Below are 109,354 nucleotides of genomic sequence, written 5' to 3'. Positions count from 1 at the left end.
ACGGATCGCCATAGGCGATGCGCTGGAGCGCCCGGCGGTAGAGCGGCGTATGGCGCAGTGCCCACACAAGCCGGGGGCGTACGCGGGTGGCGTACGCGCCCTCGGCGTGCATCACCCGGCTGTGGAGGCTCTGGCGGCGCATGACCGCCGCGACATCGGGTCCCCGGCGCCGTTCGAAGGCGGTGAGCCGGGCGGCTCCGGTGTCATCGGAGGCCAGGGCTCCGGCCAGCACCGAATGCAGTACCACCGCGTCCTGCACGGCCAGACTCACGCCCTGGGCGCCGATGAGGCTGTGGGTGTGGGCGGCGTCCCCGATGAGCACCAGGCCGTCGCCGACCCAGCGCTCGGCGCGTGCGGAGAAGACGTCCACCACCGCGAGGTCGGCCGCTGTGCGGAGCTGGTCGCGGATCAGCCCGCCGTACTCCGGTACGGCCCGCACCAGCCGCTCGGTGACGCGCTCCAGACCGGACGCGGTCAGCTCGCGGCCGCGGCGGTGCGGCAGCATACAGCCGAGCTGGATCCGGTCGGGCCAGGCGCCATGGACGAGCACCGGGCCGCCCGGGGTGCGCACCACCCGGACCTCGCGGGGCGGTGGCATCCCGGCCGCCGCCGTCCGGAGCGAGCACCACAGCACGTCCTGGCCGCTCGGCCCGGTCCGGCCCGCCCCGATACCCGCGAGCCGCCGGATCCGCGAGTGGCGGCCGTCCGCGCCGACGACAACCCGGGCGCGCACCGCACAGCGGCCGGACGGCCCGTCGGCGACAACCCCGGCGATCCGCCCCTCACGGCGCAGCAGTCCTCCGGCCCGTCGGCCGGGCAGATAGCGGAAGTGCGGTGACCGGCGGCAGTGGGCGAGGAGTTCATCGAGCAGATGCGGGCGGGGAAGGGTCAACAGGTGGTCATACGGGGGCGGAAGCAGTCGGTAGTCGGCCTCCAGCAGTACCCGGTCGCCGTCCAGGAAGCGAAACCGGTCCAACGCGCTTGCGCCGCGCGCCCGTGCGCCGGAGAGCACTCCGAGCGCGTCCAGCAGCGCCAGTGCGCCGGGCTGGAGGATCTCGTCCCGGAACTCCCGCTGATGGGCGCGGGCCCGCTCCAGGACGACCACGCCCAGGCCCGAGCGCAGCATCAGCAGGGCCAGCACCAGTCCGGCCGGACCGCCGCCGACCACACACACATCGGTGTCGATCTCACGCACCTCAACACCTCCTCCTCGTCGGCAGGACTCAGGACGGTCGGCAGGACGGGCCCAGGGTCCGTCCTCAAAGGGGGCGTCCGGTGCGGTACATCGCAGGGCGGAGGATCGCCCTCGTGCCGAAAGCCCGGGGAGGCCCGCTACGAGGGCTTCCGGCCGCCGTGCGATCGCACGCACCAGGACGCCTCGCTACCGGGGCGAACCTTGGCTGACGCGGCGCTAGTCGTCGAGCAGCGCCACCGCGCGGGCCCGCTGCGCCCCCGGCCCGGCGGACCGTGCGGGGAGGCAGGCGACCCGGAATCCGGTGGGCGGCAGGATGTCCAGCCGGGCCAGCCGCTCGATCCGGCGGCAGGCGTGCCGGCGGCCCGCGAAGAGCGCGGGCCACAGCACCGAGCGGTCGCCGGTGGCGTGATAGCGGTGGATCATGGCGCGGAAGGGAGCATCGAGGCTGAACGCGTCGGTGCCGATGACCCGTACCCCGAGGCCGAGCAGATAGTCGGTGGCCGGTCCGTCCAGCCCGGTGAAGTCGGTGAAGTAGCGCGGTGTGCCGGCCAGTCCGGAGGCGCCGGTGCGCAACAGGACCACGTCCCGGGGGCGCGGGCGGCAGCCGAGGCGGGCCAGGGCCCGGGCGATGTCCGCGACCCCGGCGGTGCGGGTCACCGGGGCCACGGTGCTGAGGTCCAGGACATGGGCCGGGCGGGGAGCCCACCGCGGGGCCGCCCCGGAATCCGGCTCCGGTCTGCGGCCGTCCTCGGGAGTGGTCAGGTCGATGATGCGCAAGGCGCCCCCTCGGCTGGTGCGTTGGACGGCGGGAAAAGCACTACGGCTCCGCTTGCCCGCGCGGGGGGATCGGGCAGCGGAGCCGTAGCGGGCCCGGCTGAAGGGCGGCGCCGGGCGTTTCGGGGGAGGCTCTCCGGACGGGGTCGGTTTGGTGCGCGGGAGACGGCTGACGGTGTGCGCGGCGAACCACGCGTCGCGACAGCGGGCTACGCGGGCGGGTTACCTGCCGGGTTACGCGGTGAGCAACGCGCCGGGCTACGCGGCGAACAGATCGAGCACCGGACGCCGCCACTGGGCGTCCGCATCCAGGTCGAGGGCGGGGTCGGAGGCGAGCACGGCCTGCTGGAGCTTCTGGAGCCGGGGCGACGGCTCCAGGCCGAGGTCCTCCACCAGCCTGGCCCGCAGCCCCTGGTAGACCTCCAGCGCCTGCCAGGGGCGGCCGGCCCGGTAGAGGGCGGCCATGCACTGGGCGTGCAGCCCCTCGTGCAGCGGATGGCGGGCGGTCAACTCGGTGAGCTCGGTGAGCAGTTCGGCATGGCGGCCGAGCCGCAGATCGGCCTCGATCCGGCGCTCCAGGACACCGAGGCGGCTCTCCTCCAGCCGGGCCAGCTCGATCTCCAGGACCGGCCCGACCCGCACATCCACCAGCGCCGGACCGCGCCAGACGGCGAGGGCCTCACGCAGCAGCAGGGACGCCTCCACATCGTCCCCCGCGTCGAGCGCGTCACGCCCCGCGGCCACCAGCCGGTCGTACTCGTGGATGTCCACCGCGCCCGGCTGGGCCTCCAGCACATAGCCGCCGTAGCGGGTGGCCAGGACGTTCTTCGAGGCATTGGGGGCTTGCGGGCCGTAGGCGGCGGCCAGTCTCCGGCGGAGCTGAAGGATATACGTCTGCAAGGTGGTCAGTGCGCTGCGCGGCATCTGAGTGCCCCAGATCTCCTCCATAAGAGTGGGCACCGGCAGCATCTGGTTGGCGTAGACGGAAAGCAGTGCGAGGATCTGCCGCGGTTTGCCCGCGCTGGGCACGATCGACTGACCGCACGCTTCGACGCTCAGTGGTCCCAACACCTTGATGTCCATGGTCCTGTACCTCCGTCAACGGTCCGTCAAGTGCCTCTTGCCGCGCGGCCCTGCCACCGAGGCACCTAAGAGACTCGCCTGCGGAGGATGTCTCCGGCCAGTGTCGGAATACCGAACCTCATATGAGTTCTGGGATGCAAAACCATGATAAATTCATACCTTGGCGACAAGATAGGTAGTGACCTGCACTGGGCCGCTCCGCGGCCTTCCCCAGGGAACTGCCCCTCTCATCCGAGGAGAGCGCGATGATCGACGCGCCCGCTTTCACATCCCCCTCCAGCACCGCCGAGTTGGCGTCCGCCGTATCGGGCACCGCGGTGGCCGGACCGCTCCCGGCCCTCCGGGACGACCTGGTCATCGAGGAACTCACCGATCACTACCGGGGAGTCGTCGCACCGCGCCCCCGCATCTGCATCTGCACCGCCGACGACTGACGCCGGATGTCAGGGGAATTGGGCTTCACCCCGCACCTCCGGGTCGAGCCGGTCCCGGGCGAGGCCGTCTACCTCGTCTCCGAGCACGGAGTCACGGCGCTCCACGGGCGGACCATCGCCACCCTCGCCCCGCTGCTCGACGGTTCCCGGGATCTCGCGCGCATCCTCGCCGAGGCGGCCGCCGCGGCGGACCGGGCGAGCGCCGTCCCCGCGGCACAGGCCGAGCTGGTCATCGCCCGGCTCCGGGAGGCGGGGCTGGTGTCCGAGCGCGGTCGGGCGGGCCTCCCGGGCCCGGAGGAGGCGTACTGGGAGCTGGCCGGGCTGAGCGCGGAGGGCGGCGGCAGGGAGGCGTGCCGGGAGGCCCCCGCGACGGCCGCGGTGGCGACGCTGGCCCTCGGCTCGACCGATCCGGAGGAGGTCCTGCGGGCGCTGCGGGCCGCCGGACTGCGGGCTGCCGGTCCGCGAACCCCGGACAGGGCGTCGGCGGGACGACGGGCCGGCGATGATTCCGAACTCCCGGGTGACATATGCCCCGTGGGACCGCGTCAACATTGCGATACCGATCTCACCCTTGTGGTGTGCGACGACTATCTCGACCCCCGCCTCGCCGCCGTCGACCGTGAGCACCGTGCCTCCGGCCGCCGCTGGCTGCCCGTCAAACCGGTGGGCACCCAGGCGTGGCTGGGCCCGTTCCTCGGCGCCCCCGACGACCCCTGCTGGTCGTGTCTGGCGGACCGGCTGTGGCGCGGACGCCAGGCCGAGGCGTACCTCCAGCGCAGGCTGGGCCGCTCCGGACCGGTGCCGAGGCCACCCGCCTCGCTGCCCGCGAGCCGTGCCGCCGCCCTCCAGTTCGCCGCCCTGGAGGCGGCCAAGTGGCTGGCCGGGCAGCGGCATCCGGGCCAGCGGACGCTGTCCGTGCTGGACAGCCTCAGCGCCACCGTGGACCGGCATCCGCTCGTCCGCCGCCCGCAGTGCCCCGGCTGCGGTGATCCGGGGCTGGTCGCGGCGCGGGTGCGGGCCCCGCTGGACCTGCCGGCCCGGCACGGTCCCGCCGCCGCGGACACCTCGCCCCGCCGCGTCCTGGAGACCTACGGACATCTGGTGGACCCGGTCACCGGGCTGATCACCGGGATCCGTCGCGATCCACGCGGCCCCGACGGGCTCAACTGCTTCCATGCGCACCACCCTTCGTTCACCGGGGCGGATCTCCTGGGCGGGCTGGACGCGCTGCGCGCCGGTCTGGGCGCCGCCGCCCACGGCAAGGGCCGTACCGCCGAACAGGCCCGGGCGGGGGCTCTGTGCGAGGCCCTGGAGCACTACAGCGGCCATTTCCAGGGGGACGAGCCCCGGCAGCGCGCCCGCTACCGCGATCTGGACCCCGGGGACGCCGTCCACCCCGACGCCGTCCAGCTCTTCGCCGCCCACCAGTTCCGGGACCGGACGGCCCCCGCGCGCCACCGCGTCCACGACCCGTTCGACGAGGGCGCGGAGCTGGACTGGACCCCGGTGTGGTCGCTGACGCACCGGCGCCACCGGCTGTTGCCCACCGCACTGCTGTACTACGGCGCCCCGCAAGCCCCGGGCCGCCGCTTCTGCCGGGCCGACTCCAACGGGGCGGCGGCCGGGGGCACTCTGGAGGACGCGGTGGTCCGCGGCTTCCTGGAGCTGGTGGAGCGGGACGCGGTCGCCCTGTGGTGGTACAACCGCACCCGTCAGCCCGGGATCGCCCTGGACGCTCTCGACGACCCCTGGCCGGCCGAAGTGCGGCGGCTCCACGCCGGGCTGGGGCGTGAGGTGTGGGCCCTGGACCTCACCACGGACTTCGGGATTCCGGTGGTCGCGGCGCTCTCCCGCCGGACCGACAAGCCCGCCGAGGACATCACCCTCGGCTTCGGCGCCCACCCCGACCGGCACACCGCGCTGTGCCGCGCCTTCGCCGAGCTCAACCAGATGCTTCCGGCGGTGGTCGAGGCCCGTGCCGACGGCGGGGGCTACGGCGCGGCCGACCCCGAGGCGCTGCGCTGGTTCCGTACGGCGACCACCGTCAACCAGCCCTATCTGGTGCCGGATCCGGCCGCCGTGCCGCCGGAGATATCCGGCCCGCCGGACGGCTTCTCCCCAGCCTCCATAGGTGAGACGGTCCGCCGTCGCGGGATGGAACTGCTGGTCCTGGACCAGACCCGGCCCGACGTCGGACTGCCCGTGGCCAAGGTCCTCGTCCCCGGACTGCGCCCGCACTGGCCCCGGTTCGCGCCCGGCCGCCTCTTCGACGTTCCGGTGGCCCTCGGCCGGCTGCCCGGACCCACGCCCTACCAGAGCCTCAATCCCATTCCTCTCTTTTTGTGAACCCCGGTGCTCATCCGTCACACTCGGCGTCATATCAACGCGCTACGCGACCTCTCCACCTGCGGCTTAGATCGGATACTCTCGGGCAAGCCACCCAATCCGGCCCGACCATCCGGAGGACGAGTGCAGCGGAGCCTCTTTCCCGGCGCTGCCGGGGACAACCGGCCGCGCCCTCATGAGAACCTGGCGCCGCGCCTGGCCGTCGTCATCACCGTCGTAGTCCTCCTGGGCTACTTCTGCGTCGCGGTGACGTATGTGCTTGACGCGCGCCCCTCGGGCCGGGCGATGGGCTCGGCGAAGCTGGTGCTGGCCCTGCTTCCGATGGCGATGCTGCTGGGCCTCCAGCTGACCCATTCCTTCCCCGGGCTGATGCCACGGCTCGCCGAGGCCCGGCACTGGACGCTGACGTCGCAGGCGCTGCTGACCTTCCTGCCGTTCGCGATCTTCAAACAGGCGTGGCTGGGCATGCCGGGGTTCCTGGCGGGCTCCGCGCTGCTGATGCTCTCCCCGGCGCTGGGCTGGGCGGCGTTCGCCACCGTCCTGCTCTGTACCGATGTGCTGCTGTTCCAAGTCGGCTTCGGCTGGGGCAAGGTCGGGTACACCACGGTCTCCACGGCGCTGACCGGACTGGTGGTCTTCGGGCTCTCCCGGCTGTCCGGTCTGGTGGCCGAGGTCTCCCGGTCGCGGGCCGAACTGGCCCGGCTGGCGGTCGCCCAGGAGCGGCTGCGGTTCTCCCGGGATGTGCACGACCTGCTCGGTTACAGCCTCTCCACCATCACCCTCAAGTGTGAACTGGTGCATCGGCTGGTACCGCGGGAGAACTCCCGTGCCCAGCGGGAGCTGTCGGAGATCCTCCAGACCTCCCGCCAGGCGCTGGCCGACGTCCGTGCGGTGGCCAGCGGCTATCGCACCATGTCGCTGTCGGCTGAGGCGGAGTCCGCGCGGTCGATGCTGGCCGCGGCCGGGATCAGCGCCACCTCGGACATCGGCTGCGGCAAGCTGCCCGAGCTGGTGGACACGGTGCTGGCGAGCGTGCTGCGCGAGGGGCTGACCAATGTGCTGCGCCACAGCAAGGCCGAGCACTGCGCGATCAAGGCGTGGCGGAGCGGGCGCCGGGTGCGGCTGACCCTCGTCAACGACGGGGTGGGCAAGCCCTCCACCATCCTGCGCGCCGACCGTACGGACGGCGGCAGCGGGATCGGCAATCTCAAGGTGCGGCTGGAGAGCCTGGGCGGACGGCTGCGCGCGGGCACCCGGCCGGACGGCCGGTTCGAACTGCGGGCGGAGCTCGAGGTGTCCACGGAGCCGGAGCCGGAGCCGCGGCGGCGGGCGCGGCGCGGCGCGGAGGAGGAGTACGGCCCGGGGCCGGCCGTGACGGCGTGAAACCGGCCCGCGGAAGCGGTGCGAACCAGCCCTCGGGGAGCGGCGGTACGGCTCAGATCCACCCGGCGTCGCGTGCGATTCTGATGGCGTCGACCCGGTTGCGGGCGTTCAGCTTGGTCACCGCGGACGTCAGATAGTTGCGGACGGTCCCCACCGACAGGAACAGCGTGGTCGCGATCTGGGCCGACTCCTCGCCCTCGGACGCCAGTCGCAGCACTTCCAGCTCACGCGGGGTCAGCGGCTGCGGGCCGTCGTCCAGGGCGGCCAGGGCCAGTTGGGGGTCGATCACCCGCTCGCCCTTGGCGACCGCGCGGATCGCGTCGGACAGTTTGTCCGGACTGCTGTCCTTCAGCAGGAACCCCGAGACATGGGCCGCGAGGGCCCGGCGCAGATTCCCGGGGCGGCCGAGGCTGGTGAGCATCATGGTCCGGCATTCGGGGACGGCCGTGTGCAGCTCCGCCGCGGCGGTCAGACCGTCCATTCCGGGGAGATCGATATCCAGGACGGCGACGTCCGGACGGAGTTCCCGGGCGCGCGGCAGGATATCGGTGCCGCTGGAGAATTCCGCCACGACGTCGATATCGGGTTCGAATTCCAGCAAGGCGACCAGGGCCTTGCGCAGCATATGCATGTCTTCGGCTATGAGCACCCGAACCATATGGCCCCCGGTCGTATTCCGCCTTTATCGTCCCTGTGACAAGTATTCCCGCATCCTTGCCGCCGTTTCACCCGTCCCGGCCGAATCCGCCCGTCGAACACCCGTCCCTTATGGTGCGCGCGCCGTGCGCGCGGGGTCAGGCCGCGCCACCGCGCGCCGGTTCGGCGAGACCGGGCGGGAAATCGGCGTGGAAGGTGAGCAGTTCTCCGCGGAGGCAGCGTTCGCGGAGCGGGGAACGGCGTACCTTGAGCGCACCCACCCCGCGCACGGTGCCGGGGCGGACGAGCGGCAGCGCGCCCGTGGTGAACTCCTCCGCCACCCCGGCCCGGATCCGCGCGGCCGGCAGCGGCGGCGGGGTGCGGGCGCCGCCCGCCGCGCGGACATCCTGGACGACCACCAGCCGACCGGTGCCGGGGCCGTCCGGAAGACCCGGGGCGGACCCCAGAGGGCGTCCGTGGCAGAGCAGTTCGCGCTCGACGTCCTGGGGTACAGGGTGCGCCCGTCCAACCCGCAGGGTGTCGCGCAGCCGTCCGGTCATCCGGAGCCCGCCGTCCACGGCGAGGCCCGGATCGCCGGTGCGCGGGAAGCCGCCCGCTCCTTCGGCGGTGCGGGCGGCGGTGCGGGCGGCGGTGCGCTCGGCGTCGGTCCGGGAGCCGGACGGCGCGGGCACCGGCACCGCGACGGCCCCCGCGTACAGACAGCCGAGCAGGGCCACCGCCGCACTGGAGCCCGGATCCATGGCCATCAGCACCCGTATCCCGGGGGCGTCGCGGGCGCGCAGCCAGGCGGACACGGCGGTGGCGGGGGCGTCGAGTCCGGCGGAGGAGAGACGGTGGACCGGTGCGGCGGCCCCGCTCCCGGCCGGGTGCACCGGCGCGTCATGGCGGGGGCGCTCGAGGGCACGTTCCTTCACGGCCTCCACCAGAAGCGCGTATCGCGTCATGCTCGGCTCCCTGGCGCCTGGGCCCGGAACGGGCCCGCAGTCTCGGAGCGCCACCTCGAAGGTGGCTTGATCACCGCTGGGCGCAAGCCCCCGGCGCAACGCCGGACACCACCCCGCGCCCCCGCCTCGCGGGCGAGCCCGGTACGGCGGTACGGCCCGGTGCGGTCAGGGGCGCTCAGTTGCCCAGTTCGTGACGAGTGACCTTGACGCTCCAGGCGCCGCCCGCGCCCCGGCCGGTCACCGTGACCCGGACGCCGTCGGACTTGACGGAGAGGGTGTCCCCGACGCCCAGCGGGGCGTCGGCGAGGGCGGGGTAGACCGATTCGTTCCAGCAGGCGGAGCTGGCCGGATGGCCGTCGAGCACCTGGATGGGACCGTCGCCCGAGGCCGTGTCGTTGTGCACGCGGTAGACCAGCACACCTTCGGTGCACACATGGGCGTCGTTGCCGTAGCGGCCGCGGGCCTCGATCGCCAGGGCGGTGGTGGGTCCGGTGCGGACCACGACCAGCCGGGTGCGGGTGTCGATGGCCGGACGGCCCCCGGCCATCGGGGCGGCGAGCGGTTGAAGGGTGTAGATCCGCGAACCGAGGGCCCGGTCGCAGGCGACCTGGCGGCCGCCCAGCCAGCCCAGCTTCCACTTGTGCCAGCCGAAGGGATCGGGCGCCAGCCCGAACTGACTTCCCATCAGGTCCCAGTCGCCGACATAGGTGTCCCACTCACCGCTGTTGTCGGTGTCCTTGGGGCGGTGGTAGAGGTCGGGCAGGTCGAAGACATGCCCGGTCTCATGGGCGAGGACATTGCGGTCCGGCGGATGGTGTTCGAAGACGGTGACCAGTCGGCGTAGATCGGTACCGTCCGCGCGCAGCGGGCGTTCGAAGTTGACCACCTTGGTCGCGTCGGCGTCCACGCCCGGGGCGTCGGGGTCGGCGACCAGATAGACGAGGTCGTAGCGGCCGAAGTCCACCCGCGGATCGGCGGCGGCGATGGCGTCCCGCAGATAGGCCGCCCGCCGCCCGGAGTTCCAGTCGCGCTGTATGGCGTAGGCGGTGGACGCCCGGGGCATGGTGATCCAGCTCTTGAGCGGATGCACCCGCAGCCCGAACTTCCCGTAGGAGGACCGCTTGAAGAAGTCGGCGGTGGCGGGGGTGTGGTCGGCGGCCAGCCGGTCCGGGGTCACCTTGGGCTTCGCGTCCGGGAAGCGGAGGAAGACCATCGCCGCGTCCAGCGCATGGGCCGGGCGCGGATAGCGCGCGTTCCAGCTGTCCAGCCCCTCGGAGTGGTGCGCCCCGGTCCGCTCCAGGTCGCAGGGGCCGCCCGCGCCCGCCGCGGCCGCGGGGCCCGCCGGCACGGAGGTGGCGATCAGTGCGCTCAGCGAGGTCACGACGGCCCCGGCACGCCGCAGCCGGGGCGTTCGGTGCGCCCCCTCGGGTACCTGAGGACGCACCATGTCGACCTCCCGGGCGTAGTCGGAACACCCACTCCACCCTGGGGCCGAAAAGGGAGGTACGCCCTGTTCGGCTGGACCGGTCGAGTGAACCGGCCGCGATGCGGGTACGTAACAGACGGTCACAATCGGTCAGGCGGGCCGTTGGCCCGCGCAGAGTCGAACAGTTACGGCCAAACACACGGTCAAGGCGGCGGTGAGCGCGATGACGTCGATGGAATGTCCGAGGTACGAGCCTCTATGATCGGCACATTTCCCACGGGGACTACCTCTGCGGACGGGCGATCTCGGCCCGCCCGGCACCCGGTGTGAGACATGCACAAGACGTGTACGACAGACCTGGCCACGACGAACGCCACGCGGGAGCGAGCGGTGAGCGGAATCCCCGACGGGCAGGGCCGCGCGCCCGGCGCGACGCTGCCGACAGTCACAGAGCGTGATGCGGCACCCAGCGCTCCACCCCTGGGGGAGTGCGCGGGCGCACCCTGCCCCGGCGCCGGCGCTCCCCCGGGCGCCCTTCCCGCCGACTACCGTGCCGCCTTCAACGCGGCACGGCTGGCCATGGCCGTGGTCGACCGCGAGGGCAGGGTGCTGGACGCCAACCCGGCGCTCGGTGCGTTGTTGGGCACCGATCCGGGCCTGCTGGCCACCCGCAGCGCGGCCGATCTGGCCGATCTGCGGGAGGACCCGCGGACCTGGAGCGAGTACCGCGAGGTGCTGTGCGGCCGCCGGGCCCGGCTGTGCTGCACCCGGCGGCTCCAGCACACCGACGGCCATGCGCTGTGGGCCGAGATCACCGTCGAGCCCACCGCGGACCGTCGCGGCATGCTGCTGTCGATGGCGGACATCAGCGATCGGCGGGACCTCCAGGGACGGCTGCGGCATCTCCAGATGCACGACCCGGTGACCCGGCTGCCCAACCGCCACCTCTTCTTCGAGCGGCTGGCCTCGGCGCTGGAGTCGGCCGCCTACGACCAGGAGGGCACCGGCCGGATCGGGCTGTGCTACCTCGATCTGGACGGCTTCAAGGCGGTCAACGACACCCTCGGCCACCGGGTCGGCGACCGGCTGCTGGGCGCGGTGGCCCAGCGGCTGACCGAATGCGCGGCGTCCGGCGGCCATCTGGTGGCGCGGCTCGGCGGCGATGAGTTCGCCCTGCTGGTGCGGAACTCCAGCGGCACCGAAGAGCTCTGTGAGCTGGCCCGGACGGTGCTGGCCGCGTTACAGCGGCCGTTCGACGTGGTGGGCCAGCAGCTGTCGGTGTCGGCGAGCATCGGCGTGGTGGAGCGGCCGGCCGCGGGCACCCACACCACCTGGCTGATGCAGGCCGCGGACACCACGCTGTACTGGGCCAAGGAGGACGGCAAGGCGCGCTGGACCCTCTTCGACCCCGAGCGCAACGCCCACCGGATGACCCGTCAGGCGCTCTCCAGCACCCTGCGCCCGGCGGTCGAGCGGGAGGAGTTCGTGCTCGACTACCAGCCGCTGGTGGGGCTGGTCGACGGCGTCGTACGCGGGGTGGAGGCGCTGGTGCGCTGGGACCACCCGCAGTTCGGGCGGCTGTCGCCGAACCGGTTCATCCCGCTGGCCGAGGAGAACGGCGCGATCGTGCCGCTCGGCCAGTGGGTACTGCGGACCGCCTGCCACCAGGCCCGCGCCTGGCAGCGGGCCCATCCGCGGCGTCCGCTGGTGGTCAGCGTCAATGTGGCGGTCCGCCAAGTCTGGGACTCGGACCTGGTCGCCGATGTGGGCACGATCCTCCGGGAGACCGGGCTCCCGCCGCATCTGCTGCAACTGGAGCTGACCGAGTCCGCGGTGATGGGCTCGGCCGGACGTCCGCTCCAGGCGCTCCAGCGGCTGAGCGACATGGGAGTGGCGATCGCCATCGACGACTTCGGGACCGGCTACTCCAACCTGGCCTATCTCAGCCGGCTGCCGGTCTCCACGCTCAAACTGGACGGGTCGTTCGTGCAGGGCTTCCGGACGGCGGAGCATCCGAACCCGGCGGACGAGACGATCGTGGAGGCGCTGGTGCAGCTCGCCCACCGGCTGGGGCTGACGGTCACGGCGGAGTGTGTGGAGAGCGCGGAGCAGGCGGAGCGGCTGGGCCGGATCGGCTGCGACACCGGGCAAGGCTGGTTCTACTCCCGCCCGGTGCCGCCGGACCGTATCCAGGCGATGATCGCCGCGTCCCCGGCATCCTCGGCGGCGTCGTAGCGCCGCGGCGTCCTGGCGCGGCGGCTTCGACGCCTCACGGACGCGGTCGGCCGGTCAGGGACCGGCCGGGCGGTCAGACGTCCGCGTCCGGCAGGCCGTAGGCGTCGGCGATCAGCTCGTAGGAGCGCAGCCGCGCCGCACGGCCGTGCGCCGTGGACGTGATCATGAGCTCATCCGCCCCGGTCCGCTTGACGAGCCCGTCGAGACCCTCTCGGACCTCGTCCGCCGTTCCGTACACCACGTTCGCCAGCCAGCTGTCCACGAAGTCGCGCTCCAGCTCGCTGAACGGATACGCCTCGGCCTCCTCCGGGGTGGGGACCAGGCCGGGACGGCCGGTGCGCAGCCGGATCATGGACAGCGCGCCGGTGAGCACCTGGCGGTGGGCCTCCTTGCCGTCCTCGGCCGCGAGCGCGGAGACACCGATCGAGGCGTACGGCCGGTCCAGCACGGCGGAGGGGCGGAAGGTCTCGCGGTACAGGTCGAGCGCGGGGAGGGTGTTGGCCGCGGAGAAGTGGTGGGCGAAGGAGAACGGCAGACCGAGGGTGCCCGCGAGCTGGGCGCTGAACCCGCTGGACCCCAGCAGCCACACCGAGGGCCGGTCCGCGGACTGCACCCCGCCGGGGACGGATCCCTGCACGGGCCCGGGCACCGCATGGATCCGGGCGTAGCGGTGGCCGTCCGGGAAGTCGTCGTCGAGGAACCGGATCAGCTCGGCGAGCTGCTGCGGAAACTCGTCGGCGCCCTCGCGCAGCCGGTCGGTGCGGCGCAGCGCGGCGGCGGTGGCGCCGTCGGTGCCGGGCGCCCGGCCGAGCCCGAGGTCCACCCGGCCGGGGGCGAGCGCCTCCAGCGTGCCGAACTGCTCGGCGATGACGAGCGGGGCGTGGTTGGGCAGCATCACCCCGCCCGAGCCGAGCCGGACGCGCTCGGTGTGGGCGGCGAGATGAGCGAGGATCACGGCCGGGGAGGAGCTGGCGACACCGGGCATGGAGTGGTGCTCGGCCACCCAGAAGCGGTGGAAGCCGCGGCGCTCGGCGAGCCGGGCGAGGGAGACGGAGGTCTTCAGCGCCTGGGCGGCGGTCACTCCGCTGCCCACGGTCGCCAGATCCAGCACCGACAGGGGTACGGGCGCACTGCCGAGGGCTTCGCCCCGCACGGTGTCGCGCTGTTCGTCTTGCCGGTCCCGCTCATCGGCCACGGTGGCCCGCCTCCCTGGTCGCTCTCTTCCGCGGGGCTTCCGCCCCTGCCGCCGGGACCAACCGGAGAACGTCTCCGGTTTATTCCCGGTGATTCCCGGGTCCGCCGCCGCCACGGCGGACCCGGGAAACCGCGCCGGACCCGGGACGTCACGCCGGGCCCGGGAAGCCGCGGCGGGCCCGGGGGCGGGGCGACCGGGCTAGACGGTACGGGACGCGCGGCGCCGGTGCAGTGCCACCGCCGTGCCCATGCCCCCGGCCACCACCACCCCGGCCGCGATCCCGACCGGCAGGACGGAGGAGGTGGCCTTCCGCGCGAGCCGCCGCTCCCCGCCCAGGTCGGCGCCCGCGATCGGGACGTCGTCGGGGGCGGCGAGGGCCGTGGTGGTGTAGTGCGGGGCCCTGTGCACCGAGTCGACCGAGCCGTCCGGCTTCAGCAGCAGCTGGGTGTTGTTGGGGTGCCGGAAGTCGAACAGTCCGGAGAGCGGCTTCGCCCGCTCGTCGAAGGAGTGGTCACCGATCCGGCCGGTGTGCCAGTTGTCCTCGATGAAGCGGGTGATGGATGCCTGCTCGGTCTGGGTGTGGTCCACCTTGTTGGCCTTGCTGTACGGCGAGATCACCAGCAGCGGCTGACGGGTGCCCGGACCGCAGCGGTCCTGGTAGCCGCCCGCGGCCTCGGGGCCCGACTGGCAGGCGGGGCTGTCGGTGGCCTTGCCGTCGGAGCCCGGGGTCTTGTCGGCGGAGCCGTTGCTCACCTTCGCGTAGGCGTGGTCGTACCAGCCGTCGCTGTCGTCGTAGGCGACGACGATCGCGGTGTCCTTCCACTGCGGCGACTTCTGGATCGCGTTGATCTGCTTGATCAGGAAGTGCTGCTCGTCCACCGGGTCGGAGTAGCCCGCGTGGCCGTCCTGGTACTCGGCGGCCTTCAGGAAGCTGACGGAGGGCAGGCGGCCCGCCGAGAGCGCGGCATGGAAGTCGGTGAGGTCGTAGTTGTGGTTGGCCCGGCCGCGGTGCCCGATCTCCCGGACGCTCCTCGGCGGCAGATGGTGCGGATTGGCCGTGGACTTGTAGTACTGGAAGGGCGCGTGGTGCGGGCTGTAGTCCACCGAGGCCGCCCCGCCGACATTCTCATGGGTGGTGCCGCCGCACTTGGCATAGTGGCCGTCCTCGCCGTCCCAGGCGGTGCTGGGCCGGAAGCCGCCCTGGAACCAGCCCCAGCTGACGCCCCTGGTGTTGAGCAGATCGCCGATGTTCCTGCCCTTGAGCCGGGCCAGGGCGTTGTCGCTGGTGTGGTCCTTGTTGGAGCAGTCGTCGAAGGCCGGGTCCGGGTCGTTGATCATCGTGCCGACACCCTTGGCGTCGGGCGAGGCAACGGCGTACTTGTCCGGGGTGTCGGTCTGTTTCGGGTCCTCGGTGCTGGACTTCGGATCGGTGGAGATCACGCCATGGGTCTGACCGGAGACCAGCTCGATGGCGCCGGGGCTGGAGGGGCCGTACGCCGAGCTGAAGGACCGGTCGCTCATGGCGTAGTGCTGGGCGTAGTTCCACAGCCCGGTGACCGTGTTGCCGTCGTAGTAGTCCATCACCAGACCGGGCTCGCCGAACAGCCCGGTGCACTTGCTGACTTCGGTGTTCTCGACGTACTTGTCGGCCTTGCCGCCGTGGGCCGCGTACTGCTCCGGGCCGTAGTTGTGGTTCTGGTCGCAGGTCATCGCCTGGGAGGGAGCAAGCCGCTTGGGCTTGTAGAGATTGGGGTTCTTGTCCAGCAGGCCGGCGTGGGCCAGGGTGTCGATGTTCTTCGGGGTCTCCTTGGCCGGGGTGAACCTCGTGCCGTCGGTGTTGGCGGCCTTGGGGTAGGTGCCGAAGTAGTGGTCGAACGAGACGTTCTCGTCGAAGATCACCACCAGATGCTTCACCGGGGTGCCGGTGTGCCCCGGGCCCTTGGCGGGTGCGGCCCAGGCGGGGGCCGCACCGCCCATCGCCACCAGGGCCGCGGCGCCGGCCAGGGCGCCCCAGCGCCGGGTGCGACCGGCCCGTCGGCCGCCTGCTGATCCTGCTCTCCCGCCCATGCCATCCCTCCACACCGTCCACACCGTTCGCATGTCACGCATGTCAACGCCCGCGCCGATCCTGGGCCGCCGAGCGAACCCTCCGATGGAATCCGCGGAGGCCACCGGATGAAAGGGGGCCGGAAAAACACAAGAGAATCTTGAGGTGTTCTTGACCGGCCGGTGAGCCGACACTCCGCCGCCGATCAGGACAGAAGGGTGCGTCCCCACCAGTCGGCCCGGTCCCTGACTCCGGGCAGCACGAAGAAGTAGCCGCCGCCGAACGGGGTGATGTAGTCCACCAGCGGCTCCCCCGCCAACCGCCGCTGCACCGCCTCGAACTGACGGACCGGATCCTGCTGGTAGCAGCAGAACAACAGCCCCATGTCGAGATTGCCGTTGCTGTCCATGCCCCGGTCGTAGTTGTAGGCGCGGCGCAGGACGCGCTGGTCCTCGGTGGCCGCGGTACGCGGATTGGCGAGCCGGATATGGCTGTCCAGCGGGATGACATCGCCCTTGGGGTCCTGGGCGTACCGCGGGACGTCGGACTCGTGCTGTCCGTCCAGCGGGGCGCCGGAGTCCCGGCTGCGGCCGAACATCCGCTCCTGCTCGGGGAGCGAGACCCGGTCCCAGAACTCCACCAGCATCCGGATCAGCCGGATGACCTGGTAGCTGCCGCCCACCGTCCAGCCCGGCTCCCCGGTGCGGGCGCCGGTCCACACCAGACGGTCCATCGACCGGGCGTCCCCGGGGTCGGGGTTGGCGGTGCCGTCCTTGAACCCCATGTGGTTGCGCGGGGTGCCGGACGGGCGCGGCGGGCTGACGAAGCCGTCCATCCGCCAGCGCACCTGGAGGGCGCCCCTGGTGTGCCGGGCGATGTCCCGCAGCGCGTGCAGCACGGTGTCCTGGCTGTCGGCGCACAACTGGAGGCTCAGATCGCCGTGGCACCAGCCGGGGTCGAGGTCGTCGTCGGGGAAGGTGGGCATGGTGCGCAGCCGCCGGGGCCTGTGGCCCTCCAGTCCGTAGCGCCCGTCGAAGAGCGAGGCGCCCACACCGACCGTGGTGGTCAGCCGGTCCGCGCCCACCTGGGGGCCCAGGGTGCCGGAGTCGGCCGGCGGCGCGGTGATGCCGACCGGGTCCGGGGTGCCGCCGGTGGTGAGAAAACGGCAGCGGTCGGTGAGGGTGCGGAAGAGGTCGGTCAGCTCCGCCCGGTCCTCGGCGGTGGCGTCGAAGGAGATGACCGCGGTGGCCCGCTGGGGCGGGGTGAGGATCCCCGCCTGATGCGCCCCGTGGAAGGGGACACGGGCCGGGGTGTCCTCGCGCGCGCCCGGTTTCGCGGCGGCCGGGACCGCCGCCGAACCCGCGACCGCGCCGACCGTGCCCGCCGCCGCGCCCCGCAGGAATCCGCGCCGCACCACCTCGCTCACCGGTTCCTCCGCGGATCCATCAGGGCCGCCACCTCGGCCAGCCGTTCCACCAGTGCGCCGGTGTCCGCGTTGAGCTTCTGCCGCCGGGCGCGGCTCAGCTCGTCCACCGGGGTCCAGCCGTCCCCGTGGTGAGCGGCGTCCAGGGTGTGCCCGGTGCGGTCCAGCCAGGTGTCCAGCTCGGGCAGCCCGGGGTCACGGGGCTTCAGCACCGGGCGCAGATGGCGCAGCACGGCCCGGGTGCCGTCGAGGTTGGCGCGGGCGGTGGCAGGTTGCTGCCGCTGCCGTAGTCGGTGCGTCCGGTCAGCTCGAACTCCACGGTGTTCTCCATGATTTCGTGTGCCCGCAGCCCCAGGTCGGCCGGGTCCATCCGCTGATCGGGCCACTCCTTGCGCAGGGCGCGGACATCCCGGTCCAGCCGGTCCGCGTAGCGGCGCAGCGCACCCGCGGACTCGCCGTGCCACAGGCCGTACTCGATCCGGTGGAAGCCGGTGAAGTCCGGGTCGCGCCGCCCTCGGGGCAGCCCGGCGGTGGTGCCGTTGATGGCGCCGTCGGCCTCGCCGAAGGTGCCGTAGGCGGCGCCCATCCGCTCGTACACCAGGTGGGCGGGCAGCCAGGCCGCGCGGGCGGCGGCCAGATCCTCGCCGCGGACGGCCGAGCGCAGCGCGTCCGTACGCCGCACCAGATCGTCCATCCGGTGCTGGATCCACTTCTGGTAGCCGATGGCCGGGGGGATCAGATCCTGCTGGGTGACCGGAAGGGCGGCCGGGCCGCCGCCGCTCGCCGGTCCGGCCACGGTGACGGTGGGCCCGGTCACCCCGCCCGCGTCCTCCGGCAGACAGCGGAAGGCGTACGACCCGCCGCCGAGGGTGACCCGCAGCGGACGGCTGGTGCCGGGGCCCAGTCCCTCCACCTCTCCGTACACCGCGCCGTCGGCCGCGTCGGTGAGATGGACCTCGGTCGCCCTGCTGGAGGTGTTCCGCAGATCGAAGACCTGCTTGCCCCGGTGCGGATGGCTCCACCCCCGGCCGCAGCGGCCTTCGGACACCTCCACGGAGGTGTGCCGCAGACCGTCGGATCCGATGGCGGACGTGGCCCGGTGGCCGTCCGGGTCACCCCCGCCGAGAGCGAGCGATCCGGCCGCCACCGCCGCGGCGGCCGCCACCGCACCGGCAATCAGCCAAAGGCGGCGGGGTGAGGAACGGAGAGCAGGAGGACGCACGGCTGCATGCTAGACACACCCAACGCGGCGGAAGCCACCATCAGCAGGGAAAATCGGGAACCCGAACTCCGCGGACACCCATGCCCGTTCCCCGTTTCCTCCGGCCCCGTCAGCGCCCGGCTTTGGCGAACAGGGTGCCCAGCCGGTCATGGACCGGCTCACGGTCCAGCAGCCGCAGCCCCTCCCAGACCGTGACCTGGTTCGCCGTGAGCACCGGCTTGCCCAACTCCTCCTCCAGATCGGGCAGCCAGGCGGCGGTGTGCAGAGCGGTGTCCGGCAGCAGCACCGCCTGCGCCTCGGGGTGGTCTCCGGCGCGCGCCAGATGCAGCACCTCGTCACGGCCCCAGGTGCCGACCTCCGCGGCCGTGATGATGCCGCTGCCCCGGGTGGAGACCACTTCCGCGCCCGCCGCCTTGAGGAAGGCCCGGAAGTGCTCGGCGACGTCCTCCGGATAGGTGGCGGCGATGGCGACCCGCTCGGCGCCGAGCGCCTGCACCGCATGGGCGAAGGCGAAGGAGGTGCTGGAGGCGGGCAGCCCGGCCGTCTCCCCCAGCTCGCGCACCTGCTCATGCGCACCCTCCCAGCCGAAGACGAAGCTGGCGCTGGTGCAGGCCCAGACCACGGCCTGGGCGCCGCGCTCCTTCAGCTCGCTGACCCCGGCCGCGAGCCGCCGCGCCGACCCCATCTCCAGCAGCGCGTCCACCCGGTGGGCGTCCTCACCGATATCGGTATGGACCAGAGGGAGCCGGACGTCGTCGCCCAGGATGCCCTCCAGGCGCGGATAGTCGTCCTCGGCGGAATAGCCCGGGTAGAGAAAGCCCACCGTGTCCAGGACCGGGCGCGTCGTGTCCGCTACCACTAGCACTGCCTCCTAACCGGCGGCGCCGTGAGCGCCGCCCCCTGCTCTGACACTTCTTGTACACCGCGGACACCCGCCGGGTTCCCTCTCACCCGGCGGACCCGTCCCGCACCCTCGGAACGGTCCGGGCACCGACCGAGGGGCCATACGAGTGACCGCCCGGCCCCTCACCACCGGTTCACCCGGTTCACCCGGTTCACCCGTTCTCCCGGCACCTCACACCGAGGCACCTCACACCGAGGCACCTCACACCGACGGCGGGCCGCCGGTGTCGTCGAGGTACGGGCCCTCCCCGATCCCGGAGCCGAACCCGGGATCCAGCCCGTCCCCGGGGTCCAGGTCCGGCCCCGGTGAGGCCGCACCGGCCAGCGCCGCCTCCGGCTCCGGCTCGGCGTCGGCCACCTGCTCCGCGACCGGAGCGGCCAGCGACGACGCGGACATCCCCGCCGGACCGGACCGGGCGGCCGGGTCGAGCAGGGCCTGGTACGGCCCGACGGCCTGGGCGCCGATCCTCCGCAGCGCCGCCCACATCGTCACCTGGTTGGCGGACAGGACCGGCATCCGCAGCTCCGCCTCGAGCTGCGGAATCACGTCGTACGTCGGCAGGTTGGTGCAGCTGATGAACAGCGCGTCGGTGGCTCCGACCACCGCCTCCCGCGCCATGTCGACCACATCGCGGTAGGGCACCTTCCAGATGTGCCGGGTCAGTCCGAGGTAGGCCCGCCCGGTGACGGTGATGCCGCCCTCGCCGAGGTAGTCCTCCAGCGAGTCGGTCACCGACCGGGTGTACGGCGTGACCACCGCTATCCGCCGCGCGCCGATCTCGTGCAGCGCCTCCAGCAAGGCGCCCGAAGTGGTCAGCGAGGGAAGTTCCCCCGCATGGGTCATGGCCGCGCACATCGCGCGCTCGCCGGCCACACCGCCGACGAAGCTGCCGGAGGTGCAGGCGTAGGCCGCCACCTCCGGTGCGACCGCGCTCAGCGCCCGCACCGCGTCCTGCAGGGTCTCGTGCTCACTGACGAGGCGTGCCAGGTCGAGGCTGACCTCCACCGGCACGAAAGGAGTCCGGGTGAGGTGCAGGGAGACCTCGTCCGGCACCCAGCGCCACAGCTCTCGGTCGAGAGCGAAGTCGAACGGTGCTACGACGCCCACGCCGAGCTGCGGCTGTGGGCCACCGAGGAAGGAGACGTCCATATCGAGCCCCAAATCAGAACGGAGGGCTGGACCATTGGCCAGAGATACAGAAGAAGCCGGCCTGAGGCCGGGACGCCGGAACAGATGCCGTTGTTGACGACGGTAGTTTCCGCTGCCTAGCGTGGTCAATCCTGCAAATTGAGGCGCCTGCCCAGGCATGGTTCAGCCAAACCCATCCACGTTTCGAAACGGTTTCCCGCCTATGTCCGAAAGCACTGTGGTCGTCTTCGGCGACCAGCCTCCGGTCCGGCTGGACCGGCTGGCCGGCCGGGCCCGGGTCGTGGTCTGCGACGAGGACTCCCTGCCCGGAGCACTTCCCACCGCGGATGTGCTCCTGGTGTGGGACTTCACCTCCGACGCGGTCCGCGACGCCTGGCCCGGCGAGGGGCCCCGGCCGCGCTGGGTGCACACCGCGAGTGCGGGCGTCGACCGCCTGCTGTCCCCCGAACTGACCGCCTCCGACACCGTGCTCACCAACGCCCGCGGTGTCTTCGAGCAGCCGATCGCCGAGTACGTCGCGGGCCTGGTGATCGCCATGGCCAAGGATTTCTACGGGAGTTGGGAGCTGCAGCGGCAGCGCCGCTGGCAGCACCGCGAGACCATGCGGCTGGCCGGGAGCCGTGCGGTCGTGGTCGGCGCGGGCCCCATCGGCCGGGCCATCGGCTCCACCCTGGCCGCGCTCGGCGTGGTTGTCGACCTGGTCGGGCGTACCGCGCGGGAGGGGGTGCGCGGCGGCGACGAGCTGCCCGAGCTGCTCTCCCGGGCCGACTGGGTGGTGTGCGCGGCACCGCTCACCGAGTCCACCCAGGGAATGTTCGACCGGACCGCGTTCACCCGGATGAAGTCCACCGCCCGGTTCATCAACGTCGGCCGCGGCCCCCTGGTGATCGAGAAGGACCTCACGGACGCCCTGGTCGCCCGGCAGATCGCCGCCGCGGCGCTGGATGTCTTCGAGCACGAGCCGCTGGCCGCCGACGACCCGCTGTGGGATGTGCCGGGGCTGTTCGTCTCGCCCCATATGAGTGGTGACACGGTCGGCTGGCGTGATCACCTGGCCGAGCAGTTCCAGGACAACTACGACCGCTGGGCCGCGGGCGAGCCGCTGCTCAACGTCGTCGACAAGCGACTCGGATACGTACCGGTGGACTGAACGCACGACCCCGAACGGAGAGTTGGATGACCGATATCCACGCCCTGACAGCGGTTCAACTCCTGGAACGGTACGCCTCCGGTGAGCTGTCCCCCGTCGAGGCCACCCGGGCCGCCCTCCAGCGGATCGAGCAGATCCAGCCCGAGGTCAACGCGTTCTGCCGGCTGAACGCCGAGGAGGCGCTCCGGCAGGCGGAGGACTCCGCCGAGCGGTGGCGGCGCGGTGTCCCCGTGGGACTGCTGGACGGGGTGCCGGTGTCGGTGAAGGACATCCTGTTGCAGCGTGGCGCGCCCACGCTGCGCGGTTCGCGGACCGTGCGCCCGGAGGGCCGGACGTGGGACGAGGACGCGCCCTCGGTGGCCCGGCTGCGGGAGCACGGCGCGGTGTTCGTGGGCAAGACGACCACCCCGGAGTTCGGCTGGAAGGGTGTCACGGACAGCCCGGTCCACGGGGTGACCGGCAATCCGTACGACCCGGGGCGGACCGCGGGCGGCTCCAGCGGCGGCAGCGCGGCGGCGGTGGCGCTGGGCGCGGGTCCGCTGAGCCTGGGGACGGACGGCGGCGGCTCGGTCCGTATCCCGGCGTCCTTCTGCGGCATTTTCGCGTTGAAACCCACCTACGGGAGGGTTCCGCTCTATCCGGCGAGCGCCTTCGGAACCCTGGCCCATGTCGGGCCGATGACCCGGGACGCGGCCGACGCCGCGCTCCTGATGGACGTCATCTCCGGTGCGGACTGGCGTGACTGGTCCCAGCTGGCGCCTCCGCCGGAGGGCGGTGCGGGCTTCCGTGACGCGCTCACGGCGGGCGGCGGCGGGGTGGACGGGCTGCGAGTGGCCTACAGCCCCGCGCTCGGCGGTACGGCGGCGGTGGACCCGGAGGTGGCCACGGCGGTCCGGCGGGCGGTGGATCTGCTGGAGCGGCTGGGCGCGGTGGTCGAGGAGATCGACCCGGGGTTCGAGGATCCGGTGGAGGCGTTCCACACGCTGTGGTTCAGCGGTGCGGCCCGGGTGGTGCAGCCGCTGAAGCAGGAGCAGTGGGAGCTGCTGGACCCGGGGCTGCGCGAGGTCTGCGCCCAGGGGGCGGCGTACAGCGCGCTGGACTATCTGGCGGCGGTGGATGTGCGGATGGCCCTCGGGCACGCCATGGGCCGCTTCCACTCCGCGTACGACCTGCTGGTCACCCCGACCATGCCGATCACCGCCTTCGAGGCGGGGGTCGAGGTGCCGCCGGGTTCGGAGCACACCCGGTGGACCGGCTGGACCCCGTTCACGTACCCGTTCAACCTCACTCAGCAGCCCGCGGCGTCGATGCCGTGCGGACTGTCCTCGGAGGGGCTGCCGATCGGGGTGCAGCTGGTGGGCGCGCGCCATGCGGACGCGCTGGTGCTGCGCGCCGCGCACGCGCTGTACGAGGCGGGCCTGGCGGACGGCGTACGGCCGCCCGCCGCCTGAGCCCCGCCGGTCACGGAACCGCCGGGGCGGCGCCCCGGTACGAACTCGCCGGGGCGTCTTGGTGCGCCGGACGGACCGACCGGGTCCGTCCGGCGGTACGTCATGCCCGGCGGAAGTTCAGGGTCTCCCCCAGCGCCCCGGCCCGCCACAGGTCCTGGCAGGCGTCGGCCATCCGGTCCAGGCCGTCCACGACGGTGCCCCACACGATGCCGGGCACCCATCCCGCGTCACCGTTGATCAGCAGGTTGTTCCGCTCGTAGAAGAGCGCGAGGTCGATGACCTGGTTACGGCCCTGGTGCTTGGCGTCCGTCTCGTAACCGTAGGACTTGGTTCCGAGCTGGGTGTCCGTGAAGGTGAAGTAGCACAGATCGCCCGGGATCGGGGTGATCGTCGGATTCTCGAGCGGGGGCTCTTCCGGCGCGAACGGCGGCAGCAACGTGTAGATCTCGTTCCGCGCGTACTTGGCGTGGTACACATCACCTCCCAGGGGCAGCGCGTTCCAGACCGCCTCACAGGTGAGCGGCGCACGATCGTCAAGGAGTTTCGCCGTGCAGGTCACCCCGCGCTTGTCGAGCGAGACCTCGATGAACCGGTCAGCTCGGTCAACCATGGACATTCCTCCAGGTCAGTTCGGAGTCAATGCTGTCGTAGGGACATACCCAGCATCAGCTACATCAAGGGCTGGAAACAGCCTGCATACATTTCTCCGAGTCGGGTAGTCGCGCGCCCATGGCTCCACCACGTGGGAAAGACATCGAAAGCAGAGGAAAAGGGCTCGCGCGCCGGTCGCTACTGGCCGGCGGCGCGGCCCTGGGTCTGCTGGGCGCGGCCGGCTGTAGCCGGGTGTCCAGCTCTGGTGCCAAGGACGGGGGCAATCTGCTGGAGCGGCTGCGGTCGCAGGGCACGGTACGGCTGGGAATCGCGGGGGAGATCCCATTCGGCTATATCGACAAAAACGGCGATTTCACCGGCGAGGCACCGGAGATCGCGAAGGTCATCTTCAAACGGCTGGGCGTGGACAGGGTCCAGCCGGTACCGACCGAGTTCGGGTCATTGATCCCGGGTCTGCGATCGCAGCAGTTCGACGTGGTGTCGGCGGGGATGTACATCAATTCGGAGCGCTGCGCTCAGGTGATCTTCTCCGACCCCGACTACCGCATGCGTGACGCGTTCATCGTGCGCAAGGGGAATCCGAAGAATCTGCACAATTACCACGACATCGCGAAATCAAAGGCCAAGATGGCCACGGGCACCGCTTATGCCCAGATCGGCTACGCGGAGGCCGCCGGAGTGAAGCAGAGCGACATGCTGATCCTTCCCGATCAGCTGGCCGGTCTGCTGGCCGTGGAGCAGGGCCGGGCCGATGTCTTCGCGGGCACGACGGTGACCGTCCACAACGTGGTGAAGCAGCGGAACAGCCGTCGGGCGGAGGCGACCGAGCCGTTCCAGGCGTACGTGGACGGCAAGCCGGACATCGGGGCGGGCGGCTTCGCCTTCCGACCGGAGGAGACCGCGCTGCGCGACGCCTTCAACAAAGAGCTGCACAAGTTGAAGAAGAGCGGCGAGCTGCTGAGGATCGTGCGGCCTTTCGGCTTCACCAAGGAAGAGATGACCGATCTGACCGCCGAGGAGCTGTGCAAATGACAGCCGGGCTGTGGGAAAACTGGCTTCTCCCGGGCGTCTGGATCACCATCCAGCTGACCCTGTACAGCGCCGCCTTCGCCACCGTCGTGGCCTTCGGCATAGGGCTGGCGCGCAGGTCGCCACTGTGGATCGTCCGCTTCCTGTCGGGCTTCTACGTGGAGGTCTTCCGCGGCACCTCGGCCCTGGTGCTGATGTTCTGGCTGGCGTTCGTGATGCCGCTGGCCTTCCACTGGCAGCTGTTCCCGATGTGGGCGGCGGTCCTGGCACTGGGTCTCACCTACGGGGCCTACGGCTCGGAGATCGTGCGCGGTGCCGTCGCGTCCGTGGCTCCGGCCCAGCGCGAGGCGGCCATCGCGCTCAGCTTCACCCCCGCGCAGCGGATGCGCCGGGTGATCCTGCCGCAGGCGATACCCGAGATGATCCCGCCCTTCAACAACCTGCTCATCGAGCTGTTGAAGGGGACGGCGCTGGTCTCCGCGGTGAACGTCGCCGACATCACCTTCGCCGGTCAGCTCTCCCGGCTGGCCACGGGTGAGAGCGCCCAGATCTACTCGCTCATCCTGGTCATGTACTTCGTACTGGCCTTCGTCCTGACCCGGCTGATGCGGCTGCTGGAGCGGCGCGCCAAGGCGGGCATCGGGCAGATCCCGGAGAAGCGCGGCGGTGCGCTGGTGACCCGGAAGCTCTCCGCCCGCCAGGAGACCGAGCAGTCGTCCAACCTGATCACGGGAGGTGGGGCCCAGTGAACTGGAACTGGGACGTAGCCAAGGACTTTCTCCCGGAGCTGGGCGAAGGACTGCGGATCACGCTGGAGGCCACCGCCCTCGGCTCGGTGCTGGCGTTCGCGCTGGGCCTGGTGTGGGCGCTGGCCTTCCGCTCCCCCACCCGCTTCGTACGCTGGCCGGTGTCGGCGGTCGTGGAGTTCGTCCGCAACACTCCGCTGCTGGTGCAGCTGTTCTTCTTCTTCTATGTGCTGCCCACCTGGGACATCAAGTTCTCGGCGCTGACCACCGGTGTGATCGCGCTGGGGCTGCACTACTCCACCTACACCGCCGAGGTCTACCGGGCCGGTATCGACGGTGTGCCGGTGGGCCAGTGGGAGGCGGCCACCGCGCTCAGCCTCTCCCGCAGCCGCACCTGGATGGCGGTGATCCTGCCGCAGGCGATCCGCCGGGTGGTGCCCGCCCTGGGCAACTACGTCATCGCGATGCTGAAGGACTCCCCGATGCTCGCGCTGATCGGTGTCGTCGACATGCTGCAGAAGGCTCGGGCCGAGGGCTCCTCGTCCTTCAACTACATCGAGCCGTTCACCATGGTCGGCATCGCCTTCATCCTCATCGCCTATCCGGCATCCCTTCTTATGCGAGCCCTGGAGCGTCGTCTTGGCCACTGAAACCGACCACACGAATCCTGCCGTGGACGGCAGTGAACTGATCCGCTTCGACCAGGTGACCAAGCGCTTCGGCGACAACGTCGTCCTGGACAACCTGGACTTCTCGGTCTCCTCGGGCAAGCACGTCACCCTGATCGGCCCGTCCGGCTCCGGCAAGACCACGATCCTGCGGCTGCTGATGACCCTGCTCAAGCCCGATGAGGGCACGATCAAGGTCGACGGGGACTACCTCACCCACGAGGACAAGGGCGGCAAGCTGGTCCCCGCGGGCGAGAAGCACACCCGCGAGGTGCGCAAGAAGATCGGCATGGTCTTCCAGCAGTTCAACCTCTTCCCCAATATGCGGGTGCTGCGCAACATCACCGAGGCCCCGGTGCACGTGCTGGGGCTGAGCAAGGACGAGGCCGAGACGCGGGCGCGTGAGCTGCTCGACCTGGTCGGCCTCGGCGACAAGTGCGACTCCTATCCGACGCAGCTGTCCGGCGGACAGCAGCAGCGGGTGGCGATCGCCCGGGCGCTGGCCATGCGCCCGCAGGTGATGCTCCTGGACGAGGTGACATCGGCGCTGGACCCGGAGCTGGTGGCCGGGGTGCTGGACGTCCTGCGCGACATCGCCCACACCACCGACATCACCATGCTCTGTGTCACCCATGAGATGAACTTCGCCCGGGACATCTCGGACGACGTGCTGATGTTCGACTCCGGCCGGGTCATAGAGTCCGGTCCGCCGGAGAAGATCTTCACCGAGCCGGAGCACGAGCGGACCCGCGAGTTCCTGAGCGCGGTGCTCTGACCGCTCCGCGGGAAGAGCCACGAGGTGCCGTCAGTCGTCTGCGGCTGCGTCGTGGCTGGTCGTGCGGTTCCCCGCACCCCTGCGGGGCGCGGGGAACCGCACCGGAGACAGCATGCCCCCGCCGTGATCGGCGAGGGCATGCTCATGGCATATGCCAACGAGATACCCCGCTGCTGACGAGGTGCGCCCACCCGGTCAGAATGCTCAACACCGGCTCCATGAGCCGCCCTTGGCGGCTATCGTGGAAAGCCGCGCCGTGCGGGCGCGGCCAGCGGTCACAACCTGCGAGGGGGGACACCGTGGCGCTCAAGCCCGAGCCGACCGCGCCCATCCACTCGGTGCAGCATGCCCTCCGCATCCTGGAGGTCGTCGCCCGGCACTCCGGCGGCGTGGACGACACCGCCATCGCACGTGAGACCCGCCTGCCCGCCCACCAGCTCACCGATCTGCTGCGGATGCTGCGCCGCGAGGGCTATGTGGAGCAGATCGGCGACGGGGCGTACATCGGCGGCGAATCCCTGACGCTGCTCGGCTCCGCCGCCGCCGAACGCGTCCACGCCGTGGAGAACAAGCTCCAGCGGTCGCTGGCCGCACTGCGCGACTCGGTGGGGGCGGCCGTCTACCTCAGCCGCTACGTCGACGGCGAAGTCAAGATCACGCAGTACGCGGACGGCCCGCGGATGCCCAAGGTGAACGAGTGGGTGGACTTCCGGTCCGCGGCCCACGCCATGGCGGTCGGCAAATGCCTGCTCACCCAGCTCGACCACGACGGCCGCCGGGACCACCTCTCCCGCCACAAGACGGTACGGCTCACCTCGCGCACGACAACCAACGAGAAGGTGCTGTTCCGCAAGCTGGACAGCCAGCCCGCCACCGTGCCCGTGCTCGACCTCCAGGAGTACGCGATCGGCACCGTCTGCGCCGCCGTGCCGATCACCGCGGGCCGCTCGGTCGGCTGCCTCGCCCTCTCGCTCCCGCTGGAGCACGCCCACCGGCTGCGCCAGGCGGCCTACACGCTGAACCGGGAGGCGGCCCCGATGCTGCTCTCCCTGACCATCTGAGCGCGGCCGATCGCATGCCACGGCCGGTGGTCGGGAGCACCCTCCTGGACCAGGTAGTATTTACGTCGTCAGCAGGCGCCGCTAGCTCAGTTGGTTAGAGCAGCTGACTCTTAATCAGCGGGTCCGGGGTTCGAGTCCCTGGCGGCGCACCGATGATCAAGTAGCTGACCTGGGCGTTCTCGGTTTTCCGAGAACGCCCGGCTGCGTTTCAGCGTGCCCCGCCGCGGACCTCCAGCGAGCCCAGCAGCTCCCCGGTGGCCGCGGTGACCGCCTCGACCGCGCGGTCGAACGCCTCCGCGTTGTGCGCGGCGGGCTGCCGGAAGCCGGAGATCTTGCGCACGTACTGGAGCGCCGCGGCGCGCATGTCCTCCTCGGTCACGGTCTCGGCGAAGGGCGGGCGGAGTGTCTTGATGGATCTGCACATACGTCCGACGGTACGCCGCGCCACCGACAGCGCCCCCGGCCGGCGACCAGGCCCCGGCCCCCCGCCCCACACCTCCGTAGCCCTCAGCCCAGCAGCAGCCCGCCCACGGTGACGGCCGGGACCTGGTCACCGCGCACCGCGACCGCCGCGTGGTAGCCGGGGGGCGCGTCGACGTCGGCGAGCGCCCAGCCGTCCGGGCCGGGCGGCGCGTCCGCGGGCGCCAGCCCCTCCGCCAGGCCGACGTGATGGGTGCGCAAGCCCCCGGGCAGTCCGGTGCCGATGCCCTTGAGATACGCCTCCTTGCGCACCCAGCAGCTGAGGAACGCCTCCTCCCGCAGGTCCTCGGGCAGCGCGTCGATCGCCGCCCGCTCCCCGGAGTGCAGCTGGCCGATCAGCCCGGTGAGCCGGGTACCCTCCCGCCGGGGTTCCCGCTGCTCGATATCGGCGCCGACGGTCACCCCGGCGACCGCGTAGAGCGCGGCGTCCCCCGCGTGGGAGAGGGAGAAGCACAGGGTGGGGTCCCCGGCCAGGGCGGGGCGGCCGTGGGGCTCGTCGCAGTCCGGCATCCCGCAGGTGTCCCGGGTGAACTCCACCTCCGCCGGACCGGTCCCCAGATAGCCGCCGAGCAGCGTCCGCAGCCCCACGTGCGAGGCGACGTAGCGCTCCCGCAGCGTGGGGTGGCGGAAGCGCGCGGCGCGCTCGCGCTCCCGCTCGTCCAGCATTCCGGCGGCCTCCTCGGCGGCCGCGACGGCGGGCGGTATCCGCAGCAGCCAGACCGCCACCTCCCCCGGGGCGGGCCGGTCCTCCGGGCGGGGCAGGGCACGGGCCGGACCCCAGGACCCGGGATTCCGGGTAGGGTCGGCCGGGCTGGTGAACGGCACTGTTCGGCTCCTCCGCACAACTCGTCGCCATCCGGCGTCCCGTCGGGACGACGGTACAGGGGCGAACCCGGCTCACCCGTCCGGCGGCACGGCAGGAAGCTGCCGTGGCGGCCCGCCCGTCCGGGTCCAACGCCCTTGGGGCGACGCGGTGTTGCCTTGGCGGAACACTCGGTGAGTTAGGACACGTTCACCTCGCGGAGGACCCGGTCACCGGCGCCGCGGCACTACGATCGCGCACGTCCGTGCACAACCGGTGATGGGGGTTTTCGACATGGCGACGGGATTCCTGACGAAGGCGGCCTCCGCGGCCACCCTCCCGGTGGCACCGCTGTACGGCGCGTTCCTCTCGTACTTCATCTATCACCCGCCCCGCAAACGCCACCACAAGACCCCCGCCGACCTGGGCATCGACAGCACCGAGGTCACGGTGGAACTGGACGGGTTCAAGGGCCGCGGACTGCATGTCTGGCTCTGCCCCGGCGACCCCCAGCGGGTGGTGGTGCTCGGCCACGGGCTGGGGCTGAGCAAGTCAGCGAGCCTGGCCCAGGCCAAACTGCTGCACCAGGCGGGCTACACGGTCGCCCTCTTCGACCACCGCAACCACGGCAGGAGCGTGGCCGACCGGGCCTGCTGGGGCATGAGCGAGCGTCATACGGACGACGTGGTGGCCGTGGTCCGGTACATGCGCTCACAGGAGGAGTACGCCGCGGCGCGCATCGCCATCTACGGCTTCTCCATCTCCACCTTCCCCTCGTTCTACATGCTCCGCAGGGGGCAGGACTGCCCGGTGGACGCGGTGGTCTGCGACAGCGGCCCGGCACTCGAACTGGCACCGCTGTTCCGCAACTTCGTCGCCTCCGACGGAGTGCCGGTCCCGGGCCCGCTGCGGGCCGGCCCCTCGCGCACGGTGCTGGAGAAGGTCGCCTCGTCGGCGGCGGTGGCGATGCTGCGGGTGCAGTGGCCCCCGGCGGCCGAGGACGCGTACGAGCGGACGCCCATGCTCTTCCTGGCCGGTGAGCTCGACACCATGATCCCCGCTGCCGGGGTGCGGGCGCTGGGCGAGCGCTATCCGCTGGCCGAGGTGCACACCCTGCCGGACACCGAGCACCTCCAGGGCATCAAGACCCAGCCGGACGTCTACGCCGACACGGTCCTGGGCTTCCTGGACCGCACCCTCAAGGACTAGTGCCGCGTCCGATCGGGCTCAGTTGGTCTTCAAGGGGCGAACGGATCGTACGGTGTCTCCCCCGCCCCCGTTTGCGGGGGAGAACCGGTCCAACAGGCTCTCCATGGTCCGTCACCACCGACTCCGCGCCCAGCCCCTGGCACGAAGATGCCAGAGAAAACGGCAGGCTCCGGCCCTCCCCGGGCGGGAGCCTGCCAACGCCGGGGCTTCCGGGCCGCTCAGTCCTTGATCTCGCAGATGACCGCGCCGGAGCTGATCGAGGCACCGACATCCGCGTTCAGGTTTTTGACGATCCCGGCGCGATGGGCGTTGAGGGGCTGTTCCATCTTCATGGCCTCCAGGACCACCACCAGATCGCCCTCGGCCACCGTGTCGCCCTCGGCGACGGCGACCTTGACGATCGTGCCCTGCATCGGGGAGGCCAGCGCGTCGCCCGAGGCCGCCGAGCCCGACTTCTTGACCGCCTTGCGCTTCGGCTTCTTGGCCGCCGCGTCCCCCGGCGCCACGGCCAGACCGAGGACGGCCGGGAGGGAGATCTCCAGCCGCTTGCCGCCGACCTCGACGACGACGGTCTCGCGGGCGCCGGTCTCCTCGGCCTCGTCGGCGCCAGTGGGGGTGTACGGGGCGATGGTGTTGTGGAACTCGGTCTCGATCCAGCGGGTGTGGACCGTGAACGGGTCACTGGTGAACGCCGGATCGACCACCACGGCCCGGTGGAAGGGGATGGCGGTGGCCATGCCCTCGACCTGGAACTCGGCCAGCGCACGGGCGGCCCGCTGGAGGGCCTGGGTGCGGGTGGCGCCGGTGACGATCAGCTTGGCCAGCAGCGAGTCCCACGCCGGACCGATCACACTCCCCGACTCCACGCCCGCGTCCAGCCGCACCCCCGGACCCATCGGCGGCACGAAGGTGGCCACCGCCCCCGGCGCGGGCAGGAAGTTCCGCCCCGGGTCCTCACCGTTGATGCGGAACTCGAACGCATGGCCCCGGTGCGGGGGGTCGTCGTAGCCGATGGCTTCGCCGTCGGCGATCCGGAACATCTCGCGGACCAGGTCGATCCCGGTGACCTCCTCGGTGACCGGGTGTTCGACCTGGAGCCGGGTGTTGACCTCCAGGAAGGAGATCGTGCCGTCGTTGCCGACCAGGAACTCCACCGTTCCCGCGCCCACGTACCCGGCTTCCTTCAGGATGGCCTTCGACGCGGCGTACAGCTCGGCGTTCTGCTCCTGGCTCAGGAACGGCGCCGGGGCCTCCTCGACCAGCTTCTGGTGGCGGCGCTGGAGGGAGCAGTCACGGGTGGAGACCACCACCACGTTGCCGTGGGTGTCGGCCAGGCACTGGGTCTCCACATGGCGGGGCTTGTCGAGGTAGCGCTCGACGAAGCACTCGCCCCGGCCGAAGGCGGCCACGGCCTCGCGGACGGCGGAGTCGTAGAGTTCGGGGACCTCTTCCAGGGTGCGGGCGACCTTCAGACCGCGTCCGCCGCCGCCGAAGGCCGCCTTGATCGCGATGGGCAGGCCGTGTTCGCGGGCGAAGTCCAGGACCTCTTCGGCGCCGCTCACGGGGTCGGGGGTGCCCGCGACGAGGGGGGCGCCGGCGCGCTGGGCGATGTGGCGGGCGGCGACCTTGTCGCCCAGGTCGCGGATGGCCTGCGGGGGCGGGCCGATCCAGGTCAGCCCGGCGTCCAGGACGGCCTGGGCGAAGTCGGCGTTCTCGGAGAGGAATCCGTAGCCGGGATGGATGGCGTCCGCGCCGGACTCGGCCGCGGCGGCCAGGACTTTGGCCTGGTCCAGATAGCTGGCCGCCGGGGTGTCACCGCCCAGCGCGTAGGCTTCGTCGGCCGCGCGCACATGCACAGCGTCCCGGTCCGGATCGGCGTAGACGGCCACGCTCGCGATCCCGGCATCCCGACAGGCACGGGCAACACGGACAGCGATCTCGCCACGATTGGCGATGAGCACCTTCTGCATGCTCTCTCTTCCCTCTTCCAGAAATACCGTCCCGGCGAGGACGGTCAGGTTGCTACCCCAGGGCCCGCTCGAGGAAATCCAGTACCACACTCGCGTATGCCTCGGGATCGGTCTCCAGCCCGAGCAGATGCTCGGCACCCGGCAGAACGTGGGTCTCGGCCTGGTCGTAACGCTCGGCCAGGGCGTCCACCGAGGACGGCGGCACGATCGCATCGTGCTCACCGGACATGAACAGCAGCGGGATCTTGGCGAATGTGCCGGTGACCGGAGGCGGCCACTGTGCCCGCAGCATCGCCGGACCCACGGTGCACAGGGTCCGGGTCACCACCGAACGGGACGGCTCCGCGCTCAGCGGCGCGGGCATCGGCAGCGCCTCCGCCTCCAGGAACTTCCGCAGCAGCGGCGCCACGTCGTGCCCCGGTCCGCTGTCGCACACCAGCGCGTCGACTTCGAACCCGTCGTGCGTCAGCGCCCACATGGACGAGAAGCACGAGAAGGAGAAGCCGTAGACGGCTATCCGCGCGGTGGCGTAGCCGTGCCGTTCGCGCAGCCGCTCCACCACGGCCGTGACATCGCTGGCGAACCGGTCACCCAGGCCCAGCAGCGAGCGGTCGTCGCCGCTGGCGCCGTGGTTGCGGTGGTCGAAGAGGCAGACCGTGTATCCGGCGTCGTACAGGAACCGTGCGTGCCCGAGGCTGTGGTCCTTGCTCGTCCCCAGACTGTGCCCGAGGACCACCACCCGGTCGGCGGCCCCGGGGCAGAGCCAGGCGTGGACATACTTCCGAGGGGTGAAGGGGATCTTCAGCTCGGTGTACGGCAGTCCGTGGTCTCCCGGGTCCGCCCGCTGTAACCGGTTGCGCGGATGGAAGGCCAGATATGCCAGGGAGGCCCCGTACAGCGGCGCGAGCGGCAGCGCCGCGGCCGAGAGGGCGCGGGCCACCAGCGAGGGAGGGCGCACCGGCTTCTGGTGTGGCTCGGGCATCTGCGTCCTCCAAGAGGGGATGGAGTGTCCGTCGGCGATCAAGGAGGTCTCGTCTCAAGTCGGGACGGGTGGGGGGTATGCGGCCCGTGGCGGCGCGGCAATGAGCGGTCTCAGGAGGCGACGGGGGACGAGACTCAGCCGCACCCTCCGGCGTGGCCCTGGTCGCCGGAGCGGGCCTCGGCGAAGTCCGCGGTCCTCGGCGGCGCGCCCGCGGGCGGCCCGGATCCCGTACCGGCGGCGCCCCGGGAGCGGACCGCGTCGGCGAAGACGGGCAGCCGGTCCACCCCCCAGTACTTGTCGTAGCCCAGGGTGAAGAACGGCACCCCGAACGCCCCGTCCTCGCACAGCGCGAGCAGTGCCGCGAGCCCCCGTCCGCCGCGCAGCTCCGCGTCGTCGGCCGCGTCCGCCAGCGGACCGGCCGGGAGCCCCAGCTCCTCGGCGATCTCCGCGACGGTCGCCCGGTCGCAGATGTTCCGGCCCTCTTCCCAGCGCGCCCGGTAGACACGCTCGATGTACGCCGGGCCGAGTCCCGCGTCGACGGCGAGGAAGTACGGCAGATGCGGCACCTCCCAGACCGGGTCCATGTCCACCGGCCAGGTGACCGGGAGGCCGCGGTCGGCGGTGAGCCTGCGCACGTCCTGGAGCACGTACAGATGCTTGTCCCGCGACATCGCCGTGTACGGGAAGCGCCGACGCCGCTCGGCCATCCGGCGCTCGCCGTCCGCGTCCGGCTCCCACCAGGGGTGCCACTCCACCACCGCCGCGATGTCCGGATAGCGGTCCATCAGGTCACGGTAGGCGATCCAGCTGTACGGGCTGCGGAAATTGAAATAGAAGCGCGGCACTTTGCTGCGCTTGGCTGCCACGTCCGTCCCCCTCGTCGGTCCGTTCGGTCCTGTCGGGCTCCGCTCAGATCACAACACCGCCGTCGACCTGGAACACCGCGCCGGTCACGTACTCCGCGGCGGTCAGGTAGGCGACCATGTCGGCGACCTCCTCGGGGCGGCCGAAGCGGCGGAGCGGAATGCTCTGCTCCGCCTCCTTCCGCACACTGTCCGACAGCGAGGCCGTCATGTCCGTCTCGACAAAGCCGGGCGCGACCACATTGGCCCGGATGCCGTACCGTCCGACCTCCTTGGCGAGTGACTTGGTGAAGCCGATGATCCCGGCCTTGGAGGCGGCGTAGTTGCTCTGGGTGGCATGGCCGTGCACCCCTGCCACCGAGGATATGGTCACCACACACCCGGACTTGCGCTTCATCATTCCGAACACCACGGAGCGGCAGACGTGATAAGTGCCGTCCAGATTGACGTCCATGACGCCCCGCCACTCCTCGTCCTCCATCAGCAGCAGCGGATTGTCGCGGGTGACACCCGCCGAGGTCACCGCCGCGTCGATGGGACCGAGCTCGTCCTCGGTGAACGTGACCAGGTCCCGGACCGCCGCCATGTCCCGGACGTCGGCCTGACGGCCGATCACCCGCCCGCCGTCCAGCTTCGCCGCCTCCTCCTCCAGGGCGCGGGCCGCCTCCGGGCTGGAGCCGTGGCAGAACGCCACGTCGAACCCGTCCCGGGCCAGGCGCAGCACGGTGGCGCGGCCGATCCCGCGGGAGCCGCCGGAGACCAGTGCGACCCGTCGCTCGTTGTCGGACATGCGGTGTGGTTCCTCCCTAGGCGCCGGCGGGGGCGTCGGTGAGCTCGGACGCCGGACGCATCGTCATGGTCAGCCGCCCGACGGTCAGGGCGGTCGTCTCCCCGATCAGGCTTTCGCCCTCGAAGACATAGGTGTCGCCGACCCGGCGGGCCAGCCGTACGTGGTGCTCCACCACATCGCCGGGGACGGCGGGGCGGTGGAACCCGGCGTCGGTGACCCCGCCGAGCAGCATGGCCATCCCGGTGCGGACGTCCGGGTTGGGCCGCTCCCGTGCCACCAGCACCCCGGCCACATGGCACCAGGACTCCAGCAGGACGGACCACGGGTAGTGGTAGTCCTCCTCGGGCGCGTCGTCCGGCACATCGGCGTACCAGGGCTCGTTGCAGGTGATCGCCTTCAGTCCGCTGGCCCGTTCGCCGGGGACCACCTCGGTGACCCGGTCGACCAGCAGCATGGGATACCGGTGCGGCAGGATCCGCTTGATCTCGCCGACCCCGATCATCCGGCGGCTCCCCGCTCGGAGGGCTCGGTCCGCTCGGAGGGCTCGGTCCGCTCGGTGAAACGCAGCCGGATCTGGGCGGCGGGGCCGCGGCCGGTGGCGGCCCGGGCCCGGCAGCGCCAGTCCTCGCCCTCCCGCGCCCAGGTCAGTTCCCAGCTGAGGGTGTCACCGGGGTAGACCGGGCCGAGGAAGCGGGAGGACTCCAGGGCCGCGAGCCGCCAGCGCCGGTCCGGCCCGGGCAGGGTGGCGAGGGCGCCGCGCTGGACGTACTCCACGACACACACCCCGGGGAGGATGGGGAACCCGGGGAAGTGCCCGGCGAGCACCCGCTCCGTCGCCGGGATCCGGACCTCGCACCGGGCGGGGCGCTCACCGGGGGCGCCGCGTTCGACGACGTCCACGGTGCCGTCGACCGGTCCGCACGCGGACGCCGTCGTCATCACTTCTCCAGCTTCGAGACGAGCAGGTCGTGGACCTTCCGCAGACAGGTGATGTCCTTCATCTCCCGCTCGTCCAGCTTCACCGCGTACTTCTTCTCCAAAACGACCATGACCTCCAGGGCCATGAGCGAATCCACGCCGAGGGTCTTCACGAAGTCGGCGTCGTCGGTGACGTCCTCCTCCTCCACATCGAGCACATCCGCGACGAACGCGCGCAGCTCTTCCTTGTCGAGGGTGGTGGTGTCTGCCATGGGGTGTCTCCTTTGTGCGTCAGCATGGTGCGTCAGCGCGGATCGGTGGTGAGTTTGACGAGCGCCGCGGGTGAGTCGACCGGTACGGTCACGGCCCCCTCCGCGGTCCGCCGGATCATCCCGGTGAGCTGGCGGCCCGGGCCGAGCTCCACGAACCGGGTACAGCCGAGTTCCCCGGCGAGGGTGCGGACGCCCGCCTCCCAGCGCACCGGGCTGGTGAGCTGGTCGAGTTCGAGCTCCCGCCAGCGCTCGCCGGTGCGGTACGCGCGGGCGTCCACGTTGGCGACGACGGGCAGATGCTCGGGGGCGAAGTGCACGGCGGCCAGGGCCTCGCGCAGTTCGTCGGCGGCGGCGGCCATCAGCGGGCTGTGGAAGGCGCCGCCGACGGCGAGCCGGATCACCTTGCCCTCGGCCCCGACGGCCAGTTCGGCGAGCCGGTCCACGCCCTCGGCCGTGCCCGAGACCACGATCGCGCCGGGCGCGTTCACATTGGCGACCCAGATCTCCGGGCCCTCCTGCTGGACCCGCGCCACCAGGGCCTCCACGCTCTCCGGGCCGAGCCGGACCACGGCGGCCATGGTGCCCGGGGAGCGCTCGGCGCAGGCGCGCATCGCCCGGCCGCGGGCGGCGACCAGCCGGGCGGCGTCGGCGAGCGGTACGGCCCCGGCCGCGTAGAGCGCGGTGTACTCGCCCAGGCTGTGCCCGGCGCAGGCCACCACCTCGCCCAGCACCCCGGCCTCGCTCGCCTCGCGATGCACCAGCACCTCGGTGGTGAACACCGCGATCTGGGCGAGGTCGGTCCGGCGCAGCGTCTCGTCGTCGGCCTTGAGCAGCAGCTCCTCGACGTCGATCCCGGTGTACTCGGAGACCCCGGCCACCAGCGGCCAGGACGGGGCGTCCCGCCAGGGCGCGCCCATGCCCGCCTTCTGCGCGCCCTGGCCGGGGAAGACCAGCGCGGTGCGCGATGGGGTGTCCACCGGTTCTCCGGGCGTGACCTCACTGCCCGTCACCTCTGTGCCCGTCATGTCAACCAACTCCTTGTGCAGCTCGGGGCGGCCGGCCCTCACCGGATCCGCAGCAGGGCCGCCCCGACCACGCCGTCCCGGTCGACCGAGGTGACCAGGGCGTGTCCGCCGGGGGCGAGGTCCTTGCGCTCGGCGAGCGCGAGGACGGCGGCGATCTGGAAGGCCGCCGAGGCGGCGCAGGTGTCGCCGATGAGGTCGGCGGCCGAGATCATGGGCGGCTGACGGCCGTCGAAGGCATCGGCGAGGGCGGACCGTTCGGCCGCGCCCTCGGCGCCGGGGGCCGCGGAGTCGGCGAGCATCCGCACCTCGCCGGGGGCCACTCCGGTACGGTCCAGCAGCCGCCGGATCGCGTCCGCGAGCACGGTGCGGACGGCGTCCGGATCGGGGGCGCAGCCGAACTCCAGCCCCGCGACCTCGGCGAGGGCGCGGCGGCCGTGCTCGGCCGCGGCGGCCTCCGGCTCCAGCAGCCAGACGGCCGCGCCCTCGCCGAGCACGGCGGTGGCGTCCTCGTCGGCGCGGGCGTGCCACTCCAGCCAGGCGCGGGCGGAGGAGAACTCCTCCACGGCACCGCACAGCACCGGGCCCGCGCGTCCGGCGCGCTGGAGCCGCAGTGCGTACTGGAGGGCGAGCAGTCCGGTGGCGCGGCCCCCGGCAATGGTGGTGTTGGGGCCCTTGAGCCCGTGCCAGATGGCGGACTGTCCGGCCGCGCAGTTCATCACCGTGTTGGGGAAGCGGGCCGGGTCGACGAAGAAGGGCCGCTCACTGACGAGCGAGTCACGGGTGAAGTCCATGATGCTCTGGGCGCTGCCGGTGCTGGTGCCCAGGGCGAGACCGGTGTGTTCGCCCACGCCCGGCAGCCGTTCGCCCGCGCCGCCGTTGTCGCCCTCGTCGCCGTGCCGACCGTGCTCGCCGTGCTCGCCGTGCAGCAGCGCGCGGAGCGCGGTCACGGCCAGACCGGTCGCGCGGTCCATCGAGCGGGTGCCCTTGCGGCCCAGGATCTGCCGGATGTGGAAGCCGGGCACGAGGCACGCCTCCTGGAACGGCACGGACCACTCCTCGGGGTCCAGCGGGGTACCGGCCTTCCGGCCGGACCGCAGCCCCGTGGTGAAGTCCGCCCCGCTCAGTCCCAGGGGCGAGACGGCGGTCCAGGCCGAGATGACCGGGACGGCCGCGGCGGCAGCGTTCATGGGTCCGTGGACTCCTTCGGTGGTGGCGGGGGTGGCGGGCGCGGTCACAGGAACCACACCTGTTCATAGGTGGGCCAGCGGGACGCCAGGGCGCCGCCGTCGATGACCCGGACGCCCGGCAGCAGCCGGTCGCGGGCGGTGCGCCCCAGCGCGGTCAGCCCGTCCTCCTCGACCATGACGGTCACCCCGGCCGCCGTCAGCCGGGTCACCGAGGCGCCCGGATCGGGCAGCGAGTCAAGGGTCCGGCCGCCGATGCGCACGGCCGGTGTGAAATCGCTGACGAGGGCGTATCCGGCGGCGGGGCCGCGCAGCACCAGATCGCATCCCCCGCTCTGCCGGTGGAGTTCGGGGACGCAGTAGAGGGCGTCGGCGAACTGGGTCTCGACCGAGCCCCGGTACGCTTTCTCCACGATCAGCAGCCAGCGCGCCTGGTCCGCCATGGCTCAGCACACCCCCATGATCAGGCTCTTGTCGGCGGCGCGGACATGCTGGGCGAAGACGAACGGCGCCCTCACGCGCACCTCGGGGATCTGCTCGGCCGCCCCGCGCTGGTCGGCGCAGAAGCGGCAGACGTACCAGTGGAGCCGGTCGGGGTGATCGGCGATCAGATCCCGGACCACCCGGGCGACCGAGGGGTGTTCGCGCCCCGGGTCGGCCAGGTCCCGCGGCGCGGTGTCGCCGAGCGCCGCGCCGGTCAGCCGGGTGGCGTCACCGCAGCTCCAGATCTGCACCCGGGCGCCGCGGTCGAGCAGCGCGGTCGCCAGCCGCAGCGCGGAGGTGACCAGGTCGCTCTGATGGGGCGCGCCGAACAGGTTGATCAGCACATCGCTCCGGGGCACGGGCCGGGGCATCAGTGCCACACCGTCCGCACCTCGGGCTCCAGCAGCCTGGCGGCCACGTCGTCCATCTCCACCATCCGGCAGTCGGGCAGCAGATCGGCGGCGGGCAGGGCGCGCTGGGCGGCCGAGAAGGTGTCCACCCACAGCTCGCCGCCGTCCCGCAGCAGGGTCGCGACGGCCGGTGAGGCACCGGGCAGGGCGGCGGTCACCCCGTTCTCGACGAGGAACAGCACCACCCGGTGGCCGTCCCCGGCCAGCCGCACCGCGTCGCCGACGAACCGCTCGCAGGCGGGCCCGGTCTGCGGTCCGCCGCTCTCGATGAGCAGGTGGTCAGTCATCTGCGCGTCCTCGTCAGGTCAGGATCTCGCCGCCGTCGACCCCGATCACATTGCCGGTGATCCAGGAGGAGTCGGAGCGGGACAGCAGGGAGACGGCCTCGGCCACGTCCTCGGGCCGGGTCAGCCGCCGGTGCGGATTGAGCCCGGTGGCGTAGGCGGCGATCCGCTCGCTGTCGGGGATCCGCTCCATGGAAGGGGTCAGGGTCACCCCGGCGCGCAGGGCGTTGACGGAGATCCCGGAGGGCGCCAGCTCCAGGGCGAGCTGGCGCACATGGGACTCCAGGGCGGCCTTGGCGGCGGAGACGGCACCGTAGCTGGGCATCACCCGGACCCCTCCGGCGCTGGTCATGGCGTACACCTTGGCGCCCTGGCGGAGCAGTCCCGCGGTGAACAGGTCCTGGGTCCAGTAGACGAGGGAGTGGGCCATCACATCGAGTGTCATGGTCATCTGACGTGTGGTCAGCCCGTCCTCGCCGTCCTGGGCGATGTACGGCAGCAGGGTGCCGAAGGCCAGCGAGTGGACGACGATACGGATCCCGGTGCCCCCGGTCAGCTCCGCGAACCGCGGCAGCAGTTCCTCGCGGGTCCGGGCGGAGGCGGCGTTGGCGTTGAAGAAGTGCGCCTGGACGCCGTGGCCGCGCATCTCCTCGCGGGCGACGGCCGCCTTCTCCTGCCCCTCGGCGGTGTCGAAGTGCAGGCCCAGGATGTTGACGCCCGCGCGGGCCAGCTCATGGCCGATGGCCAGGCCCATGCCGCTGGAGGCGCCGAGGACCAGACACCAGGATCCTTCGAGTGAGGTGATCATCGGTCGTCCGCCCTCCGTGGTGTGCTCGTCGGCTGTCCGTCCGCACCGGCTCCGGTGTCACCGGGGGTGACCAGGCAGACGGCGAGATGTCCCTCGGCCGCCGCGGTGAGCACCGCGTGGGTCCGGCCGGGGTCGCCGTCCAGGGCGGCGGCGGCCCGCGCCACCGGCTCCAGGGCGCCCGCGCCCGCGGGGACCAGCTCGGGCTTCCCGTCCCCCGTCACGTTCTCCAGTGCCGCCGCGACCGCCTCCCCCACCGGGGAGCCGTCGAGCACGGCGGTGGTGGTCAGCGGGGCGTCCGGCCGGTGGCCGAGCGCGTCGAGCGCGTCCCGCACCAGGGCCGCCGCCCGGTCGGTGCCCTCGCCGGAGGCGGCCAGCCGGGGCGGCAGGAAGAGGGTGCGGATGTCCAGCCGCCCCAGCGCCCGCCCGCCCCGGGCCGCGAGCGAGTCCGCGGGCTCCAGCAGCAGCGCGACGGCCCCGGCCTCCGAGGTGTCCGCACCCGGCTCGTCCTCGGGCAGCGCCTCCTCGGTGGCCCCGGCGATCAGCAGCCCGGCCCGGCCCGCGGCCAGTGCGCGCCGGCCGGTGCGCAGCGCCTCGAACCCGGCCACCCTGGGGGTGGTGAGGGTGAGGTTGAAGCCCTTGAGGTCGTGTTCGGTGGCCAGGCGGCTGCCGAAGAGGTTGATGGAGAAGTAGGGCGCGGTGAGCGGGCTCAGCCCCTCGGCACCGGTCCCGGTGACCGTCCCGTCCATGGCGTGGTGCAGCGCGACGGCCGCGCTGTTGGTGCCCACCGCGGCGCCCCGGCGCTCGGGCCCGGCCGCCTCCAGGGCCTCCGGACCGGCGTCGGCCAGCGCGCGTCTGGCCGCGGCCAGGAGGTACTGGGTGGCGGAGGGCAGGTACTTGTAGCCGCGGCGGCCGAGCGCGGTACGGAAGTCGAAGCCGTCGGCGCTCACCCTGCCCACGCCCGTCACCACCACATCGGTGCCGCTCATGACCCGGCCTCCCCGAAGACGAGCGAGATGTTGTTGCCGCCGAACGCGTAGGCGTTGACCAGACCGTAGGGCGCGGTCATCGGGGATGGCTCGGACGGCAGCCGCACCGGGCACTCGGGGTCGAGGGCCCCGACCGGCACATTGGGCGGCAGCGTCCGGTGGTGCAGCATCAGGACGGCGGCCAGCGCCGCGAACGCGCCCGCCGCGCCGCCAGTGTGCCCGATCAGTGCCTTCAGGCTGTACAGCGGCGCCGCGGGGCCGTCCGTCAGCGCGTCCAGGATGCGGCTCTCCACCACGTCGTTCAGCTCGGTGCCGGTGCCGTGCGGCAGGACGAACCCCAGGCCCCCGTCCCCCGGTGCGGCGCTCGCCCCCGCCTCCCGCAGCGCGTCCCGTATCGCCCGTTCGATCTGGGCGCCGCTGGGCTCGGGCGCGGTCGGGTGGTACGCGTCGCAGCTCCACCCGGTGCCCGCCAGCCGGCCGTAGACGGTACGGACGCCCCGGGCGCGGGCGTGGGCCGCGGACTCCAGGACCAGGACGGCCGAGCCCTCGCCGAACAGGGTGCCGTCGCGCTCGGCGGCGAACGGACGGCACCGTTCGGGGTCGATCGCGCCCAGCCGGTTGAAACAGGCCAGCGCCACCCGGGAGTAGGCCTCGGCGCCGCCCGCGATGACCACGTCCGCCTCACCGGAGCGGATCAGATCGGCTCCCTCGGACAGGGCGTAGCCGCTGGCCGAACAGGCGTTGCTGACACAGGTGGTGGGCCCTTGCGCACCGAACCACGCGGCCACCGCCGAGGCCACCGGATAGACCGGGGCCCAGCGGCCGGGGTCCGGTCCGGCACCGGTCCACCAGCGCTCGTGGAGGTCGGTGTCGCCCATACCGCTGCCGAGGGCCACGGCCACCCGGCGCGGATCGGGCGCACCGCCCCCCGGGTCGAGCCCGGCGTCCTCGACGGCCTGGCGCGCCGCCTCCAGGGCGAACTGCGAACCGCGCCCCAGCGGCAGCCCGTCCTGCTCGGCGGGCCCGTCCGGCAGAGCGTCCTCGGGCACCAGGTACATCAGCGGGTGGTCCATGCGGGCGAGCGGATCGGGCACCGTGACCGGGGTCGTTTCCACCGTGTGCATACCGCGCCAGAAGGCGTCGACGCCCGAGCCCAGCGGGGACAGCGCCCCCAGCCCGGTGATCAGCACATCGTCCATCAGGGGGTGCTCGCCTTCCCGCCGATGGCGTCCAGCACCCGCTGGTCGAAGGGGACCAGCCGCCAGTCGCGGCGGTTCTCGATCAGCGCGTAGCCGTGCACGATCCGGCCGGTGGCGGTGAGGGCGAGGGCGCCGTCGCGGAGGACGAAGCAGTCCATCCGGGCGGTGTAGGTGAGGTCCTTGAAGATCTCCTCCACGGTGTAGACCGTGTAGAGGTCCTCCTCCATCATCGCCTCGCCGGTGATCCGGACGCCGGACCGGGGGACGACGGGTATCCATTTGCGGTCGTCCAGCAGGGTCTTGATGGAGATGCCGCGGGCCCCCACGAAGCGGTCCTTGGCCTCCTCCATCAGCCGCAGATAGCCGGACAGCTGGAGCCGCTCGGTGAAGTGGCAGTAGGGGTAGGGGATGGTCCACTTCCAGGCGTGGGCATTGCGGCCGCCGGTCAGCGCCGCGAGCACGGCCCGCTCGTCGGCGTCCGCGGGCAGTTCGGGCACCGGCACCACCCCGGCGGCCGGTGCGCCGGCGCCCAGCCGCTCGGTGGCGAAGCGGGCCAGCTCCCCCGGCGGCTGTCCGGGCGTCTCGAGGTAGGTGTCGGTGCGCAGTGCCACGCGCACGGTGGCGGTGACGGCCTTGAGGGAGGAGCCGCCGCGCGCGACGTACAGGGTCACCTTGAACCCGAGGGTGGTGTCACCGTCGGAGGTGTCCGGGACCACCTCGGCCTGAGCCTCGTCGTCCATGTGGAAGGCGTGCAGGATGCGGGTGTCCAGGGAGACGATGTCCAGCCCGAGGCCGTGCTCCTCGTAGAGCAGCCGGGCGGACGCCCCGCATCCGGCGAAGTGGATCAGCACGGCTTCCTCGACGAGATAGTTGACGTGCTTGAACCCGATCCAGGTGCAGATGTTGGAGCCCTCGTAGCGCGGACGCAGCGTCACGGTGGTGGTGTCGGCCAGCAGGGCTTTGGTCCGCATCGGCGCGGCGGCTGTCATCAGGGGCTCTCCATCGCTGAAAGGGGGGCGCCCGGGCCGGGGCGCGGGGCGGTCGTGGGGCGCAGCAGCAGTCCGGCCACGGCGTCGGCGGTGTCGTCGCCGCTGGTGAGCAGGGCGTCCCCGGAGCCGTCGGCGGCCAGCCAGCCGACCGCCGCGGCGCACTGGAGGACGCCGAGGGCGCCGGAGGCGCGGCCGAGGGCGACGGTGACGTCGTGCCGGGGCACTCCGCCGGGCACGGGTGCGGCGGCGTCCGCGGGTTCCTCGTAGCCCTCGGGGGTGAACCAGACGCCGGGGGGCGGGCCTTCAAGCAGCAGCGCCGTCACGCACGGGCCGAGCCCCGGCCGCCGCTCGTACGGTCCGAGGACGGCGGCTGCGGGCGCCCCCCGCTCGCGCGCCCACCGGGCGCCTTCGACGACGAGGGCGGCGGCGCCGTCGAGCAGTTCCCCGGCCGGGCGTCCGGCCAGGTCCTCGACGACGGGGTTGTGGGTCTCGACACCGACCACCAGGGCCCGGCGGACCCGTCCCGCGGTGACCAGCGCGGCACCCCAGTGGACGGCGTCCAGGCCGGAGGTGGGCCCGTTGCACAGCATCAGGTTGGGGCCGCGCAGCCCGTGCCGGATCGCCACCCAGGAGGCGATCACATTGCTGGAGGCGTTGGGCAGGCTCATGGGGCTCAGACCGCAGGCGGATTCCTCGGCGATGGCGGCGGCGGTCATGCACGCGGTGTCGAGGTTGCCCAGGTTGGAGCTGCCGACCACGCCCACGGTGGCGCCCGGCACGGTCAGTTCGGCGTCGTCGCCGCGGACCAGGGCGGCGTCCCGCAGCGCGTCGAGGGCGGCGCACAGCGCAAGCCGGGTGGCCCGGTCCTTGTAGCGGTGGCCGCGGCGGCCGATCCGGGTGGTGGTGTCGAACGGGCCCTGCGGACCCGTGGCCGGGCGGGGTTCCCGCAGCAGCGCGTCCGGGGTGCCCGCGCCGGACAGGGCCAGACCGACTCCGGAGACGACGACCGCGTCGGGGCCAGGAGTCATCGGCCGGTCCTCTCCACGACGGCCACCGCGTTGACCCCGCCGAAGCCGAACGCGTCGACCTGGGCGAGGGAGAGACCCGCGCCGGTGACCGGCTCCCGGACGAAGCGGAACTCCGCGGCCTCCGGCAGCGGATCGGTGAGGTGCAGGGTGGGCGGCACCTGGCCGGTGGCCAGCGAGCGGAGCGCGACGATCAGGCTCAGCAGCCCGGAGCCGCCGGAGGTGTGCCCGGTCATCGACTTGATGGCGGTCATCAGCGGCCCGCCGACGTCGGGGCCGTAGACCTCGGCGAGGGCGGCGGCCTCGGCGGTGTCGTTGAGCTGGGTGCCGGTGCCGTGCAGCAGCACCAGGTCGATGTCGCGTGGTTTGACGCCCGCGCGCCACTGGGCCTCGTGCACCGCCTCGGCGATCCCCTGGGCGTCGGGGGCGGTGACATGGCGTGCGTCGCAGTTCATGCTGACGGCCAGCAGCCGGCCGAGCGCGGCGGACGCGGCGCCGGGTTCCTCGCGGCGCAGCACCACCGCGGCGGCCCCGTCGCCCATCAGGACTCCGCGGCGGGATCGGTCGAAGGGCCGTACCCGGTCCGGGGGTTCGGTGTTCACCCGGTCCAGCAGCCCGTACATGCTCTCGGTCAGGCTGTCGACGCCCGCGACGACAACGGCGTCCGCGGCGCCGCTCGCCAGCAGGTCGCTGCCGAGTGCGAGCGCGTAGAGCGAGGCCGAGCAGGCCCCGGCGAAGGTGTGGGTGCGCACCGCGCCGAATCGCTTCCGCAGGGCGGGGCCGAAGTACAGCCGTCCGAGGTCGAATCCGGTGCGGTCGCGCCAGGCCAGTTCGGCGGAGCGCAGTTCCCGCAGCCCGGTGCCGACCAGGACGGGGATCTCGCTCAGGTCCTCGCCCAGACCGGCCTGCGCGGTCGCCTCCTCTATCGCGCGCAGCAGCCAGGCGGTGGCGCGGCCGGGGACGTCGAAGCCGGGGGCGGGGCGGTCGTCGATCTCGTAGGCGTGGCAGCCGCGGTAGCGGTCCTTGTCGAAGCCGCGCAGTTCATGGAGTCCGCTGGTGCCGGCGCACAGGGCCCGGAAGATCTCGTCGACGTCCTCGCCCACGCTCGCCACGGCGCCCGCGCCGGTCACCAGCTGGCTCATGATCCGACCGAACCGTGCTTGCCGAAGATCGCCACGGCGTTGTTGCCGCCGAAGGCCAGGCCGTTGTTCTGAACGACCCGCAGCTCGGCGTCCACGGCCTGGTTGGGCACACAGTCCAGTCCGCAGTCGGGGTCGGTCTCGACGTGGTTGATGGTCGGCGGGATGAACCCCTCGGTGATCGCGAGCGCACAGGCGATGGAGGCCAGTGCCCCGGCGGCGCCCATGGAGTGGCCGATCATCGACTTGACGGAGACGGTGCGGGGTGCGGTGCGCTCGCCGAAGACCTGGTGGATGGCGCGGGCCTCGGTGATGTCGTTGGCCCGGGTGCCGGTGCCGTGCGCGGAGATGAAGTCGACCTCGTCCGGTTTGACGCGGGCGTTGTCCAGGGCCAGTTGCATACAGCGGGCCACGCTGTCCTGGTTGGGGGCCACCGGGTGGTCGGCGTCGCAGTTGAGGCCGTAGCCGAGGACCTCGGCGTAGATCCGGGCGCCCCGGGCGAGCGCCGACTCCAGGCTCTCCAGGACCAGGATGCCCGCGCCCTCGCCGGTGAGGATGCCCTTGCGGTCCTTGTCGAAGGGCTGGCAGCGCTCGGGGGCGATGGTGCCCAGGCGGTAGAAGCCGGTGAAGGTCTTGCGGCACAGGGCGTCGGCGCCGCCGCACAGGGCGAGGTCCACGTCCCCGCCGCGGATGGCGTCGAAGCCGTAGCCGATCGCGTAGTTGCCCGCGGCGCAGGCGGTGGGCAGGGTGACGGCCTCGGCACGGGTGAGGCCGAACTCATGGGCGATGGTGGCCGAGAGCCGCCCCGCCGGGACCCGGCGGGCGGTGACCGGGTCCATCCGCTCCGGGCCGAGGTCCACTTCCACCTCGACCAGGTGGTCCAGGTCCCTGGACTCGCCGTCGGTGGTGCCAACGGATATCAGACAGGGCAGTGCGCGCAGCTCGCTCTCCGGGAGACCGGCGTCCGCCACCGCCATCCGCGCGGCGGCGACGGCGAACTGGCTCGCCCGGCCCAGCGTGCGGGGCGGCAGATTGCGGATCCACTGCCCGGGTTCGAAATCCGTGACCTCGCACGCCATGGCGTGCTCGAAGCCCTCGGTGTCGAAGGCGGTGATGGGCTTGGCCGCGCTCTTCCCCGCGCGCAGCCCGGCGAGGAATTCGGCGGCGCCGACGCCTATGCCCGACACCGCTCCGAGGCCCGTGACGACCACCCTGCGACCCGGCTCACCACGCATATCGCTCTGCCTTCCGAGGAATCCGCCGAGAGTCCGTCACCAGCCCGCTGCGTCGGAAACCACCTCGTAGACGCCGCGCAGATTGACCATCCGGCTGAGTTCGGACTGATTGATGACAACGTTGAACTTTTTCTCCAGCGCCGCCAGAATTTCAATGGCCCGCAGCGAATCCGCGTCGTGCTCTTCCTTGAAGAGACTGGCCTCTGTGACCTCGTCCGGGTCGATCTCAAGGATATCGGTAACGATTTCCTTGATGGTTTCCCGGCGCTCTTCGACGATGGCGGACATTACCGCGCACCTCCATTTTTGGGCATGGGCAAAGCGACGAAGCTGCCAGTGACGCTATGCGCCGGTTCCGGAGCGGACAACCCCCGAGTCCACTACCTGTCATGTGCCCGTTAAACCCTGCCGGTCGCCCTCGGCGGCTGTCATAAAGCTGCCGAGGGCGGCCGGTTACCGCAGCGTATGATCGCGAGATCCGCAAGAAAATGTCAGGAAGCTGACGCGCAGACCGTGCAATTCGCCCGGAATCCGACCGCCCTCGGCAGTGGACGTCAGCTGCCGTCGGGCTCCATGAGCCCGGCGCGCGCGGCGCGCACTCCGGCCTGGAACCGTGATTCGACCTTCAAGTCACGCATGATGTCGGCCACATAGCGCCGGTAGGTCCGCACCGACAGGCCCAGCTTGCGGGCCGCCGCGTCGTCCTTGTAGCCCTCGGCCATCAGCGTCAGCACCTCGCGCAGCACCCGGCCGCGCGCACCGCCCTCGAAGGACAGCGGCCGCATCGGGCGCTGGGCCGTGTCCCACATCCCGCACAGCAGCTGGTGCAGCATGTCGGCCACGGTCGAGTTCTGGATCATCGAGGCCCGGGATCCGCCAGGTTCGCCCGGGGAGGCGTCGGGCGCGATGACCGCGCCCCCGTCCACCACCACCAGCTCCTGCCGCACCCCGTCGAAGACCCGGACGTCCAGCCGCTCCACCGCCCCTACCGAGCACTGCCAGGCGGCCCCGCGGATCACCCGCGGCGGGCACAGCATCCGCGTTCTGACGCCCTTGCCCGCCAGTTGGGCGAGTGTCTGCGCGATCAGCCGGGCGTGTTCCTCGCCCGTCACCTCCGGCAGACTCCAGATCACATCGTGCTCGGCGCGCAGCACCAGCCGCGCCACCCATCCGGCCACCGCTTCCCCGGCCACCGGGAGTTCGGCGGTCGCGGACGCCATGACACTGCGCCGATGATGATGAACAGCCGCCTCCAGCAGGCGTAACGCCTCTCCCAGCGCCTGCTCCAGGTTGTCCGACCTCGCTTCCGGTTCCATACGAACCGTCCCCCTGGCGCCGGCCCCCTTGTCAATATCGTCGATAGGCGCATGATCATTTAGTTGAATTCCGAAATGGCTCAAAGGACACCCCCGCTCCCTTTGTCGCACAGTAACGAGCCGCCCCCCGTACGGCAAGGAAGATCGTTACGTATAGGACAGTTCTCGCCGGGAAATACCCTCGTGTTCCGGCCGCTGAACAGGCCGGCGCCACCAAGGGGCTGCGCCTCAGCTCGGCCGATTGGTAACTTCCTCAATGAGCCAGCGCATGAGCCAGCAAGCCGTCCCTTGACGTACGACGCGGACCCCTGCACCTCCGTGGTCCCGAAAGGCGCCGCCCCCATGGCTGCACAGAACACCGCGACGACCGACGCCGCTCCGGCCGAGCCACCGCCCTCACCGACCGGCCGTCAATGGCTCGCACTCTCCGTGCTCGTCCTGTCCCAGCTGGCCGTCTGGCTCGACAACACCGTGCTGAACGTCGCGCTCAAGACCCTGGCCGACCCCGACGAGGGGCTCGGCGCCAGCCCCAACCAGCTCCAGTGGAGCATCAGTTCGTACACCCTGGTCTTCGCGGTGCTGCTGTTCACCGGCGGGGTGCTGGCCGACCGCTACGGACACCGCAGACTGCTGCTCACCGGCATGGTCGTCTTCGGCGCCGCCTCCGCCTGGGCCGGATACGCGGGCTCGGCCACCGAGCTGATCGTCGCCCGGGGCGCGATGGGCATCGGCAGCGCCCTGATCATGCCCGCCACCCTCGCCCTGATCGCCCAGGTCTTCGACGAGCGGCACCGCGCCACCGCCATCGCCATCTGGTCCGGCTCCAGCGGTATCGCCATCGCCACCGGGCCGATGCTCAGCGGGGCGCTGCTGGACCACTTCTGGTGGGGTTCGGTCTTACTGGTCAATGTGCCGATCGTGGTGCTGTGCGTGGCCGGGTCGCTGGTCTTCCTGCCCGGTGTGGGGCAGCGCGTCCGGCAGAAGTTCGACCCGCTGGGCGTGGTGCTCTCCACCGCCGGGCTGTTCGCCATCGTCTGGGGCGTCATCGAGGGCGGCCACCGCAACGACTGGACCGACCCTGCCATCGTCGGCGCGCTCGCGGGGGGCGCGTTGCTGGTCGTGGTGTTCGTCCTGGTCGAACTACGGGTGGCCAACCCCAGCTTCGACGTACGGCTCTTCCGGGACATCCGGTTCACCGGCGCCGGCGTGGCGGTGATGCTCACCTTCTTCGGCCTGAACGGCTCGATGTACTACACCAGCTTCTATCTGCAAGGGGTGCACGGCCAGACCCCGCTGGAGTGCGGGCTGTCCATCGCCCCCGTCGCCCTGGGCGTCTTACTCGGTGCCCCGCTCTCCGCCAAGCTGGTCCGGGCGTACGGGGTCCGGGCCGTGGTCACCACCGCCATGCTGATCGCCACGACCGGCTTCTTCGCCTACGTCTTCCTCGACGAGCACAGCGGACTTCCGCTGTTCTGGGTCTTCCTCGTCCTCCAGGGGCTGGGCATGGGCGCCGCCGTGGCCCCCACCACCGAGGCCATCATGGCCGTGCTGCCCGCCGACCGCACCGGCGCCGGATCGGCCGTCAACAACGCCATGCGGCAGATCGGGGGCGTGCTCGGGGTCGCCGTCCTCGGCTCCGTCCTGGTCAGCGTCTACCGCGACCGGATCACCCCGCGGCTGGACCGGCTGCCCCCGGGCGCCGCCGACTCCGCGCAGGAATCCCCCGAGGCCACCCGGCTGGTCAGTGCCCGGCTGGGGATGCCCCGGCTGTCCGACCTCGCCGACCAGGGGTTCGTCCACGCCATGCATGTCGCGTCCGTCGTCGGCGCCGTCGCCGCCGCGGCGGGGGCCGCGATCATCTGGTGGACCTTCCGGCGCGGGTCCTCCTCGGCCGGTTCCGGCCACTGATCCTTTCTTGCCACGGATGACGGCGCGGCATAGCCTCCGGGCACAACGTCCGTATTCCGGAAGGCAGTTCCCATGCGCTCCGCTGTCATCACCGCGCCAGGCCAGGTGGAGATCAGAGAGATACCTGTGCCCGAGGTGGGCGACTCCGAGGTGCTCGTCCGCATCGCGGCGTGCGGCATCTGCACCATGGAGGCCAATCTGTACGCCGGGCGCATGAACGTTTACCCGGCCGCCGCCGGCCATGAGATATCCGGCTGGGTGGAGAAGGTCGGCGCCAGGGCCGCCGACCTGGCGGACATGCCCGCCGTCGGCTCCCTGGTCACCCTCGACGGACTCCCCCGCTGCGGTGCCTGCCGGGCCTGCCGCCGCGGCCAGTCCGCCATCTGCGTCGCCCTCCAGGGCCAGGTCCGGGACGATGGCGCCATCGCCATGGGCGCGGGCCTGGGCGAGTACATCGTCCTCCCCGCCGCACGGGTGTGGTCGGTGGGTGACACCGACCCCGCCGTGGCCGCCATGGGCGAGCCGCTGGCCTGTGTGATCCACTCGCTGCGCCGCGGCGGATTCCGCGCCGGTGACCGGGTCACCGTGATCGGCGCGGGCTACATGGGCCAGTTGCATCTCGCCGTCACCCGGCACCTCCAGGCCCGCGGCGTCTGTGTGGTCGAACGCGACGAGCGGCGGCTCGCCGCCATCGCCGACGCCGGGGCCGACGCGGCCGTCACCCCCGGGGACGTCGACCGGCTGCCGCCCGCCGACGTGGTGTTCGTGACCATCGCGTCCAAGGAGTCCATCGCCTCCGCCCTGACCGCCGTCGCCGACGGCGGCACCATCGTGCTCTTCGGCGGCGGCCCCGGCGGCCCGCCCGCCGAACTGCCCGGCTACGAGGTGCACCGCCGCCAGCTCACCGTCACCGGCTCCTTCAGCCATGAGCCCGACGACTGGCGGGCCGCCGCCGAACTGCTGCGCGGCGGCGGTCTCGGCGAGCGGCTCCAGACCCTGGTCACCGCCCGCTACGCGCTCGACGAGGTGGAGAAGGCGCTCCAGCAGACCGCCGGGACCCCCGTCTACCGGGTCGTCGTCACCCCCTGACGCCGCGGGTCCCGAGCCGCCCCCGAGCCACCCGAGCACCCCTGAGAAAGGACCGCCGTGCCCCTGCGCGTAGGCGTACAACTCCACCCCCAGCACACCGGAATCGCGGAACTGCGCACCGCCTGGCGCGAGGCCGACGCCCTCGGCGTCGACTCCCTGTGGACCTGGGACCACTTCCTCCCGCACACCGGTGATCCGGCCGGCCGCCACTACGAGTGCTGGTCGCTGCTGTCCGCGATGGCGGTGGAGACCCAGCGGGCCGCCATCGGCCCGCTGGTGAGCTGCACCGCCTTCCGCAATCCCAATGTGCTCGCCGACATGGCCCGCACCGTGGACCAGCTCAGCGGCGGACGGCTGGTGCTGGGCCTGGGCGCGGGCTGGTTCGAGGCCGAGCACACCGAGTACGGCATCCCCTTCCCCGGCCCGGCCGAGCGCATGGACGCCTTCGCCGCCGCCGTCACGGCCGTCAAACAACGGCTGGCCCGGCTCAACCCCGGGCCCGCCGGACGGCTTCCGGTGCTGATCGGCGGGGGCGGGCGGCGGCGCACCCTGGAGCTGGTGGCCCGCGAGGCCGACTGGTGGAACTGGTACGGCTGGGCCTCCGAGGACCCGGTCGCCGAGTTCCGCGAGCTGAGCGGAGTGCTGGACCACTGGTGCGAGCGGGTCGGCCGGGACCCCGGCGAGGTCGCCCGTACGGTCATGGTCAACCCGGACCAGCTGCCGCTGGTCGAGGGGTTCGCCGAGGCCGGGGCGGTCCATGTGGTGGTGTCCCTGCCCGCCCCCTACGATCTGCGCACGGTCGAGGAACTGCTCAAGGTGCGCGCCGCGCTCACCACGTGACCGAGACCCGGCCCGCCGCCGCCCGTACGCCTCTGGGGCGGCGGTTCGGCCTGCTCATGGGCGTGCTGCTGCTGTCCAGTCTGGGCAACGGGCTGTGCTTCCCGTTCACCTCGATCTACATCAGCCGGCTGCTGGGGCTCGGCTCCCGGGCCGCGGGCGGATACTTCATCGCGATGGCCGCGGCCAGCTTCGCCGCGGCCCTGCTCGGCGGTCCGCTGGCCGACCGCCGGGGCCCGCACCGGGTGGGGGCGATCGGCGGTGCGGCGCTGGCGGTGGGGTACGGACTGCTGGCCCCGGCCGACGGGGTGGCGCTGGTGCTGGTCTCCGGCGCGTGTGTCGGGGTCGGCTTCGGGCTCTTCTACGCCTCGATCGTGGGCGTGGTGGACCTCGCCGTGCCGGAGAGCGGCCGCCGGACGGCGTTCACCGTCCGGCACATCGTCAACAACGCCGGGATCGGATGCGGTTCGGTGGTGGCGGGTCTCGCCCTGCACGGTGCCGGGACCCCGGCCGGGACACTGCGCTGGCTCTATCTGGCCAACGCGCTCGCGGCGGTTCCGCTGGTCGTGGTGATCCGGGCGCTGCGGCCCGGGGCGGCGGACCCCCGGACCCCGGAGGAAACGGCGGAGGAGGCCGCGGAGACGGCGCCGGAGACGGGCGGCGGAACGTCCGGGCCGACCTACCGCACCCTGCTGCGGGTCCGGCCCATGGCGCTGCTGGTGGTCGCCCAGGCGCTGTTCGCGATCGTCGGCTTCACCCAGATCGAGGCGACCGTCCCGCTGCTGATGCACGACCACATGGGCATCACCCTGGGCTGGGTGAGCGCCGTGGTGGCGGCCAACTCCTTCGCCCTGGTCGCCCTTCAGCCGCTGCTGAGCCGTCGGCTGGAGCGGCTGCCGGAGACCGTGAGCCTGGCGGCCGGACCGGTGCTGTGGGCCGGGGCGTTCGGCTGCGGTCTGGGCGCGGCGCTGGCCGGGCCGTCGGCCCCGGACGCGGTGCGCCACGGACTGCTGCTGGCCTTCGCCGTGGTGTTCGCGGCGGGTGAGCTGACGTACTCCTCGGCGTTCTATCCGCTGCTGCTGCGCTGGTCGGGCGACGAGGCGGTGGGCCGGGCGAGCGCGCTGGCCTCCCTGGCCTGGAACCTGGGCACCGCCTCGGGCCCGGCCATCGGGCTGTTCGTGATCTCCCAGTCCTCGGTGACGGGCAGCTGGGTGGCGCTGGCGGCCGGAGCCGGGGCCGCCTTCGCGGTGTCGGCGGCCCTGCACAGGCCGGCGGCGGACAGGAAGCGGGCGGCGGATGCGTGAGCGCCCGCCGCCCGCGGGCCGGTCTTACCGGCGATCGCTCATGCCTTCGGCAGATACGAGTTGTCGTAGGCGTCCTCGGGGGTCACGGTCTTCCCCAGCAGCCCCTGGTCGTACATGAAGTCCGCCATCCGGGTCCAGGTCTGCGGGTCGTTGACGCCCACCTCGCCCTGGTCGTTCTTCAGCAGCGGGACGGTGGCCTTGAGCACCGCGCGCGCGTTCTTCTTCTGCTTGTCGCCGCGCAGGCTCGGTACGTACTTCTGGCTCAGCTCGATGGTCTCGTCCGGGTGGTCCATCACGTACTGCATACCGCGCAGCGAGGCGTCGACGAACTTCTTCATCTCGTCACCGCGCTCGTCCAGTGTGCTCTTCTTGGCGCCCAGACCCACGCCGACCAGCGGTTCTCCCTTATCGCCCGAGTCGAGCGTAATCGCCCGTACCGCGGTCCCGGCCTCCTTGAAGGCGATGGCGTCGTTGTTCAGGTAACCCATCACGCCCTCGACCTTCTTTCCGGTCAGGGCGGCCTGCTGGGTGAAGCCGATGTTCTGGACCTTGGCGTCCTTGGTGGAAAGGCCGGCCTCCTTCAGGAGCGCCAGCAAACCGAAATATGTCTCGCCAAAGGGGCCGGGGGTGCCGATCTTGCGGCCCTTGAGGTCCGCTGGTTTCTTGATACCGGAGTCCTTGGGGACAATCAGACCCACCGGGTATTTCTGGTAAAAGGTGGCGATGTCCACGACCGGCACATTTTTGGAGCGGGCCTGGAGCATCTCGTCGCCGCCCGCGTAGACCACGTCTTCCTTGCCCGACTTCAGGGCCCCGAAGAGGTCTTCGGCCGCACCGTGGTGACGTAGGGTCACATTCAGTCCGGCGTCCTTGTAGTAGCCCTTTTCGGCAGCCGCATAAAACGGTGCGAACTGGATGTTGGGCGTATACGTCAGCCCGACGGTGATGCCCTTGCCGCCCTTGCCCCCCGCGTCCTTCGGCTCCTCGGCGCATGAGGTCAGCATGGCCAGAGCCACAGCCGACGCAAGAGCCGCCCCCATGACCCGGTGTCTGCGGGTTCGGCTCATGGACGTCCTCACAAAACGCACTACGTCTCCTCTTGAGTGAACGATGTCAGTCGCGCTGAACGAGCTTCTCGGCCAGCCGGACCACCCCGTACTGGACGGCCGCGAGCAGGCAGAGCATGACCAGCGTGGCGAACAGGCCCTCGGTGTCGGCCTCCTGGCGCTGGATGGTCAGCAGCTGCCCGAGCCCCTCACCGCCCATCACGAACTCACCGACGACGGCGCCGGTGATGGAGAGCGTGAGGCCGTTGCGCACCCCGGCGAGAATGCTGGGCAGGGCGAGCGGCAGCTCGATGTACCAGAGCATCCCCCACCACCCCACGCCGTCCACCCGCGCGGCCCCCATCACATCGGGGTCCAGCGAGCGCAGCCCGAGCACGGTGTTGACCAGGATGGGGAAGAACACCAGCAGGGCGCAGAGCACCGCGATGGGCAGCAGTCCGTAGCCCAGCCACAGGGCGAACAGCGGGGCCAGCGCCACCGCGGGCACGGCCTGCGAGGCGGCCACGTACGGCTGGAGCGCCGCGGCCGCCAGCTCGCTGCGGGCGATGAGGTAGCCCAGCGGCAGCGCCACCGCGATCCCCAGACCGCCGCCCGCCAGCGCCTCCCACACCGTCTCCTCGGTGTAGTCCAGGAGCTGGCCGTTCCGCACCTCGTCGAGGAAACGGCTCGCCAGCGCGCCCGGCCCGGGCAGATAAAAGTCCGCAACCATTCCGGTACGGGTGACGATGTCCCATACGAGAAGCAGCACCAGCCCGAATACCAGCGGCGGAAGCACTCCGTGGAACACGGTCCGGCGGCCCTTCACGGGAACACGACGGCCATGCGAACCCCTGTTGTTCTGCTGCCCTCTGCCCCCGTGATGTGCCTTTCCGGTGGTGTCGCCGGACTTTCGCGCACGTCCCGGTCGGGGTGAATGCGACGCCGTGGTCCTCGGCGCGCCGCTCGCGGCCGCCGTGGCGGTCGCACCCCTTCCATCCCCTTCGGTCATCCCCAAATCCCCTTGCAATACCGGCTGTTGCCTTCTCGGCACGCCCGCGTGCAACCTATCGCCCGTACGCCGCGGATTACAATGTCGATGGGGAAAACGAAATAGTCACGTCGGCGGATTTCCATGTTTTCGCGCAGGCAGCGGGGCATGTTTGGCGCGCAGCATCTCCAGCGCCGCGATGAGGGTCTGCCGGGTCAGCGCCGGATCGATGACATCGTCGACGAGCCCGCGCTCGGCCGCGTAGTAGGGGTGCATCAGCTCCGCCGTGTACTCCTTGACCAGCTGGCCGCGTACGGTGCCGGGGTCCTCGGCGGCGGCGATCTGACGGCGGAAGACCACATTGGCCGCGGCCTCGGCGCCCATCACCGCGATCTCGTTGGTCGGCCAGGCGAAGGACAGGTCGCAGCCGATGGAGTGGGAGTCCATCACGATGTACGCCCCGCCGTACGCCTTGCGCAGGATCAGCTGGATGCGCGGCACGGTCGCGTTGCAGTACGCGTAGAGCAGCTTGGCGCCGTGCCGGATGATCCCGCCGTGCTCTTGGTCCACCCCGGGCAGGAAGCCGGGTACGTCCACCAGCGTGACCAGCGGGATGTTGAACGCGTCGCAGAACTGGACGAACCGCGCCGCCTTCTCGGAGGACTCGATGTCCAGCACTCCGGCCAGCGACAGCGGCTGGTTGGCGACGACACCCACCAGATGGCCGTCCAGCCGGGCGAGGGTGCACAGCACGCTGGTGGCCCACCGCTCGTGGATCTCCATGTGCTCGCCGTCGTCGACGATCTCCTCGATGACCGCGCGCATGTCGTACGGGCGGTTGCCGTCCAGCGGCACCAGGTCCAGCAGCGCGTCGCAGCGGCGGTCGGGGGGATCGTCGCAGGGAACGACGGGCGGGGTCTCCCGGTTGCCGGCGGGCAGCAGGGAGAGCAGATAGCGCACCTCCTCCAGGCAGCTCTCCTCGTCGTCGTAGGCGAAGTGGGCCACCCCGGAGGTCTCGGCGTGCACATCGGCGCCACCGAGCCCGTTCTGCGACACCTTCTCGCCGGTCACCGCCTGCACGACATCGGGTCCGGTGATGAACATCTGCGAGGTGTCCCGCACCATGAACACGAAGTCGGTGAGCGCCGGGGAGTACGCGGCGCCGCCCGCGCACGGGCCGAGCATCACGCTGATCTGCGGGATCACTCCCGACGCCCGGGTGTTGCGCTCGAAGATCCCGCCGTAGCCCGCGAGCGCGGAGACGCCCTCCTGGATCCGGGCGCCCGCACCGTCGTTGAGGGACACCAGCGGTGCCCCGGTGGCCAGCGCCCGGTCCATCAGCTTGTGGATCTTCTGGGCGTGGGCCTCGCCGAGCGCCCCGCCGAAGATCCGGAAGTCATGGGCGAAGGCGAACACCGTACGGCCGTGCACGGTGCCCCAGCCGGTGATCACGCCATCGGTGTACGGGCGCCTGTCCTCCAGCCCGAAGCCGGTGGCCCGGTGCCGGCGCAGCGGCTCCAGCTCGGTGAACGACCCCTCGTCGAACAGCAGCTCCAGCCGCTCGCGGACGGTCAGCTTGCCCTTGCCGTGCTGGGCCGCGGTGGCCCGGGGATCGCCCGCGCGCACCTCGTCCCGGAGTCGGCGTAGGACGGCCACCCGTTCGCGGGTGCTGGCGGTGTCGCTCTCCGGCATAGGACGTCCCCCCGTCACTCCGGGCACCGCGCCTGGTGTGCGGCCCGCGGTCAGGGTAGGAACGGGCTGTAAGCCGCTGGTAGAGAATCGCTCAAGGATGGCCGCAAGAGGTCATCGGAGGGCCTTGCGTACGGATCGGTGATGGCCACCGGCTGTCAGCGGGCCGCGGAGTCGGGCGGCTGCTTCAACGGGTCGCCGAGGATGCCGAGTTCGCTGGCGCGGACGCCCGCCTGGAAGCGGGAGCCGGCCTCGAGCAGCTCCAGGATCCCGGTGACATAGCGGCGGTAGGTGCGCACCGAGATCGCCAGATCGCGGGCCGCGGCCTCGTCGGTGACCCCGTCCCGCAGCCGGGCCAGCACCCGTCGCACCATCTCGGTACGGGCGCGGTTGCCGAAGTCGAGGGGGCGGGCGGCGGGTACCGCGCTCGCCCAGATGGTGCCGAACATACCGTGCAGGGTGTCGACCACCAGCGGGTCCTGGACCACCGAGGTCCGGCGCCCCTCGTCGGTCTCGGTGCACACCAGCGCGGTCCGGCCGTCGGCGATCACCGCCGTGGGCAGGGCGACCGTCGCGGTCCGCACATGCGGCGGGCATGGATGGGGGCGGCCCCGCCCACCGGCGCCCCGGCCCCCGCCTGCTCTCCCTGAGCGAGACTCACCGGAGCCGGTGGCTTCGGAGGCGGTGCCTCCCGGACCGGGCCCCTCCACCGGACCGTTCCCCGTCGCCGGACCGTTCCCCGTCGCCGGACCGTTCCCCGCCCTCTGCTCCGCCCCCGGCAGCGGTACGGACACCGGTGCGAGCCCCGGCGGCGGGCCGCCGCCGGGGCCGGATCTGCCGCGCAGCACCCGGACCCGCACCCCCTCGTCGAGATCGGTCAGCAGGACGCCCAGCGCCGCATGCGCCGGCGCCATCCGCGCCGTGGCCTCCGGGAACACCGCGTCCACGCTCCGCCGCGCCTGCGTGATCACCTGCTCGGCGGCGGCCAGGAAGGCGGCATCCTCGATCCCCACCTCGGTGAACTGCGCGTTCCGGGAACGCCGGGCGCGGTGTTCGACAACGGTCGACTCGATGAGCGTCCGCACCTCCCGCAGTGTCCGGTCGAGCACGTCCCCCGCATGCGTGGCCTCCGGCCCCGGATCGCGTCCGCGGTCGTTCATCTTCCCATTTCCTGCCCGGGTTTCCTGCTCGATGACGTGGTCAAGGTCGCGAGCGCCGTCAGTGACGGCTGGGCAGCAGCCCCATTTCCACCGCCCGTACCCCCGCCTGGAAGCGGGAGTTGGCCCCCAGCTCCCGCATGATCTCCGCGACGTAGCGGCGATAGGTGCGCAGGGAGACCTGCATCTCGCGCGCCGCCACCTCGTCGGTGTGGCCGGTGCGCAGACATTCCAGAATGCGCCGGGCCGAATCCCGGCACAACCGCCCGCCGAGCCGCGGATATTCAGCGAGCGCCACGGCGTTCCCCCAGGCCCCCGTGAACATCAGCTCCAGCGCCCGTACCGTGGCGGGGTCCTCGACCAGTGTCGCCTGCCGTCCGCCGCCTGGCGCCGGATCCGTCCGGCCGCCACCACCGCCCCGTACGTAGACCAACTGGCCGTCGACGAGCAGGGCCTCGGACAATCCGCCGTCGCCGACCCGGACCTCGCACCGCGGATCGGTGCGGTCCAGCGCCCGTATCGCGTTCGCGGCGGCGGCCCGCTCCATACAGAGCAACCGGACGGCCAGGCTCCGGCGGGTCCCCCTGGCGGGCCGGGCGAGCGCCGCGCAGACCGCGTCCGTCTGCTCCTCGCTTCCGGACATGACCACCTGCACGGTCCGTTCGGCGCCGTCGACGAGCGTGTCGACGACCTCCGCGAGCGGCACCTTCTCCAGAGCCGTCCCCGCCCAGGAATCCTGGGCCAGCTCCCGGCGGTGCCGTACGACCGTCGACTCGATCAGGTCGCGCGCCGCGAGCAGGGCGCGCTCCACGTAGTCGGGGGCCATGGCCGAAGCAACTGCCGCACTCTCAGGAGAAGGCTCGGATACTCGGACAAGACCAACCATGACTTTCCCCTGAGGGCTTCAGTGACTTACTTTTCCAAATACCGGCCTGGTTCTCGTATTTCCTTTGCCTCAATAGCGAGGCAGCATTGTGCGAAATCAACCTCGACACTAATTCGCACATAGCAACGACGTCAACGCGGCGCGTGAGGTAAAGAGTTGGTCAAATGGCGTGTGGCGGACTGGTGCGCACCGCTCCGCCCCCGCTCCGGAGAGTCCAACTGTCAACAAGTTACGGGAACCCGACACGCGAAGACGAGGTGTTCGTACACAGCGCAGCGGGCCCGCGACACCCCGCGACCGGGCGTACCGGCCACTGTCCGGTTGCTGCCAGCGGCAGGACGGGTGCGGCTCACCCCCGTCCGGGGGTGGTGTCAGATGTCAGGGGCCGCCGAAGCCGATCGGCCGGTGGACGTCCGGCCCCGGATGACCAGCCCCGCCCCCTCGGTGGCGGCCCCACGCTACCGGCGCCGTGGGTCAGGGATCCACCGCTTCGGCATGGAGGGTGAACCAGACCGTCTTGCCGGTGGCGGTGAGTTCGGTGCCCCACTCGTGGGCCGTCTTGCTCAGCAGGAACATCCCGCGCCCGCTCTCGGAGAGGAAGTCGGGCTCCCTGACCACCGGCAGCGCGAACTCGGTGTCGCTGACCGCCGCGTGGATGCCGTGCCGGCGGTTCTCCAGGGCCAGTGCGCACTCCGGCGAGGCGGCATGTTTGTGGACGTTGGACAGCAGCTCGGTGACGCACATCGCCGCGGCGGTGATCAGCTCCTCGCGGCCCCACAGCCGCAGCCGGGCGCCCACCGCGCGGCGTACGTCGGCGAGGGTCTGCGGATGGACGCGGAGGCGCAGTTCGAATCGCTGCGGAATGTTCTCAGCCATATGGTCCGGGGCCCCTCCAAAGCGCGGCGCGTGCCGCCTCACCTGAGCGATCCTGTCCCATGCGCGTGTTACTCGCAATGTTTCGACCCAGCGGGGCAGGACTGGCATATGCCGTCAGCTCTCCGCCAGTTGGCGATACGTCAGACTGGCGACATGTCCTACCAGCCAGTGCCCACGGTCCGGCGCAGACGCCTGGGGTCCGCACTGCGCAGGCTGCGCACGGAAGCGGGAATGACGCTGGGCGCGGCCGCCGACGCCCTGAACGCGGCGGAGCACGGCTCCGCGCACGCCCGCCACTGGACCGCGCCGAAGCTCTCCCGGATCGAGAACGCCAACGCCACGCTCCGCACCGCTGAGGTCACCACCCTGCTGCGGGCGTACGCGGTCGACGACGCCGACGTCCGCGCCGCGCTCGAGGTCCTCGCCCGGGACGCGGCCAAGCGCGGCTGGTGGCAGACCTACCGCGGGGTCGTCGCGCCCGCCTACGCCGACTACATCGCCCTGGAGTCCGACGCGGAGTCCGTCCGCGACTACGCCCCGCTGGTCCTCCCCGGTCTGCTGCAGACCCCCGACTACGCGCGCGAGACCATCGCGGCCCACACGGTGACCCGCGACAAGGCCGAGATCGACGCCCTCGCCGAGGTGCGCCTCGCCCGCCAGGCCGTACTGACCCGCCCCGCCGCCCCGCTGAAACTGTGGGCGGTCATCCACGAAGCCACCCTGCGCCGCCGGTTCACCGGCCGCCCGGCCATCATGACCGCCCAGCTGCGGCGGCTGCTGGAGGTGGCCGCATGGCCGACGGTGACCCTCCAGGTGATGCCGATCGACGCCGCGCCCAACCCCGGTGACGCGGGCGCCTTCACGCTGGTGGGCTTCCGCGGCCCGATGCCGGATGTGGTCACCCAGGAGAACGTCTGCGGTCCGACGTATGTCGAGGGCGCCGATGACGTCCATGTCTTCGCGGACGCCTTCGGCCGGATCGTGGACAGCGCGCTGTCGGCGGAGGCGACCGTGGCCCTGATCGCGGGTCTGGCCGGAGACGGTGCGGTGCCGTCCGGACGGCACCGCACACGAGGTTCGCGCCCCGATCAGAACGATACGTCCGAACAGGCGTAGAAGGCGTTGCCGGTGTCCGCGATCGTCCACACGGCGAGAATCAGATGCCTGCCGCTCTTCCCACCCGGCAGTGTGCCCGAGTGCGAGAGCGAGGACGGCGGCCGCTGACCGTTGTACGGCACGGTCAGGAACGGCTGCGGTTCCAGGCTCGCGCGGGTCAGCTTCTGGCTGGGATTCCACCCGTTCCTGGTGATGTAGTACCGGAAGTCGGTCGTCGCGTGCGAGGCGGTGAAGCGCCAGTTGAACGTGTAGCTCTGCCCCGCGCTGACCTTGGTCGCGGGCCAGTTGCCGCCCCGCGGATCGTCGAGCTCCGCGAACCGGCTGTTGCCGCCCGCACAGATCGACCCGTCAGCCGGCCCGCCCGCCGGGAACCCCTTGGGGCCCTCGACGCTCTGCGGCTCCCACTGGATGGCGCCGCACCCGGTGACGGTGCCGTTGGCACAGAGTTTCTGGCGGCTGATCGGAGAGTCGGTGTACCCGTGGCTGGAAGCGCTGCCGCCGGTCGCGAGGACGGAGACCGCCGCGAGACCGATGCCGATGACAGCAGCGCGGATCTTCTTGCGCATGCTTCGCTCCTGAAGACGTGGGGAGTCCATGAGCCGTGCACTGCGGTCTAGACCAAGTCTGAGCGTAGCGAGCAGTTTTGGACATGTCCATACCAATGCCCTGGGTCCGGAAGCCGCTGGTCCGGAGCACCCTCCGGGGTCCGGTAGGATTCCCCCGTCAGCAGGCGCCGCTAGCTCAGTTGGTTAGAGCAGCTGACTCTTAATCAGCGGGTCCGGGGTTCGAGTCCCTGGCGGCGCACCGTGGCTTACGCCACTGACCTGGGGCCTCTCGGTTCACCGAGAAGCCCCGGTCTCTTTTTGCGGCCCCTGGACCGCTCACACCCCCGCGGGCGCGACTGACGGCCGTGACCGGCCCCGTTCCACGGCGGAGCCCCGGCGCCGTCGCGCCGGGGCTCCTTCAATGTGATGCTGGTCAGCAGTTCGGGCACGGGTCGCATTCGCGCACCCGGACGTCGTCAAGGACCGGTCCGGCGGCCGTGTTGGTGGTGCTGGCGAACGCCAGGGTCGTGGACGTGCCGGTCGCCACGAAGGACACTTCCCGGGTCACGTAGCCCATGTTCGTCGTGGACTTGCCCGTGGTGTCGAAGGTGAAGTCCTGGAAGTTCTGTCCGTCGACCAGGACCTTCCCCGTCTTCACGGCCGGACCGGCCCCGGGGTTGCCCGCGAGGGAGTACGTCACCGTGTACCTCTTCCCCGGGACCGTCGTGAACGTCTGGGCCACGGTTCCCCCACTCTGGCCGCTGAGGTCGACGGACTGATCGCCCTCGGCCGCCTGCCAGTACCCCGCACCGATCAGGTCGACGCTTCCGGCGGTGACCTTCCACGGGCCGATGGAGCCGCCCGCCGTCACCATCTGGAACGTGTTGGCCGACACTGTGGGCGTCTCGAAGCTGCCGTCGTCGAAGTGGCTGGTGGCGGCGGCCATGGCGCCGGTACCGGTACCGGCGAGAACACCGGCGGCGACGACAGCGACGAGTAAGGCACGAATGGACGACATATCCCCTCCTGGAGGAAAGATGCGTGTGGGTCCGGATTGGCCCGCCGCGCAAATCTCCCGCACGGCCGGGCGGGCCGCCAAGGCCGGGCCCCCGGCGCACCGGAGTGTGCGCCCCTGTCGGCCGCGCTGGTCACGCGGGGCGTGTACCCCTACGGCCCTCGCACTTCGAGCATGTCTCAAGTGGTCGCCGCGACATGCGCCCACACCGTCTTGCCGGGTCCGCGACGGTCGCGGACGCCCCAGCGGTCGGCCAGGGCCTCGACGAGAAGCAGGCCGCGACCCTGTTCGTCGTCGGACGCGGGGACCTTGGGGATGGGCTCCGCGTCGTGGGTGTCCGAGACCTCGATCCACAGACGGCCCGCCTGGTCGTCGTACCGCAGCAGCAGCGTGAAGTCCCGTCCCGGGACGCGGCCGTGGAGCGCGGCGTTGGCGGACAGTTCGGCGACCACGAGCACGGCGGCTTCGTAGCCGCCGACCCCGGGGGTGAACCCCCAGTCGGCGAGCTGGTGCACGGCCAGCAGCCGGGCCAGCCGGGCACCGCGCCGGGTGGCGGAGAAGCGCTGCGCGAACGTACGTACGGTGACGGGGACTTGGCCCTGTGGAGCGGTCATGGCGGAAGCGTTCCGGGGACGACCGGCCGTCAGCCAGGTCCGACACCCACCCAGTTTCGTCTGTACCAGTGCACGCACTGGACCGCCTTGGTCACTGCCCGTGACCATACGGGTATGACAACAGACAGGGAACCGGAAACGTCGGAGAGCCTCAAGACCTTTGGCGCGGTGTTAAAGGCGCTACGCGACGAGGCGGGCCTGACCCAGGAGCAGTTCGCCCCGCGCGTACGGTACTCGGCGACGTACATCGCGAAGGTGGAGCAGGGTAGGCGCTTCCCGCCGAAGGAGCTGATCCCGCGCACGGAGGAAGTCCTGGGCGCCCCGGCCGCCCGCATCCTTGGCGCGGCGTACCGGACGCTGACCCGGAAGGTGGGACTGGCGTCGTGGTTCCTGCGGTGGGCGGGGATCGAGGAGGAGTCGGTGTCGCTCCTCACGTACGAGTGCGCGGTCGTTCCGGGTCTGCTTCAGCCCGAGCCGTACATCCGCGCCATCTTCGACCGCTACATCCCGCACACCTCGGCGGAGCAGTGCGAGCAGCAGGTGATCGCCCGTCTGGCCAGGCAACGGCTGCTCACGGACCGGCCGAACACCTCGTTCTGCTTCGTGGTCGAACAGGCGCTGCTGGACCGGGGCTTCGGAGGGCCCGGCGTCACCAGGGCGCTGCTCGACCACATCCTTGAGCAGCAGCGCCATCGGAACGTCGAGGTCCAGGTCATGCCGCTGCGGCAGGAGGATCACTCCGGGTTCGAGGGTCCGATGTGCCTTGCCGAAACGGCCGACCACCGATGGATCGGGTATCTCGAAGCGCACGACAGCAGCGTCCTGATCACCGACCCAAAAGCCGTCAGTGCGATGCTTCAGCGCTATGGCAAACTGCGCTCACAGGCTCTGAGCCCTCAGGCCACTACGAGTCTGCTGGAGCAGATGCGAGGAGCGCTATGAGCAGCAGCACCACCGAACGCGACTGGTTCAAGAGCAGCTACAGCGGCGGCGGCGGGGGCAACTGCGTCGAGGTCGCGATACGCCCCGACACCGTCCACGTCCGCGACTCCAAGGACATCACCACCGGCTCACTCACCGTCTCCCACGACGCCTGGGCCTCCTTCCTCGCACGCCTCTGATCACCGCGCGCCACTCCCGGTAAGCTGTTCGGATCGGAGGTGGCGGTGGCCGTGGCGGCGCATACGCGGGGGATGGCGAGTGACATCCAGGAACGCATCAAGCGGCTGATCGTCGACCGGCGGCTGTCGTCGGGGGCTCCGCTGCCCACCGAGACCGAGCTGATGGAGTTGCTCGGGGTCAGCCGCAACTCCGTGCGCGAGGCGCTCAAGGCGCTTCAGGCCATGGGGATCGTGGAGATCCGGCACGGCTTCGGGACCTACGTCGGACCGATGTCGATGGCGCCGATGATCGAGGGGCTGATCTTCCGGACCGTCGCCGGGCACTACCGCGGTGAGGAGAGTCTGCTCCAGCTGCTGGAGCTGCGCGAGGCCGTGGAGACCGGGCTGATCGCGCGGCTGGCGGGGCGGATACCGGAGGCGGACCTCGCCGAGCTGGACGCGATCGTCCGGCGCATGGAGGCGGAGGCCGAGGCCGGAGCCGTACGGGCGGAGACGGACCGGGCGTTCCACGCCGCGCTGTACGGGAGCCTGGACAACACGCTGCTGAGCGAGGTGCTGGAGGCGTTCTGGGACGCCTTCCACCGGGTCCGCACCGATCTGGTCGACATTCCGACCGACCCCAAGGTGACCTGCAAACAGCACCGGCAGATCCTGGAGTCGGTGCGCTCGGGCGACGCGCTGCGGGCCGAGGAAGCCATCCGCGAGCACTTCGGCAACATCCGCACCCGGCTGCGTTCCCCACACCCCGAGTAGTCGGCATCCCGGTCAGCCGGCACCCCGAGTAGTCGATTTCCGGCCACCACATGCCCCGCTCCCCCGCGCGGTTTTGTCCCGCCCATCCCGGTTCGCCCCTGCGACCGGGCGAACGCGACCACCCCCAGAAGGCGCCGTTCCACCGCCCAACCACACCTCGCATCAGCAAAGTTGGTGGTCGGGCCGCTTGCTGGACATAGCGGGATCGGTTTACTGAGCATTTACTCAGCAAATAACCAGAAGATATTCATTCCGCATCCGTACACCTGTGTGCCTCCACTACTGTGCGGCCTACGGCCGAGGGGGGGCGTTCCGGCCGACAGCACCGACGACACGCGCCAGACCACGCGTGCGGGGGGAATGACTCATGACGTCGACGCCTACCGGCGCCCGGCAGCCTTCGTACGAGCCCTACGACTCGTCCACGACAACCCGCCTGCGCATTCCGCGCCAGCTCCGGAACGGTCCGGTACGCCACCGGCGCCGCCGGCCCCTGCCGAAGTACGACTACGAGCACTACAGCAGGCTCGCCGGACCGCTCACCCGGCCGGATGCCGACCAGCCCTACCGCGTGCGCTACCGCAGTCTGCTCGCGGACGAGCCCCATCGCATACGGGCCGCGCTGCTGCTCGGGGCGGCACCGCTGGTGTCGTTGGGGCTGCTGATCTGGCTGATGCAGCCCTCGCACTGGACCAGCCGGGAGGGCACCAGCTCGACGAGGGCCGTGATGGACACGGTCATGCTGGTCTCCATCGGGCTGATCGAGCTGTTCCGCACGATGAACGTGGTGTCCAACGCCCACGCCACGCTCGTGGCCCGCGACCCCGTGCCCGTGGTGCCCGAGAACGGGACCAAGGTCGCCTTCATCACCACCTTCGTGCCCGGCAAGGAGCCGCTGGAGATGGTGACGAAGACGCTGGAGGCGGCGATCCGGCTGCGCCACCGCGGGGTGCTGCACATCTGGCTGCTGGACGAGGGCGACGACCCGGAGGTCAAGGAGGTCTGCCGGAGGCTGGGCGTCCACCACTTCTCCCGCAAGGGCGTGGAGAAGTGGAACCAGCCCAAGGGCCCGCACCGGGCCAAGACCAAGCACGGCAACTACAACGCCTGGCTGGAGGCCCACGGCGACGCCTACGACTACTTCGCCTCGGTCGACACCGACCATGTCCCGCTGCCCAACTACCTGGAGCGGATGCTCGGCTACTTCCGCGATCCGGACGTGGCCTTCGTGATCGGCCCGCAGGTCTACGGCAACTACGACACGGCCGTCACCAAGGCGGCCGAGAGCCAGCAGTTCCTGTTCCACGCACTGATCCAGCGGGCGGGCAACGCCTACCGCGGCCCGATGTTCGTGGGCACCAACAACGCGGTGCGGATCAGCGCCATCAAGGGCATCGGCGGGCTGTACGACTCGATCACCGAGGACATGGCCACCGGCTTTGAACTGCACCGGCACCGCAACCCGGCCACCGGCCGCACCTGGACCTCGGTCTACACCCCGGATGTGCTCGCCGTCGGTGAGGGGCCGACCGCCTGGACCGACTTCTTCACCCAGCAGCTGCGCTGGTCGCGGGGGACCTACGAGACGATCCTCAAGCAGTTCTGGAAGGCGCCGTTCAGCCTGCCGCCGGGGAAGCTGTTCAACTACACCCTGATGGTGATCTTCTATCCGATGTCGGCGCTGAACTGGATCCTGGCCGCCCTGAGCTGCGCGCTGTTCCTGGGGTTCGGGGCCTCCGGTATCGAGATCGACCCCGCCATCTGGATGATGCTCTACGGCAATGCCTCCGCCCTCCAGATCGGTCTCTACGTCTGGAACCGGAGACACAACGTTTCGCCACACGAGCCGGAAGGCTCCGGCGGGGTCGCCGGAATGGTGATGTCCGCGCTGGCCGCGCCCGTCTACGCCCGTTCGCTGTTTGATGCCGTACTGCGTCGCAAGAGCCGCTTCGTGGTGACCCCCAAGGGCGACTCCTCGAGCCCCGACACCCTCTTCGGCACCTTCCGGATCCATCTTTTCTTCCTGGTGGCCTTCGGCGGGTCGCTCGCCTCTTCCTTCTACTTCGGCCACAGTCATCCAGCGATGACCGTTTGGGCATCACTTGCCCTGGCTATCTCAGCCGCGCCGATCATCGCCTGGTGGTGGACCGTCCGCCAGGAGAAACGGAAAACGCAGCCCGCCCTTGGGGGACGATAAGAAGTGAAGTACCGACCGAGTCGCCGCACCCGCCGCTTCGGGATCGGTGCGGCGGCTGTCATCGTGGTGGCCGGGATGAACGGCCCGGCCCTCTACCGTTTCAGCTCCGAGAAGTACCATGATTACAAGATCAACCAGCCGGAGTACAAGGCCGACAACGGCCACTGGGACGTGGTGGACGTCCCCGACGAATACCGCATCAACACCATCCACGCCGCACTGCTCCACACGGGAAAGGTGCTGCTGGTCGCGGGCTCCGGCAACAACGCCAAGAATTTCGCGGCCAAGTCCTTCCGCAGTGTGCTGTGGGACCCGGAGAAGAACACCTACAAGAACATCCCGACCCCCAAGGACCTCTTCTGCTCCGGGCACACCCAACTCCCGGACGGAAAGCTGCTGGTGGCCGGAGGCACCCAGCGGTACGAGAAGCTCCGCGGCGATGTGGAGAAGGCGGGCGGACTGATGTTCGTCCACAACGAGAACCCGGACAAGCCCAAGACCTTCCCGGCCGGGACCCGCTTCACCGGCAAGGAGAGCGGCAAGACCTTCGAGTCAAAGGACCCGGTCCTGGTCCCGCGCGCCAAGAAGACCAAGAGCGCCAGGACCGGAAAGGTCCGCGTCACCCCCAGCACCGCACGGGTCTATGTCGAGGCGCTGCGCAAGGGCAAGAAGTACCAGACCGGCACCGAGGACAACTACCGGATCACCGGGCTCAAGGGCAAGGACAGGCGGAACTTCTACGGCATCGCGCAGAAGCTCTCGTTCGACAAGAAGGACTTCCAGGGAATCAAGGACTCCTATGAATTCGACCCGGTGGCCGAGCGCTACATCACGGTCGACCCCATGAACGAGGCCCGCTGGTACCCGACGCTGACCACCCTTCAGAACGGCAAGGTCCTCTCGGTCTCCGGTCTGGATGAAATCGGCCAGGTGGTCCCGGGCAAGAACGAGATCTACAACCCGAAGACCAAGAAGTGGAAGTACCTGCCGAAGAAGAGGTTCTTCCCGACGTACCCCGCGCTCTTCCTCACCGACAAGGGCAGGATCTTCTACACCGGTTCCAACGCCGGATACGGCCCCGACGACAAGGGCCGTGTGCCCGGTGTCTGGGATCTGAAGAGCAACACGTTCGACGTGGTGCCGGGGATCAGCGACCCCGGGCTGCTGGAGACGTCGATGTCGGTACTGCTGCCCCCGGCACAGGACCAGCGGTACATGGTGCTCGGCGGCGGCGGGGTCGGCGAGGACTCCCGGGCCACCGCCAAGACCCGGATCGTCGACCTGCACGCCGGCGATCCGCGCTTCAAGGACGGCCCGGACCTGTACGCCAAGGCCCGCTACCCCAGCAGCGTGATCCTCCCCGATGACACGGTGCTCACCACCAACGGCTCGGGCGACTACCGCGGCCGCAGTGACAGCAACGTACTCAAGGCCGAGATCTACGACCCGAGGACCAACTCCTCCCGTGCGGTGGCCGATCCGCTGGTGGGCCGCAACTACCACTCCGGCGCGCTGCTGCTGCCCGACGGCCGGGTGATGACCTTCGGCTCGGACTCGCTCTACGGCGACAAGGCCAACACCAAGCCCGGCGAGTTCCAGCAGCAGATCGACATCTACACCCCGCCGTACCTCTACCGGGACTCGCGCCCGAAGCTCACCGACACCGGTCCCCGTACGGTCAGGCGCGGCGGCAGTACGAGCTACACCACCTCCCGCCCCTCGGCGATCAAGAAGGTGCGGCTGATCCGGCCCGGCTCCTTCACCCATGTCACCAATGTGGAGCAACGGTCGATCGCGGTGGACTTCGAGCGGAAGAAGGACGGCATCACGGTCAAGCTGCCCAAGGAATCCTCGCTGGTGCCGCCCGGCTGGTACATGCTCAACGCGGTCGACAAGGAGGGCACCCCGTCGAAGGCGGTGTGGGTGAAGGTGCCCGGCGGAAAGGCCGCGAAGGCCAAGGCGTCCCGGACCGACCGGGACTGAGCGGGCCCCGTCGGCGCCGTCCCGGCGCCGACGGCTCGCGCTGTACGACGTTACGGACGAGCGTTACGGGCAAGATCGAGCGCGTACCGCGGCCACCACTGACCCGCCTTGGGGCCGCCCTTGCAGGTACCGTCCGACTCGCCCGGACGCTTGATCCACAGGTAGGCGTCGACCAGCTCGTCCCCGGTGTCGGTGGTCGGCGACTCGCCCAGCGCACGGCCCTTCGGATTGCACCACGCCTGCGGATCGTTCTTCCCCGGGACCGGTCCGTTCCCGTTCCGGCTGGTGTCGATCACGAAGGGCTTGCCGCCCACCAGCGCCGACAGCTTCCTGCCGTAGGCGGTGTTCTCCTTCGTCGTCTGGTAGTTGGAGGTGTTGAGCGCGAAGCCGTCGGCCTTGGCGATGCCCGCCCGCTTCAGCGGCTGCGCCATCCGGCGCGGGTCCGTGATCCAGTGCGGATTCCCGGCGTCCAGATAGACCTTGGTGTGCGGCAGCCCCTTGAGCTTGTCGACGGCCCCGGTCAGCAGGTCGTACCGCTCCTCGTGGAACTTCTCGGGCGTACAGCCGTCCACCACGTGCGGCAGCGCGTCGGGCTCCAGGATGACGGTCGCGGGGCGGTTGCCGATCCCGCGGACCGCCTTGTCCAGCCAGGCGCGGTAGGCATCGCCGTCCGCGGCGCCGCCCTTGGAGTACTGCCCGCAGTCGCGGTGCGGGATCTCGTAGAAAACCAACAGCGCGCTGCGGTTCGCCTTGGCGGCGGCCTGGGTGAAACCGCTCGCCTGCCCCTCGGGGTTGTCCAGCCCGAGCCACTCCGCGACCGGCTGATCGGCGATCTTCTCTATCAGCCTCGCCTGGTCCCGCGCCCCCTTCTCGCGGTACGCCGCGAGCTGCTTGGCGGCGCTCCCGTCCGGGTTCACCCAGTACGGCACGGTGGCCTTGGGCCGCTGCCGGGGCCGCTCGGCCGCGGCAGCGTGGTCGCCGTCGCCACCGCTGGAGGAGCCGAAACAGCCGGAGAGCGTCACGAGCGACAGCAGGGCTCCGGCGGTCGAGACCGCGCGGGTACGGCCACGGGCACGACGGCTGCGAAGACGGGCAACGTGATGCCGACGGCACGTGTAACTGCCGTACATCCACTCCCCCTTGGGTGCACGCTGCGAGGAACACGCCGTGGTCCCCCGGCGGGACAAGACCGGTCGAATCAATCCTTGCACAACGCTCCGGCGGCTCGGGCGCGCATCGGCGACCCGGGGTCGCGTTTTCGCCCCGCCGCACTAAGCGCTCCGCGGGAAGAGCCGCGAGGTGCCGTCCTTCGCCCACGGCTGCGTCGTGGCAGGTCGCGCCCACGCGGCGGAGCCGCACATCGACACAGCCCCGCGCCCCTTCGGGGTGCGACCGTCAGTCCCTTGTCAGCGGGCCTGGGCGTGGCGGGTCTCACACGCGGCGGTAGGGAAGAACCCCGTCAGCCGGAGTCGCCGCCCGCGGCGCCCACCGGATGGTGCGGCCGCCCCGTCGTACCCGTCAGATACGCCGAGACGACCACATTGGCGGTGTACGACCGCGTCGCCTTGTCGAACCGGCCCCCGCAGGTGATCAGCCGCAGTTCGGCGCGGCCCCGGGTGCTCGCCCCGTACACCCGCCGGGCGTTGAACCGCTCGGTGGCCACCACTTCGACGTTCTCCACGGTGAACTCCGCCGTGGTGCCGTCGGTCCGCGCGATCCGCACCGTCTCCCCGCGCTTGAGGTTGCCCAGCCCGTGGAACACCGCGGGCTTGGACCTGGTGTCGAAATGACCCACCAGCAGCGCCGCGCCCGCGGAGCCGGGTTCGGGGCCCGCGCGGTACCAGCCGACCGTACCGGCCCGGTTGTACGGCGGCGGCTTGAGCGCACCCGAGCTGTCCAGGCCGCTGGCGACGACCGGGGCCCGTACGCGCGCCGCCGCGATCTCCACGCTCTTCGGCCGCGCGGACGGCAGCGGGGCGTGCGCCGGGGGCAGCGGATGCGCGGGCGGGCGGCCGACCGCGGCCACATCGCCGGTCATCGGCACCGATCCGCCCGTCCCCTCCGTGGTGTCCCGCCCCCACATCCACAGACCGAGCAGCAGCACCGCCCAGGCGACGCCCATGGCCAGCCGTCCGGCGCCGCGGAACCTCCGGCCGCCGCCCCCGCCACCGTCCTCGTCCCCGGGCCCGCCGTCCCGGCCGCTTCCCAGTCCGTATCCATATCCGTATCCGTCCATCGCGCTCAGCCCGACCCCGGACCGGTGGGACGGCGACGGCGCCGCTGCACCGCGAGCCCGCCGACGACCAGCGCCGTACCGCCCGAGAGGACCAGGCCGTACGCCTCCGCGCCGCCGAAGTCCTCGCGCATCCGCTCCTCGGCGGGCGCGCTGCCCCCGCCGCCCGCGTGGACCGGGGCGATGGGTGAGGGCGGGCGCTCGACGGCGACGGACACCTTCTCCCCCGCGTCCGCGGCGCTCACCCGGTCACCGCAGTCCACGGTGACCCGGTGGGCGCCGCTCGCCGCGGTGGACCGGATCGTCGCCTCGCTGAACAGCCCGTCCCCGTCCGGCGTCAGCTCGGCGTCGTCGACGAACACGGGTGACGAGGCGGTGGCCAGCTTGCCGGGGCAGCCGAAGGCACGCACCTCCACCTCGGCGCCGGGAGGAATGGCGAGCCGACTGACCCGAATCGTGGCGGAGCCGTCGTGCCGCTGGTCGGCGAGGGCCGGAGCGGCGACGACGGGACAGAGAGTGACAGTGCCCAGGGCGACAGTACTGAGAGTGAGGGCGACTGAGCGCATGGTGAACCTCCTCCATCAACGAGGCTCACGCGCCCGGCCGGGGCCCGCATCCGCTGCGGACCCCGAGTGGGCCGAACGGGTCGCTCAGCGGACGTCCGGGAGAACTCAGCGAACGCGGTCGACCAGATCGGCGATGGAGTCGACCACGGTGGAGGGCCGGTAGGGGAACCGGTCGACCTCCTCGCTCTTGGTGACACCGGTGAGGACGAGGAAGGTCTCCATACCCGCTTCGAGACCGGCCCGCACGTCCGTGTCCATCCGGTCGCCGATCATCGCGCTGGACTCGGAGTGCGCCCCGATCACATTCAGCCCGGCCCGCATCATCAGCGGATTGGGCTTGCCGACGAAGTACGGCTCCTGCCCGGTCGCCCGGGTGATCAGCGCGGCCACCGAACCGGTGGCGGGCAGCGCGCCCTCGGCGGAGGGGCCGATCTCGTCGGGGTTGGTGGCGATGAACCGCGCACCGTCGTTGATCAGGCGGATGGCCTTGGTCAGCGACTCGAAGCTGTAGGTGCGGGTCTCCCCGAGCACGACGTAGTCCGGCTCCACATCCGTGAGGACGTAGCCGATGTCGTGCAGGGCGGTGGTCAGCCCCGCCTCGCCGATGCAGTACGAGGTGCCGCCGGGGCGCTGCTCGTCCAGGAACTGGGCGGTGGCCAGCGCCGACGTCCAGATGTTGGCCACCGGGACCTCGAGCCCGATGCGGGACAGCCGGGCGTGCAGATCGCGCGGGGTGTAGATGGAGTTGTTGGTGAGCACGAGGAAGGGCGTCTCGGTCTCCCGCAGCCGCTTGATGAAGGCGTCCGCACCCGGAACCGGTATCCCCTCGTGCATCAGCACGCCGTCCATGTCGGTGAGCCATGACTCGATCGGCTTGCGCTCTGCCACTGGTTGCTCTCCGCTCGGTTTGACCACTGAGGGTCGACACGATCGTGGGATCGGGCCGACCCGTCTGGCGACGCCCTCAGCCTAACCGGGCAGCACAGCGGGGGAACCAGACGTGTCACAGCGGGGTGCGGCCGTCCAGCGCGACAGACCAGCACAGGTGTCTGATCCTGAGGGGAGGGGTGGCTTCCGCCCCGAGGGGTGGCTTTCGCCCCTGGAACGAGCCGGACCGTAAGGAGACCGTCATGGGCATGATGGACAAGCTGAAGGGCGCGCTCGGCAAGCACCCGGACAAGAGCCGGCAGGCCACGCGCAAGGGGGCCGACACCGCGGACAAGAAGACCGGCGGCAAGTACTCGGAGCAGATCCAGACCGGCTCGGACAAGCTCGACGACGAGCTGCGCCGCCGGGGCGAAGGGCCCCGGGGCCAGTAACCGCCGTATCGCCGCCGCCCGCTCTCACTGCCCCGGGCGACGGGACGTCACGAGGAGGACGGTGCCGCCGGCCAGCAGCGCGACGCTGAGCACGCCGAGCCCCGCGAGCAGGGCGTTGCGGCCGCCCGTCTCGGCGAGTTCGGGCGGCCGGTGCTGGGACTGCTGGTCACCGTCCTCCTCTTCTTGCTGTCCCCCGTCATCGGACCCGGTGTCACCGGGGTCGGTGGTGCCGGGGTCTTCCTGACCGGGGTCCGCTACGCCCGGGTCCTCGGTACCGGTGCCGGGATCCTCCAGGCCCGGGTCCTCGGTGCCGGGGTCTTCCGTACCGGGATCCGCTACGCCCGGGTCCTCCGCACCGGTGCCGGGATCCTCCAGACCCGGGTCCCCGGTGCCGGGGTCCTCCGTACCGGGATCCGCTACGCCCGGGTCCTCCGCACCGGTGCCGGGATCCTCCAGACCCGGGTCCCCGACTCCGGGGTCCTCGACTCCGGGGTCCTCGACTCCGGGGTCCTCGACTCCGGGGTCCGTGCTGGGGTCGACACTCACGCCGGTGTCCTCGTCGGTACCGGTGTCCGGCCCGAGGTCCGTGCCCGTGTCGGTGTCGGTGTCGGCGCTGGGCGGCACCGGAACGGGGGTCTTGAGGCCCGTGTCGGACGACCGGGACGGACTCGGACTCGGACTCGGGGACGAGGGCTTGGCCCGGGGCGGGGTCAGACTCCGGGACGTCGGCACGTTCGGGGTCGCCGTGCCGGCGGTGCCGGTGCCGGTGCCGGTGGTGTCCTTGGGTTGCGCCGTGGCGGCGGAGCCGGAATCGTCCGTACCCCCGGCGCCCACACCGCCCGTCGCGTCCGCACCGCCGGGGACGTTCGCGCTGCCCGGGACGTCCGCGTCGCCCTTCCCCGCCGTACCGTCCGTGCCGTCCGTCGCGTCCGTACCGTCGGTGCCGTCCGTCTCCGTCCCCGCGTTGTCGATGCTGAACTCGTAGTCGTTGGACTGACCGACCCAGTCGCCGTCGTCCTCGCGGCGCTGGACGGCGATGACGTTTGTGGTCACCTTCCCGCGCGGCGCGTTGTCGGCGAAGCTCGTCCGCACCTGTACGTCCACGGCCTTGCCCGCGGGCACGGTGAAGCCGTCGAAGTGGTCGTCGAAGACCCCGAGGTTCTCGTCCTGGTCGGTCGTCTCGAACGAGACCGGTCGCCAGGTGCCGCCGTCGGCCGCCGGGTCCAGGAACTCGAAGCGGATGTGCTCGGGCCGCAGCGCGTGGGCGCGGTCGACGAGGACCGCGATGGGGTGGATGGCACGGCAGCCGGTGTCCGTGGTGTTGCGCAGTTCCAGGTGCCAGGTGCGCCAGGCGCCGCCGCGCGCGTAGTGGTCCGGCCCGTCGTGGAGACGGGCGGCGATCGGGAACTCCGTGCTGTCCCGGCTGCCGCAGACCGGTGCGGCCACCGCCGCGGTGTCGCCCGCGGCCTCGGTTCTGGTGTCCGTTCTGGTGTCGGATCTGGGCTCGGCCTCCGTGTCGGCCGCGTCGGCGTGGGGCGCGATCCCGTACAGAGCCGGGACGAGCGCGATCGCGGCCGCCGGGAGGACGGCGCGCAGGGACAGTGCGGTGGACAGGCGCATGAGTGAACCTCTGGAGTGCTACGGCGTTTCCCCGAGCACTCCGGTCCCTTCCACTTCCGCACGGCGACACACCGCGAAAGCCACCGATTGCCCTCGTCTGGCGGTCAACAACCCACACGATCGGCCCAGTCGGACCCCTCTGGGCTGGCCTCCGTCAGCCGCGGGCGAAGAGCGGCGCGAGCACGAGCTGCGCCGCGCCCTCCACCACCGCCCGGTTGCCGCGCTCCACGACCTCCACCGGAACGACGGGGCGGCTGGCCCGTGCGGAGTCCTCGGCCAGCATCCTGGACACCCCCTGGATGTACGGCCCGGGGTCGGCCAGCACCACCCGGCCGCCGAGCAGCACCCGGTCGATGTCGAGCAGCCGCACCAGATTGGCCGCGCCGACGCCGAGCAGCCGGGCCGCCACGGCCGTCTCACCGCGCGCGACGGCCGCGAGGCACAGCGCCTCCAGACAGCCGCGGTTGCCGCAGCCGCACCGCGGTCCGTCCAGCTGGATCACCTGGTGGCCGAACTCCCCCGCGTCCGTCCGCGCGCCCCGGTACACGCCCCCGCCGAGCACGAGCCCGGCGCCCAGGCCGGTGCCCAGGTGCAGATACGCGGAGGACTCGGCGGTCACCAGGCCGAGCGCGGCGGCGTTGGTGTCCTTGTCGAGGACGACGGGAAGGCCGAGCCGCCGCGCGAGCGCCTCGCGCAGCCGGAAGCCGTCCCACTGGGGGAAGCCGGTGACCCGGTGCAGCACCCCCGAACTGTGGTCGAGCGGACCGGGCGCGGCGACGCCGACCCCGAGCAGTCCGCCCCCGGCCGTCTCGTCGGCTGTCTCACCACCCGTCTCACCACCCGTCTCACCGCCGGCCTCGTCACCCGTCTCGTCAGCCGTCTCGTCAGCCGTCTCGTCGCCCGTTTCACCGACCGTCGGGCCGAGCAGTTCGCCCGCGTCCTCGATCAGGGCCCTGACCTGCGTGGTGGCGGCGGTCAGCGCCCGCTCGGCGGCCGCGCCGAAGTCGAAGTCCGCCGTCCGTACGGCCACCGGGGTGCCCGCGAGGTCGACGAGGACGGCCGTCAGCTCATCGCGGTCGAGGTGGAGCCCGATGGCGTGGCGCGCGCCGGGCACCAGCCGGAGCACGGTGCGCGGTTTCCCGCCGGTGGAGGGGCGGTGTCCGGCCTCGGTGGCCAGGCCCTCCGCCCGCAGCCGGGCGGTGATCTTGCTGACGGCCTGCGGGGTGAGTCCGGTGTGGGCGGCCAGCTCCAGTCGGCTGACGCCCGCCTCGCCCGCGTCCCGCAGCAGGCCGAGGACCAGCGCGGCGTTATGGCTGCGCAGGGCGGACAGATTGGCGCCGGGCCCGGCCGCCCCGGAGATCGAGCTGTTCACCCCTCCATTGTGGCGCTCGCTTGCACTTTCGCAACAGCGTTGTCAAAGTGGCTCCCATGGATGACCACCACAACAGCGCCCTCCGCGTAGCACTCGTCGGCTACGGCCTGGCGGGCTCCGTCTTCCACGCACCCCTGATCGCGGCCGCCGACGGTCTCGTCCTCGACACCGTCGTCACCTCCAGCAGCGAGCGGCGGCGGCAGGCCCGCGCCGAGTACCCCGATGTGATCCTGGCGGACTCCGCCGACGAGCTGTGGGGACGCGCGGACGAGCTGGACCTGATCGTCATCGCCTCGCCGAACCGCACCCATGTGGCGCTCGCCCGCGCCGCGCTCGAGGCGGGGCTGCCGGTCGTGGTGGACAAGCCGCTCGCCGCGACCGCCGCCGAGGCCGAGGAGCTGGCCGCGCTCGCCGACGCGCGCGGGCTGCTGCTGAGCGTCTTCCAGAACCGCCGCTGGGACAACGACTTCCTCACCCTCCGGAAGCTGATCGCCGACGGCGCGCTCGGCCACGTCCAGCGCTTCGAGTCCCGCTTCGAGCGGTGGCGGCCCCAGCTGAAGGGCGGCTGGCGGGAGTCCGGTGACCCGGCCGAGGTCGGCGGTCTCCTCTACGACCTGGGCAGCCATCTGGTCGACCAGGCGCTCACCCTCTTCGGCCCGGTCGTCTCCGTCTACGCCGAGGTCGATGTGCGCCGCCCCGGGGCGCAGACCGACGACGACACCTTCATCGCCCTCACCCACGCGGGCGGCATCCGCTCCCATCTGTGGATGAGCGCCATCACGGCCCAACTGGGCCCGCGCTTCCGGGTGCTGGGCAGCGAGGCGGGCTATGCGAAGTACGGCCTGGACCCGCAGGAGGCCGCCCTCCGTGAGGGTCTGCGCCCCGGCACCCCGGACACCGGCCCGTGGGGCGTCGAGCCGGAGAGCGGCTGGGGCCGGCTGGGGGCGGGCGAGTCGCCGCTGACCGGCGGCGGCATCCCCGTCCCGACCCTGCCCGGCGACTACCCGGCCTACTACGCCGGCGTGGCCGCCGCCCTGCGCGACGGCACCCGCCCGCCGGTCACCGCCGCCGAGGCCGCGGCGGCCCTGCACGTCCTGGAGGCGGCCCGGCTGTCGGCCGCCGAGCAGCGTACGGTCCACCTGGAGGCCACGGCATGAGCACGCACACCCCGGCCCGGCACACCGAGGAGCCGGGCGATCTGATCGCCCGGCTGGAGGAGCAGGAGCGCCGGCTGCGACTGCCCCGGCTGGACAACGACGACGCCTGGCGGCTCGGCTGTCTGATCGCCGACCTCGCCCAGGAGCGCGGCGCGGCCGTCACCGTCTCGGTGCGCCGCGCCGGACAGCGCCTCTTCCACCGTGCGCTGCCCGGCACCAGCGTGGACAACGACGCCTGGCTGGACCGCAAGTGCCGGGTGGTGGAGCGCTACGGGGCCGCCTCGTACCTGGTCGGCGCCCGCTTCCGGGCCAAGGGCAGCACCTTCGAGGAGTCCTCGCGCCTCGACCCGGATCTCTACGCGGCCCACGGCGGCGCCTTCCCGCTCCATGTGACGGGCACCGGGGTCATCGGCACGGTCGCGGTCTCGGGTCTTCCGCAGGCGGAGGACCACGCCCTGGTGGTGGAGGCGCTGGAGCGCTATCTGTCGGATACGGCCACGGCCTGACCGTCGTACGCGGGGCTGCGCACCTGGCGGCCCCGCTCACCCTCGTCTCCCGCGGAGCGCTACGCGTCCTTCAGCTCCTGGCGCTGGCGGCCCAGTCCGTCGATCTCCAGCTCGACCACATCGCCCGCGCGCAGATACGGCTTGGGCTCGGGATGGCCCAGGGCCACCCCCGCCGGGGTGCCGGTGTTGATGACATCGCCCGGGTAGAGGGTCATGAACTGGCTGAGATAGCGGACCACATGGGCGACCCCGAAGATCTGGTCCGCCGTGGTGCCGTTCTGCTTGAGCTCGCCGTTGACCCACAGCCGCAGGCCCAAGGACTGCGGGTCGGGCACGTCGTCGGCGGTCACCAGCCAGGGGCCGAGCGGGTTGAACGTCTCGCAGTTCTTGCCCTTGTCCCACTGGCCGCCGCGCTCGATCTGGAAGGCGCGCTCGGAGACATCATGGGCGATGGTGTAGCCCGCGACCGAGGCGAGGGCCGCCTCGTCGGAGTCGAGGTAGCGCGCGGTACGGCCGATCACCACGGCGAGTTCGACCTCCCAGTCGGTCTTCACACTGCCGCGCGGAACGAGCACGGTGTCCCGCGGGCCGACGACCGTGTCCGGCGCCTTCATGAAGAGGATCGGCTCCTGGGGGATGGCACCGCCGGTCTCGGTGGCGTGGTCGTGGTAGTTCAGCCCGATGCACACGATCTTGCCGATCCGGGCGAGCGGCGGGCCGATCCGCACCCCGCCGTCCTCGATCGCGGGCAGCGCCCCGGCGCCTTCCGCCGTCGCCGCCTGCCGTATCCGGGCGAGGGAGGCGTCATCGGCGAGCAGGGCGCCGTCGATCTCCGGCACCAGGCCGGACAGGTCCCGCAGGGTGCCCGAGGCGTCCAGCAGTGCCGGGCGTTCCGCGCCCGCCGGTCCCACACGCAGCAACTTCATCTCACGACTCCCGCGGTCGAACGTGGTCGAAGGGGCAAGTCCGGGGGACGGCCTGGTCGGACGATCCTCCAAGAGCCCTGTCCACTCCGCAAGAGCCTGTTCACGGATCGGACCGGCGGGCCGTGATCGGGGACCCGGCCCGCGGGCGGCGTTCATCCACCGGACCCGCGGGCCGTGTTCACCCACCGGCCAGGCTCGTCAGCTTGCGCCGCGGTGCAGCAGCGCCCGCTCCACCGCCGTCCACGTCGTACTGGTCGCGAGGTACAGCCCCGCCGCCAGCGGGACCACGGCGGCGGTGACGAGGGTGCCGAAGGACAGCAGCGGCAGAACCCGGGCCAGACCGGGCGACGCCCCGGGCACGGCCGTCCTGCGGGCGCGCCACCAGGTCCAGGTCGCCACCGCCGCGATCAGCACGAAGAGGGCGAGGTGGACCAGCCCCTGCGAGCCGCCCAGCGCCCCGTCCCACCGGCCGCCCAGCGGAGCACCCGCCAGGGTGTGGTCCAGCAGGTCCCCGGCGCCGCTTCCGGTGGAGAAGACGTGGTACATGACGAAGAAGACGGGGAGCTGGACGACGGCCGGAAGACAGCCCGTCATCGGCGAGGAACCCTCCTCGGCCCGCAACTCGCCCAGGGCGCGCCGCATCCGCTCGGGGTCGCTCCGGTGGCGGCGGCTCAGCTCGGCGAACTTCGGGGCCAGCCGGGCCCGCGCCTTCTCACCACGCACCGCCGCCCGGGTCAGCGGGTGCAGCGCGGCGCGGACGCCGAGCGTGAAGACCACGATCGCGGCGGCCGTCGCCGACGCCCCGAACAGCGGGTCGAGTTGATCGGCGATGGTGGACAACAGGCTGCCGAGGCAGGAGAAGAGAGACATGGGAGAACTCCGCGGATCTCGTCGTGCCGGATGAGGTGGATCGGCGTGACAAGCCGCGCGGCATGGCGGCGGTACGGGTGGTGTGCGCCGGTGCGTGAGGCAGTGGTGGGTGGTGCGGTGGGGTGCCTACGCGTTACGCCTGCGCGGCCGTCGGCAGGCGACGGCCCGGCGCCCGCGGCCGCGGGCGCCCCGAGGCGTCCGGATCCCGCTGGGGCAGAAAGGCGGTACGGCGCTCCCGGTCCCGGATCGCCGTGCGAACCCGGCCCGGCGGAGTGGGCACCCTGCCGTGGGAGGCCAGCAGCGCGCGGGTCAGCAGCGCCGCGGCAACGGCGGCGGTGGCGGCCGTGGTGGCGGCGAGCGCAACGGCGCTCATCAGACCGGTCTGTGTCAGCAGGGCCCCGGTCAGCAGGAACAGACACACCCCCAGGTGCATCCGCAGCCGCTCGAACCGGTGGGTCACCCCGCTGTTCCCCTCTTCCCGGCGCTCCCCCGCGCCCCCGCTCGCTTGAGTCCGGTCAGTCTAGCCGCCCGCGCCCTGGCCGCCCGCGTCGGCGGTGCGCGGTACGGCGGACGTCAGCCGCCCCCACACCACCAGCCGGTAGCGGGAGGTGAATTCGGGGGTGCAGGTGGTCAGCGTGAGATAGTAGCCGGGTTCGGTGTAGCGCTGCCGCGGACGGGCCGAGCTGTACGGCACCTTCGCGATCACCGTGCCGTCGGACGGCGAGGTCCGCGGCAGGGTGCGGTCGGCCACATACGTGTAGCGGGCGTCCGCGGTGTCGATGCGCAGTGTGTCCCCGGGACGCACCTCGTCGAGCCGGCGGAACGGCTCGCCGTGGGTGTTGCGGTGCCCGGCGAGCGCGACGTTCCCCGCCCGGCCGGGCTGGGCGGTCCCCGGATAGTGACCCACGTACCCCTTGTTGAGCACGGCGGACCGGCTGACGCCCTCGGCGACCGGGACCGTGAGCCCGATCCGCGGGATGCGCAGCACGGCGTACGACTGGTCCCGCCGCGGGGCACTGCCGCCACTGGTCCCCGGGCCGGTGCGGGCGGTGGCGGCGCGGTCGCGCTCCGGGCCTCCCCCGGCCGGGGAGGCGTCCCGCGGGTCCGCCTCCGGTGCGGTGCGGTCGCCGGGGCCCCGGGTACGCCACTCCCGCTCCAGGGCCGCCACCTCGCGTGCGGCGCCCTGCCGCGCCTGGCGGTTGGTCAACCACAGCTCATGGACGACGAAGAGCAGGGCGACAAGCCCGAGGGTGACCGCCAGCTCACCCGAGGTCCACAGCACCCGGGCGGCCACCGCGCGCCGCCCCCGCCGGGCTCCGCTCCGCCGTAACCGCCGCTCCCGCGGCCCCTGGCATCGTTGACGTCGCACACCGGCCTCCCTCCGGGGAGGGGCACCATAGGACCTGCCGCCCGCACCTTCCAGAGCCGCGCGCCCGACAGCGGACATGCGCCCGCCGGGCGCGCGCCCCGCAACGGACATGCGCCCATCGACGGACGTGCGCCCTCAACCGCCCAGCGCGCGCGAGGCCGTGTAGATGACAAGCCCGGCGAGCGCGCCCACCACCGTGCCGTTGATCCGGATGAACTGGAGATCCCGCCCGATATGGGCCTCGATCTTCCGTGAGGTGTGCTCGGCGTCCCACCCCGCCACCGTCTCGGTGATCAGCGAGGTGATTTCGTCCCGATAGGTCGTCACCACATAGACGGCGGCGTCTTCCAGCCATCCGTCGACCTTGCCGCGCAGCCGTGTGTCCGTCACCATCCGCGTACCCAGCGACAGAATGGCCGTCCGCGCCCTGCGCCGCAGCTCACTGCGCTCGTCCTCGGCCGCCGCGACGATCATCGAACGCACCGAGGCCCAGGTCGAGGCGATCAGGTCCTGCACCTCGGCGCGCCCCAGTACCTCCCCTTTCAGCCGCTCGACCCGCGCCCGGGTCTCGGTGTGCGACTGGAGGTCCTCGGCGAAGTCGGTGAGGAAGCGGTCCACGGCGCCGCGCGCCGGATGGGCGGGCATGTCACGCATCTCACTCACGAAGCGCAGCAGTTCCCGGTAGACCCGCTCGCCCACCTTGCGGTCCACGAAGCGCGGCGTCCAGCCGGGCGCGCCGCCGGTCACCGCGTCCATCACCGATTCGTTGTGCTCGACCAGCCAGTCGTGGGCGCGCAGACACACCAGGTCGACGGCGCGGTGGTGGCCGCCGTCGGCGACGATGTGCGCCAGCAGCTTGCCGAGGCCCGGCGCGATCTCCTGGGCGTCGGCCCGCCGGGTGATGGCCTCGCCCACCACCGCCTGCACATCGGAGTCGCGCAGCACCGTGAGCGCCCCGCGCAGCGCGGTGGCCAGCTCGTCCGTCACCCGGTCGGCGTGCGCGGGTTCGGCCAGCCAGGTGCCGAGCCGCTCGGCGATACCGACGGTGCGCAGCCGCATCCGTACCACGTCACCGGAGAGGAAGTTCTCCCCGACGAACTCGCCCAGGCTCGTCCCGAGCTGGTCCTTCTTGGTGGGAATGATGGCGGTGTGCGGGATGGGCAGCCCCATCGGCCGCCGGAAGAGCGCGGTGACCGCGAACCAGTCGGCCAGCGCGCCGACCATGCCCGCCTCGGCGGCCGCGGCGACATATCCGGCCCAGCCGCCGGCCCCGGAGGAGGCTGCCCACTCGGCGAGGGTGTACACCAGCGCGACGGCGAGCAGCAGACCGGTGGCGAAAGCCTTCATCCGCCGCACACCGCGCCGCCGCTCCTGGTCGAGCGGGGTGTCCGCGGTGAGGCCGGCCGGACCGCCGCCGGGCGGTCTGTGCGCCGTATCACCCGCTGTTGTCCGGTCCATTCGCTCCACCCGGTCGCGCCGTCCCCTCATGCATTGTCTCTTTCCTGTTTCGGTCGCCCACTTGTTGGAACGAACGGCGGGTTCCCGTCGTCTGTCCGGGGGAGCGACCCCGCACACTGGGGGCAGGCCGACGGGCGGATCCGCAGCCCGCCATGGGATCATGGGGGACCGACCGGACCTTTCGGCGCTGCTGACACACTCGCAGTTCCCGTCCACGTATCGGAGCCTCGAGCTCCGCCGCCCGAGGAGACCCCCGCCCATGAGCGTGCCCCCTATGCCCAGACGCACGGGCTACACCGTGCTCGCTGCGCTGGCGGCCGTGGTGATCCTCGTCTCGACCGCGATATTCATCGGGCTCGGCGGCGACAAGGACGACATGGACACCGGAGCCCGGACCCGGGGCTCCGCCGACCCGGCCTCGTCCGGTTCCTGGGTCGGCACCTGGTCCACCTCGGCCGCCGCCGCCGAGCCGAAGACCACCTTGCGCGGACTGTCCGGCATGTCGATACGGAACGTGGTCCGCACCAGCGTCGGCGGCTCCAGCGCCCGGATCCAGCTCTCCAACTTCTACAGCGCCCGCCCGCTGACGATCACGCATGCCTCGCTGGCGCTGGCGGCCGCCCCCAGCAACCCCACCGCCGCGGCCGGTACGATGCGCCGCCTGACCTTCGGCAACCGCGCCTGGGTGACCATCCCGCCCGGCAAGGCGGCCACCAGCGACCCGGTCCGGCTGACCATCCCGGACGCCGCGGACCTGCTGGTCACCACCTACGCCCCGCAGACGGCCGGCTCGGTCACCTACCACCCGCACGCCCGCCAGACCTCCTACATGGCGCGCGGCGACCGCACGGAGGACACCGCGGGCGCGGCGTACACCGAGCAGAGCCCGTACTGGCGCTATCTGACCGCCGTGGACGTGTGGTCCAAGGAGGCGCAGGGCTCGGTCGCCGTGATCGGTGACTCGATCACCGACGGCATCACCTCCACCGCCGGGGCCAACCGCCGGTGGACCGACTTCCTCGCCGAGCGGCTGCGCACCGAGCCCGGAGCGCCCCGGCTGGGCGTGCTCAACCAGGGGATCAGCGGCAACCGCGTGCTGAGCGACGGCACCCAGTACCCGCCCAACAACCCCAGCGGGCTTTCCCGGTTCAACCGCGATGTGCTCTCGCGCACCGGCGTCAAGGCCGTGGTCATCGAACTGGGTATCAACGACATACTCCGCATTCCTCACCAGACCGACCCGAACAAGATCGTGAGCGGGCTGAAGCGGATGACCGAGCAGGCGCACGCCCGGGGCCTGCGGGTCGTCGGCGCCACCCTGACGCCCTTCTACGGCCACCGCGGCTACACCCCGCAGCTGGACGCCGTACGGGAGCAGATCAACACCCAGATCCGCTCCGGCAAGGTCTTCGACGCGGTCGTCGACTTCGACAAGGCGCTGCGCGACCCGATCAGCCCGCTGCGGCTGCGGCCCATCTACGACTCGGGCGACCATCTGCACCCGAGCGACGCGGGCTACCGGGCGATGGCGCGGGCGCTGAACCTGGACCACCTGAAGAGCACCGCGGCGGCCACGCTGTAAGGCCGCGGGGCCGCCCGGGACCCGGTCGCTCAGTCCCCTCAGTCCTCGGGGCGGTCCTTCTCGAAGGACACCCGCCGGTGCGTGCCCCAGTGGCCCTCCAGCCGCTCCTCGTGCCCGCCCCGGCGGTCCTCCCGGCGCTCCTCCCGCCGCTCACGGCGCTCGGCCCGCAGCAGCTCCCTGCGCTCGGCCCTGAGCTGGCGGCGCTCGGCCTTCAGCCGCCGCTGCTCCGCCTTGCGCAGCCTGCGCTCGACACTGACCCCGCCGAAGATCGCCAGCCCGGTCACGGTCACCCGGGGCGCACCGGGTTCGCCGCCGGCCTCCCCGCTCTGGTCGAAGCCGCCCATGATGCCGATGCCGCCGACGTGGATCTCGACCTCCGGCCCCACGATGACCTGCACCCCGCCCATGAGCGCGAAGCAGCGGATCACCGTCTCGCGGCCCTCGAAGCGGGCCTCACGCAGATCGATCTCGCCGCCGCCCATGAGGGTGATGGCGGTGAAGCCGCGCGGCGCGGTCCAGGTGCCCTTACGCTGGAAACCGCCCATGACCGCGACGGCCATACGGGAGGTGGGCGTGCCCCCGATCCGCTCGCTCCACTCCTCGCGGCGGTCGGGCGCGGGCAGCGTGCCGGACCCGGTGCCGGGCACCGGGAGGTCCCTGACCAGCGGCTCCAGCTGGGCGTGGGTGCGCGCCTTGTACGCCGCGTCCAGCCGCTCCTCGAACTCCTCCATATCGAGGCGGCCTTCGGCGACGGCTTCCCTGAGCACCTCGGCGATCCGTTCGCGCTCGGCATCGGAGGCCCGCATCTGGGATTCGCCCGGAACGTCGGGGCTCGCCCCCTGGGAAGAACCAGCGCTTGTCATACGGACAGCGTAATGGCGGGTGCCCGGCTCGGCGGCGTTACGTTTCCGTAGCGTCGGCCGTGCCTTCCGCGCCGTCACGGACCGCGTCGATGTCCGCATCCCGGGCTGCGTCCGGGGCCGTGTCACGGTCATGGGCCCCGTCCCGCCCGGGGAGGAGCAGGCGCGCGATGACGTCCTCGATGTCGGGTTCCCGCAGCGACAGGTCCACCAGCGGATAGCCGTCGGCCACCGCCGCGACCACGGGCGCCGCGCTGCTGGTCGCCGGGAACGCCAGCCACTGCCGGGGCCCTTCGACCCGTACCGTCCGGGCACCCGGGATCTCGATGGGCGCCATCTCCCGCTCCAGGTCCACCACCAGCGTGCGTTCGCTCTCCCCCACCGCGTGCAGCGCGTCCAGCCCGCCGTCGTGGACCAGCCGACCGTGGTCGATCACCATCACCCGTCGGCACAGCTGTTCGATGTCGGTGAGGTCATGGGTGGTCAGCAGCACGGTGGTGCCGCGCTCGGCGTTCAGATCCCGCAGGAACTCCCGCACCTTCGCCTTGCTGACCACATCGAGCCCGATCGTCGGCTCGTCGAGGTACAGCACCTCCGGGTCGTGCAGCAGGGCCGCCGCGATGTCACCGCGCATCCGCTGGCCGAGCGAGAGCTGACGCACCGGCACCTCCAGCAGCGCGCCGAGGTTCAGCAGTTCCACACAGCGGTCCAGGTTCTCCCGGTACCGGGCGTCCGGGATCCGGTACATCCGCCGCACCAGCGCGTAGGAGTCACGCAGCGGCAGATCCCACCACAGGGTGGTGCGCTGGCCGAAGACCACCCCGATCCGGCGGGCGAGCCGGGTCCGCTCCCGCGAGGGGTCGATCCCCGCGACCCTCACCCGGCCTCCGCTGGGCAGCAGAATCCCCGTCAGCATCTTGATGGTGGTGGACTTCCCCGCTCCGTTGGGCCCGATGTAACCGACCATCTCACCGCGCCGCACCCGGAAACTGATGCCGTCCACCGCGCGCACCTGACGCCGCTCACGGCGCAGCAGCCCGGCGCGGCGCCGTACCTCGAAGACCTTCTCCACCCCGTCCAGCTCGATCAGGGCGTCGCCGGAGCCGCCCGTACCGCCCGTCCCGTCCATCCCTCAGCTCCCCGTACTCCGGTACGCCCGCAGCCCCGCCCGCCAGGCCAGCCCCGCCGGCGCACAGCACCCGGCCGCGACCAGCGGCGCGCCGAACCCGATCCAGCCGGGCAGGCCCAGCGGATCGGGGCGGCCCAGGATGTGCAGCGCGGGCAGCCAGTTGACGAAGGCCAGCGGAATGACGAAGGTGACGCCGCGCAGCAGTTCCTTGGCGAAGATCGTCGGCGGATACTGCAACAGCGTGTTCCCGCCGTACGTCACCGAGTTCTGCACCTCGCTCGCGTCCGCGGCCCAGAACTGGAAGGCGCCGCCGAGCACGAACACCGACCCGAAGATGACACCGCCGCTCAGCAGCATCACCGGCATCAGCAACACCCGGTCGAGCGTCCAGTCGATGTCCAGCCGGACCAGCGCCCAGCCCAGCAGCAGCGCCCCCTGACTGATCCGGCCGAGCCTGCGCAGCGCGAACCGGTCGGCGGCGACCTGGGCCAGGATCGGCACCGGCCGCACCAGCAGGGTGTCCATCGTGCCGTCCCGCACCCGGCGGCCGATCCGCTCCATAGTGCCGAGCAGCAGGTCGGCGAGGCCGAACGCGGTACTGGTGGTGCCGTAGAGCAGGGCCACCTCCGGCAGGGTGAACCCGCCGAGGCTGCCGATGTGCGAGAACATCAGCGCGATGGCCACGAAGTCCAGTCCGGTCGCGGCGAAGTTCCCCAGCGTCATGAGGAGGAACGAAGTGCGGTACGCCATCGTCGAGCGCACCCACATCCCCACGATCAGCACATAGGCGCGCAACCCCTGGAGCAGCACCGAGCCGTCCCCCCGGCCGGCCGTACGCTCACCCACCCTGGACCACCACCTTCCGGGTCGCGACCGACTGGAGCAGCCGCCCGGCCGCGAGCAGCACCACCGCCCACGCCGCCTGGAAGCCGAAGGCCCACAGCAGTCCGGCCCCCCGGTGCTCCTCCAGGAAGACATCGGCGGGCACCTGAAGGATCGCCGACCAGGGCAGGGCGCGGGCCACTTCGCCGAGCCGCCCCGGGAAGACGTGCAGCGGCAGGATCATCCCGGAGAAGAACAGGCACAGCAGTCCGCTCAGCATGCTCAGCCCCGCGACGTCGAACAGCCAGAAGGCGGCGAGCGCCACCAGATAGCGCACCGCGAACCCCACGCACACCCCGAGCGTCACCGACAGCAGGAACCACAGCCAGGTCAACGGCGAGGCGGGCAGGGTGAGTCGGAAGGCCAGCGCACCAAGGGTCAGCGGCACCACACCGCGCCCGAGCAGCTGGAACAGCGCACGCCCCAGATCGCCCGCCAGCCACCACAGCTGGAGGTCGACGGGGCGGTAGAGGTCGACGGCGATGTCACCCGAGCGGATCCGCTCCTGGAGCTCCTCCTGGACGCCGCCGCCCATCACGGCGGTGGCCGCGAGCAGTGCCTGCCCCAGCCAGACGAAGGTGAGCGCCTGGGAGAGGTCGTAGCCGCCCAGGTGCGGGCGTTCGTCCCACAGCGCGGTGTAGGTGTACGCGAGGATGAAGCCGAAGACGGTGTTGGTGAACACTCCGGCGACGGTGGCGATCCGGTAGGTCGCGTAGCGCTTGAAGGCGCTCACCGCGACGGCCGCGTACAGCCGCATCCGCCCCGTTCCCCCCCTCTTTGACGCTCCCCGGCTTCCCGGCACCGAAGTTCAGGAGCCTAGCCCCGTTGGCGGAGTCGCAGCCATCGGTTTTTCACCGGAAGGTGTGAGGGAAATCATCCGTTCAGCCGGTCACAGACCCATCGCGGGTGCGTGCCACGGAAGCGGGCCGGAACGGATGATGCGACAGTGTTTTATGGGGCGTACGACGCGAATCGCCCAACCATGTACGATTCCGCCGCGGCGCAACCCTCGACGGCGGCCGAGGAGTCCCAGGAGACATGAGCGACGAGCCCCAGCTGATCGTCGGCAGCGCAGCCGGCACGGGCGCCCCGAGTGGCAGAGGCAAGAGCAGCGGCAGGTCCGGAAAGTCCGGCAAGGGCAGGAAAGGCCGTCCCCAGCGCACCGGCTGGCGTCGTCTGATCCCCACCTGGCGGATGGTGCTCGGCGGCTTCCTGCTGATCGTCCTGCTGGTCGCGGGCGGACTCGTCAGCGGCTACCTGCTCGTCGACATCCCCCCGGCCAACAAGGCCGCCATCGCCCAGAGCAATGTCTTCCTCTACTCCGACGGCACCCCACTGGCCCGCGAGGGCAAGGTCAACCGGGAGAACGTCCCGCTCAGTGAGGTGTCCAAGACCACCCAGCACGCGGTGCTGGCCGCCGAGGACCGGGACTTCTACTCCGAGTCGGCGATCAACCCCGTGGCGATGGTCCGGGCCGGGTGGAACACCGCCACCGGCAAGGGCAAGCAGTCCGGCTCCACCATCACCCAGCAGTACGTGAAGAACTACTACCTGGACCAGGAACAGACCGTCACCCGCAAGGTGAAGGAGTTCTTCATCGCGATCAAGCTGGACCGCGAGGTGAGCAAGGACAAGATCCTCGAGGGCTATCTCAACACCAGCTACTTCGGGCGCAACGCCTACGGGATCCAGGCCGCCGCCCAGGCGTACTACCGCAAGGACATCGGACAGCTGAACACCGCCGAGAGCGCGTATCTGGCCACCCTGCTCAACGCCCCCAGCGCCTATGACGTCGTCTCCCACCCGCAGAACAAGCGGCAGGCCGTGGCCCGGTGGCACTACGTCCTGGACGGCATGGTCAAGAAGGGCTGGCTCAGCCGGGCCGCCCGGCACAAGATGACCTTCCCCGCGCCCTCGGCGGCCCGCGCCCCCTCCGGTCTGTCCGGACAGCGCGGCTATCTGATCGAGGCGGTCCAGGACTACCTGACCAGCAACGGGATCGTCGACGAACAGACCCTGGCGCGCGGCGGCTACCGCATCACCACCACGATCGACCCCGAGCGGCAGGACGCCTTCGCCGCGGCCGTGCGCGAGCGGCTGATGAGCAAGCTCAGCAACGACCGGAAGGTCGACTCCTACGTCCGCGCGGGCGGTGCCTCGATCGATCCCAAGACCGGCAGAGTGGTCGCGCTCTACGGCGGCATCGACTACACCAAGCAGTTCGTCAACAACGCGACCCGACGTGACTACCAGGTGGGCTCCACTTTCAAGCCGTTCGTGTTCACCTCGGCGGTGCGCTATGGGGCCACCACCCAGGACGGCCAGACGATCACGCCGGACACGCTCTACAACGGGGACAACCGGCGCGAGGTGATCGGCCGGGACGGCCCGACCGGCTACTCCCCCGCCAACGAGGACGACCTCGACTACGGCGACATCGACGTCACCACGGCCACCGACAACTCGGTGAACTCGGTCTACGCGCAGATGGCCGAGGACGTCGGCCCGCGCAAGGTCAAGCGGACCGCCCTCGACCTCGGCATCCCCGAGGAGACCCCCGATCTGCACGCCTCCCCGTCCATCGCGCTGGGCCCGGCCACCGCCAGCGTGCTGGACATGACCGAGGCGTACGCGACCCTGGCCAACCACGGCAGGCACGGGCACTACTCCCTGGTCTCGGAGATCACCAAGGACGGGGAGCAGATCAAGCTCCCGTCCCGGGAGCACCGGCAGGCCATTCCGCGCGTCGCCGCCGACACCACCACCCAGGTGCTCCAGAGCGTGGTCGACGGCGGCACCGGCACCGCGGCCCAGGGCGCCGAGCGCCCGGCGGCGGGCAAGACCGGCACCGCGGAGGAGGACAAGGCCGCCTGGTTCGCGGGCTACACCCCGGATCTGGCGACCGTCGTGTCCGTGATGGGCCAGGACTCCAATACGGGCGTACAGAAGCCGCTGTACGGGGCGACCGGACTGGAGCGGATCAACGGCGGCGGCTACCCCGCGGAGATCTGGGCCGAGTACACCGCGAGCGCGCTGGAGGGGAAGCCGCCGACCGAGTTCGACCTGCGGCTGGAGGACGGCAGCGGCGTCCCGGACGACGTCCCGACCACCCCCGAGGCCCCGACCGGTCTGCCGCCGGTGGTGACCACGCCTCCGGCGACCACCCCGCCGGACACCTCGGTCCCGACCCTGCCCAGCGATCTGCCGTCCGCGCCCACGGACCTCCCGACGTTCGACCCGCCGACGGGGCTCCCGACCGGAGAGCCATCGGCGGAGGATACCGGCGGAGAGGGTGGTGACCAGGGCGAGGGCGCCGACGAGGGCGAAGGTGATCCCGGCGGCCTGGAGGGCGGCTGAGGACCGCCGCTGAGGGCCGCGGCCGGGACCGCTCAGGACCGGCAGACGTGACGGAGGGTGGTGACGCGGGTCACCACCCTCCGGCCGTTTCCAGGAGCGCCTGGGCGACCGCCGCGTATCCGCTACGGACTCCGCTACAGATACAGCCCGGTGGAGTCCTCGGCGCCCTCCAGCCGCTCGGCGGCCACCGCGTGCAGATCGCGCTCCCGCATCAGCACATAGGCGACGCCGCGCACCTCGACCTCGGCGCGGTCCTCCGGGTCGTAGAGCACCCGGTCGCCCGGCTCCACGGTCCGTACGCTCTGCCCGACCGCGACCACCTCGGCCCAGGCCAGCCGCCTGCCGACCGCCGCGGTGGCGGGGATGACGATGCCGCCGGTGGACCGGCGCTCGCCCTCCGGAATGTCGGTGCGGACCAGCACCCGGTCGTGCAGCATCCGGATGGGCAGCTTGTCATGGGACGTGTTCGTACTCACGTCATGACCGTACCTGGCCGCGGGGCGTCCCGAGGCCGCAGGGCGGCCGACGCCCGGACCGAGGCCGGGACGGGACCGGGGCGCGCCGACCGGGGCGCCCTAGCCGCGACGGCGCCGCGAGGAAAACGTGAGCAGCCCGACCAGCCCCACCACGACCAGCGCGACCGGCACGATCCGCTCCATCCGGGGCGCCCCGTCCTCGCCCACCAGCTGGCCGCGCACGTTCGTGACCATCCGGTTCGCGGAGACGTACGCCCGCCCGGCGGTCCGGTCCACGGCCGACGCCGCCTTCGCCTTCGCGTCCCCGACGATCGTCTTCGGGTGCAGCCGCACCCCGATCTCGTCGAGCGTCACGGCGAGCTCCTGCCGCCTGCGGACGATGTCCGCCTCGATCTGCGCAGGGGTCCTGGCATCCGACACCGCGCTGCCTCCGTCAGTCTCGATGATTCGTGATGGACAGTCTGTCAGCTTGTTCTCTTCCCCGCCCCATGGCACCCCCGGTCGCAAAGCTGGCTAATGTCGGTATGTACCCGATGCCACGAGGAGCACCCGAACCATGAGCGAGCGACTTCAGCCCGGCGACACCGCCCCCGCCTTCACCCTCCCCGACGCGGACGGCGCGGAGGTCTCGCTCGCCGACCACGCGGGCCGCAAGGTCATCGTCTACTTCTACCCCGCCGCCCTCACCCCGGGCTGCACCAAGCAGGCGTGCGACTTCACCGACAACCTCGCCTTCCTCTCCGGCCACGGCTACGACGTCATCGGCATCTCCCCCGACGAGCCGGAGAAGCTGGCCACGTTCCGCGAGAAGGAGAACCTCAAGATCACCCTCCTCGGCGACCCCTCCAAGAAGACCCTCGAGGCCTACGGCGCCTACGGCGAGAAGAAGCTCTACGGCAAGGTCGTCACCGGCGTGATCCGCTCCACCGTGATCGTCGACGAACACGGCAAGGTCGAGCGCGCCCTCTACAACGTGAAGGCCACCGGCCACGTCGCCAAGATCATCAAGGACCTGGGCCTCTGAGCCCACCCCTCCTGGGCAGGTCCCGGCCCACCCGGGGGCGCCGAAGCCGTTGCCCGTTCATCGGCCTGGGCAGACCTCATACGCGTACTCGAGGGCGAAGCCAGCGGCGGGCGGCGCCGTGGGCTTCAGCCGCTGGTCGCGCAGCGCGGGATCGACACCAGCCCCTTCACACGGCGAAGCCCCTGGCGTAGGCACGTGCACGGCCACTCTCACTACTGTCGGCCCGGTAGCATGGCCTGCGATTGCGGCCGTGGCGTAACTGGCAGCCGCGCGGCGTTTAGGTCGCCGTGGGAGAAATCCCGTGTGGGTTCGAGTCCCACCGGCCGCACATGTCCAGGGGCGCCTCACAAACCCGGTGAGGCGCCCCTCAGCGGTTCACCCCAGCAGTTCGCGCACCACCGGCGCGATGGCACGGAAGGCCCTGCCGCGGTGGCTGATGGCGTTCTTCTCCTCGGGGGTCAGCTCGGCGCAGGTGCGGGTTTCGCCGTGGGGCTGGAGGATGGGGTCGTAGCCGAAACCACCGCCGCCGGTGGGCGCGTGACGGAGTGTTCCGGTGAGGCGGCCGGAGACGACCCGTTCGGTGCCGTCCGGGAGGGCGAGGGCGGCGGCGCATTCGAAGTGGGCGCCGCGGTGTTCGTCGGGGACGTCGGAGATCTGGGCGAGCAGGAGTTCGAGGTTGGCGCGATCGTCGCCGTGGCGGCCGGACCAGCGGGCGGAGAAGATGCCGGGGGCGCCGCCGAGGACGTCCACGCAGAGGCCGGAGTCGTCGGCGATGGCGGGGTGTCCGGTGGCGTCGGCCAGGGCGTGGGCCTTGAGGAGGGCGTTCTCCGCGAAGGTCACGCCGGTCTCCTTGACGTCGGGGATCTCCGGATAGGCGTCGGCGCCCACGAGTTCGACGTCGAGCCCGGATTCGCCGAGGATCGAGCGCAGTTCGGTGATCTTGTAGGCGTTGCGGGTGGCGAGGATCAGACGGCGGGGGTGTGGGAGATGTCCCTCTGAACGTTGCTGCATAGCTCTCGATTATCGAGGGACGGTCAGGGGGTGCAGACCTTGGTCAGCTCGCCCGCCGCGTCCCGGACGGGGGTCAGATCGGGGTTCTTGCCCTGGTCGACGGATTTCTGCACATTGTCCACGGCCGTCTGGAGGTGGCCGATGGCCTTGCTGACGTCGGCGTTGTCGGTGCGGTCGTCCAGCTTGTCGATGTCCTTGTCCAGGGCGGTGAGCACCCGGCCGGTCTCGGTGGGGTCGTTCGCGGCACCGATCACGGCGTTCTGGAGGTCGTCCACGTCGTTGGATATCTCGACCGCGAGCTGGGCGCAGTCGAAGGCCTTCTCCACCGCGCCGCATCCGACGGCGAGGGGGACCGTGAGGGCCACGGCGGCGAGTGCGGTGACGGCGGTGGTGCGTCGGTGACGGTGGCGCGGAGCCATGGAACGGTCCCTCCCCGGGGGGCGGCCCGCCGGGGCGCGGACGCGCCCCGGGGCCGGGTGTCGGTGGATGTGCTGGTACCTGACTACACGCCAACGGCCGGGCGGTGGTTGCCCGGCCGCCGTCTCACGCCTCGTCGGCCGGCGCCGCGCGCTGGATACCGGCCAGCGAGCCGCAGCCCGCGACGGCGAGGTCCAGCAGGGCGTTGAGCTCGTCGCGGGCGAAGGGCTCGCCCTCGGCGGTGCCCTGGACCTCGACGAAGCGGCCGTCGCCGGTGCAGACGACGTTCATGTCGGTCTCGGCGCGCACGTCCTCCTCGTAGCAGAGGTCGAGCATGGGGACGCCGTCGACGATGCCGACGCTCACGGCGGCGACGGTGCCGGTGATCGGCTGCCGGGTCGCCTTGATCAGCTTCTTGCCGCGGGCCCACTCGACGGCGTCGGCGAGGGCCACATAGGCGCCGGTGATGGCCGCGGTGCGGGTGCCGCCGTCGGCCTGGAGGACATCGCAGTCCAGCACGATGGTGTTCTCGCCGAGCGCCTTGTAGTCGATGACGGCGCGCAGCGAGCGGCCGATGAGGCGGGAGATCTCATGGGTGCGGCCGCCGATCTTGCCGCGGACGGACTCCCGGTCGCCGCGGGTGTTGGTGGCGCGCGGCAGCATCGCGTACTCGGCGGTGACCCAGCCCTCGCCGCTGCCCTTGCGCCAGCGCGGCACGCCCTCGGTGACGCTCGCGGTGCACAGCACTCGGGTGTCGCCGAAGGAGACGAGGACGGAGCCCTCGGCGTGCTTGCTCCATCCGCGTTCGATGGTGACGGGGCGGAGCTGATCGGGGGTGCGGCCGTCGATACGAGACATGGGATGAGCCTATCGGCAACCCGGAGGGCCCCGGTCCGGGCTTGGGTTCTAGGAGTCGTTGCAACACCCCAGCTCAAGGGGTGGCATGGACTTCGAGATCCGTGAGGACCGGCAGCCGCAGGGACCCAGGAAGCTCACTCGTGAGCGGGAGGCATACTTCCGGCTCATGCAGCAGGGCGTGAGCAACACGGAAGCGTGCCGGATTGTCGGGATCAACCGGCGGACCGGGAAACGCTGGCGCTACGGACGCGGCGTGTCCGGCAGCAACAAGGCGGCCCCACCGATCAACTCGGTGGGGCCGCCTTCTGCGCCGTCGCGGTACCTGTGCGAGGCCGACCGGATCCACATCGCCGACCGGCTGCGTGAGAAGGCGACGGTCCGGGCGATCGCGGCCGAGCTGGGCCGCAGTCCGTCCACGATCAGCCGGGAGATCCGCCGCAACCGGCACCCGGGCAGCGGTCAGTACCGGCCCTACGCGGCCCAGGCCCGCGCGGATGCCCGCCGGCCCCGCCCCAAGCGCCGGAAGATCAGCGAGAACCCCGAGCTGCGGGCCGCCGTCCAGGCGATGCTGGACGAGAAGTGGAGCCCGGAGCAGGTATGCCACGCTCTGCGGGCACAGTTCCCCGACCGGCCGGAGATGCACGTGGTCCACGAGACCGTCTACCAGGCCCTTTACGTCCAGGGCAGAGGCCGGCTACGGCGCGAGCTCGCCGGCACCCTGCGCTCGGGGCGGGCCCGCCGCAAGCCGCAGAAGCAGGCCAACTGCCGCCAGCCGCGGTTCACCACCCCGATGGTGATGATCAGCGAACGGCCCGCCGAGGCCGAGGACCGGGCCCTGCCCGGCCACTGGGAAGGCGACCTGATCATCGGCAAGGACGGGAAGTCCGCGATCGGCACCCTGGTGGAACGCGCGACCCGCTACGCCATGCTCCTGCATCTGCCCGGCGACCACGGCGCCGAGGCCGTCCTGGGAGCGCTGACAACCACAGTCCAGACCCTGCCCGCCCAGCTGAAACGGTCCCTGACCTGGGACCAGGGCAGCGAGATGGCCCGCCACGGCGAGTTCACCCTCGCCACCGACATCCCGGTCTACTTCTGCGACCCCGCCAGCCCCTGGCAGCGCGGCTCGAACGAGAACACCAACGGACTGCTCCGTCAGTACTTCCCCAAGGGCACCGACCTGTCCGCCCACGGCCCCGAGCACCTGGCCGCCGTCGCCGACCAGCTCAACCGCCGCCCACGCAAAACGCTCGGCTGGGAAACCCCAGCCGAGCGCCTGCATAAACTGCTCGCGGCCTGATCAACACGACCACGTGTTGCAACGACCCCTAGAAACCGCCGGGGCGGAGCGGGGCCCTGTCGCGCGGGAGGCGTGACTCACCGGGTGGTCACATCATGTCCTCGATGTCGGCGGCGACGGGGTCGGCGTCGGTGCCGATGACCACCTGGATCGCGCTGCCCATCTTCACCACGCCATGGGCGCCCGCCGCCTTCAGGACGGCCTCGTCGACGAGGGAGGGGTCCTTGACCTCGGTGCGCAGGCGCGTGATGCAGCCCTCGACCTCGATGATGTTGTCGAGTCCGCCGAGCCCCGTGACGATCTTCTCAGCCTTGCTGGCCATGTCCACTCCTGTTGTCTCGGCCCTTCGGGATTCCGGGATACCGGCGAGCGGTTCATCTACGTTAACCACGCCGGCCCACCTTCGCAGGGCCATGTCGGTTCGCCCTCCCAAGTGGTCTACACCATTATGCGGGTTGATGCCCTCGATGGCACCCTGGCACCCCTGGACATCGGTGGTTCAGACCACATGAAACGATGGATTCCTTTATCGGATCCTCACGTGCTACAACAGGTCTACACCACTTGTGGTGTAGACCATACTGCGGGCCGCCCCTTCCCCGAGAGCCCGCCTCACCAGGAGGAATCCGATGAGTACGGCCACCGCCTCGGCGGCGCCCGCCCAGAAGCGGGGCGCCGGTCTGATCAAGGGTATGCAGAAGATCGGGCGCAGCCTCCAGCTGCCCGTCGCCGCACTGCCCGCCGCGGGCATCCTGAGCCGTCTCGGCCAGGACGACGTCTTCGGCAAGGACGGCCTCGGCTGGAACAAGCTGGCGGAGATCTTCGCCCACGCGGGCGGCGCGCTCTTCGACAACCTCGCCCTGCTCTTCTGTATCGGTGTGGCCATCGGCTTCGCCAAGAAGTCGGACGGCACCACCGCCTTCGCCGCCCTCGTCGGCTTCCTCGTCTACAAGAACGTGCTGACCGGCTTCGTCAGCGATGTCACCGGCAAGCCGCAGGACCCGGGCGTGCTCGGCGGCATCGTGGTCGGCATCACCGCCGCGGTGCTGTGGGAGAAGTACCACCGCACCCGGCTCCCGGACTGGCTGGGCTTCTTCAGCGGCCGCCGCTTCATCCCCATCCTGATGTCCTTCGCGGGCCTGCTCTACGGTGTGGCCTTCGGCTATCTCTGGGCCCCGATCGGCGACGGCCTCAACCACTTCTCCGAGTGGCTCTCGGACAACGGCGCCGCGGGCTCCGGGATCTTCGGTGTGGTCAACCGGCTGCTGATCCCCGTCGGCATGCACATGCTGCTCAACTCGTTCGCCTGGTTCCAGTTCGGTGACTTCTCCGCCGGCGGCCAGACCTACCACGGCGATATCGCGCGCTACTTCCACGACGACCCGTCGGCCGGAATGTTCATGACCGGCTTCTTCCCGATCATGATGTTCGCCCTGCCCGCCGCCGGTCTGGCCATCGCGCACTGCGCCCGCCCCGAGCGCCGCAAGGCCGTGATGGGCATGATGCTCTCGGTCTCGCTGACCGCCTTTGTGACCGGTGTCACCGAGCCGATCGAATTCTCGTTCATGTTCATCGCGCCGGTGCTGTACGGCATCCACGCGGTGCTGACCGGTGTCTCCATGGCGCTGACCTGGGCGCTGGGCATACGCAGCGGCTTCACCTTCTCCGGCGGGCTCTTCGACTATCTGCTGGGGTGGTCGCACAGCGAGCAGGCCTGGATGATCATTCCGATCGGACTGGCCTTCGGCGTCCTCTACTACGTGGTGTTCCGCTTCGTGATCACCAAGTTCAACATCCCGACCCCGGGACGGGAACCGGACGACTCGGTGGACGACGCTGCCGCGGCGGCCGCCTCGAGCGGCAAGAAGGGCTAGCGCTTCCCCGCGCCCTCGGACACGGACGGCGATGCGCCGGACCGGTTCCCTCCGGTCCGGCGCATCGCCGTCCGTCGGATCTGTATTCCGGCGGCCTAGACCTCGTAGACCGCGCCCGCCTTCGCCAGTTCCACCGGGCCCCCGAAGACCTGCTGTGCGTCCCGCTGGTTGATCTGCGGATCCGTCCACGGCGGGATATGGGTCAGCACCAGGGAGTCCACCCCGGCCCGACGGGCGTGCTCGCCCGCCTGGCGCCCGTTGAGGTGCAGCTCCGGGATGTCCTCCTTGCCGTGCGTGAAGGCCGCCTCGCACAAAAAGAGGTCCGCGCCCCGAGCCAGCTCCACCAGGGCCTCACACGGGCCGGTGTCGCCCGAGTAGACCAGCGTGCGGCCGCCGTGCTCGATCCGGAAGCCGAACGCCTCCACCGGGTGGCAGACCCGCTCGGCGCGCACCGTGAACGGGCCGACCTCGAAGGTGCCGGGCGTCAGGGTGCGGAAGTCGAAGACCTCCCGCATGGCCTTCTCGTCGGGGACGTCGTCGTAGGCCTGCACCAGCCGCCGCTCGGTGTCCTCCGGTCCGTGGACGGGGATCGCCTCGGCCCGGCCGCCGTCGTGGCGGTAGTAGCGCGCCACGAAGTATCCGCACATGTCGATGCAGTGATCGGGGTGCAGATGGGAGAGGAGCACGGCGTCGAGGTCGTAGAGACCGCAGTGGCGCTGCAACTCGCCCAGGGCGCCATTGCCCATGTCGAGGAGCAGCCGGAAGCCGTCGGCCTCTACGAGGTAGCTCGAACAGGCCGATTCCGCGGACGGGAACGACCCTGAGCATCCGACGACGGTGAGCTTCATGGAGCAGGAACCTCCTTGGGGGGTCCCCATGCCGAGGGCCATGGGCGGGTGCGGGGGGTCATGCGGTGCCCACGAGCGTAAGGCGCTAAAGCCCAGGTAGCTCCTCCACGGGCCCGCGTTGTGGGCGGAATCACCAGGACGGAGCCGAAGGGACCCGGGCCCTGCCGCCCCCCGCGGCCGCTACGCCCAGAGCTGGCCGTGCAGCGTCTCGATCGCCTCCTCGGTGGTGGCCGCCGTGTAGACGCCGGTGGACAGGTACTTCCAGCCGCCGTCGGCGACCACGAAGACCACATCGGCGCTCTCGCCCGCCCGCTCCGCCTTGCGGGCGACACCAAGCGCGGCGTGCAGCGCGGCGCCGGTGGACACACCCGCGAAGATGCCCTCCTCGGCGAGGAGTTCACGGGTACGGATGACCGCGTCCTCGGAGCCGACGGAGAAGCGGGTGGTGAGGACGGACTCGTCGTACAGCTCGGGGACGAAGCCCTCGTCCAGGTTGCGCAGTCCGTAGACCACGTCGTCGTAGCGCGGCTCGGCGGCCACGATCTGGACGTCCGGCTTGTTCTCGCGCAGGAAGCGGCCGACGCCCATCAGGGTGCCGGTGGTGCCGAGCCCGGCCACGAAGTGGGTGATCGAGGGCAGGTCGGCCAGGATCTCGGGGCCGGTGGTGGCGTAGTGGGCGCCCGCGTTGTCCGGGTTTCCGTACTGGTAGAGCATCACCCAGTCGGGGTGCTCGGCCGCCAGCTCCTTGGCCACCCGGACGGCCGTGTTGGAGCCCCCGGCGGCGGGCGAGGAGATGATCTCCGCACCCCACATGGCGAGCAGCTGACGCCGCTCGTCGCTGGTGTTCTCCGGCATCACGCACACGATGCGGTAGCCCTTGAGCTTGGCCGCCATGGCGAGCGAGATACCGGTGTTGCCGGAGGTGGGCTCCAGGATGGTGCAGCCCGCGGTCAACCGGCCGTCCTTCTCGGCCTGTTCGATCATATGGAGCGCGGGGCGGTCCTTGATCGAGCCGGTCGGATTGCGGTCCTCCAGCTTCGCCCAGATCCGTACCTCGGAAGAGGGCGAGAGCCGCGGCAGGCGGACAAGCGGCGTATTGCCGACCGCGGCCAGCGGACTGTCGTACCGCATCAGCGCATCCCGCCGGCGACCGCCGGGAGGATCGTCACGTTGTCGCCGTCGGACAGCTTGGTGGTGATGCCGTCCAGGAAGCGGACGTCCTCGTCGTTCAGGTAGACGTTGACGAAGCGGCGCAGCTCGCCGCCGTCGACCAGGCGCTCCTGGATCCCGGTGTGCCGGGACTCGAGGTCGGCGAAGAGCTCGGCGAGGGTGGTCCCGCTGCCCTCGACCGCCTTCTGGCCGTCGGTGTAGGTGCGGAGGATGGTCGGGATGCGGACCTCGATGGCCATGTCAGGAGCTCCTGTCGGAGGGCGGGGTGGAAGGCCGGGTCCCGGAGGGGCTCCGGGCGGGCGTGGCGGGTGCGCACGGCGGCGCGGGGCAGGTCTGGTACGGGTACCGCGGGATCAGGCGGCCACGGCGCGCTGCGGACAGATCGCGCTGGCGAGCCTGCACAGGTCGACGTGGAGCCGCGCCACGAGCAGCATGCCCGGCGTCTTGTCGCTCACGTCATCGAAAACCATGGACTCATCGTATCGATTCCCGCTCGGACCCCAGGAAATATGTCCCGCGATACGGACGAGTAGGTACCGGTATACGAGATCGCGCGCGCTCAGTACGCCTCGACGACCTCGACCTCCTCCTCGGTGACCTCGCCGTCCACGATCCGGAACGAGCGGAACTGGAACTCGCCCGCGCCGTCCGCGTCGGCGGTGGAGACCAGGACGTAGTGGGCGCCCGGCTCGTTGGCGTAGGAGATGTCGGTGCGGGAGGGGTACGCCTCGGTGGCGGTGTGCGAGTGGTAGATGACGACGGGCTCCTCGTCGCGGTCGTCCATCTCGCGGTAGAGCTTGAGCAGATCGCCCGAGTCGAACTCGTAGAACGTGGGTGAGCGGGCCGCGTTCAGCATGGGGATGAACCGCTCGGGTCGGCCGCTTCCGGCCGGTCCCGCGATCACGCCGCACGCCTCGTCGGGGTGGTCGGCGCGGGCGTGCGCCACGATCTGGTCGCGGAGGGCCTGGGTGATGGTCAGCATGGCCACAGAATAGGAAAGCCGTTTGGCGGGCCGCGCGGGGCCTCCGGGCCCGGCGGCCGCGGACGGTCGAGAGAGGGACGAGAGACGGACGGGCCACGAACGGGCCACGAACGGGAACGGGCCCCGGACAGCGGTCCGGGGCCCGTCCGCGACAGCCGCCCGAGGGCGCCGCCGCCATGCCGTTACTTGCGGGCGAGTTCCTTCTCGCCCTCGGCGTCCGGCGCGACCCGGGGAAGGTCCGGGACGCGGCCGAGGCGCTTGAGGACGATCCAGCCGATCACCAGGCAGACCGCCCAGCCCGCACCGACGTACAGCGAGACACGGGCGTCCTTGTCGTACGCGATCATCCCGGTGACCAGGAAGAGGAAGATCAGCGCGACCCAGCTGAAGGCGGAGCCGCCCGGGGCCGGGAAGGACGAGGCCGGGAGGCGGCCCTGGGTCACCGCGCGGCGGTACTTGATGTGGCTGACGAGGATCATCATCCACGCCCAGATACCGGCGGCGGTGGCGACCGAGGTGACGTAGGTGAACGCCTTCTCCGGGACGACGTAGTTGAGGACCACGCCGATGCCCATCAGGGCGACGGAGACGGTGATGCCCACGGCCGGGGTCTTGCGGGAGTTGAGCTTGCCGAAGGCCCCGGGGGCCTCGCTGTTGGAGGCGAGGTCGCGCAGCATCCGGCCGGTGGAGTACATACCGGAGTTGCACGAGGACAGGGCCGCGGTGAGGACGACGAAGTTGACGATGCCCGCCGCGAAGGGGATGCCGATCTTCGAGAACGCGTGCACGAAGGGGCTCTCGCCCGCGGAGAACTCGGTCCACTTGACGACGGCCAGCAGGACCACCAGCGCACCGACGTAGAAGATCAGGATGCGCCAGGGCAGCGTGTTGATCGCCTTGGGCAGGGTCTTCTGCGGGTCCTCGGACTCACCGGCGGTGACGCCGACCAGTTCGACGGCCAGGTAGGCGAACATGACGCCCTGGAGGGTCATCAGGCTGTCGCCGATGCCGTTCGGGAAGACGCCGTGGTGGGCCCAGAGGTTGGAGGCCGCGGCGGTGTCACCGGCGTCGGAGAAGCCCAGGGTGAGCACACCGAGACCGATGACGATCATGCCGATGATCGCGGTGACCTTGATCATCGAGAACCAGAACTCGACCTCACCGAAGATCTTGACCGAAATCAGATTGACCCCGAAGAGCACCACCAGGAAGACCAGGGCGCTGACCCACTGGGGGATCGAGGGGAACCAGAAGTGGATGTAGATGGCCGCGGCGGTGAGCTCGGCCATGCCGGTCACCACCCACATCAGCCAGTACGTCCATCCGGTGACATAACCGAAGAACGGGCCGAGGAACTCACGGGCGTACTCCGCGAAGGAGCCCGAGACCGGCCGGTAGAGGAGCAGCTCGCCGAGCGCTCGCATGATGAAGAAGATGATCACGCCGGCGAGGGCGTACATCAGGATGATGCTGGGTCCCGCCTTGGCGATGTTCGCACCGGCGCCCATGAACAGGCCGACACCGATGGCACCACCAATGGCGATCATCTGGACCTGGCGGCTGCCGAGGCCGCGCTCATAGCCCTCTTCAGGAGCCACTGAGGTCATAGTGCTGCGCCTTTCCTTCTGTGGCGGCTGGCGATCGTGAAGATTTACCACGCCCGCGGCACTGATCCACTCAGGCGTTTGTGCGGCAGACCACAGGAAGAAGCGGACAAACGTTAACCGGCGCAACAAACCGAACGACCGCAGTGACGCGATCGTTATCCGGACTTGAGCATCCTCTAAACGAACACTCCGTGACTACGGCAGGAGGGTTTCCACGAGCGTTTCCTGGAGACCCCCGAGCCAGAAGTAGGCCATCACCATGGGCTTGCGGGGGTCGGAGTCCGGCAGCTGGAGCAGTTCGCCGCCGTCGTCGTCGTCCGTCACCTCCAGCCGGGTGCCGATGGCCAGCCGCAGATCGTTGAGGGCGCCGAGCCACTGCCGGGACCCCTCCGGCGCCAGCTCCAGGACGACCGGGTCCCGGACGACCTCACCGGAGGTCAGCGCGTCCAGGTCGCGCACCATCGCCAGGGCGTCCTCGCGCTTGCGCGCCCGCAGGTCGTTCTCGGTGTAGCGGCGGAACTCGGCGGAGGCGGCGTGCGCCTCCTTCTCCTCGTCGGCACCCAGCTCCGCGTCCGGCGCCACATAGGCGTCCGGGAACAGCCGGGCCAGCGCCGGGTCGGCGGGCGGTTTGCTGGGCCCCTCGGCGAACAGCGCGTCCAGCGGATCGGCCGCGCCGTCCGGCTGGTCACCGGGGCCGATCAGCTCCGCGAGCTGTACGGCCAGGCTGCGCAGGATGGAGATCTCGACCTCGTCCAGAGCGAGCGCCGCGCCGCCGTCGGGCAGCGGTTCGAATCGTCCCGACATCAGCGCTCCTGCTGGAGGGTTGCCCACAGGCCGTAGCCGTGCATTGCCTGCACGTCGCGTTCCATCTCCTCGCGGCTGCCGCTCGAGACGATCGCGCGGCCCTTGTGGTGGACATCGAGCATCAGTCGGTGCGCCTTGTCCTTGGAGTAGCCGAAGTAGCTCTGAAAGACGTATGTCACATAGCTCATGAGGTTGACGGGGTCGTTGTGCACCACCGTCACCCAGGGAACGTCGGGCTCCGGCACCATCGACGGCGCTTCACGGGACTCTGGGCGCTCGATCTCCACGGGGACACTCACACCCCCAATGCTGCCACCCGGTACGGGCCGTCGCGCAAACCGGCACCCATATCTCGTCACTTTGACGAGAAATGGGGTAGCATAGGGGCCATGGACACTGCGGACTTGGGACTGCCGGTGGACGTGCCGTCGACCGCCCTCTTCACCGACCGGTACGAACTCACCATGCTCCAGGCCGCGCTGCGGTCCGGCACCGCCGACCGCCGTGCGGTTTTCGAGGTCTTCACCCGCCGGCTGCCCGAGGGGCGCCGCTACGGAGTCGTCGGAGGCACCGGCCGCGTCCTGGACGCCGTCGAGAACTTCCGCTTCGACTCCGCGGTGCTCGACTTCCTCGCGCACCACCGGATCGTGGACCCCCCGACGCTCTCCTGGCTCGCCGACTACCGCTTCACCGGCGACATCTGGGGCTACCCCGAGGGCGAGGTCTACTTCCCCGGTTCGCCGGTGATGCGGGTGGAGGGCAGCTTCGCCGAGGCGGTGCTGCTGGAGACCGTCATCCTCTCCATCCTCAACCACGACTCCGCGGTGGCCGCCGCCGCGTCCCGGATGTCGGTGGCCGCAGGCGACCGCCCGCTGATCGAGATGGGCGCGCGCCGCACCCATGAACTGGCCGCCGTAGCCGCCTCGCGCGCCGCGTACGTCGGCGGCTTCGCCAGCACCTCCGACCTCGCGGCCGGATTCCGCTACAACATCCCCACCGTGGGCACCAGCGCCCACGCCTTCACCCTGCTGCACGACACCGAGCGCGACGCCTTCACCGCACAGGTCGACTCGCTCGGCAGCGCCACCACCCTGCTGGTGGACACCTTCGACGTCGCCGAGGCGGTGCGCAGCGCCGTGGAGGTCGCGGGGACGGAGCTGGGCGCGGTGCGCATCGACTCCGGCGATCTGCTGCTGCTCGCCCACCGGGTCCGCCAGCAGCTGGACGACCTGGGCGCGAAGGGGACGAGGATCGTGGTCACCAGCGATCTCGACGAGTACGCCATCGCCTCGCTGGCCGCGGCCCCGGTGGACGCGTACGGGGTCGGCACCCAGCTGGTCACCGGCAGCGGCCACCCCACCTGCTCGATGGTCTACAAGCTGGTCGCGCGGGCGGACTCGGACGAGCCAGGGGCCCCGCTGCTGCCGGTGGCCAAGAAGTCCATGGGCGCCAAGAGCTCGGTGGGCGGTCGCAAGTGGGCGGCGCGGCGGCTGGACGCGGACGGGGTGGCCGAGGCCGAGGTGGTCGGCGGCGGCGAGGTTCCGGCGGAGCTGGCCGGACGGGAGCTGGTGGTGCCGCTGGTGCGCGGCGGCGAGATCGTCGGACGCGAACCGCTGGACGCGGCGCGCGACCGGCACCGGGCGGCACGGGCGGGGCTGCCGCTGTCGGCGACCCAGCTCTCGCGCGGTGAGCCGGTGATCCCCACCGAATACCCGCGGAACTGAGGGAGGCGAGCGAGGACCATGCCCACTGTCGTATCCGGCGCCGAGTCTCTACCCTCGGTGACAGCCACTACCACATCATCCGCTTCGGGCCGAGGGGTTTCCCGGTCCTGTCCGTTTCTCGTCGGAAGGCGTGTGTCATGCACCGGGCACTGATTGTGGCCGACGTCCAGAACGACTTCTGCGAGGGAGGCAGCCTCGCCGTGAAGGGCGGCGCCGAGGTCGCCGCCGCCATCACGGATCTGATCGGGGAGGCGACGCCCGGTTACCGCCATGTGGTGGCCACCCGTGATCACCACATCGAGCCCGGTGATCACTTCTCCGCCAACCCGGACTACGTGGACAGCTGGCCGCCGCACTGTGTCGCGGGCACCGAGGGCATCGGGTTCCACCCGAATTTCGCGCCCGCCGTCGCCTCCGGGGCGATCGACGCGGTCTTCGACAAGGGTCAGTACACCGCGGCGTACAGCGGTTTCGAGGGCAGCGACGAGCACGGCACCCCGCTGGCGCGCTGGCTGCGCGAGCGCGGGGTGACCGAGGTGGACATCGTCGGCATCGCCACCGACCACTGTGTGCGGGCCACGGCGCTGGACGCGCGCCGTGAGGGGTTCGCCACGCGCGTCCTGCTGGATCTGACGGCCGGGGTCGCCGAGCGGACGACCCGGAGCGCCCTGGAGGAGATGCGCGCCGCGGGGGTGGAGCTGACCGGCACCCCGGTCGTCTGACCACCGCGGCACGCCTCCTGCGCCCCCCTGGCCGCTACCCGGCCAGACCCTGGGGAGTGTGCGCCGCGGGGGGCCTGAGCAGAGCGGCGATGGGGTGCCAGAGCTCCCCTCCGCCGTCCGGCGCGGTGCGCCAGACCAGCCCGTCCGGATGGTGCAGCACCGCCGTCACCTCGTCGGGTGTCGGCGGTGCGGCGTTGCCGCGCAGATAGACGGCGCGGAGCCCGAGATTGCGCAGCCTGGTCAGGGCGCGCTGACGGTTCGCGGCGTGCACCAGGACGCGGACGCCGCCCTCGCCCAGCGGGCGCGGCAGCGTGATCGCGACCACCACACTGCCGCCGGGCAGCTTGGTGAATCCTCCATCGGCCATTGCGGTTCATGTCCCCCGTGAGACGTCGTGTCAATAAGAAGGTCGTAGGGGCATCTAAACGCGTACGGCCGCCGCCCGCTAGGGGGCGACGGCCGCTACCGCTCTGACCTGCGATGACGCAGTTTTGTTGATTTATGAAGCTGACGGTCCGACGCGTACGGTCATCGTCGAGCCGCTCTTGGACTCCTTGAGGATCTTGATCCGGGTGTTGGTGTCAGCAATCTTCACACCACCGGTGGGGTTGCTTTCGTCCCAGTACGCACTCTTACCGTCGTCGAAGACTGGAATGCCCGCCTTGCGCTTCACCTTCGCGGCCTTCCCGTCCTTGTGCACGGTGTAGCCGTCGCTCGGGTACCGGCTGAAGGGCGAGTCGTACGCCTGGAACCGGTTGCGCATCAGCGTGCCGTCCGCCCACTTCTCGGCGGTCGGGTGCGCGTCGACCGGCAGGATCAGTCCGCTGCCCGGGTGGGCGCTGACGTTGTTGTCCGGCTGCGAGGTGTCCCACTTCCAGATCAGCAGACCGTTCTGGTACGGGAAGTGCTCCACCCAGTTGGGCCGGGTCGAGGACCAGCCGAAGTTGTACGGACCGGACTTGAGGGTCTTGTCGTACGACACGTACTGACGGTTCTCCGCCAGGTAGTACTGCGGGTAGTCCTTGGTGAAGGAGCTGCCGATGCGCGAGAAGCCCTTGGCCGTCCAGCCGTTGTCATCACCCTCGGCGTTGTCCGAGAAGACCGGGGAGCCGTCCGCGGTCAGGGTGATCGCGTCGGCCGCGAAGCCCTTCTGCGCCACACCGCTGTCGGTCTGGTAGCGGAAGCGCAGGTCGACCTTCTTGCCCGCATAGGCGTCCAGCGGGAAGCAGAGCTTCTTGTACCCGCCCGAGGTGCCGGTCAGGGCCGGCTTGTCACCGGCGTCCCGCGGGATGGCCTTGCCGTCCGCGGTGCCGTCCACCGGCGTCCAGTTGGCGCCGCCGTCCGTGGAGACCTCGGCGTAGAGGTAGTCGTAGTTCTCCTCGATGTCCCACCAGCCCTGGAGGTCCAGGGTGGCCTTGGACTTACCGGTGAGGTCCACCGAACGGGTCAGGGTGTTCTTCAGGTCGTCACCCATCCCGCTCCACCACTGCTTGGCGCCCTCGGCGGGCTTGACCACATCGGTGGTGACGGGCTTGGCGGGCAGTTCGACCACCAGCGCCTGCTTGTTCTTGGTGTTGTACTCGGCGACACCGAGGGTGTGCGTCGACTTCTTCCCGGCCTTGGCGGTGGCGTAGTTCAGCCAGCCCAGCTGGAACTTGTCCCACGCGTTCATGTCACCGGGCAGATCACCGATGGAGTCCTTGCCGGTGCCCAGCCAGGAACCGGAGGACATCAGCGACCAGAAGGCCACCGAGGACTCGCCCTTGCCGGTGGTGTCGTACTCGTCCGGCAGACCGAGGTCATGGCCGTACTCATGGGCGAACACACCGAGACCGCCGTTCTCCGGCTGCATCGTGTAGTCGCCGACCCAGATGCCGGTGTCGCCGATCTGGGTGCCGCCCGCCTTGTTCTCCCCGGGACCGGTGCGGCCCGCGTCGGTGCCGTACGCGTACCAGCGGTGCGCCCAGATCGCGTTCTCGCCCTGAGCGCCGCCGCCCGCGGACTCGTCCTCACCGGCGTGCACGATCTGGAAGTGGTCGATGTAGCCGTCGGGCTCGTTGAAGTTGCCGTCGTTGTCGAAGTCGTAGCGGTCCCACTGGTCGTACTCGGCCAGGTCCGCCTTGATCTGCGCGTCGGTGCGGCCGGCCGCCTTCTGGTCCTCGGCCCACTGGTTGACCCCGTCGCGGACCAGGTCCCAGGCGTTGGAGCAGTTGGTGCTGCCGCAGTAGTTGGAGCCGTAACGGGCCTCGTTCCAGTCGACCTTGACCCAGTCCGAGACCTCACCGTCGACCGAGTACCGGCCGGAGGACTGCCGCTCGTAGTACTTCTTCAGGGACTGCTTCTTCTTGTCCTTGGAGAAGTACAGGTCCTGGAAGTGCTTGCGGTCGTAGTCCTTCTGCCAGGCCGTGCTGTTGTCGTCCTTGCGGTCCGGCTCGGCGATGGTGTTGTGGGCCGGGCCCGGATCACCGCCGTACTTCTTCACCGGGGGCTTCGGACCGTCGCCGTCCGGGTCGACCATCGTGGTGTTGTCGACCTTGTCGCCGAAGTCGGCCAGGATGGTGAAGATCTTGTCGGTCTTCTCCCGGGCCAGCTCGACGTACTTCCCCTTGCCGAGCTTCACCACCTGCGACGCACCGCGCTTGGCGGTCTTCGCGTCCCCGGAGATGACCTGACGCAGGGCCTCCTCGCGCTGCGCTTCCCGCGTCTTGCTGAACGGGCCGGCCAGATCGTGCTTCACATCCGTCTTCGCGGGCGCCGGGTCATGGCGCTCAACCCGCGTAGACGGAGCGTCGGCCCGTGCCATGCCGGTGGACAGGGCCGCAGCGCCGAGCGCGGCCACCACCGTGGCTATGGCAGCCGATCTGGCCGCCCTCCGTTGACTGTTCACTTGTTGATTCCTCCCCTTTACGCCGGTGCGGACATTTGACCGGAGTGGCAGGAGAAAAGACAGACCTTGACTTGGACCGGTGCGACAAGTACGTTAACCGGTCCGCCAGATACCGGTTACCGGACACCAACGGGCGCGTTCATCTCGTCAGTTGGACGGCGCGGTGATTCCGTGCGCCCCTCATGCAACGGCACCGTGGGTGAGGTCACGCTTACTGACGTTCCCCCTCGGGCATTCAGCACCGTAGAGTCATTTTGACGGTGCACATCAGCCTGACTCCTGCCCGACGCATAACCCCCCGCGTATACCGATGCCTTGAGGACGGATCCCGCCATGCCGCGTCCGACTCCTGCACAGCTCGCCTACGGTTCGGCCAGCGTCGTTCTTTCGACTTTCGCCCTGTTGCTGCTGTCCCAGGCCAGGTCAGCGCCGTGGGTCGGGGTCATCGCCGTGGCCGGTCTCCTGCTCGGGCTCCTGGTGGCCGTCACCGGGCCGTTCGCCCGTGCGGCCCGTGCGCCCCATGCGCCCCGGGGCTCCCGTACGATCCGGACGAACCGGCCGCGGACGGGCACTCCGGCGCACGCCTCAGCCGAGCGGGCGGGCGTCGGCGAGCACTCGTTCCACGGCTGACACCGCTCGGCTCACGCCGTCACCACCACGGTCCGCGCCGCCTTGTCGTGCAGAGCGCGCCGGAACGGCTTGTCCCACAGCAGCGAGACCGAGTCGACCAGCCAGAACACCGTGCCGACCAGCACCGGCACCAGCATCCCCGGCAGTGCGTACACCGCGGCCCGCACCCAGCCCTGCCGCGCCGGGACGTCCCCGTCGGAGAGCATCGCGACCCGGATCCGCAACGTCCGCTTGCCGAGCGTCTGGCCGGTGCGGGCCAGCATCAGCCCCTCGTAGCCGAAATAGACCGCCATGGTGATCACCAGCGCCAGCGTCACCCGGGCCATGTCCTGCTTGCCCGGGTGGTCCAGTGTGTACTGGAGCGCCCCGGTCGCGACCAGTGCCACCGTCCAGATGACGCCGAGCACCAGGG

Annotated in this window: 109 protein-coding genes, 3 tRNA genes and 1 pseudogene (2 of these 113 only partly in view); 36 read left to right on the top strand and 77 right to left on the bottom strand. The window is 71.2% G+C overall.

What is annotated here, in order from left to right; all coding sequences use genetic code 11:
- The 3 genes from HUT19_RS26210 to HUT19_RS26200 all read right to left on the bottom strand — a co-directional run.
- Positions 1–1,195: the 5' portion of an FAD-dependent monooxygenase gene (locus tag HUT19_RS26210; protein WP_176182816.1), read on the bottom strand. The gene continues 41 nt to the left of window position 1, outside the view; the window shows 1,195 of its 1,236 coding nt (coding positions 1–1,195); the start codon lies at positions 1,193–1,195; the stop codon falls past the left edge of the window.
- A gap of 216 nt (positions 1,196–1,411) precedes the next feature.
- Positions 1,412–1,972: a cyclase family protein gene (locus HUT19_RS26205; RefSeq protein WP_176182815.1), complete on the bottom strand. Its 561-nt coding sequence runs from the start codon at positions 1,970–1,972 to the stop codon at positions 1,412–1,414.
- Positions 1,973–2,227: 255 nt separating this feature from the next.
- A complete protein-coding gene (locus HUT19_RS26200; protein ID WP_176182814.1) occupies positions 2,228–3,052 on the bottom strand; it encodes an AfsR/SARP family transcriptional regulator in 825 nt (274 codons plus the stop codon).
- Between the two features lie 245 nt (positions 3,053–3,297).
- On the opposite strand from HUT19_RS26200, the gene HUT19_RS26195 reads away from it, so the two are divergent.
- From HUT19_RS26195 to HUT19_RS26185, 3 genes are all read left to right on the top strand, one after another.
- Positions 3,298–3,486: a hypothetical protein gene (locus tag HUT19_RS26195; RefSeq protein ID WP_176182813.1), complete on the top strand. Its 189-nt coding sequence runs from the start codon at positions 3,298–3,300 to the stop codon at positions 3,484–3,486.
- A 6-nt stretch (positions 3,487–3,492) separates the two neighbouring features.
- Positions 3,493–5,832, top strand: coding sequence for a TOMM precursor leader peptide-binding protein (locus tag HUT19_RS26190; protein WP_176182812.1), 2,340 nt, complete (start codon positions 3,493–3,495; stop codon positions 5,830–5,832).
- A gap of 123 nt (positions 5,833–5,955) precedes the next feature.
- Positions 5,956–7,215: a sensor histidine kinase gene (locus HUT19_RS26185; protein WP_176182811.1), complete on the top strand. Its 1,260-nt coding sequence runs from the start codon at positions 5,956–5,958 to the stop codon at positions 7,213–7,215.
- A 52-nt stretch (positions 7,216–7,267) separates the two neighbouring features.
- On the opposite strand, the gene HUT19_RS26180 is transcribed toward HUT19_RS26185, so the two are convergent.
- From HUT19_RS26180 to HUT19_RS26170, 3 genes are all read right to left on the bottom strand, one after another.
- Positions 7,268–7,873 carry a DNA-binding response regulator gene (locus tag HUT19_RS26180; protein WP_176182810.1) on the bottom strand — a complete coding sequence of 202 codons (606 nt, stop codon included), beginning with the start codon at positions 7,871–7,873 and terminating at the stop codon, positions 7,268–7,270.
- Between the two features lie 136 nt (positions 7,874–8,009).
- Positions 8,010–8,816 carry a hypothetical protein gene (locus HUT19_RS26175; RefSeq protein WP_176182809.1) on the bottom strand — a complete coding sequence of 269 codons (807 nt, stop codon included), beginning with the start codon at positions 8,814–8,816 and terminating at the stop codon, positions 8,010–8,012.
- A 175-nt stretch (positions 8,817–8,991) separates the two neighbouring features.
- Positions 8,992–10,263, bottom strand: a complete 1,272-nt coding sequence (locus tag HUT19_RS26170) for a M6 family metalloprotease domain-containing protein (protein WP_176182808.1) — start codon at positions 10,261–10,263, stop codon at positions 8,992–8,994.
- Positions 10,264–10,821: 558 nt separating this feature from the next.
- On the opposite strand from HUT19_RS26170, the gene HUT19_RS26165 reads away from it, so the two are divergent.
- Positions 10,822–12,477, top strand: a complete 1,656-nt coding sequence (locus HUT19_RS26165; RefSeq protein ID WP_254886227.1) for a bifunctional diguanylate cyclase/phosphodiesterase — start codon at positions 10,822–10,824, stop codon at positions 12,475–12,477.
- 73 nt (positions 12,478–12,550) lie between these two features.
- Here HUT19_RS26165 and HUT19_RS26160 read toward each other — a convergent pair whose 3' ends face one another.
- From HUT19_RS26160 to HUT19_RS26135, 6 genes and pseudogenes are all read right to left on the bottom strand, one after another.
- Positions 12,551–13,672, bottom strand: a complete 1,122-nt coding sequence (locus tag HUT19_RS26160; protein ID WP_176182806.1) for an LLM class flavin-dependent oxidoreductase — start codon at positions 13,670–13,672, stop codon at positions 12,551–12,553.
- Between the two features lie 198 nt (positions 13,673–13,870).
- The gene (locus tag HUT19_RS26155; protein ID WP_176182805.1) at positions 13,871–15,739 is read right to left on the bottom strand and encodes a phospholipase C; all 1,869 of its coding nucleotides are present in this window, start codon (positions 15,737–15,739) and stop codon (positions 13,871–13,873) included.
- A gap of 185 nt (positions 15,740–15,924) precedes the next feature.
- Positions 15,925–17,145, bottom strand: a complete 1,221-nt coding sequence (gene efeB, locus HUT19_RS26150; RefSeq protein ID WP_176182804.1) for an iron uptake transporter deferrochelatase/peroxidase subunit — start codon at positions 17,143–17,145, stop codon at positions 15,925–15,927.
- Positions 17,142–18,364, bottom strand: a pseudogene (locus tag HUT19_RS26145) (EfeM/EfeO family lipoprotein). Before HUT19_RS26145 ends, efeB begins: the two are co-directional and overlap by 4 nt.
- 109 nt (positions 18,365–18,473) lie before the next feature.
- Entirely contained in the window at positions 18,474–19,196 is a 723-nt protein-coding gene (locus HUT19_RS26140; protein WP_176187312.1) for an aspartate/glutamate racemase family protein, read from the bottom strand.
- A gap of 273 nt (positions 19,197–19,469) precedes the next feature.
- Positions 19,470–20,417: a decarboxylase gene (locus HUT19_RS26135; RefSeq protein WP_176182803.1), complete on the bottom strand. Its 948-nt coding sequence runs from the start codon at positions 20,415–20,417 to the stop codon at positions 19,470–19,472.
- Positions 20,418–20,619: 202 nt separating this feature from the next.
- Here HUT19_RS26135 and HUT19_RS26130 point away from each other — a divergent pair, with 202 nt between their 5' ends.
- Together HUT19_RS26130 and HUT19_RS26125 are read left to right on the top strand one after the other, a co-directional pair.
- The gene (locus tag HUT19_RS26130) at positions 20,620–21,567 is read left to right on the top strand and encodes a D-2-hydroxyacid dehydrogenase (RefSeq protein WP_176182802.1); all 948 of its coding nucleotides are present in this window, start codon (positions 20,620–20,622) and stop codon (positions 21,565–21,567) included.
- Positions 21,568–21,593: 26 nt separating this feature from the next.
- Positions 21,594–23,018: an amidase gene (locus HUT19_RS26125; protein ID WP_176182801.1), complete on the top strand. Its 1,425-nt coding sequence runs from the start codon at positions 21,594–21,596 to the stop codon at positions 23,016–23,018.
- 100 nt (positions 23,019–23,118) lie between these two features.
- On the opposite strand, the gene HUT19_RS26120 is transcribed toward HUT19_RS26125, so the two are convergent.
- Positions 23,119–23,628, bottom strand: coding sequence for a DUF3830 family protein (locus tag HUT19_RS26120; RefSeq protein WP_176182800.1), 510 nt, complete (start codon positions 23,626–23,628; stop codon positions 23,119–23,121).
- A gap of 119 nt (positions 23,629–23,747) precedes the next feature.
- On the opposite strand from HUT19_RS26120, the gene ehuB reads away from it, so the two are divergent.
- From ehuB to HUT19_RS26090, 6 genes are all read left to right on the top strand, one after another.
- Positions 23,748–24,662 carry an ectoine/hydroxyectoine ABC transporter substrate-binding protein EhuB gene (gene ehuB, locus HUT19_RS26115; RefSeq protein ID WP_176182799.1) on the top strand — a complete coding sequence of 305 codons (915 nt, stop codon included), beginning with the start codon at positions 23,748–23,750 and terminating at the stop codon, positions 24,660–24,662.
- Positions 24,659–25,408, top strand: a complete 750-nt coding sequence (gene ehuC, locus HUT19_RS26110) for an ectoine/hydroxyectoine ABC transporter permease subunit EhuC (RefSeq protein WP_176182798.1) — start codon at positions 24,659–24,661, stop codon at positions 25,406–25,408. Before ehuB ends, ehuC begins: the two co-directional genes overlap by 4 nt.
- Positions 25,405–26,055, top strand: coding sequence for an ectoine/hydroxyectoine ABC transporter permease subunit EhuD (gene ehuD, locus HUT19_RS26105; RefSeq protein WP_176182797.1), 651 nt, complete (start codon positions 25,405–25,407; stop codon positions 26,053–26,055). Before ehuC ends, ehuD begins: the two co-directional genes overlap by 4 nt.
- Before the next feature lie 22 nt (positions 26,056–26,077).
- The gene (gene ehuA / locus HUT19_RS26100) at positions 26,078–26,848 is read left to right on the top strand and encodes an ectoine/hydroxyectoine ABC transporter ATP-binding protein EhuA (protein ID WP_176187310.1); all 771 of its coding nucleotides are present in this window, start codon (positions 26,078–26,080) and stop codon (positions 26,846–26,848) included.
- A 299-nt stretch (positions 26,849–27,147) separates the two neighbouring features.
- Entirely contained in the window at positions 27,148–27,909 is a 762-nt protein-coding gene (locus HUT19_RS26095) for an IclR family transcriptional regulator (RefSeq protein ID WP_176182796.1), read from the top strand.
- A 75-nt stretch (positions 27,910–27,984) separates the two neighbouring features.
- A tRNA-Lys gene (locus HUT19_RS26090) sits at positions 27,985–28,058 on the top strand.
- A gap of 59 nt (positions 28,059–28,117) precedes the next feature.
- Here HUT19_RS26090 and HUT19_RS26085 read toward each other — a convergent pair.
- Together HUT19_RS26085 and HUT19_RS26080 are read right to left on the bottom strand one after the other, a co-directional pair.
- Positions 28,118–28,333: a DUF2277 domain-containing protein gene (locus HUT19_RS26085; RefSeq protein ID WP_176182795.1), complete on the bottom strand. Its 216-nt coding sequence runs from the start codon at positions 28,331–28,333 to the stop codon at positions 28,118–28,120.
- A gap of 83 nt (positions 28,334–28,416) precedes the next feature.
- Entirely contained in the window at positions 28,417–29,214 is a 798-nt protein-coding gene (locus HUT19_RS26080) for a 4'-phosphopantetheinyl transferase superfamily protein (RefSeq protein ID WP_254885792.1), read from the bottom strand.
- Between the two features lie 271 nt (positions 29,215–29,485).
- Between HUT19_RS26080 and HUT19_RS26075 the strand changes: the two genes are divergently transcribed.
- On the top strand, positions 29,486–30,400 hold the full coding sequence (locus HUT19_RS26075; RefSeq protein WP_176182794.1) for an alpha/beta hydrolase: 915 nt from the start codon (positions 29,486–29,488) through the stop codon (positions 30,398–30,400).
- 218 nt (positions 30,401–30,618) lie between these two features.
- Here the strand turns inward: HUT19_RS26075 and HUT19_RS26070 are convergent, their stop codons facing one another.
- The 21 genes from HUT19_RS26070 to HUT19_RS25970 all read right to left on the bottom strand — a co-directional run bounded on the left by HUT19_RS26070 (position 30,619) and on the right by HUT19_RS25970 (position 48,182).
- Positions 30,619–32,370: a biotin carboxylase N-terminal domain-containing protein gene (locus tag HUT19_RS26070; protein ID WP_176182793.1), complete on the bottom strand. Its 1,752-nt coding sequence runs from the start codon at positions 32,368–32,370 to the stop codon at positions 30,619–30,621.
- 52 nt (positions 32,371–32,422) lie between these two features.
- A complete protein-coding gene (locus HUT19_RS26065; protein ID WP_176182792.1) occupies positions 32,423–33,352 on the bottom strand; it encodes an alpha/beta hydrolase in 930 nt (309 codons plus the stop codon).
- Between the two features lie 134 nt (positions 33,353–33,486).
- On the bottom strand, positions 33,487–34,218 hold the full coding sequence (locus tag HUT19_RS26060) for a 2-hydroxychromene-2-carboxylate isomerase (protein WP_176182791.1): 732 nt from the start codon (positions 34,216–34,218) through the stop codon (positions 33,487–33,489).
- 43 nt (positions 34,219–34,261) lie between these two features.
- A complete protein-coding gene (gene fabG, locus HUT19_RS26055; protein ID WP_176182790.1) occupies positions 34,262–35,005 on the bottom strand; it encodes a 3-oxoacyl-ACP reductase FabG in 744 nt (247 codons plus the stop codon).
- A 16-nt stretch (positions 35,006–35,021) separates the two neighbouring features.
- Positions 35,022–35,507, bottom strand: a complete 486-nt coding sequence (locus HUT19_RS26050) for a 3-hydroxyacyl-ACP dehydratase FabZ family protein (protein ID WP_176182789.1) — start codon at positions 35,505–35,507, stop codon at positions 35,022–35,024.
- Entirely contained in the window at positions 35,504–35,944 is a 441-nt protein-coding gene (locus tag HUT19_RS26045; protein ID WP_176182788.1) for a 3-hydroxyacyl-ACP dehydratase FabZ family protein, read from the bottom strand. Before HUT19_RS26045 ends, HUT19_RS26050 begins: the two co-directional genes overlap by 4 nt.
- On the bottom strand, positions 35,944–36,195 hold the full coding sequence (locus HUT19_RS26040; protein ID WP_176182787.1) for an acyl carrier protein: 252 nt from the start codon (positions 36,193–36,195) through the stop codon (positions 35,944–35,946). Before HUT19_RS26040 ends, HUT19_RS26045 begins: the two co-directional genes overlap by 1 nt.
- A gap of 32 nt (positions 36,196–36,227) precedes the next feature.
- Positions 36,228–37,220: an ACP S-malonyltransferase gene (locus HUT19_RS26035; protein ID WP_176182786.1), complete on the bottom strand. Its 993-nt coding sequence runs from the start codon at positions 37,218–37,220 to the stop codon at positions 36,228–36,230.
- Between the two features lie 38 nt (positions 37,221–37,258).
- The gene (locus HUT19_RS26030) at positions 37,259–38,407 is read right to left on the bottom strand and encodes a beta-ketoacyl synthase N-terminal-like domain-containing protein (protein WP_176182785.1); all 1,149 of its coding nucleotides are present in this window, start codon (positions 38,405–38,407) and stop codon (positions 37,259–37,261) included.
- Positions 38,408–38,451: 44 nt separating this feature from the next.
- Positions 38,452–38,847, bottom strand: coding sequence for a hypothetical protein (locus tag HUT19_RS26025; RefSeq protein WP_176182784.1), 396 nt, complete (start codon positions 38,845–38,847; stop codon positions 38,452–38,454).
- Positions 38,848–38,850: 3 nt separating this feature from the next.
- Positions 38,851–39,258 (bottom strand): DsrE family protein, encoded by a 408-nt coding sequence (locus HUT19_RS26020; protein ID WP_176187306.1) that lies wholly within the window; start codon positions 39,256–39,258, stop codon positions 38,851–38,853.
- Positions 39,258–39,584, bottom strand: a complete 327-nt coding sequence (locus HUT19_RS26015; RefSeq protein ID WP_176182783.1) for a DsrE family protein — start codon at positions 39,582–39,584, stop codon at positions 39,258–39,260. Before HUT19_RS26015 ends, HUT19_RS26020 begins: the two co-directional genes overlap by 1 nt.
- A gap of 13 nt (positions 39,585–39,597) precedes the next feature.
- On the bottom strand, positions 39,598–40,389 hold the full coding sequence (locus HUT19_RS26010; protein ID WP_176182782.1) for an SDR family oxidoreductase: 792 nt from the start codon (positions 40,387–40,389) through the stop codon (positions 39,598–39,600).
- On the bottom strand, positions 40,386–41,375 hold the full coding sequence (locus HUT19_RS26005; RefSeq protein WP_176182781.1) for a beta-ketoacyl synthase N-terminal-like domain-containing protein: 990 nt from the start codon (positions 41,373–41,375) through the stop codon (positions 40,386–40,388). The genes HUT19_RS26010 and HUT19_RS26005 overlap by 4 nt, the downstream gene beginning before the upstream one ends.
- Entirely contained in the window at positions 41,372–42,574 is a 1,203-nt protein-coding gene (locus HUT19_RS26000) for a beta-ketoacyl synthase (protein WP_176182780.1), read from the bottom strand. The genes HUT19_RS26005 and HUT19_RS26000 overlap by 4 nt, the downstream gene beginning before the upstream one ends.
- Positions 42,574–43,563, bottom strand: a complete 990-nt coding sequence (locus HUT19_RS25995; RefSeq protein ID WP_176182779.1) for a hypothetical protein — start codon at positions 43,561–43,563, stop codon at positions 42,574–42,576. Before HUT19_RS25995 ends, HUT19_RS26000 begins: the two co-directional genes overlap by 1 nt.
- Complete coding sequence (locus tag HUT19_RS25990; protein ID WP_176182778.1) at positions 43,563–44,591, bottom strand: beta-ketoacyl synthase N-terminal-like domain-containing protein; 1,029 nt, start codon at positions 44,589–44,591, stop codon at positions 43,563–43,565. The genes HUT19_RS25995 and HUT19_RS25990 overlap by 1 nt, the downstream gene beginning before the upstream one ends.
- Positions 44,588–45,730 carry a beta-ketoacyl synthase gene (locus HUT19_RS25985; protein ID WP_176182777.1) on the bottom strand — a complete coding sequence of 381 codons (1,143 nt, stop codon included), beginning with the start codon at positions 45,728–45,730 and terminating at the stop codon, positions 44,588–44,590. The genes HUT19_RS25990 and HUT19_RS25985 overlap by 4 nt, the downstream gene beginning before the upstream one ends.
- Positions 45,727–46,962 carry a beta-ketoacyl synthase gene (locus tag HUT19_RS25980; protein ID WP_176182776.1) on the bottom strand — a complete coding sequence of 412 codons (1,236 nt, stop codon included), beginning with the start codon at positions 46,960–46,962 and terminating at the stop codon, positions 45,727–45,729. Before HUT19_RS25980 ends, HUT19_RS25985 begins: the two co-directional genes overlap by 4 nt.
- A 36-nt stretch (positions 46,963–46,998) precedes the next feature.
- On the bottom strand, positions 46,999–47,250 hold the full coding sequence (locus HUT19_RS25975) for an acyl carrier protein (protein WP_176182775.1): 252 nt from the start codon (positions 47,248–47,250) through the stop codon (positions 46,999–47,001).
- A 266-nt stretch (positions 47,251–47,516) separates the two neighbouring features.
- Positions 47,517–48,182 carry a helix-turn-helix transcriptional regulator gene (locus HUT19_RS25970; RefSeq protein ID WP_254885791.1) on the bottom strand — a complete coding sequence of 222 codons (666 nt, stop codon included), beginning with the start codon at positions 48,180–48,182 and terminating at the stop codon, positions 47,517–47,519.
- 438 nt (positions 48,183–48,620) lie between these two features.
- On the opposite strand from HUT19_RS25970, the gene HUT19_RS25965 reads away from it, so the two are divergent.
- The 4 genes from HUT19_RS25965 (at position 48,621) to HUT19_RS25950 (ending at position 53,416) form a co-directional block, all read left to right on the top strand.
- Positions 48,621–50,186, top strand: a complete 1,566-nt coding sequence (locus HUT19_RS25965) for an MFS transporter (RefSeq protein ID WP_176182773.1) — start codon at positions 48,621–48,623, stop codon at positions 50,184–50,186.
- Between the two features lie 72 nt (positions 50,187–50,258).
- Entirely contained in the window at positions 50,259–51,275 is a 1,017-nt protein-coding gene (locus HUT19_RS25960) for a zinc-binding dehydrogenase (RefSeq protein WP_176182772.1), read from the top strand.
- A gap of 57 nt (positions 51,276–51,332) precedes the next feature.
- On the top strand, positions 51,333–52,115 hold the full coding sequence (locus HUT19_RS25955) for an LLM class F420-dependent oxidoreductase (protein ID WP_176182771.1): 783 nt from the start codon (positions 51,333–51,335) through the stop codon (positions 52,113–52,115).
- A complete protein-coding gene (locus HUT19_RS25950) occupies positions 52,112–53,416 on the top strand; it encodes an MFS transporter (RefSeq protein ID WP_254885790.1) in 1,305 nt (434 codons plus the stop codon). Before HUT19_RS25955 ends, HUT19_RS25950 begins: the two co-directional genes overlap by 4 nt.
- A gap of 38 nt (positions 53,417–53,454) precedes the next feature.
- Here HUT19_RS25950 and HUT19_RS25945 read toward each other — a convergent pair whose 3' ends face one another.
- From HUT19_RS25945 to HUT19_RS25920, 6 genes are all read right to left on the bottom strand, one after another.
- The gene (locus HUT19_RS25945; RefSeq protein WP_176182770.1) at positions 53,455–54,483 is read right to left on the bottom strand and encodes an ABC transporter substrate-binding protein; all 1,029 of its coding nucleotides are present in this window, start codon (positions 54,481–54,483) and stop codon (positions 53,455–53,457) included.
- A gap of 46 nt (positions 54,484–54,529) precedes the next feature.
- Complete coding sequence (locus HUT19_RS43240; protein ID WP_254886226.1) at positions 54,530–55,093, bottom strand: ABC transporter permease; 564 nt, start codon at positions 55,091–55,093, stop codon at positions 54,530–54,532.
- Positions 55,094–55,576: 483 nt separating this feature from the next.
- On the bottom strand, positions 55,577–57,142 hold the full coding sequence (locus tag HUT19_RS25935; protein ID WP_176182768.1) for an acyl-CoA carboxylase subunit beta: 1,566 nt from the start codon (positions 57,140–57,142) through the stop codon (positions 55,577–55,579).
- A gap of 155 nt (positions 57,143–57,297) precedes the next feature.
- Positions 57,298–58,299, bottom strand: coding sequence for a DNA-binding response regulator (locus HUT19_RS25930; protein WP_176182767.1), 1,002 nt, complete (start codon positions 58,297–58,299; stop codon positions 57,298–57,300).
- Between the two features lie 58 nt (positions 58,300–58,357).
- The gene (locus HUT19_RS25925) at positions 58,358–59,122 is read right to left on the bottom strand and encodes a response regulator transcription factor (protein WP_254885789.1); all 765 of its coding nucleotides are present in this window, start codon (positions 59,120–59,122) and stop codon (positions 58,358–58,360) included.
- A gap of 534 nt (positions 59,123–59,656) precedes the next feature.
- A complete protein-coding gene (locus tag HUT19_RS25920) occupies positions 59,657–60,058 on the bottom strand; it encodes an ATP-binding protein (RefSeq protein ID WP_176182765.1) in 402 nt (133 codons plus the stop codon).
- Between the two features lie 153 nt (positions 60,059–60,211).
- Between HUT19_RS25920 and HUT19_RS25915 the strand changes: the two genes are divergently transcribed.
- Complete coding sequence (locus tag HUT19_RS25915) at positions 60,212–61,174, top strand: helix-turn-helix transcriptional regulator (protein ID WP_176182764.1); 963 nt, start codon at positions 60,212–60,214, stop codon at positions 61,172–61,174.
- Here HUT19_RS25915 and HUT19_RS25910 read toward each other — a convergent pair.
- Positions 61,147–61,740 (bottom strand): lytic polysaccharide monooxygenase, encoded by a 594-nt coding sequence (locus HUT19_RS25910; RefSeq protein WP_176182763.1) that lies wholly within the window; start codon positions 61,738–61,740, stop codon positions 61,147–61,149. The genes HUT19_RS25915 and HUT19_RS25910 overlap by 28 nt on opposite strands.
- 164 nt (positions 61,741–61,904) lie before the next feature.
- Between HUT19_RS25910 and HUT19_RS25905 the strand changes: the two genes are divergently transcribed.
- Positions 61,905–61,978 (top strand) — tRNA-Lys (locus HUT19_RS25905).
- A gap of 174 nt (positions 61,979–62,152) precedes the next feature.
- Here the strand turns inward: HUT19_RS25905 and HUT19_RS25900 are convergent.
- Together HUT19_RS25900 and HUT19_RS25895 are read right to left on the bottom strand one after the other, a co-directional pair.
- Positions 62,153–62,737 (bottom strand): choice-of-anchor C family protein, encoded by a 585-nt coding sequence (locus tag HUT19_RS25900; protein ID WP_176182762.1) that lies wholly within the window; start codon positions 62,735–62,737, stop codon positions 62,153–62,155.
- Between the two features lie 176 nt (positions 62,738–62,913).
- Positions 62,914–63,348, bottom strand: a complete 435-nt coding sequence (locus tag HUT19_RS25895; protein ID WP_176182761.1) for an ATP-binding protein — start codon at positions 63,346–63,348, stop codon at positions 62,914–62,916.
- Between the two features lie 114 nt (positions 63,349–63,462).
- Between HUT19_RS25895 and HUT19_RS25890 the strand changes: the two genes are divergently transcribed.
- The 5 genes from HUT19_RS25890 to HUT19_RS25870 all read left to right on the top strand — a co-directional run bounded on the left by HUT19_RS25890 (position 63,463) and on the right by HUT19_RS25870 (position 69,402).
- Complete coding sequence (locus HUT19_RS25890) at positions 63,463–64,290, top strand: helix-turn-helix transcriptional regulator (protein ID WP_176182760.1); 828 nt, start codon at positions 63,463–63,465, stop codon at positions 64,288–64,290.
- On the top strand, positions 64,287–64,469 hold the full coding sequence (locus HUT19_RS25885; RefSeq protein WP_176182759.1) for a DUF397 domain-containing protein: 183 nt from the start codon (positions 64,287–64,289) through the stop codon (positions 64,467–64,469). Before HUT19_RS25890 ends, HUT19_RS25885 begins: the two co-directional genes overlap by 4 nt.
- Positions 64,470–64,541: 72 nt before the next feature.
- Positions 64,542–65,222 (top strand): FadR/GntR family transcriptional regulator, encoded by a 681-nt coding sequence (locus HUT19_RS25880; RefSeq protein ID WP_176182758.1) that lies wholly within the window; start codon positions 64,542–64,544, stop codon positions 65,220–65,222.
- 367 nt (positions 65,223–65,589) lie between these two features.
- Positions 65,590–67,419 (top strand): glycosyltransferase family 2 protein, encoded by a 1,830-nt coding sequence (locus HUT19_RS25875; RefSeq protein ID WP_176182757.1) that lies wholly within the window; start codon positions 65,590–65,592, stop codon positions 67,417–67,419.
- Between the two features lie 3 nt (positions 67,420–67,422).
- Positions 67,423–69,402: a kelch motif-containing protein gene (locus HUT19_RS25870; protein ID WP_176182756.1), complete on the top strand. Its 1,980-nt coding sequence runs from the start codon at positions 67,423–67,425 to the stop codon at positions 69,400–69,402.
- A 50-nt stretch (positions 69,403–69,452) separates the two neighbouring features.
- Here the strand turns inward: HUT19_RS25870 and HUT19_RS25865 are convergent, their stop codons facing one another.
- The 4 genes from HUT19_RS25865 to HUT19_RS25850 all read right to left on the bottom strand — a co-directional run bounded on the left by HUT19_RS25865 (position 69,453) and on the right by HUT19_RS25850 (position 73,089).
- Complete coding sequence (locus tag HUT19_RS25865) at positions 69,453–70,532, bottom strand: glycoside hydrolase family 6 protein (RefSeq protein WP_176182755.1); 1,080 nt, start codon at positions 70,530–70,532, stop codon at positions 69,453–69,455.
- A gap of 329 nt (positions 70,533–70,861) precedes the next feature.
- Positions 70,862–71,524, bottom strand: a complete 663-nt coding sequence (locus HUT19_RS25860; protein ID WP_254886225.1) for a class F sortase — start codon at positions 71,522–71,524, stop codon at positions 70,862–70,864.
- 119 nt (positions 71,525–71,643) lie between these two features.
- Complete coding sequence (locus tag HUT19_RS25855) at positions 71,644–72,201, bottom strand: hypothetical protein (RefSeq protein ID WP_176182753.1); 558 nt, start codon at positions 72,199–72,201, stop codon at positions 71,644–71,646.
- Positions 72,202–72,306: 105 nt separating this feature from the next.
- Positions 72,307–73,089 (bottom strand): HAD-IIA family hydrolase, encoded by a 783-nt coding sequence (locus HUT19_RS25850; RefSeq protein ID WP_176182752.1) that lies wholly within the window; start codon positions 73,087–73,089, stop codon positions 72,307–72,309.
- Between the two features lie 242 nt (positions 73,090–73,331).
- Between HUT19_RS25850 and HUT19_RS25845 the strand changes: the two genes are divergently transcribed.
- Positions 73,332–73,520 (top strand): antitoxin, encoded by a 189-nt coding sequence (locus tag HUT19_RS25845; RefSeq protein WP_176182751.1) that lies wholly within the window; start codon positions 73,332–73,334, stop codon positions 73,518–73,520.
- A gap of 24 nt (positions 73,521–73,544) precedes the next feature.
- On the opposite strand, the gene HUT19_RS42305 is transcribed toward HUT19_RS25845, so the two are convergent.
- Both HUT19_RS42305 and HUT19_RS25835 read right to left on the bottom strand, forming a co-directional pair.
- Positions 73,545–75,140: a hypothetical protein gene (locus tag HUT19_RS42305; RefSeq protein ID WP_217712283.1), complete on the bottom strand. Its 1,596-nt coding sequence runs from the start codon at positions 75,138–75,140 to the stop codon at positions 73,545–73,547.
- A 154-nt stretch (positions 75,141–75,294) separates the two neighbouring features.
- Entirely contained in the window at positions 75,295–76,512 is a 1,218-nt protein-coding gene (locus HUT19_RS25835) for an ROK family protein (RefSeq protein ID WP_254885788.1), read from the bottom strand.
- Between the two features lie 56 nt (positions 76,513–76,568).
- Between HUT19_RS25835 and HUT19_RS25830 the strand changes: the two genes are divergently transcribed.
- Together HUT19_RS25830 and HUT19_RS25825 are read left to right on the top strand one after the other, a co-directional pair.
- Positions 76,569–77,669, top strand: a complete 1,101-nt coding sequence (locus HUT19_RS25830) for a Gfo/Idh/MocA family oxidoreductase (RefSeq protein ID WP_176182750.1) — start codon at positions 76,569–76,571, stop codon at positions 77,667–77,669.
- The gene (locus HUT19_RS25825; RefSeq protein ID WP_176182749.1) at positions 77,666–78,175 is read left to right on the top strand and encodes a heme-degrading domain-containing protein; all 510 of its coding nucleotides are present in this window, start codon (positions 77,666–77,668) and stop codon (positions 78,173–78,175) included. The genes HUT19_RS25830 and HUT19_RS25825 overlap by 4 nt, the downstream gene beginning before the upstream one ends.
- A 59-nt stretch (positions 78,176–78,234) precedes the next feature.
- On the opposite strand, the gene HUT19_RS25820 is transcribed toward HUT19_RS25825, so the two are convergent.
- The 5 genes from HUT19_RS25820 to HUT19_RS25800 all read right to left on the bottom strand — a co-directional run bounded on the left by HUT19_RS25820 (position 78,235) and on the right by HUT19_RS25800 (position 82,828).
- Positions 78,235–79,101 carry a fumarylacetoacetate hydrolase family protein gene (locus HUT19_RS25820; RefSeq protein ID WP_176182748.1) on the bottom strand — a complete coding sequence of 289 codons (867 nt, stop codon included), beginning with the start codon at positions 79,099–79,101 and terminating at the stop codon, positions 78,235–78,237.
- Between the two features lie 198 nt (positions 79,102–79,299).
- Complete coding sequence (locus HUT19_RS25815; RefSeq protein ID WP_176182747.1) at positions 79,300–79,971, bottom strand: membrane protein insertase YidC; 672 nt, start codon at positions 79,969–79,971, stop codon at positions 79,300–79,302.
- A gap of 133 nt (positions 79,972–80,104) precedes the next feature.
- Complete coding sequence (locus tag HUT19_RS25810) at positions 80,105–80,404, bottom strand: DUF6412 domain-containing protein (protein WP_176187300.1); 300 nt, start codon at positions 80,402–80,404, stop codon at positions 80,105–80,107.
- Positions 80,405–80,491: 87 nt separating this feature from the next.
- On the bottom strand, positions 80,492–81,340 hold the full coding sequence (locus tag HUT19_RS25805; protein WP_254885787.1) for a class E sortase: 849 nt from the start codon (positions 81,338–81,340) through the stop codon (positions 80,492–80,494).
- Positions 81,341–81,475: 135 nt separating this feature from the next.
- Complete coding sequence (locus HUT19_RS25800; protein ID WP_176182745.1) at positions 81,476–82,828, bottom strand: DUF445 domain-containing protein; 1,353 nt, start codon at positions 82,826–82,828, stop codon at positions 81,476–81,478.
- A gap of 244 nt (positions 82,829–83,072) precedes the next feature.
- On the opposite strand from HUT19_RS25800, the gene HUT19_RS25795 reads away from it, so the two are divergent.
- On the top strand, positions 83,073–84,380 hold the full coding sequence (locus HUT19_RS25795) for an SGNH/GDSL hydrolase family protein (RefSeq protein ID WP_176182744.1): 1,308 nt from the start codon (positions 83,073–83,075) through the stop codon (positions 84,378–84,380).
- 38 nt (positions 84,381–84,418) lie between these two features.
- On the opposite strand, the gene HUT19_RS25790 is transcribed toward HUT19_RS25795, so the two are convergent.
- The 4 genes from HUT19_RS25790 to HUT19_RS43235 form a co-directional block, all read right to left on the bottom strand.
- The gene (locus tag HUT19_RS25790; protein ID WP_254885786.1) at positions 84,419–85,243 is read right to left on the bottom strand and encodes a DUF1707 domain-containing protein; all 825 of its coding nucleotides are present in this window, start codon (positions 85,241–85,243) and stop codon (positions 84,419–84,421) included.
- A gap of 37 nt (positions 85,244–85,280) precedes the next feature.
- Positions 85,281–86,369, bottom strand: a complete 1,089-nt coding sequence (locus tag HUT19_RS25785) for an ATP-binding cassette domain-containing protein (RefSeq protein WP_176182743.1) — start codon at positions 86,367–86,369, stop codon at positions 85,281–85,283.
- Between the two features lie 3 nt (positions 86,370–86,372).
- Complete coding sequence (locus HUT19_RS25780; RefSeq protein ID WP_254886224.1) at positions 86,373–87,137, bottom strand: ABC transporter permease; 765 nt, start codon at positions 87,135–87,137, stop codon at positions 86,373–86,375.
- Between the two features lie 70 nt (positions 87,138–87,207).
- Positions 87,208–88,008 (bottom strand): ABC-2 family transporter protein, encoded by an 801-nt coding sequence (locus HUT19_RS43235; RefSeq protein ID WP_254885785.1) that lies wholly within the window; start codon positions 88,006–88,008, stop codon positions 87,208–87,210.
- Positions 88,009–88,289: 281 nt separating this feature from the next.
- Between HUT19_RS43235 and HUT19_RS25775 the strand changes: the two genes are divergently transcribed.
- On the top strand, positions 88,290–90,608 hold the full coding sequence (locus HUT19_RS25775) for a transglycosylase domain-containing protein (protein ID WP_176182741.1): 2,319 nt from the start codon (positions 88,290–88,292) through the stop codon (positions 90,606–90,608).
- A gap of 134 nt (positions 90,609–90,742) precedes the next feature.
- Here the strand turns inward: HUT19_RS25775 and HUT19_RS25770 are convergent, their stop codons facing one another.
- Both HUT19_RS25770 and HUT19_RS25765 read right to left on the bottom strand, forming a co-directional pair.
- On the bottom strand, positions 90,743–91,045 hold the full coding sequence (locus HUT19_RS25770; protein ID WP_049719557.1) for a co-chaperone GroES: 303 nt from the start codon (positions 91,043–91,045) through the stop codon (positions 90,743–90,745).
- 138 nt (positions 91,046–91,183) lie between these two features.
- Positions 91,184–91,504: a DUF3618 domain-containing protein gene (locus tag HUT19_RS25765; protein ID WP_176182740.1), complete on the bottom strand. Its 321-nt coding sequence runs from the start codon at positions 91,502–91,504 to the stop codon at positions 91,184–91,186.
- Between the two features lie 136 nt (positions 91,505–91,640).
- Here HUT19_RS25765 and bcp point away from each other — a divergent pair, with 136 nt between their 5' ends.
- Together bcp and HUT19_RS25755 are read left to right on the top strand one after the other, a co-directional pair.
- Complete coding sequence (bcp, locus tag HUT19_RS25760; protein WP_176182739.1) at positions 91,641–92,108, top strand: thioredoxin-dependent thiol peroxidase; 468 nt, start codon at positions 91,641–91,643, stop codon at positions 92,106–92,108.
- Positions 92,109–92,352: 244 nt separating this feature from the next.
- Positions 92,353–92,436 (top strand) — tRNA-Leu (locus tag HUT19_RS25755).
- A 47-nt stretch (positions 92,437–92,483) separates the two neighbouring features.
- Here the strand turns inward: HUT19_RS25755 and rdgB are convergent.
- From rdgB to rph, 3 genes are all read right to left on the bottom strand, one after another.
- Positions 92,484–93,119 carry an RdgB/HAM1 family non-canonical purine NTP pyrophosphatase gene (gene rdgB, locus HUT19_RS25750; RefSeq protein WP_176182738.1) on the bottom strand — a complete coding sequence of 212 codons (636 nt, stop codon included), beginning with the start codon at positions 93,117–93,119 and terminating at the stop codon, positions 92,484–92,486.
- A 23-nt stretch (positions 93,120–93,142) separates the two neighbouring features.
- Positions 93,143–93,538, bottom strand: a complete 396-nt coding sequence (locus HUT19_RS25745) for a hypothetical protein (RefSeq protein ID WP_176182737.1) — start codon at positions 93,536–93,538, stop codon at positions 93,143–93,145.
- Between the two features lie 124 nt (positions 93,539–93,662).
- Entirely contained in the window at positions 93,663–94,394 is a 732-nt protein-coding gene (rph, locus tag HUT19_RS25740) for a ribonuclease PH (RefSeq protein ID WP_176182736.1), read from the bottom strand.
- Positions 94,395–94,479: 85 nt separating this feature from the next.
- On the opposite strand from rph, the gene HUT19_RS25735 reads away from it, so the two are divergent.
- Positions 94,480–95,694, top strand: a complete 1,215-nt coding sequence (locus HUT19_RS25735; RefSeq protein ID WP_254885586.1) for an IS30 family transposase — start codon at positions 94,480–94,482, stop codon at positions 95,692–95,694.
- Positions 95,695–95,782: 88 nt separating this feature from the next.
- Here HUT19_RS25735 and HUT19_RS25730 read toward each other — a convergent pair whose 3' ends face one another.
- Positions 95,783–96,109 (bottom strand): glucose PTS transporter subunit EIIB, encoded by a 327-nt coding sequence (locus tag HUT19_RS25730; RefSeq protein WP_176182735.1) that lies wholly within the window; start codon positions 96,107–96,109, stop codon positions 95,783–95,785.
- A 214-nt stretch (positions 96,110–96,323) separates the two neighbouring features.
- Between HUT19_RS25730 and HUT19_RS25725 the strand changes: the two genes are divergently transcribed.
- Complete coding sequence (locus tag HUT19_RS25725) at positions 96,324–97,568, top strand: PTS transporter subunit EIIC (protein ID WP_176182734.1); 1,245 nt, start codon at positions 96,324–96,326, stop codon at positions 97,566–97,568.
- Positions 97,569–97,663: 95 nt separating this feature from the next.
- Here the strand turns inward: HUT19_RS25725 and HUT19_RS25720 are convergent, their stop codons facing one another.
- The 8 genes from HUT19_RS25720 to clpS form a co-directional block, all read right to left on the bottom strand.
- Positions 97,664–98,416, bottom strand: a complete 753-nt coding sequence (locus HUT19_RS25720) for an MBL fold metallo-hydrolase (protein ID WP_176182733.1) — start codon at positions 98,414–98,416, stop codon at positions 97,664–97,666.
- A 180-nt stretch (positions 98,417–98,596) separates the two neighbouring features.
- Entirely contained in the window at positions 98,597–99,547 is a 951-nt protein-coding gene (locus HUT19_RS25715; RefSeq protein WP_176182732.1) for a PLP-dependent cysteine synthase family protein, read from the bottom strand.
- Complete coding sequence (locus HUT19_RS25710) at positions 99,547–99,825, bottom strand: MoaD/ThiS family protein (RefSeq protein ID WP_176182731.1); 279 nt, start codon at positions 99,823–99,825, stop codon at positions 99,547–99,549. Before HUT19_RS25710 ends, HUT19_RS25715 begins: the two co-directional genes overlap by 1 nt.
- Before the next feature lie 114 nt (positions 99,826–99,939).
- A complete protein-coding gene (locus tag HUT19_RS44355) occupies positions 99,940–100,056 on the bottom strand; it encodes a putative leader peptide (protein WP_368661712.1) in 117 nt (38 codons plus the stop codon).
- An 89-nt stretch (positions 100,057–100,145) separates the two neighbouring features.
- Positions 100,146–100,568, bottom strand: coding sequence for a Mov34/MPN/PAD-1 family protein (locus HUT19_RS25705; protein WP_176182730.1), 423 nt, complete (start codon positions 100,566–100,568; stop codon positions 100,146–100,148).
- A 182-nt stretch (positions 100,569–100,750) separates the two neighbouring features.
- Complete coding sequence (locus HUT19_RS25700; RefSeq protein ID WP_176182729.1) at positions 100,751–102,175, bottom strand: amino acid permease; 1,425 nt, start codon at positions 102,173–102,175, stop codon at positions 100,751–100,753.
- Between the two features lie 195 nt (positions 102,176–102,370).
- A complete protein-coding gene (locus HUT19_RS25695; RefSeq protein ID WP_176182728.1) occupies positions 102,371–102,979 on the bottom strand; it encodes a DUF2017 domain-containing protein in 609 nt (202 codons plus the stop codon).
- Positions 102,979–103,287, bottom strand: coding sequence for an ATP-dependent Clp protease adapter ClpS (clpS, locus tag HUT19_RS25690; RefSeq protein ID WP_176187296.1), 309 nt, complete (start codon positions 103,285–103,287; stop codon positions 102,979–102,981). The genes HUT19_RS25695 and clpS overlap by 1 nt, the downstream gene beginning before the upstream one ends.
- Before the next feature lie 81 nt (positions 103,288–103,368).
- Here clpS and HUT19_RS25685 point away from each other — a divergent pair, with 81 nt between their 5' ends.
- On the top strand, positions 103,369–104,703 hold the full coding sequence (locus HUT19_RS25685; RefSeq protein ID WP_176182727.1) for a nicotinate phosphoribosyltransferase: 1,335 nt from the start codon (positions 103,369–103,371) through the stop codon (positions 104,701–104,703).
- A 137-nt stretch (positions 104,704–104,840) separates the two neighbouring features.
- Complete coding sequence (locus HUT19_RS25680) at positions 104,841–105,425, top strand: nicotinamidase (RefSeq protein ID WP_176182726.1); 585 nt, start codon at positions 104,841–104,843, stop codon at positions 105,423–105,425.
- Between the two features lie 34 nt (positions 105,426–105,459).
- Here the strand turns inward: HUT19_RS25680 and HUT19_RS25675 are convergent, their stop codons facing one another.
- Both HUT19_RS25675 and HUT19_RS25670 read right to left on the bottom strand, forming a co-directional pair.
- A complete protein-coding gene (locus HUT19_RS25675) occupies positions 105,460–105,792 on the bottom strand; it encodes a hypothetical protein (RefSeq protein ID WP_176182725.1) in 333 nt (110 codons plus the stop codon).
- A gap of 132 nt (positions 105,793–105,924) precedes the next feature.
- On the bottom strand, positions 105,925–108,312 hold the full coding sequence (locus HUT19_RS25670) for an immune inhibitor A domain-containing protein (protein WP_176182724.1): 2,388 nt from the start codon (positions 108,310–108,312) through the stop codon (positions 105,925–105,927).
- A gap of 333 nt (positions 108,313–108,645) precedes the next feature.
- Between HUT19_RS25670 and HUT19_RS25665 the strand changes: the two genes are divergently transcribed.
- A complete protein-coding gene (locus tag HUT19_RS25665) occupies positions 108,646–108,942 on the top strand; it encodes a hypothetical protein (RefSeq protein ID WP_176182723.1) in 297 nt (98 codons plus the stop codon).
- Between the two features lie 11 nt (positions 108,943–108,953).
- Here the strand turns inward: HUT19_RS25665 and HUT19_RS25660 are convergent, their stop codons facing one another.
- Positions 108,954–109,354: the 3' portion of an RDD family protein gene (locus HUT19_RS25660; RefSeq protein WP_176182722.1), read on the bottom strand. It continues 100 nt past the right edge of the window; 401 of the gene's 501 nt are visible here — the last part of the coding sequence; its start codon lies beyond the right edge, outside the window; the stop codon is at positions 108,954–108,956.

Origin of the sequence: Streptomyces sp. NA02950, from assembly GCF_013364155.1 — a bacterium.
Classification (GTDB): Bacteria; Actinomycetota; Actinomycetes; order Streptomycetales; family Streptomycetaceae; genus Streptomyces.
Note: the sequence above shows the minus strand (reverse complement) of the source record. Positions and strands in the feature narration are given on the sequence as shown.

What these genes read in the sequence shown, in the direction of transcription:
- bcp (WP_176182739.1), top strand. Translation starts at nt 91,641, where the DNA reads ATGAGCGAGCGACTTCAGCCCGGCGACACCGCCCCCGCCTTCACCCTC.
- HUT19_RS25885 (WP_176182759.1), top strand. Translation starts at nt 64,287, where the DNA reads ATGAGCAGCAGCACCACCGAACGCGACTGGTTCAAGAGCAGCTACAGC.
- HUT19_RS26000 (WP_176182780.1), bottom strand. Translation starts at nt 42,574, where the DNA reads ATGGACGATGTGCTGATCACCGGGCTGGGGGCGCTGTCCCCGCTGGGC.
- HUT19_RS25745 (WP_176182737.1), bottom strand. Translation starts at nt 93,538, where the DNA reads ATGGCTCCGCGCCACCGTCACCGACGCACCACCGCCGTCACCGCACTC.
- HUT19_RS26195 (WP_176182813.1), top strand. Translation starts at nt 3,298, where the DNA reads ATGATCGACGCGCCCGCTTTCACATCCCCCTCCAGCACCGCCGAGTTG.
- HUT19_RS26135 (WP_176182803.1), bottom strand. Translation starts at nt 20,417, where the DNA reads ATGGACGTCTCCTTCCTCGGTGGCCCACAGCCGCAGCTCGGCGTGGGC.
- HUT19_RS25875 (WP_176182757.1), top strand. Translation starts at nt 65,590, where the DNA reads ATGACGTCGACGCCTACCGGCGCCCGGCAGCCTTCGTACGAGCCCTAC.
- HUT19_RS25825 (WP_176182749.1), top strand. Translation starts at nt 77,666, where the DNA reads ATGAGCACGCACACCCCGGCCCGGCACACCGAGGAGCCGGGCGATCTG.
- HUT19_RS25680 (WP_176182726.1), top strand. Translation starts at nt 104,841, where the DNA reads ATGCACCGGGCACTGATTGTGGCCGACGTCCAGAACGACTTCTGCGAG.
- HUT19_RS25775 (WP_176182741.1), top strand. Translation starts at nt 88,290, where the DNA reads ATGAGCGACGAGCCCCAGCTGATCGTCGGCAGCGCAGCCGGCACGGGC.
- HUT19_RS25975 (WP_176182775.1), bottom strand. Translation starts at nt 47,250, where the DNA reads ATGTCCGCCATCGTCGAAGAGCGCCGGGAAACCATCAAGGAAATCGTT.
- HUT19_RS25730 (WP_176182735.1), bottom strand. Translation starts at nt 96,109, where the DNA reads ATGGCCCTGCGAAGGTGGGCCGGCGTGGTTAACGTAGATGAACCGCTC.
- HUT19_RS25815 (WP_176182747.1), bottom strand. Translation starts at nt 79,971, where the DNA reads ATGTCTCTCTTCTCCTGCCTCGGCAGCCTGTTGTCCACCATCGCCGAT.
- HUT19_RS25960 (WP_176182772.1), top strand. Translation starts at nt 50,259, where the DNA reads ATGCGCTCCGCTGTCATCACCGCGCCAGGCCAGGTGGAGATCAGAGAG.
- HUT19_RS26015 (WP_176182783.1), bottom strand. Translation starts at nt 39,584, where the DNA reads ATGACTGACCACCTGCTCATCGAGAGCGGCGGACCGCAGACCGGGCCC.
- HUT19_RS25820 (WP_176182748.1), bottom strand. Translation starts at nt 79,101, where the DNA reads ATGAAGTTGCTGCGTGTGGGACCGGCGGGCGCGGAACGCCCGGCACTG.
- HUT19_RS25855 (WP_176182753.1), bottom strand. Translation starts at nt 72,201, where the DNA reads ATGCGCTCAGTCGCCCTCACTCTCAGTACTGTCGCCCTGGGCACTGTC.
- HUT19_RS26045 (WP_176182788.1), bottom strand. Translation starts at nt 35,944, where the DNA reads ATGACGACGGCGTCCGCGTGCGGACCGGTCGACGGCACCGTGGACGTC.
- HUT19_RS26065 (WP_176182792.1), bottom strand. Translation starts at nt 33,352, where the DNA reads ATGCCCGAGCCACACCAGAAGCCGGTGCGCCCTCCCTCGCTGGTGGCC.
- HUT19_RS25965 (WP_176182773.1), top strand. Translation starts at nt 48,621, where the DNA reads ATGGCTGCACAGAACACCGCGACGACCGACGCCGCTCCGGCCGAGCCA.
- HUT19_RS25725 (WP_176182734.1), top strand. Translation starts at nt 96,324, where the DNA reads ATGAGTACGGCCACCGCCTCGGCGGCGCCCGCCCAGAAGCGGGGCGCC.
- HUT19_RS25675 (WP_176182725.1), bottom strand. Translation starts at nt 105,792, where the DNA reads ATGGCCGATGGAGGATTCACCAAGCTGCCCGGCGGCAGTGTGGTGGTC.
- HUT19_RS26155 (WP_176182805.1), bottom strand. Translation starts at nt 15,739, where the DNA reads ATGGGCGGGAGAGCAGGATCAGCAGGCGGCCGACGGGCCGGTCGCACC.
- ehuC (WP_176182798.1), top strand. Translation starts at nt 24,659, where the DNA reads ATGACAGCCGGGCTGTGGGAAAACTGGCTTCTCCCGGGCGTCTGGATC.
- HUT19_RS25910 (WP_176182763.1), bottom strand. Translation starts at nt 61,740, where the DNA reads ATGCGCAAGAAGATCCGCGCTGCTGTCATCGGCATCGGTCTCGCGGCG.
- HUT19_RS26020 (WP_176187306.1), bottom strand. Translation starts at nt 39,258, where the DNA reads ATGCCCCGGCCCGTGCCCCGGAGCGATGTGCTGATCAACCTGTTCGGC.
- HUT19_RS43235 (WP_254885785.1), bottom strand. Translation starts at nt 88,008, where the DNA reads ATGCGGCTGTACGCGGCCGTCGCGGTGAGCGCCTTCAAGCGCTACGCG.
- HUT19_RS25770 (WP_049719557.1), bottom strand. Translation starts at nt 91,045, where the DNA reads ATGCTGCACGACCGGGTGCTGGTCCGCACCGACATTCCGGAGGGCGAG.
- HUT19_RS26125 (WP_176182801.1), top strand. Translation starts at nt 21,594, where the DNA reads ATGACCGATATCCACGCCCTGACAGCGGTTCAACTCCTGGAACGGTAC.
- HUT19_RS25945 (WP_176182770.1), bottom strand. Translation starts at nt 54,483, where the DNA reads ATGAGCCGAACCCGCAGACACCGGGTCATGGGGGCGGCTCTTGCGTCG.
- HUT19_RS25780 (WP_254886224.1), bottom strand. Translation starts at nt 87,137, where the DNA reads ATGTGGGTGCGCTCGACGATGGCGTACCGCACTTCGTTCCTCCTCATG.
- HUT19_RS25830 (WP_176182750.1), top strand. Translation starts at nt 76,569, where the DNA reads ATGGATGACCACCACAACAGCGCCCTCCGCGTAGCACTCGTCGGCTAC.
- HUT19_RS25665 (WP_176182723.1), top strand. Translation starts at nt 108,646, where the DNA reads ATGCCGCGTCCGACTCCTGCACAGCTCGCCTACGGTTCGGCCAGCGTC.
- HUT19_RS26165 (WP_254886227.1), top strand. Translation starts at nt 10,822, where the DNA reads ATGGCCGTGGTCGACCGCGAGGGCAGGGTGCTGGACGCCAACCCGGCG.
- HUT19_RS25935 (WP_176182768.1), bottom strand. Translation starts at nt 57,142, where the DNA reads ATGCCGGAGAGCGACACCGCCAGCACCCGCGAACGGGTGGCCGTCCTA.
- HUT19_RS25795 (WP_176182744.1), top strand. Translation starts at nt 83,073, where the DNA reads ATGCCCAGACGCACGGGCTACACCGTGCTCGCTGCGCTGGCGGCCGTG.
- HUT19_RS25890 (WP_176182760.1), top strand. Translation starts at nt 63,463, where the DNA reads ATGACAACAGACAGGGAACCGGAAACGTCGGAGAGCCTCAAGACCTTT.
- HUT19_RS26025 (WP_176182784.1), bottom strand. Translation starts at nt 38,847, where the DNA reads ATGGCGGACCAGGCGCGCTGGCTGCTGATCGTGGAGAAAGCGTACCGG.
- HUT19_RS42305 (WP_217712283.1), bottom strand. Translation starts at nt 75,140, where the DNA reads ATGCGCCTGTCCACCGCACTGTCCCTGCGCGCCGTCCTCCCGGCGGCC.
- HUT19_RS26170 (WP_176182808.1), bottom strand. Translation starts at nt 10,263, where the DNA reads ATGGTGCGTCCTCAGGTACCCGAGGGGGCGCACCGAACGCCCCGGCTG.
- HUT19_RS25925 (WP_254885789.1), bottom strand. Translation starts at nt 59,122, where the DNA reads ATGGCCCCCGACTACGTGGAGCGCGCCCTGCTCGCGGCGCGCGACCTG.
- HUT19_RS26190 (WP_176182812.1), top strand. Translation starts at nt 3,493, where the DNA reads ATGTCAGGGGAATTGGGCTTCACCCCGCACCTCCGGGTCGAGCCGGTC.
- HUT19_RS25995 (WP_176182779.1), bottom strand. Translation starts at nt 43,563, where the DNA reads ATGACAGCCGCCGCGCCGATGCGGACCAAAGCCCTGCTGGCCGACACC.
- HUT19_RS26005 (WP_176182781.1), bottom strand. Translation starts at nt 41,375, where the DNA reads ATGAGCGGCACCGATGTGGTGGTGACGGGCGTGGGCAGGGTGAGCGCC.
- HUT19_RS26040 (WP_176182787.1), bottom strand. Translation starts at nt 36,195, where the DNA reads ATGGCAGACACCACCACCCTCGACAAGGAAGAGCTGCGCGCGTTCGTC.
- HUT19_RS26085 (WP_176182795.1), bottom strand. Translation starts at nt 28,333, where the DNA reads ATGTGCAGATCCATCAAGACACTCCGCCCGCCCTTCGCCGAGACCGTG.
- HUT19_RS25710 (WP_176182731.1), bottom strand. Translation starts at nt 99,825, where the DNA reads ATGGCCATCGAGGTCCGCATCCCGACCATCCTCCGCACCTACACCGAC.
- ehuB (WP_176182799.1), top strand. Translation starts at nt 23,748, where the DNA reads ATGGCTCCACCACGTGGGAAAGACATCGAAAGCAGAGGAAAAGGGCTC.
- HUT19_RS26035 (WP_176182786.1), bottom strand. Translation starts at nt 37,220, where the DNA reads ATGACGGGCACAGAGGTGACGGGCAGTGAGGTCACGCCCGGAGAACCG.
- fabG (WP_176182790.1), bottom strand. Translation starts at nt 35,005, where the DNA reads ATGTCCGACAACGAGCGACGGGTCGCACTGGTCTCCGGCGGCTCCCGC.
- HUT19_RS25860 (WP_254886225.1), bottom strand. Translation starts at nt 71,524, where the DNA reads ATGGGCGTCGCCTGGGCGGTGCTGCTGCTCGGTCTGTGGATGTGGGGG.
- HUT19_RS25800 (WP_176182745.1), bottom strand. Translation starts at nt 82,828, where the DNA reads ATGAGGGGACGGCGCGACCGGGTGGAGCGAATGGACCGGACAACAGCG.
- HUT19_RS25970 (WP_254885791.1), bottom strand. Translation starts at nt 48,182, where the DNA reads ATGGCGTCCGCGACCGCCGAACTCCCGGTGGCCGGGGAAGCGGTGGCC.
- HUT19_RS26200 (WP_176182814.1), bottom strand. Translation starts at nt 3,052, where the DNA reads ATGGACATCAAGGTGTTGGGACCACTGAGCGTCGAAGCGTGCGGTCAG.
- HUT19_RS25720 (WP_176182733.1), bottom strand. Translation starts at nt 98,416, where the DNA reads ATGAAGCTCACCGTCGTCGGATGCTCAGGGTCGTTCCCGTCCGCGGAA.
- HUT19_RS44355 (WP_368661712.1), bottom strand. Translation starts at nt 100,056, where the DNA reads ATGGTTTTCGATGACGTGAGCGACAAGACGCCGGGCATGCTGCTCGTG.
- HUT19_RS26175 (WP_176182809.1), bottom strand. Translation starts at nt 8,816, where the DNA reads ATGACGCGATACGCGCTTCTGGTGGAGGCCGTGAAGGAACGTGCCCTC.
- HUT19_RS25895 (WP_176182761.1), bottom strand. Translation starts at nt 63,348, where the DNA reads ATGACCGCTCCACAGGGCCAAGTCCCCGTCACCGTACGTACGTTCGCG.
- HUT19_RS26050 (WP_176182789.1), bottom strand. Translation starts at nt 35,507, where the DNA reads ATGATCGGGGTCGGCGAGATCAAGCGGATCCTGCCGCACCGGTATCCC.
- HUT19_RS25930 (WP_176182767.1), bottom strand. Translation starts at nt 58,299, where the DNA reads ATGAACGACCGCGGACGCGATCCGGGGCCGGAGGCCACGCATGCGGGG.
- HUT19_RS26030 (WP_176182785.1), bottom strand. Translation starts at nt 38,407, where the DNA reads ATGAACGCTGCCGCCGCGGCCGTCCCGGTCATCTCGGCCTGGACCGCC.
- rdgB (WP_176182738.1), bottom strand. Translation starts at nt 93,119, where the DNA reads ATGCAGCAACGTTCAGAGGGACATCTCCCACACCCCCGCCGTCTGATC.
- HUT19_RS25865 (WP_176182755.1), bottom strand. Translation starts at nt 70,532, where the DNA reads ATGTACGGCAGTTACACGTGCCGTCGGCATCACGTTGCCCGTCTTCGC.
- rph (WP_176182736.1), bottom strand. Translation starts at nt 94,394, where the DNA reads ATGTCTCGTATCGACGGCCGCACCCCCGATCAGCTCCGCCCCGTCACC.
- HUT19_RS26075 (WP_176182794.1), top strand. Translation starts at nt 29,486, where the DNA reads ATGGCGACGGGATTCCTGACGAAGGCGGCCTCCGCGGCCACCCTCCCG.
- HUT19_RS25700 (WP_176182729.1), bottom strand. Translation starts at nt 102,175, where the DNA reads ATGACCTCAGTGGCTCCTGAAGAGGGCTATGAGCGCGGCCTCGGCAGC.
- HUT19_RS25695 (WP_176182728.1), bottom strand. Translation starts at nt 102,979, where the DNA reads ATGTCGGGACGATTCGAACCGCTGCCCGACGGCGGCGCGGCGCTCGCT.
- HUT19_RS25810 (WP_176187300.1), bottom strand. Translation starts at nt 80,404, where the DNA reads ATGCACCTGGGGGTGTGTCTGTTCCTGCTGACCGGGGCCCTGCTGACA.
- HUT19_RS25735 (WP_254885586.1), top strand. Translation starts at nt 94,480, where the DNA reads ATGGACTTCGAGATCCGTGAGGACCGGCAGCCGCAGGGACCCAGGAAG.
- HUT19_RS25985 (WP_176182777.1), bottom strand. Translation starts at nt 45,730, where the DNA reads ATGAGCCAGCTGGTGACCGGCGCGGGCGCCGTGGCGAGCGTGGGCGAG.
- HUT19_RS25705 (WP_176182730.1), bottom strand. Translation starts at nt 100,568, where the DNA reads ATGCTGACCATCACCCAGGCCCTCCGCGACCAGATCGTGGCGCACGCC.
- HUT19_RS26130 (WP_176182802.1), top strand. Translation starts at nt 20,620, where the DNA reads ATGTCCGAAAGCACTGTGGTCGTCTTCGGCGACCAGCCTCCGGTCCGG.
- HUT19_RS25990 (WP_176182778.1), bottom strand. Translation starts at nt 44,591, where the DNA reads ATGACTCCTGGCCCCGACGCGGTCGTCGTCTCCGGAGTCGGTCTGGCC.
- HUT19_RS25845 (WP_176182751.1), top strand. Translation starts at nt 73,332, where the DNA reads ATGGGCATGATGGACAAGCTGAAGGGCGCGCTCGGCAAGCACCCGGAC.
- HUT19_RS26010 (WP_176182782.1), bottom strand. Translation starts at nt 40,389, where the DNA reads ATGATCACCTCACTCGAAGGATCCTGGTGTCTGGTCCTCGGCGCCTCC.
- HUT19_RS25785 (WP_176182743.1), bottom strand. Translation starts at nt 86,369, where the DNA reads ATGGACGGGACGGGCGGTACGGGCGGCTCCGGCGACGCCCTGATCGAG.
- HUT19_RS25920 (WP_176182765.1), bottom strand. Translation starts at nt 60,058, where the DNA reads ATGGCTGAGAACATTCCGCAGCGATTCGAACTGCGCCTCCGCGTCCAT.
- HUT19_RS25685 (WP_176182727.1), top strand. Translation starts at nt 103,369, where the DNA reads ATGGACACTGCGGACTTGGGACTGCCGGTGGACGTGCCGTCGACCGCC.
- HUT19_RS26070 (WP_176182793.1), bottom strand. Translation starts at nt 32,370, where the DNA reads ATGCAGAAGGTGCTCATCGCCAATCGTGGCGAGATCGCTGTCCGTGTT.
- HUT19_RS25880 (WP_176182758.1), top strand. Translation starts at nt 64,542, where the DNA reads ATGGCGAGTGACATCCAGGAACGCATCAAGCGGCTGATCGTCGACCGG.
- HUT19_RS25980 (WP_176182776.1), bottom strand. Translation starts at nt 46,962, where the DNA reads ATGCGTGGTGAGCCGGGTCGCAGGGTGGTCGTCACGGGCCTCGGAGCG.
- HUT19_RS25900 (WP_176182762.1), bottom strand. Translation starts at nt 62,737, where the DNA reads ATGTCGTCCATTCGTGCCTTACTCGTCGCTGTCGTCGCCGCCGGTGTT.
- HUT19_RS25915 (WP_176182764.1), top strand. Translation starts at nt 60,212, where the DNA reads ATGTCCTACCAGCCAGTGCCCACGGTCCGGCGCAGACGCCTGGGGTCC.
- HUT19_RS25715 (WP_176182732.1), bottom strand. Translation starts at nt 99,547, where the DNA reads ATGCGGTACGACAGTCCGCTGGCCGCGGTCGGCAATACGCCGCTTGTC.
- HUT19_RS26120 (WP_176182800.1), bottom strand. Translation starts at nt 23,628, where the DNA reads ATGGTTGACCGAGCTGACCGGTTCATCGAGGTCTCGCTCGACAAGCGC.
- HUT19_RS25790 (WP_254885786.1), bottom strand. Translation starts at nt 85,243, where the DNA reads ATGACAAGCGCTGGTTCTTCCCAGGGGGCGAGCCCCGACGTTCCGGGC.
- HUT19_RS26180 (WP_176182810.1), bottom strand. Translation starts at nt 7,873, where the DNA reads ATGGTTCGGGTGCTCATAGCCGAAGACATGCATATGCTGCGCAAGGCC.